This window comes from Adhaeribacter sp. (genome assembly GCF_057359045.1).
In genome coordinates this window covers 1-115,343 of sequence record NZ_JBMQUD010000043.1, presented here as the reverse complement: position 1 = coordinate 115,343, position 115,343 = coordinate 1, and the positions used below count along the sequence as shown (strand labels likewise).

Annotated in this window: 99 protein-coding genes and 3 pseudogenes (1 of these 102 running past the window's edge); 45 read left to right on the top strand and 57 right to left on the bottom strand. The window is 42.5% G+C overall.

What is annotated here, in order from left to right; genetic code table 11:
* Both ACO1R6_RS07795 and pncA read left to right on the top strand, forming a co-directional pair.
* Window positions 1–3, top strand: the final stretch of a protein-coding gene (locus ACO1R6_RS07795) for a hypothetical protein (protein ID WP_486263664.1). Its footprint begins 1,029 nt before the window's first position; 3 of the gene's 1,032 nt are visible here — the last part of the coding sequence; the start codon falls outside the window, past its left edge; it ends in the stop codon at window positions 1–3.
* Between the two features lie 276 nt (window positions 4–279).
* Window positions 280–891: a bifunctional nicotinamidase/pyrazinamidase gene (pncA, locus tag ACO1R6_RS07790; RefSeq protein ID WP_486263663.1), complete on the top strand. Its 612-nt coding sequence runs from the start codon at window positions 280–282 to the stop codon at window positions 889–891.
* Window positions 892–1,001: 110 nt separating this feature from the next.
* Here pncA and ACO1R6_RS07785 read toward each other — a convergent pair whose 3' ends face one another.
* The gene (locus ACO1R6_RS07785; RefSeq protein WP_486263662.1) at window positions 1,002–1,469 is read right to left on the bottom strand and encodes a hypothetical protein; all 468 of its coding nucleotides are present in this window, start codon (window positions 1,467–1,469) and stop codon (window positions 1,002–1,004) included.
* 375 nt (window positions 1,470–1,844) lie between these two features.
* Between ACO1R6_RS07785 and lysS the strand changes: the two genes are divergently transcribed.
* Window positions 1,845–3,377, top strand: coding sequence for a lysine--tRNA ligase (lysS, locus tag ACO1R6_RS07780; RefSeq protein ID WP_486263660.1), 1,533 nt, complete (start codon window positions 1,845–1,847; stop codon window positions 3,375–3,377).
* A gap of 65 nt (window positions 3,378–3,442) precedes the next feature.
* On the opposite strand, the gene ACO1R6_RS07775 is transcribed toward lysS, so the two are convergent.
* A complete protein-coding gene (locus ACO1R6_RS07775; protein ID WP_486263659.1) occupies window positions 3,443–3,874 on the bottom strand; it encodes a YtxH domain-containing protein in 432 nt (143 codons plus the stop codon).
* 202 nt (window positions 3,875–4,076) lie between these two features.
* Window positions 4,077–4,478 (bottom strand): YtxH domain-containing protein, encoded by a 402-nt coding sequence (locus tag ACO1R6_RS07770; protein ID WP_486263657.1) that lies wholly within the window; start codon window positions 4,476–4,478, stop codon window positions 4,077–4,079.
* Between the two features lie 393 nt (window positions 4,479–4,871).
* Here ACO1R6_RS07770 and ACO1R6_RS07765 point away from each other — a divergent pair, with 393 nt between their 5' ends.
* Together ACO1R6_RS07765 and ACO1R6_RS07760 are read left to right on the top strand one after the other, a co-directional pair.
* Entirely contained in the window at window positions 4,872–5,084 is a 213-nt protein-coding gene (locus ACO1R6_RS07765; protein ID WP_486263655.1) for a Kazal-type serine protease inhibitor domain-containing protein, read from the top strand.
* A gap of 32 nt (window positions 5,085–5,116) precedes the next feature.
* On the top strand, window positions 5,117–5,488 hold the full coding sequence (locus tag ACO1R6_RS07760) for a cupin domain-containing protein (protein ID WP_486263653.1): 372 nt from the start codon (window positions 5,117–5,119) through the stop codon (window positions 5,486–5,488).
* A gap of 85 nt (window positions 5,489–5,573) precedes the next feature.
* Here ACO1R6_RS07760 and ACO1R6_RS07755 read toward each other — a convergent pair whose 3' ends face one another.
* From ACO1R6_RS07755 to ACO1R6_RS07715, 9 genes are all read right to left on the bottom strand, one after another.
* Window positions 5,574–6,398, bottom strand: a complete 825-nt coding sequence (locus ACO1R6_RS07755; protein WP_486263652.1) for an enoyl-ACP reductase FabI — start codon at window positions 6,396–6,398, stop codon at window positions 5,574–5,576.
* Between the two features lie 243 nt (window positions 6,399–6,641).
* Window positions 6,642–8,294, bottom strand: coding sequence for a DNA repair protein RecN (gene recN / locus ACO1R6_RS07750; RefSeq protein ID WP_486263651.1), 1,653 nt, complete (start codon window positions 8,292–8,294; stop codon window positions 6,642–6,644).
* A 3-nt stretch (window positions 8,295–8,297) separates the two neighbouring features.
* Window positions 8,298–8,525: a hypothetical protein gene (locus ACO1R6_RS07745; protein WP_486263649.1), complete on the bottom strand. Its 228-nt coding sequence runs from the start codon at window positions 8,523–8,525 to the stop codon at window positions 8,298–8,300.
* A gap of 176 nt (window positions 8,526–8,701) precedes the next feature.
* Complete coding sequence (porD, locus tag ACO1R6_RS07740) at window positions 8,702–9,610, bottom strand: type IX secretion system protein PorD (RefSeq protein WP_486263647.1); 909 nt, start codon at window positions 9,608–9,610, stop codon at window positions 8,702–8,704.
* Complete coding sequence (locus ACO1R6_RS07735; RefSeq protein ID WP_486263645.1) at window positions 9,603–10,253, bottom strand: phosphopantothenoylcysteine decarboxylase domain-containing protein; 651 nt, start codon at window positions 10,251–10,253, stop codon at window positions 9,603–9,605. The genes porD and ACO1R6_RS07735 overlap by 8 nt, the downstream gene beginning before the upstream one ends.
* Entirely contained in the window at window positions 10,246–10,818 is a 573-nt protein-coding gene (locus tag ACO1R6_RS07730; protein ID WP_486263643.1) for a flavoprotein, read from the bottom strand. The genes ACO1R6_RS07735 and ACO1R6_RS07730 overlap by 8 nt, the downstream gene beginning before the upstream one ends.
* Before the next feature lie 7 nt (window positions 10,819–10,825).
* Window positions 10,826–11,143 carry a DNA-directed RNA polymerase subunit omega gene (locus tag ACO1R6_RS07725; protein ID WP_486263641.1) on the bottom strand — a complete coding sequence of 106 codons (318 nt, stop codon included), beginning with the start codon at window positions 11,141–11,143 and terminating at the stop codon, window positions 10,826–10,828.
* 116 nt (window positions 11,144–11,259) lie between these two features.
* Window positions 11,260–12,096 carry an outer membrane protein assembly factor BamD gene (locus tag ACO1R6_RS07720; RefSeq protein WP_486263639.1) on the bottom strand — a complete coding sequence of 279 codons (837 nt, stop codon included), beginning with the start codon at window positions 12,094–12,096 and terminating at the stop codon, window positions 11,260–11,262.
* 86 nt (window positions 12,097–12,182) lie between these two features.
* Window positions 12,183–13,853 carry an OstA-like protein gene (locus ACO1R6_RS07715; protein ID WP_486263637.1) on the bottom strand — a complete coding sequence of 557 codons (1,671 nt, stop codon included), beginning with the start codon at window positions 13,851–13,853 and terminating at the stop codon, window positions 12,183–12,185.
* Window positions 13,854–13,905: 52 nt separating this feature from the next.
* Here ACO1R6_RS07715 and tilS point away from each other — a divergent pair, with 52 nt between their 5' ends.
* The 3 genes from tilS (at window position 13,906) to ACO1R6_RS07700 (ending at window position 16,841) form a co-directional block, all read left to right on the top strand.
* Window positions 13,906–15,231, top strand: a complete 1,326-nt coding sequence (gene tilS, locus ACO1R6_RS07710) for a tRNA lysidine(34) synthetase TilS (protein ID WP_486263635.1) — start codon at window positions 13,906–13,908, stop codon at window positions 15,229–15,231.
* Between the two features lie 166 nt (window positions 15,232–15,397).
* Complete coding sequence (locus tag ACO1R6_RS07705) at window positions 15,398–15,856, top strand: NfeD family protein (protein WP_486263633.1); 459 nt, start codon at window positions 15,398–15,400, stop codon at window positions 15,854–15,856.
* 4 nt (window positions 15,857–15,860) lie between these two features.
* Window positions 15,861–16,841 (top strand): SPFH domain-containing protein, encoded by a 981-nt coding sequence (locus ACO1R6_RS07700; protein WP_486263631.1) that lies wholly within the window; start codon window positions 15,861–15,863, stop codon window positions 16,839–16,841.
* Between the two features lie 117 nt (window positions 16,842–16,958).
* Here the strand turns inward: ACO1R6_RS07700 and ACO1R6_RS07695 are convergent, their stop codons facing one another.
* On the bottom strand, window positions 16,959–18,689 hold the full coding sequence (locus ACO1R6_RS07695; protein ID WP_486263629.1) for a M28 family metallopeptidase: 1,731 nt from the start codon (window positions 18,687–18,689) through the stop codon (window positions 16,959–16,961).
* Window positions 18,690–18,976: 287 nt separating this feature from the next.
* Between ACO1R6_RS07695 and ACO1R6_RS07690 the strand changes: the two genes are divergently transcribed.
* The 3 genes from ACO1R6_RS07690 (at window position 18,977) to ACO1R6_RS07680 (ending at window position 26,571) form a co-directional block, all read left to right on the top strand.
* The gene (locus tag ACO1R6_RS07690) at window positions 18,977–20,698 is read left to right on the top strand and encodes an IlvD/Edd family dehydratase (protein ID WP_486263627.1); all 1,722 of its coding nucleotides are present in this window, start codon (window positions 18,977–18,979) and stop codon (window positions 20,696–20,698) included.
* 526 nt (window positions 20,699–21,224) lie between these two features.
* Window positions 21,225–24,518 (top strand): amidohydrolase family protein, encoded by a 3,294-nt coding sequence (locus tag ACO1R6_RS07685; RefSeq protein ID WP_486263626.1) that lies wholly within the window; start codon window positions 21,225–21,227, stop codon window positions 24,516–24,518.
* Between the two features lie 1,075 nt (window positions 24,519–25,593).
* Window positions 25,594–26,571, top strand: coding sequence for a hypothetical protein (locus ACO1R6_RS07680; protein ID WP_486263624.1), 978 nt, complete (start codon window positions 25,594–25,596; stop codon window positions 26,569–26,571).
* 83 nt (window positions 26,572–26,654) lie between these two features.
* Here ACO1R6_RS07680 and ACO1R6_RS07675 read toward each other — a convergent pair whose 3' ends face one another.
* Window positions 26,655–27,845 (bottom strand): class I SAM-dependent rRNA methyltransferase, encoded by a 1,191-nt coding sequence (locus ACO1R6_RS07675; protein ID WP_486263622.1) that lies wholly within the window; start codon window positions 27,843–27,845, stop codon window positions 26,655–26,657.
* Between the two features lie 589 nt (window positions 27,846–28,434).
* On the opposite strand from ACO1R6_RS07675, the gene ACO1R6_RS07670 reads away from it, so the two are divergent.
* The 5 genes from ACO1R6_RS07670 to ACO1R6_RS07650 all read left to right on the top strand — a co-directional run bounded on the left by ACO1R6_RS07670 (window position 28,435) and on the right by ACO1R6_RS07650 (window position 34,695).
* Window positions 28,435–30,066 carry a glycosyltransferase family 39 protein gene (locus ACO1R6_RS07670; RefSeq protein ID WP_486263620.1) on the top strand — a complete coding sequence of 544 codons (1,632 nt, stop codon included), beginning with the start codon at window positions 28,435–28,437 and terminating at the stop codon, window positions 30,064–30,066.
* Between the two features lie 42 nt (window positions 30,067–30,108).
* On the top strand, window positions 30,109–31,062 hold the full coding sequence (locus ACO1R6_RS07665; protein WP_486263618.1) for a glycosyltransferase: 954 nt from the start codon (window positions 30,109–30,111) through the stop codon (window positions 31,060–31,062).
* Between the two features lie 444 nt (window positions 31,063–31,506).
* Complete coding sequence (locus tag ACO1R6_RS07660; RefSeq protein ID WP_486263616.1) at window positions 31,507–32,250, top strand: EcsC family protein; 744 nt, start codon at window positions 31,507–31,509, stop codon at window positions 32,248–32,250.
* A 200-nt stretch (window positions 32,251–32,450) separates the two neighbouring features.
* Window positions 32,451–33,368, top strand: a complete 918-nt coding sequence (locus tag ACO1R6_RS07655; protein ID WP_486263614.1) for an SdiA-regulated domain-containing protein — start codon at window positions 32,451–32,453, stop codon at window positions 33,366–33,368.
* A gap of 337 nt (window positions 33,369–33,705) precedes the next feature.
* A complete protein-coding gene (locus ACO1R6_RS07650) occupies window positions 33,706–34,695 on the top strand; it encodes a lipase family protein (protein WP_486263612.1) in 990 nt (329 codons plus the stop codon).
* Between the two features lie 14 nt (window positions 34,696–34,709).
* Here ACO1R6_RS07650 and ACO1R6_RS07645 read toward each other — a convergent pair whose 3' ends face one another.
* The 4 genes from ACO1R6_RS07645 to ACO1R6_RS07630 form a co-directional block, all read right to left on the bottom strand.
* Window positions 34,710–36,179 carry a M48 family metalloprotease gene (locus tag ACO1R6_RS07645; RefSeq protein ID WP_486263610.1) on the bottom strand — a complete coding sequence of 490 codons (1,470 nt, stop codon included), beginning with the start codon at window positions 36,177–36,179 and terminating at the stop codon, window positions 34,710–34,712.
* Window positions 36,180–36,665: 486 nt separating this feature from the next.
* Complete coding sequence (locus tag ACO1R6_RS07640) at window positions 36,666–37,472, bottom strand: TIGR03915 family putative DNA repair protein (RefSeq protein ID WP_486263608.1); 807 nt, start codon at window positions 37,470–37,472, stop codon at window positions 36,666–36,668.
* 8 nt (window positions 37,473–37,480) lie between these two features.
* On the bottom strand, window positions 37,481–37,642 hold the full coding sequence (locus tag ACO1R6_RS07635) for a hypothetical protein (protein WP_486263607.1): 162 nt from the start codon (window positions 37,640–37,642) through the stop codon (window positions 37,481–37,483).
* 65 nt (window positions 37,643–37,707) lie between these two features.
* Window positions 37,708–38,973, bottom strand: a complete 1,266-nt coding sequence (locus tag ACO1R6_RS07630; RefSeq protein WP_486263605.1) for a putative DNA modification/repair radical SAM protein — start codon at window positions 38,971–38,973, stop codon at window positions 37,708–37,710.
* A 317-nt stretch (window positions 38,974–39,290) separates the two neighbouring features.
* Between ACO1R6_RS07630 and ACO1R6_RS07625 the strand changes: the two genes are divergently transcribed.
* From ACO1R6_RS07625 to ACO1R6_RS07590, 8 genes are all read left to right on the top strand, one after another.
* A complete protein-coding gene (locus ACO1R6_RS07625; RefSeq protein WP_486263602.1) occupies window positions 39,291–41,123 on the top strand; it encodes a BamA/TamA family outer membrane protein in 1,833 nt (610 codons plus the stop codon).
* Between the two features lie 844 nt (window positions 41,124–41,967).
* Complete coding sequence (locus ACO1R6_RS07620) at window positions 41,968–42,336, top strand: hypothetical protein (RefSeq protein ID WP_486263600.1); 369 nt, start codon at window positions 41,968–41,970, stop codon at window positions 42,334–42,336.
* Between the two features lie 139 nt (window positions 42,337–42,475).
* Entirely contained in the window at window positions 42,476–43,006 is a 531-nt protein-coding gene (locus ACO1R6_RS07615; RefSeq protein WP_486263598.1) for a hypothetical protein, read from the top strand.
* 227 nt (window positions 43,007–43,233) lie between these two features.
* Window positions 43,234–43,476 carry an RNA polymerase sigma factor gene (locus ACO1R6_RS07610; protein WP_486263596.1) on the top strand — a complete coding sequence of 81 codons (243 nt, stop codon included), beginning with the start codon at window positions 43,234–43,236 and terminating at the stop codon, window positions 43,474–43,476.
* A gap of 112 nt (window positions 43,477–43,588) precedes the next feature.
* A complete protein-coding gene (locus ACO1R6_RS07605; RefSeq protein WP_486263594.1) occupies window positions 43,589–44,923 on the top strand; it encodes an NAD(P)/FAD-dependent oxidoreductase in 1,335 nt (444 codons plus the stop codon).
* A 233-nt stretch (window positions 44,924–45,156) separates the two neighbouring features.
* Window positions 45,157–45,990: a CvfB family protein gene (locus ACO1R6_RS07600; protein ID WP_486263592.1), complete on the top strand. Its 834-nt coding sequence runs from the start codon at window positions 45,157–45,159 to the stop codon at window positions 45,988–45,990.
* Window positions 45,991–46,122: 132 nt separating this feature from the next.
* Window positions 46,123–46,812, top strand: coding sequence for an oxidoreductase (locus tag ACO1R6_RS07595; protein WP_486263590.1), 690 nt, complete (start codon window positions 46,123–46,125; stop codon window positions 46,810–46,812).
* Window positions 46,813–46,876: 64 nt separating this feature from the next.
* Window positions 46,877–47,656 (top strand): SAM-dependent methyltransferase, encoded by a 780-nt coding sequence (locus ACO1R6_RS07590; protein WP_486263588.1) that lies wholly within the window; start codon window positions 46,877–46,879, stop codon window positions 47,654–47,656.
* Window positions 47,657–47,975: 319 nt separating this feature from the next.
* Here the strand turns inward: ACO1R6_RS07590 and rimK are convergent, their stop codons facing one another.
* Together rimK and ACO1R6_RS07580 are read right to left on the bottom strand one after the other, a co-directional pair.
* Window positions 47,976–48,884, bottom strand: coding sequence for a 30S ribosomal protein S6--L-glutamate ligase (gene rimK, locus ACO1R6_RS07585; protein WP_486263586.1), 909 nt, complete (start codon window positions 48,882–48,884; stop codon window positions 47,976–47,978).
* A complete protein-coding gene (locus tag ACO1R6_RS07580; protein ID WP_486263585.1) occupies window positions 48,881–49,363 on the bottom strand; it encodes an ATP-dependent zinc protease family protein in 483 nt (160 codons plus the stop codon). Before ACO1R6_RS07580 ends, rimK begins: the two co-directional genes overlap by 4 nt.
* Before the next feature lie 165 nt (window positions 49,364–49,528).
* On the opposite strand from ACO1R6_RS07580, the gene ACO1R6_RS07575 reads away from it, so the two are divergent.
* Window positions 49,529–50,050, top strand: a complete 522-nt coding sequence (locus ACO1R6_RS07575) for a hypothetical protein (protein ID WP_486263583.1) — start codon at window positions 49,529–49,531, stop codon at window positions 50,048–50,050.
* Between the two features lie 23 nt (window positions 50,051–50,073).
* On the opposite strand, the gene ACO1R6_RS07570 is transcribed toward ACO1R6_RS07575, so the two are convergent.
* The 5 genes from ACO1R6_RS07570 to ACO1R6_RS07550 form a co-directional block, all read right to left on the bottom strand.
* Complete coding sequence (locus ACO1R6_RS07570; RefSeq protein ID WP_486263581.1) at window positions 50,074–50,883, bottom strand: alpha/beta fold hydrolase; 810 nt, start codon at window positions 50,881–50,883, stop codon at window positions 50,074–50,076.
* A gap of 196 nt (window positions 50,884–51,079) precedes the next feature.
* The gene (locus ACO1R6_RS07565; RefSeq protein ID WP_486263579.1) at window positions 51,080–51,640 is read right to left on the bottom strand and encodes a DUF502 domain-containing protein; all 561 of its coding nucleotides are present in this window, start codon (window positions 51,638–51,640) and stop codon (window positions 51,080–51,082) included.
* Between the two features lie 40 nt (window positions 51,641–51,680).
* The gene (locus tag ACO1R6_RS07560) at window positions 51,681–52,577 is read right to left on the bottom strand and encodes a 4-hydroxy-3-methylbut-2-enyl diphosphate reductase (protein WP_486263577.1); all 897 of its coding nucleotides are present in this window, start codon (window positions 52,575–52,577) and stop codon (window positions 51,681–51,683) included.
* Window positions 52,578–52,762: 185 nt separating this feature from the next.
* Window positions 52,763–53,464: a (d)CMP kinase gene (cmk, locus tag ACO1R6_RS07555; protein WP_486263575.1), complete on the bottom strand. Its 702-nt coding sequence runs from the start codon at window positions 53,462–53,464 to the stop codon at window positions 52,763–52,765.
* A 427-nt stretch (window positions 53,465–53,891) separates the two neighbouring features.
* Window positions 53,892–54,452 (bottom strand): HNH endonuclease, encoded by a 561-nt coding sequence (locus ACO1R6_RS07550; RefSeq protein ID WP_486263573.1) that lies wholly within the window; start codon window positions 54,450–54,452, stop codon window positions 53,892–53,894.
* A gap of 315 nt (window positions 54,453–54,767) precedes the next feature.
* On the opposite strand from ACO1R6_RS07550, the gene ade reads away from it, so the two are divergent.
* The 4 genes from ade to ACO1R6_RS07530 all read left to right on the top strand — a co-directional run bounded on the left by ade (window position 54,768) and on the right by ACO1R6_RS07530 (window position 61,741).
* Complete coding sequence (gene ade / locus ACO1R6_RS07545) at window positions 54,768–56,417, top strand: adenine deaminase (protein ID WP_486263571.1); 1,650 nt, start codon at window positions 54,768–54,770, stop codon at window positions 56,415–56,417.
* 592 nt (window positions 56,418–57,009) lie between these two features.
* Complete coding sequence (locus tag ACO1R6_RS07540) at window positions 57,010–59,748, top strand: lectin-like domain-containing protein (RefSeq protein WP_486263570.1); 2,739 nt, start codon at window positions 57,010–57,012, stop codon at window positions 59,746–59,748.
* 19 nt (window positions 59,749–59,767) lie between these two features.
* Window positions 59,768–60,748, top strand: coding sequence for a PorP/SprF family type IX secretion system membrane protein (locus ACO1R6_RS07535; protein WP_486263568.1), 981 nt, complete (start codon window positions 59,768–59,770; stop codon window positions 60,746–60,748).
* 132 nt (window positions 60,749–60,880) lie between these two features.
* Window positions 60,881–61,741, top strand: a complete 861-nt coding sequence (locus ACO1R6_RS07530; RefSeq protein ID WP_486263567.1) for a sulfite exporter TauE/SafE family protein — start codon at window positions 60,881–60,883, stop codon at window positions 61,739–61,741.
* A 147-nt stretch (window positions 61,742–61,888) separates the two neighbouring features.
* Here ACO1R6_RS07530 and ACO1R6_RS07525 read toward each other — a convergent pair whose 3' ends face one another.
* The 3 genes and pseudogenes from ACO1R6_RS07525 to ACO1R6_RS07515 form a co-directional block, all read right to left on the bottom strand.
* Window positions 61,889–62,308: a response regulator gene (locus ACO1R6_RS07525; RefSeq protein ID WP_486263565.1), complete on the bottom strand. Its 420-nt coding sequence runs from the start codon at window positions 62,306–62,308 to the stop codon at window positions 61,889–61,891.
* A 16-nt stretch (window positions 62,309–62,324) separates the two neighbouring features.
* Window positions 62,325–63,596, bottom strand: coding sequence for a sensor histidine kinase (locus ACO1R6_RS07520; protein ID WP_486263564.1), 1,272 nt, complete (start codon window positions 63,594–63,596; stop codon window positions 62,325–62,327).
* A 140-nt stretch (window positions 63,597–63,736) separates the two neighbouring features.
* Window positions 63,737–64,714 (bottom strand): annotated as a pseudogene (locus tag ACO1R6_RS07515) (PLP-dependent cysteine synthase family protein); the annotation flags it as partial.
* Window positions 64,715–64,975: 261 nt separating this feature from the next.
* Between ACO1R6_RS07515 and sucD the strand changes: the two are divergent.
* Both sucD and ACO1R6_RS07505 read left to right on the top strand, forming a co-directional pair.
* The gene (sucD, locus tag ACO1R6_RS07510; protein WP_486263563.1) at window positions 64,976–65,866 is read left to right on the top strand and encodes a succinate--CoA ligase subunit alpha; all 891 of its coding nucleotides are present in this window, start codon (window positions 64,976–64,978) and stop codon (window positions 65,864–65,866) included.
* A gap of 124 nt (window positions 65,867–65,990) precedes the next feature.
* Entirely contained in the window at window positions 65,991–66,467 is a 477-nt protein-coding gene (locus ACO1R6_RS07505; protein WP_486263561.1) for a Dps family protein, read from the top strand.
* 471 nt (window positions 66,468–66,938) lie between these two features.
* Here ACO1R6_RS07505 and ACO1R6_RS07500 read toward each other — a convergent pair whose 3' ends face one another.
* The 7 genes from ACO1R6_RS07500 to radC form a co-directional block, all read right to left on the bottom strand.
* Window positions 66,939–67,700, bottom strand: a complete 762-nt coding sequence (locus tag ACO1R6_RS07500; protein ID WP_486263559.1) for a hypothetical protein — start codon at window positions 67,698–67,700, stop codon at window positions 66,939–66,941.
* Between the two features lie 329 nt (window positions 67,701–68,029).
* Window positions 68,030–69,595: a ribonuclease Y gene (gene rny, locus ACO1R6_RS07495; RefSeq protein ID WP_486263557.1), complete on the bottom strand. Its 1,566-nt coding sequence runs from the start codon at window positions 69,593–69,595 to the stop codon at window positions 68,030–68,032.
* 93 nt (window positions 69,596–69,688) lie between these two features.
* On the bottom strand, window positions 69,689–69,979 hold the full coding sequence (locus tag ACO1R6_RS07490; RefSeq protein ID WP_486263555.1) for a cell division protein ZapA: 291 nt from the start codon (window positions 69,977–69,979) through the stop codon (window positions 69,689–69,691).
* Between the two features lie 124 nt (window positions 69,980–70,103).
* Window positions 70,104–70,400 carry a hypothetical protein gene (locus ACO1R6_RS07485; RefSeq protein ID WP_486263553.1) on the bottom strand — a complete coding sequence of 99 codons (297 nt, stop codon included), beginning with the start codon at window positions 70,398–70,400 and terminating at the stop codon, window positions 70,104–70,106.
* 7 nt (window positions 70,401–70,407) lie between these two features.
* The gene (pheT, locus tag ACO1R6_RS07480) at window positions 70,408–72,822 is read right to left on the bottom strand and encodes a phenylalanine--tRNA ligase subunit beta (RefSeq protein ID WP_486263551.1); all 2,415 of its coding nucleotides are present in this window, start codon (window positions 72,820–72,822) and stop codon (window positions 70,408–70,410) included.
* A 184-nt stretch (window positions 72,823–73,006) separates the two neighbouring features.
* The gene (locus ACO1R6_RS07475) at window positions 73,007–73,621 is read right to left on the bottom strand and encodes a DUF1684 domain-containing protein (protein ID WP_486263549.1); all 615 of its coding nucleotides are present in this window, start codon (window positions 73,619–73,621) and stop codon (window positions 73,007–73,009) included.
* Between the two features lie 427 nt (window positions 73,622–74,048).
* The gene (gene radC / locus ACO1R6_RS07470) at window positions 74,049–74,765 is read right to left on the bottom strand and encodes a RadC family protein (RefSeq protein WP_486263547.1); all 717 of its coding nucleotides are present in this window, start codon (window positions 74,763–74,765) and stop codon (window positions 74,049–74,051) included.
* A 205-nt stretch (window positions 74,766–74,970) separates the two neighbouring features.
* On the opposite strand from radC, the gene ACO1R6_RS07465 reads away from it, so the two are divergent.
* From ACO1R6_RS07465 to uvsE, 5 genes are all read left to right on the top strand, one after another.
* Window positions 74,971–76,230 (top strand): metallophosphoesterase, encoded by a 1,260-nt coding sequence (locus ACO1R6_RS07465; RefSeq protein ID WP_486263546.1) that lies wholly within the window; start codon window positions 74,971–74,973, stop codon window positions 76,228–76,230.
* Window positions 76,231–76,469: 239 nt separating this feature from the next.
* On the top strand, window positions 76,470–76,940 hold the full coding sequence (locus tag ACO1R6_RS07460; protein WP_486263544.1) for a hypothetical protein: 471 nt from the start codon (window positions 76,470–76,472) through the stop codon (window positions 76,938–76,940).
* 272 nt (window positions 76,941–77,212) lie between these two features.
* Entirely contained in the window at window positions 77,213–77,971 is a 759-nt protein-coding gene (locus ACO1R6_RS07455; RefSeq protein ID WP_486263542.1) for a hypothetical protein, read from the top strand.
* Window positions 77,972–78,118: 147 nt separating this feature from the next.
* Entirely contained in the window at window positions 78,119–78,778 is a 660-nt protein-coding gene (locus tag ACO1R6_RS07450; protein WP_486263540.1) for a carboxypeptidase-like regulatory domain-containing protein, read from the top strand.
* 58 nt (window positions 78,779–78,836) lie between these two features.
* Complete coding sequence (gene uvsE, locus ACO1R6_RS07445) at window positions 78,837–79,742, top strand: UV DNA damage repair endonuclease UvsE (protein WP_486263538.1); 906 nt, start codon at window positions 78,837–78,839, stop codon at window positions 79,740–79,742.
* 45 nt (window positions 79,743–79,787) lie between these two features.
* On the opposite strand, the gene ACO1R6_RS07440 is transcribed toward uvsE, so the two are convergent.
* From ACO1R6_RS07440 to ACO1R6_RS07415, 6 genes are all read right to left on the bottom strand, one after another.
* A complete protein-coding gene (locus ACO1R6_RS07440; RefSeq protein WP_486263536.1) occupies window positions 79,788–80,633 on the bottom strand; it encodes a rhamnogalacturonan acetylesterase in 846 nt (281 codons plus the stop codon).
* Window positions 80,634–80,820: 187 nt separating this feature from the next.
* Entirely contained in the window at window positions 80,821–82,608 is a 1,788-nt protein-coding gene (locus tag ACO1R6_RS07435; RefSeq protein WP_486263535.1) for a rhamnogalacturonan lyase, read from the bottom strand.
* Window positions 82,609–83,154: 546 nt separating this feature from the next.
* The gene (locus ACO1R6_RS07430; protein WP_486263534.1) at window positions 83,155–84,477 is read right to left on the bottom strand and encodes a TolC family protein; all 1,323 of its coding nucleotides are present in this window, start codon (window positions 84,475–84,477) and stop codon (window positions 83,155–83,157) included.
* A gap of 15 nt (window positions 84,478–84,492) precedes the next feature.
* Entirely contained in the window at window positions 84,493–87,624 is a 3,132-nt protein-coding gene (locus ACO1R6_RS07425) for an efflux RND transporter permease subunit (protein ID WP_486263533.1), read from the bottom strand.
* Window positions 87,625–87,645: 21 nt separating this feature from the next.
* Window positions 87,646–88,761 (bottom strand): efflux RND transporter periplasmic adaptor subunit, encoded by a 1,116-nt coding sequence (locus ACO1R6_RS07420; RefSeq protein WP_486263532.1) that lies wholly within the window; start codon window positions 88,759–88,761, stop codon window positions 87,646–87,648.
* A gap of 550 nt (window positions 88,762–89,311) precedes the next feature.
* A complete protein-coding gene (locus tag ACO1R6_RS07415; protein ID WP_486263531.1) occupies window positions 89,312–89,992 on the bottom strand; it encodes a response regulator transcription factor in 681 nt (226 codons plus the stop codon).
* Window positions 89,993–90,543: 551 nt separating this feature from the next.
* On the opposite strand from ACO1R6_RS07415, the gene ACO1R6_RS07410 reads away from it, so the two are divergent.
* Complete coding sequence (locus ACO1R6_RS07410; protein ID WP_486263529.1) at window positions 90,544–90,885, top strand: STAS domain-containing protein; 342 nt, start codon at window positions 90,544–90,546, stop codon at window positions 90,883–90,885.
* 259 nt (window positions 90,886–91,144) lie between these two features.
* Here the strand turns inward: ACO1R6_RS07410 and ACO1R6_RS07405 are convergent, their stop codons facing one another.
* Entirely contained in the window at window positions 91,145–92,239 is a 1,095-nt protein-coding gene (locus ACO1R6_RS07405) for a M48 family metallopeptidase (RefSeq protein WP_486263528.1), read from the bottom strand.
* A 309-nt stretch (window positions 92,240–92,548) separates the two neighbouring features.
* Between ACO1R6_RS07405 and ACO1R6_RS07400 the strand changes: the two genes are divergently transcribed.
* Entirely contained in the window at window positions 92,549–92,983 is a 435-nt protein-coding gene (locus ACO1R6_RS07400; protein WP_486263527.1) for a response regulator, read from the top strand.
* A 111-nt stretch (window positions 92,984–93,094) separates the two neighbouring features.
* Here the strand turns inward: ACO1R6_RS07400 and ACO1R6_RS07395 are convergent, their stop codons facing one another.
* The 11 genes from ACO1R6_RS07395 to ccoG all read right to left on the bottom strand — a co-directional run bounded on the left by ACO1R6_RS07395 (window position 93,095) and on the right by ccoG (window position 103,018).
* On the bottom strand, window positions 93,095–94,471 hold the full coding sequence (locus tag ACO1R6_RS07395) for an ATP-binding protein (protein WP_486263525.1): 1,377 nt from the start codon (window positions 94,469–94,471) through the stop codon (window positions 93,095–93,097).
* Window positions 94,453–95,478 carry an anti-sigma regulatory factor gene (locus tag ACO1R6_RS07390; RefSeq protein WP_486263523.1) on the bottom strand — a complete coding sequence of 342 codons (1,026 nt, stop codon included), beginning with the start codon at window positions 95,476–95,478 and terminating at the stop codon, window positions 94,453–94,455. The genes ACO1R6_RS07395 and ACO1R6_RS07390 overlap by 19 nt, the downstream gene beginning before the upstream one ends.
* Window positions 95,468–95,899, bottom strand: coding sequence for an anti-sigma regulatory factor (locus tag ACO1R6_RS07385; protein ID WP_486263522.1), 432 nt, complete (start codon window positions 95,897–95,899; stop codon window positions 95,468–95,470). The genes ACO1R6_RS07390 and ACO1R6_RS07385 overlap by 11 nt, the downstream gene beginning before the upstream one ends.
* A complete protein-coding gene (locus tag ACO1R6_RS07380; protein ID WP_486263520.1) occupies window positions 95,865–96,266 on the bottom strand; it encodes an STAS domain-containing protein in 402 nt (133 codons plus the stop codon). Before ACO1R6_RS07380 ends, ACO1R6_RS07385 begins: the two co-directional genes overlap by 35 nt.
* A 12-nt stretch (window positions 96,267–96,278) precedes the next feature.
* A complete protein-coding gene (locus ACO1R6_RS07375) occupies window positions 96,279–97,139 on the bottom strand; it encodes an STAS domain-containing protein (RefSeq protein ID WP_486263518.1) in 861 nt (286 codons plus the stop codon).
* Between the two features lie 394 nt (window positions 97,140–97,533).
* Window positions 97,534–97,812, bottom strand: a complete 279-nt coding sequence (locus ACO1R6_RS07370; RefSeq protein ID WP_486263516.1) for a hypothetical protein — start codon at window positions 97,810–97,812, stop codon at window positions 97,534–97,536.
* Between the two features lie 145 nt (window positions 97,813–97,957).
* Complete coding sequence (locus tag ACO1R6_RS07365) at window positions 97,958–98,737, bottom strand: L-fucose dehydrogenase (protein ID WP_486263514.1); 780 nt, start codon at window positions 98,735–98,737, stop codon at window positions 97,958–97,960.
* 507 nt (window positions 98,738–99,244) lie between these two features.
* Complete coding sequence (locus ACO1R6_RS07360) at window positions 99,245–100,135, bottom strand: universal stress protein (protein ID WP_486263512.1); 891 nt, start codon at window positions 100,133–100,135, stop codon at window positions 99,245–99,247.
* Between the two features lie 268 nt (window positions 100,136–100,403).
* Window positions 100,404–101,117, bottom strand: coding sequence for a sulfite exporter TauE/SafE family protein (locus ACO1R6_RS07355; protein WP_486263510.1), 714 nt, complete (start codon window positions 101,115–101,117; stop codon window positions 100,404–100,406).
* A gap of 1 nt (window position 101,118) precedes the next feature.
* Entirely contained in the window at window positions 101,119–101,592 is a 474-nt protein-coding gene (locus ACO1R6_RS07350; RefSeq protein WP_486263508.1) for a FixH family protein, read from the bottom strand.
* Between the two features lie 25 nt (window positions 101,593–101,617).
* On the bottom strand, window positions 101,618–103,018 hold the full coding sequence (gene ccoG, locus ACO1R6_RS07345) for a cytochrome c oxidase accessory protein CcoG (protein ID WP_486263506.1): 1,401 nt from the start codon (window positions 103,016–103,018) through the stop codon (window positions 101,618–101,620).
* Between the two features lie 443 nt (window positions 103,019–103,461).
* On the opposite strand from ccoG, the gene ACO1R6_RS07340 reads away from it, so the two are divergent.
* Together ACO1R6_RS07340 and ACO1R6_RS07335 are read left to right on the top strand one after the other, a co-directional pair.
* Window positions 103,462–105,885, top strand: a complete 2,424-nt coding sequence (locus ACO1R6_RS07340) for an FtsX-like permease family protein (RefSeq protein ID WP_486263504.1) — start codon at window positions 103,462–103,464, stop codon at window positions 105,883–105,885.
* Between the two features lie 455 nt (window positions 105,886–106,340).
* A pseudogene (locus ACO1R6_RS07335) lies at window positions 106,341–106,554 on the top strand (ArsR/SmtB family transcription factor).
* Between the two features lie 451 nt (window positions 106,555–107,005).
* Here ACO1R6_RS07335 and ACO1R6_RS07330 read toward each other — a convergent pair.
* The 3 genes from ACO1R6_RS07330 to ccoN form a co-directional block, all read right to left on the bottom strand.
* Window positions 107,006–108,196 carry a c-type cytochrome gene (locus ACO1R6_RS07330; protein ID WP_486263502.1) on the bottom strand — a complete coding sequence of 397 codons (1,191 nt, stop codon included), beginning with the start codon at window positions 108,194–108,196 and terminating at the stop codon, window positions 107,006–107,008.
* On the bottom strand, window positions 108,196–108,390 hold the full coding sequence (locus ACO1R6_RS07325; protein ID WP_486263500.1) for a hypothetical protein: 195 nt from the start codon (window positions 108,388–108,390) through the stop codon (window positions 108,196–108,198). The genes ACO1R6_RS07330 and ACO1R6_RS07325 overlap by 1 nt, the downstream gene beginning before the upstream one ends.
* A 127-nt stretch (window positions 108,391–108,517) precedes the next feature.
* The gene (gene ccoN / locus ACO1R6_RS07320) at window positions 108,518–110,701 is read right to left on the bottom strand and encodes a cytochrome-c oxidase, cbb3-type subunit I (protein ID WP_486263499.1); all 2,184 of its coding nucleotides are present in this window, start codon (window positions 110,699–110,701) and stop codon (window positions 108,518–108,520) included.
* Window positions 110,702–110,984: 283 nt separating this feature from the next.
* On the opposite strand from ccoN, the gene ACO1R6_RS07315 reads away from it, so the two are divergent.
* The 5 genes from ACO1R6_RS07315 to ACO1R6_RS07295 all read left to right on the top strand — a co-directional run bounded on the left by ACO1R6_RS07315 (window position 110,985) and on the right by ACO1R6_RS07295 (window position 113,486).
* Complete coding sequence (locus tag ACO1R6_RS07315) at window positions 110,985–111,608, top strand: hypothetical protein (protein WP_486263497.1); 624 nt, start codon at window positions 110,985–110,987, stop codon at window positions 111,606–111,608.
* 93 nt (window positions 111,609–111,701) lie between these two features.
* Entirely contained in the window at window positions 111,702–112,253 is a 552-nt protein-coding gene (locus ACO1R6_RS07310) for a hypothetical protein (RefSeq protein ID WP_486263496.1), read from the top strand.
* Window positions 112,238–112,633, top strand: a complete 396-nt coding sequence (locus ACO1R6_RS07305; protein WP_486263494.1) for a hypothetical protein — start codon at window positions 112,238–112,240, stop codon at window positions 112,631–112,633. The genes ACO1R6_RS07310 and ACO1R6_RS07305 overlap by 16 nt, the downstream gene beginning before the upstream one ends.
* Window positions 112,634–112,767: 134 nt before the next feature.
* The gene (locus ACO1R6_RS07300) at window positions 112,768–112,935 is read left to right on the top strand and encodes a hypothetical protein (protein WP_486263492.1); all 168 of its coding nucleotides are present in this window, start codon (window positions 112,768–112,770) and stop codon (window positions 112,933–112,935) included.
* Window positions 112,936–113,027: 92 nt separating this feature from the next.
* On the top strand, window positions 113,028–113,486 hold the full coding sequence (locus ACO1R6_RS07295) for a GNAT family N-acetyltransferase (RefSeq protein ID WP_486263490.1): 459 nt from the start codon (window positions 113,028–113,030) through the stop codon (window positions 113,484–113,486).
* On the opposite strand, the pseudogene ACO1R6_RS07290 reads toward ACO1R6_RS07295, so the two are convergent.
* Window positions 113,456–115,343 (bottom strand): annotated as a pseudogene (locus ACO1R6_RS07290) (hypothetical protein); the annotation flags it as partial. The gene ACO1R6_RS07295 and the pseudogene ACO1R6_RS07290 overlap by 31 nt on opposite strands.

Here is a 115,343-nt window from a genome sequence, read left to right as displayed (position 1 = left end):
TAATAAAGTATATTCTAACTGCATATAATAAAAAGCATTGTTCCCCGGAGGAGCAATGCTTTTTTACTTTTAAGCTTACCTGTACAAATAATATTATTTCTACTCCTTGCCTACCACACCCAATTAAGTCATCCTATTACCCTAGTTACGGCAGTAAGTGGTTAATACTTATGGTTTACTTAGATTATAAATGCTGTTTTATACAGCTTACTCGCAGATAAGCTTAACTTGCACCAGAGTTAAATAATATTTACGGTTATAAGTTAAAATAGCAGGTTTATGCGCGCATTATTATTAATAGATATTCAGAACGATTTTATTCCAGGTGGTGCTTTGGCCGTATCGGGCGGAGATTTAATTATTCCTTTAGCTAACCAATTACAGCCGTACTTTGATTTGGTAGTAGCCACGCAAGACTGGCACCCGCAGAATCATAAAAGTTTTGCTTCTAACCACCCAAATAAAAATGTATTTGACCAAATTAATTTAGATGGCCTGGAACAGGTTCTTTGGCCCGACCATTGCGTTCAGGGAACAGCAGGCGCCGATTTTGTACCAGATTTAAACATGCATAAAGTAGAAGCCATCTTCCGGAAAGGAACCGATCCGGAAATTGATAGTTACAGTGGCTTCTACGACAATGGTCATCGTAAAAGCACCGGTTTAGCCGATTACCTGCGGGGTAAGAACATGAGCCAGGTGTATATAATGGGCTTAGCCGGCGATTATTGCGTTTACTTTTCAGGAAAAGATGCCCTGGAAACCGGCTTTGAGACTTACCTCATCAGCGATGGGGTAAAAGAAATAAATGGGGCTAATTACATAAAAGCACAAACCGATTTTGTAGAGCGGGGCGGTAAAATAATTTCGAGCGCTGACATACTGCTGTAATTCTATTACAAAATATGTATGGTGGGATCTATAAAACGAAAAGACTACGAACATCCGTGGATATCCATAGCCTCTTAGTCTCTCTCGGGGTACTTTTAAGGTAAGCTTACTTACTCACTACTGAACTCTTCTATCTGTATGCCCTTGGCCCCGGCAGAAATCAAGGCTTCGGTAACTACATCTTTAATTCGTTTTAAAATGGTTTCGTGCCCATTAAAAAGACTTTTAATATATTCCGGAACATCTTCGGCGGTGGCTGCCGCCTGCATACCGCCGGCCTGCTCTATCATGTAACACATGGCCTTTATTTTGGGTCCGGGTACTTTTACCTGCGCACTATTAAATTTAATTAAGCCATTGTTTAAATGCTTTTGCACCAACTCTGCTTCAGAAATATTTTTACGTGCCAGTTGCACTACCTGCTGGTAACTTTGCGGATGCAAAAAATCCTTTAACATGGGTTCCAGCATTTTTTGCACGGGTGGTTCACTTACATGGTGGGCATAACTAATAATTTTAAAGAGCCACTTAAGTATTCCATCCGATTCTTCAAATACCAGGTTTACTTCGCACTTCATTCTAATTCCGGTAAATTATTTTCATAAACGGCATTTACCAGAATAAGATATACTATTTGCCGTAATGCCCTCTAATATAAGTACAAAATCTGTATTTTGCTAACAAAATCCGTAAAAAAGCTGATAAAACACCCTTATATGCAATAAGGTATAATACTTATTTTATTTAAGTTAATCTAAATTCAAAGACAATTATAAAATCAATTATACCTTGGTTTGTCTTTAAAGAAGAATAAATGCCGCTCTTGTCTTTAACGTCAGAAAATTAAATAATATTGCTCCGCCACTTTAAACCAGATAAGTTAAATAAATTTAGAATCCTGCGGAAATATTTATGAAATTTGTGATTCTTATTTTAAATAAAAATTATTACGTATGCATTTAAGCGAACAGGAAATACGCCGGCGTCACGAGCGCGAACAGCTGCAAAGCAAAGGCATAAATCCTTACCCTTCCGAACTGTTTCCCGTATCGGCTTTTGCCAAAGACATAAAAGAAAACTTTAAGCCCGAATCTACGGAATACCAGGATGTGTATTTGGCGGGCCGCCTCATGAGCCGGCGGATTATGGGTAAAGCTTCTTTTGCTGAGCTGATGGACAGTACCGGCCGCATCCAGATATATGTATCGCGCGACGATATTGCCCCGACCGAAGACAAATCGCTGTACAACGAAGTATTTAAGAAAATGCTCGACATCGGCGACTTTATTGGTATTCGGGGTTATGTATTTGTTACACAGGTCGGCGAAATATCGGTACACGTAACTGAACTAACCTTATTAAGCAAATCGTTACGGCCGCTACCCATTGTAAAAGAAGCCGTAGACGAGCAAGGAAATAAAGTTACCTACGATGCCTTTACCGACCCAGAGTTACGTTATCGCCAGCGTTACGTAGATTTAGTGGTAAACCCACAGGTACGCAAAACCTTTATTAAACGCACCCAGCTTACCAATTCTATTCGCCAGTACTTAAACGGCAAAGGCTATTTAGAGGTAGAAACCCCTATTCTGCAACCATTGTACGGCGGGGCCGCGGCGCGTCCGTTTAAAACGCACCACAACACCCTGGACATGACTTTGTACCTGCGGATTGCAAACGAACTTTACCTGAAACGCTTAATTGTAGGTGGATTTGATGGGGTATACGAGTTTGCCAAAGATTTCCGGAACGAAGGCATGAGCCGTTTTCATAACCCGGAATTTACCCAGGTAGAACTTTACGTTGCCTACAAAGATTATTACTGGATGATGGACCTGGTAGAAGAAATGGTAGAAAAGGTAGCGCTGGATTTACACGGAACCACCGAAGTACAGGTAGGTGCAAATAAAATTAATTTTGCCCGTCCCTGGAAACGCTATACCATGTTTGAAGCCATCGAGCATTTTACCCAAATTGATATTTCCCAAATGGAAGAGCCGGAGCTACGCGCTACCGCTGAGAAACTGGGCATCCGATTAGATCCCAAAATTGGTAAAGGCAAAATTATCGACGAAATATTTGGCGAAATGTGCGAGCCGCACCTGATTCAGCCAACCTTTATTACCGATTACCCCGTAGAAATGTCGCCGCTGGCCAAACGCCACCGCAGCAAAGAAGGCTTGGTAGAACGCTTCGAGGCCATTTGTAATGGTAAAGAGATTTGTAATGCTTTCTCGGAGCTAAACGACCCCATAGACCAACGGGCCCGTTTTGAAGAGCAACTGGAATTAGGCCGCCGGGGCGACACAGAGGCCATGGTGCTGGACGAAGATTTTCTGCGCGCTTTAGAATACGGTATGCCGCCCACCGCTGGTTTAGGTATCGGCATTGATCGCTTAAGCATGATCATGACCAATTCCAACTCTATTCAGGATGTATTATTCTTCCCGCAAATGAAACCGGAAAACCCGGAGAAACAAGATTAGCTTTACCAAAACAAAAAAGCCTTTTCAAATATTGAAAAGGCTTTTTTGTTTTATATTAAAATAGATTAAGCATCTTCACCTACTTCCGGGCCAGCACCGGTCGGGTTAGTACCTCCAGCAGCACGGCCACCTCTTGGAGGGTTACCGGAGCTGGCATCGGTACCAGTAGTACCAGCTGCGCTGCCAGAAGCATTGGCAGCGGTAGCACCACCTGCGGTACCGGCTGTACCAGTTACGCTATCGGCACCACCCTCGCTGCCACCAGCCAGTTTACCTAAACCCAGGCTGCTTAAAATAGCACCAGTATCCAGGCTGCTTAATTTACCCATGTTATCCTGGAAAGTTTTTTCCAAATCTTTGCTTAATTTACCCGCGTACTTTTTCAGATTATCTCTGGAAACATTACCGCTATCCGGAGCCATTAATAAACCTGCTACTATACCGGCACTAGCTCCCGCTAATAATGCTAAAATAATTTTTCCGCTATTGTCTCTCATAGTCTTAGTTTTTTAGTTTTTTTAAGGTTTAAAAAAAATTGTAGTTACTATTATTTAACTTATTTAAGCTAAATAAAAGCATGATCAAGGGCATAAATTTATAGCTCTATTCAAAACTATATTTTCAGCGGTAATTACGGAAAAATATAGCTTTAGGTAAAATTTATCTTTAGCTATCTTTAAAAATTCAGGATTTTAAAGATTAAATCTCTGAAATAAGGCGTTTAATTTCTGCTTTGCTCTGGCCTAATTTTGTTTCTAGCTTACCCAGCAACTGATCTTCCTGTCCTTCTACATAAGCCAGATCTTCATCGGTTAAGTCGCCGTACTTACTTTTTAAGCGGCCTTGTACCTGGTCCCAGGTGCCTTGCATTTTCAGGCTGCTGCCGGTTCCGGTTATATTTAAATCTTCGAGTTTAGCCATGTATTTACGGGCAACCCGGTCCATTTCGTCGCTCCAATCCAGGGCTTTACGTTTTAGACCTTCCCGGGTATCGCGGCCAGATTCAGGAGCCATTAACAAACCGGCAATAATACCGGCACTGGCACCAGCCAATAAAGCCAACAACACCTTGCCATTTTGGTCATTTACATTATTTAACATTACTTTTTCTTTTTGAGGTTATTTTTCTTTTCGAGATTATTAAAGAAACTTTCTAATAATATTGACTAAAATATTAAACAATAGCCAGTCTATTAAAACATATTAAATTATCTATACGTGGGTAAATAGCAATTGTTAACTTTTACCTGATTTTTAAGTAAATAAAATCTACCTTGGCACAAATTGTTTATTCGCCAGATGCTTAAATAAAAACTTATTGCCAAGCCCTGAATGGTAGTTTCAGAAAATTAATATTTATTACTTTTTACCGAAAATAAGAGTAAACCCAAACGGCTTTACCGTATTAATTCTATATTAAAATAACTGTAGGTTGGTTTATTATTATGAATAAAATACTAAGTTGGGTTAGCCAATTAAATCTAATGCGTTTACATGAATAAAATAGTTTATTGTTTATCTGTCTTGTTGCTCTTAAGCTGTAAACAACCGCAATCTTCTTGTATTGACCCAGCCAAAATAAATCCCGAAGGCATTTGCACCATGCAGTACGACCCCGTTTGCGGATGCGATGGTAAAACCTACGGCAATGCCTGCCAAGCCCAGAACGCCGGCGTAACTTCTTTTACCAAAGGCACTTGCCCCTAAACCTGTAATGTATAAAATAGCTATACCCACTCATGTCCGAAAAAAAATATTTTAAACAAATAAAGCCTTTCCGGGTACCCACCACCGATGGTAAACTTATTGAAGAACATTTTGGCCTGGCTTCTACCCGTACCCCGGCGTACAGCGTAGCCCACATGGTAGCGCCCCCGCACTGGTCGGAACCGCACCAAAAACCCGAGTTTGACGAAATCACCATTGTTATACGGGGCCGGAAAATGGCAGAGGTAGACGGTGAAGAAATTATTTTGGCCGCCGGCGAAACATTATTGGTAAAAAGTGGCGCCCGGGTACGTTATTCTAACCCCTTCGACGAAGAAACCGAATATTGGTCGGTGTGCGTGCCCGCTTTTGATATTGCTACCGTACACCGGGAAGATGAATAGCTTTTAAATTAAATATTGCTAAATAAAAAAGCCGCGGCTCATTAAACTAAATGAGCCGCGGCTTTTTTACTATAAAAAATGAAGCTTAGCCCTGCTGATTGGCTTGCATCAGGTTAACCACATCTTCAGAAATTCCCATGCTGGAGAAGCCACCATCGTGCATCAGGTTTTGCATGGTTACATACCGGGTAAAATCCGAGAATAACGAAATACAATAATCGGCACAAGCTTCGGCCGGCGCATTACCCAACGGCGACATTTTATCGGAATAATCGTAAAAGACATCAAACCCACCCACACCGGTGCCGGCTGTGGTTTTAGTAGGTGATTGCGAAATAGTATTTACCCGCACTTTATTCTTTTTGGCCATGCGGTAGCCGTAGCTGCGGGCAATAGACTCCAGCATGGCTTTGGCCTGGGCCATATCAGTGTAATCGGGGAATACGCGTTGGGCCGCAATATAAGACAAAGCCACAATAGAGCCCCACTCGTTCATGGCGTCTTGTTTCTCGGCTACGGCCATAACTTTATGGAATGATAAAGCCGAAATATCTAAGGTTTTGAGGAACCACTCGTAATTTAATTCACCGTAAGCTTTCCCTTTCCGGATATTGGGGCTCATACCAATCGAGTGTAACACAAAATCTAATTTACCACCTAATATTTCCTGAGCCTGGGAGAATAAATTTTCTAAATCTTCTACCGAAGTCGCATCGGCCGGAATAATTTGTGCGCCGCAGGTTTCGGCTAATTTATTTATTTCGCCCATCCGCATGGCCAAAGGCGCATTGGTTAAAACAAACTGGGCGCCTTCTTCGTGGGCTTTCAGGGCAACTTTCCAGGCAATTGATTTTTCGTCTAGTGCGCCAAAAATAATTCCTCTTTTTCCTTGTAATAGGTTATATGCCATAGGTACTTTTTCGGTTTATCGTTGTTGGGATTCTATTTTAGAAATGCAATATTATTAAATATGCGCCAAGCTTCGGAGATATTTTTATATTTATTTGCCGGATGGAATAAATCAGTACGCTTATTAAGCATTTTACTGCCGGTAATTAAATAAGTGTTTGGCAAAAATAATGCATCTGTTTTATTGCAGATGCATTATTTAACCGCAATATTTTCAACCCAGATTTAACTTGTATGGATGATTTTACATAGCCAATAATTCACGGGCACTTTGGAAGGCCGTATCGCTGGGGTTGGCGCCGGCAATCATTTGGGCAATTTCACGAATACGTTCTTCTTCGGTTAACTTTTTAATCCGGCTAATGGTGCGGTCGGCGCGATCGTCTTTGTACACAAAGTAATGTGCATTGCCCTGCGCCGCCATTTGGGGTAAATGCGATATAGCAATTAATTGGTGTTTGCGGGCCATTTGCTGCATCATACGCCCAACTTTTACGGCTACTTCGCCCGAAATACCCGTATCAATTTCATCAAAAATAATGGTTGGCAGCGCGGTTTTATCGGCGAGTAAATATTTTACACACAACATTAACCGCGAAAATTCGCCGCCCGATGCCGCTTTGCTTAAAGTTTGCGGTGCCGCGCCTTTGTTGGCACTAAATAAAATATTGATAACATCAGTACCGGTAGCCGTGGGCGCGCTGGTATTATGCTGAATAACCAAACGAGCATTGGGCATGCCTAAATCGGCAAGAAGCGTATGCAGTTCTTCTTCAAATTTCCGAAAAACAGCTTGCCGGCTTTCAGATAAAGTTTGGGCTAGCGCTTGCACCTGGTTAAAGGCCGCTTCCATTTCTATTTTGGTAGCCGCCAAACCTTCGTCCAGGTTCTGGACACTGCTTACTTTTTCTTCTAATTCAGCCTGAATCGCTAATAATTCGGCGTTGTTGCGGGCCTGGTGTTTGCGCTGCAGGGTATAAATTACATTTAGCCGCTCCTGTACCTGCTCGGCTTTTTCGGGGTCGGCTTCGGTTTTGCGCTCGGCATCTTCCAGCTCGCCCACTATATCGTTCAGTTCAATGGCACAACTATCCAGACGTTCTTTTAGAGTACGGTAATGCTCGCCGTATTCGGTAAGCTGCCCCACCAAATAGGTGCCGTCTTTTAAACCCGATAAAACATTAAATTCAGATTCTGATAAATATTGAATGACCTGGCTTAATTTTAACTTAATTTCTTCGGCGTGCTCCAGTTGTTTTAATTGGTCTTCCAGTTCTTCCTGCTCGTCGGGTTGCAGTTTGGCCTCCAGGAGTTCATTGAGTAAAAAGCTGTTATAATCCAGCTCCTTTTGCGACTGGGCCAGTTGCGCCTCCATTTTCTTGTAATCCGATTCGAGTTGTTTGTACCGGCGGAAGGCTAAAACGTATTTTTCTTTTAAGCTGGCGTTGGCCGTGTACAAATCAATTAAATTTAACTGGTAAGCCGTATCGCCAAGGAGCAAAGTATCGTGCTGCGAGTGGATGTCCATTAACTTGGCACCCAGCAGTTTAATGGTATCTAAGGTAACTGGGGTATCGTTTACAAAGGCCCGCGATTTACCGGCCGGAGTAATTTCGCGGCGCAGAATACAGTTTTTATCAAAATCTATATCTTCATCGGCAAAAAACTCCTGCAGGTTATATTCACCAATATCAAAAACACCTTCAATCACGCATTTTTCGGCGGTATTAAATAATATTTTGGTATCGGCCCGGTTGCCCAACAGCAGGCCAATGGCACCCAGCATAATGGATTTACCAGCTCCGGTTTCGCCGGTAATTATATTAAGCAACGGCGACGGTTGCATCTCCAGACGCTCAATTAAAGCATAGTTTTTTATTTTCAGATCAATCAGCATGAATCAATAGTCTGTTTCTTTATCGAATACTACTTCTTGGATGGTGGCTAAATTTAAGATGTGTTTATGCCGCCGCGGATCCAGTACTACTAAGTGTGCTTCGGTAATCTCCAGAATTTGTCCGCTGTGTACAACGTGATCGGCCAGGATAACGTGCCCTTCCTGGCCTATGATTTCTGTTTTTTTTGAGAGAATATCCCGGCGAAAAATTCTTACCTGCCTCTTACCCAATTTTTTAAATAATAAAAATAAATAAAATATTATGAATTATTTCCGGGTAAATTGTTCAAGACATTTAAGGTTGGTACTGCGTAAGAACCTAGCATTGGTTATCGAATTTACCAGCCTATAAAGTTACGTAATACTGAAGTAACTTAATTCATAAATTCTAATTCAATAATTTATTTTTACCGCTGCACCAAAGGCTGGTACTTGGTAATATTGGTGGGGTCTATTTGGGAGAGCACACTGTACACCGTTTGCTTTTCGGTAGGATTGGCATTTTTAAAAATAGAAACGATTTCGTCGGCTTTGGTTTCAAAGAAAGAGCGCAGCACAGCAGCCCCTGGCCGGAGCTGGGCTACCTGCTGAATATTCTGAATAGCTTGCAATACGTTTTTACGGGCTTCTTCGGGTTTCTGAATAAATATATCCATGCCTTGGCGGTAGTATAAATATTGCGCCTGCCGGAAACCTTCCAGCTGCGGATCCTGCAAATTATTTAGTAACCAATACCGGCTACGGGTATCATCGCCGTTAGAACTCCAACCACCCGGATTTGGTGCCTGCGAAGCCGACACGGTTAATATTTGTAAAGCCCGGTCGTAGTACGGGGCACCACCCATGCGGGTAAAGCTATCGCGATCCAAGCCAATAATCAAATAAGCGTAATACGATAATAATGAAGATAAGCTGGAGGTAAATGTATTGTCAGAAAATTGCAGCGGTTGCGCCTCGATGTAATCAAAGGCCCAGCTTTTATCTACCAACGATACCAAAGGCGTTTCGTAACCGGTACCGTAAACCGGTCGGCTAACAATTACCTGGGCAATGGCACCGTAAGTGCCAATTTGCGGAACCTGGGTAATGGTAATAAGCATTCGGCATTTGATTCGTTCTTCGGGGCGGTACGTATCGTTGGTCCAGCGGCGGTTATTTAAAAAATTAGAAATAGCATTGCGCAAGTCTACAAAAACCCGACGGTCCGATACTTGTACTTGGTCGCTGTTAATCACTACATCGCATTGTAACTCTTGCGCCTGCAGGGGCAAATAACTGAGTACCCCCAGCAAAAAGAAGGTAAAATATTTATACATACATTCTGTTGGCTATAAAGGCTACTATGTCCCGGGCCACCTCTGTTTTTGATTTCAAAGGAAAATCCGTGCTTTTATCCTTTTCAATAATGGTAATTTTGTTTGTATCGTGCCGAAAGCCGGCACCTGCATCCTGCAACGAATTTAAAACGATCAGGTCCAGGTTTTTAGTCTGTAACTTAGCCTGAGCATTAATAGTTTCATTGTCGGTTTCCAGCGCAAATCCGACGGCAAATTGGTCTGGTCGTTTGGTTAAGCCCAGTGTTTTAGCAATGTCTACGTTCTTCACCAATTCCAGCGTCAGGTTATCTTCCTTCTTTTTAATCTTTACTCCTGATACATTTTTGGGCTTGTAATCGGCTACGGCGGCGGCAAACACCCAAATATTCGCTTCCGGTGCCAAAGCTTTGGCTTGGGCGTACATTTCGTCGGCGGTGGTTACAGAGAAAACCTGAATATTGGCATGCTGCGCTTTTTGGGCGGTAGGGCCACTTACCAAATAAACCCGCGCCCCGGCCTGGGCAAACTGTTCGGCCAAAGCATAACCCATTTTACCGGTAGAGTGGTTGCCAATAAAACGTACCGGATCGATAGGCTCGTAAGTAGGCCCGGCGGTAAGCAAAACTACTTTATTTTTAAGCAAGATCGGGGGTATGGTTGGTAGTACTAAAATGCTGCGCAAGAACTTGTAAAATTTCTTCGGGCTCGGCCATGCGCCCTTGCCCTACCAGGCCGCTGGCCAGTTCGCCGTAACCAGCTTCTAAAAGCGTATTGCCATATGCCATCAGTTTTTGCCGGTTGGCTGATACTGCCGGGTGCACATACATATCCAGGTCCATGGCCGGGGCAAAAAATACCGGGCAACGTGCCGATAAATAAACTGCCGATAGTAAATTATCGCAAAAGCCATTGGCCATTTTAGCTAAAGTATTGGCGCTGGCCGGGGCAATTACCAAGGCATCGGCCCACAAGCCCAAAGCCACGTGGTTGTGCCACTCGCCGGTAGCATCGCTTTTGGTAAACTCGGTTAAAACCGGCCGTTTAGACAAAGTACTTAAAGTTAAGGGCGTTATAAAAGCAGAAGCAGAGGCCGTCAGGATTACCTGCACCTCTGCTTCTGCTTTAATTAAGAGCCGGGTAAGATGTGCGGCTTTATACGCCGCAATACTCCCGCAAACGCCCAGTATAATTTTCTTCTGCCGAAGCATGCCCTACTTATTCGGCACCTTCGTCGTCGCCCCGACGATAGAATATTTTATCTTCCAGGAATTCTTCTACCGCTAAATTGGTAGGCTTAGGCATACGCTCGTAATATTTCGAAATCTCGATCTGCTCCCGGTTTTCAAAAACTTCTTCCAGGTTATCTACGGTAGTGGCAAACTCAGCTAATTTAGCATTGAGCTCTTCTTTAATTTTTACCGAAATTTGGTTGGCCCGTTTAGAGATAATAGATACCGACTCGTAAACATTACCGGTTTCATTTGCAAAATCGGCCATGTTGCGGGTTACAATAGATGCAGGTACTTGTGCCATATTATTAAGTTGTAAGTTTTTCGTTTAAAGTTGTAAGTAATTAGTTGTTAGTAGTTAGTTCTCTTATATGAGTTCTATTATCCAATGTCTAGTATCTAACATCTAATCTCTAATTTTTATTTTTGTTCTGCATTAGCCGCCGTATTGGGTGCTTTTAAGCGTTCCAATTGTTTCGTGCTCCGGTCGTAAATAGATTCTGCGTTACGTAAAAATTTGCTTTTCGGATATTTATCAATGAAGGCCTGGTAAAAACCAACCGCATCGAAGTAACGTTCCCGTTGTTTTTCCGGTACACTTTCTTCGGCCAGGTTAAATTGCGCCAATATTCTTAAATAAGCAGCTTCTTCGTTAAAATCGCTGGCCGGGTATTCGCGTTCAAAGGTAGTAAACGCTGTAACGGCTGCCTGATAATACCGCATTTGGCTGTACAACCTGGCTGTTTCAAAAGCTTTGCGTTCGAGTTTAGCCGCCAGTTCGTCGTACATCTGAGTGGCTTCTTCTTTGTATTTGGTTTCGGGAAAGCGGTTTAAAAATTCCTGAATAGCCGTAATGGCCGTTTGGGTACTGGATTGGTCTAGGTTAAATTCCGGCGAATCATTGTAAAGCGCTTTGGTGTGCATAAACAAACTTTCTTCGGCGTACGGGCTACGGCCGTACGTATCAAAAAAGTTCCGGAATAATTCGGCACTGGTTAAATACAGCCGCTCGTGGTATTGGGTATATGCGTACAGAAATGCGGCTTTCTCTGCTTCTTCGCGGCCGGCCAGCAAAGGTCTAATTTCTTCCAGCAATACGCCGGCCCGGTAATAATCTTTTTTCTCGTAATATTTTAGCGCAGCCTGGTATTTCTGGTCAACGTTGGTGCTCTTTAATAGTTTGTTGTATTCGCCGCAACTGCTAAACAATATCAAGCAAACGAAAAAGAATATATATATTTTAGATAATGGATTCATGCAGGGACAAAATTAGGAATATTTCTTTCTATATCCAAGCACCATAACGGTAGCCCAGTCTTCCTATTGTTAAGATTTATGAATATTTACTTCAGGTTTATTTTGGCCGATGGCGTAGTCTTTAAGTTTGCTTTGGCGTTGGGTTTGCCTTTAGCGCTATTAGCCGCGGCTTTTTTAGTATTATTTTTTTTATTCTCTTTGTTTGTTTGCGCCACTACTGCCGCCCGCTTTGGTTTAACCGATTTTTTGGTCCGTTTCGCCAATACCTGGGCCTTGGTCGGCTTTTCGTCGATGCGCCATTTAAAGCCTTTTAGCCGCTTGTCGGGCTCTTTTAGCTCGTGCGGCGGAATAAAGCTAGCGTCGGGATTGGTCAGGTAAGATATGGTTTGCAGTTTGCGCTCTTTAAATTTAATAATAATATCGCTACAAACAGTTTTATTCATACCGGTTAATACCGAATCGCCTTCCAAAGCAAAATAAATGGTTTCGCCGTTACCGTTTACATCTACCCGCCTAATATTGCCTGCCTGAAAAAAAGCCGTCATGTCGCGGCCTTTTATCTGGTTCAGGTTTTTCAAAGTATCTTCCGAAATGATAAAGGCGTTGCTGTACATGTACATGCGGTCGATGGTTTTATTTTTCATTTGCATGTTCATCCTATCCGACACCAATTGACTGTTGTTACTCCACAAAATCGGGTCGTAGTTCAACATCATCAAAGAATCGGTTAAATTATAACTCAACGAATCGCATTTGCCTTGCAAATCTTTTTTAAAGATGCGTACATCGTAGTAAGCATACAAAAAATCTTTCTTCTTCGGATCTTTAAAATCTATTGAAACCAACGTATCTGCCGAAATAAACAAGGTATCGTCGGATACCAGGGAACGCATAACCGGGCTACCCGAAACCTTTGATTTGCCCAGGCCCTGCCAATGCTGCACCACCTGCCCCGTAATAATTACTTTATTCTTCTGGTCTTTAGAAGTCATTTTTACGTTGCCCGAGGCGTACAAATATTCTTTGGCTTTATTATGCTGCAATACTTTACCGGCAATGGTATAATCCGGCGTTTCGGCTTGGGCTTCCAGAAACCGCGATTCGCCGGTAACGGTATTGTGGTAACCACCGGTGGCCAATAAATTCTGGTCCTTGCTTTTGATGCGCGTAGGCGCCACAAAATATACAATCTTATTTATGGTATTGTACTGCAGCGTATCAGAAGTAATATCGGCTTCTTTGCCCACCAAATGCACATTGCCCCGGAAAGATAATATTTTGGTATCGGCGTTGTAATTGCCAAAGCGGCTGGTGAGGGTATTTTCGGTTTCCAGAATGGTACCGCCTTCGGTGTAGCGCCCAATATGGGTATTCATGTTATACACCAGCGACGGCGTGGTTAAAGTCATTTTTTCATCGCGCAGCGTAACCCCGCCTTTAAAATTAGCTATCTTGGCGTTGCCATCGTAAGAAGCGGTACTGCTGGTAATATTTAAGGCATTTTGCACCACCCGTACATTGCTGAAAATATCAACATAATTACGATTATTGTCGGTAAATAAATGGGCCGAGTCGCAGTAAAGAAAAGTATCTTTTTGCTTTAGCTGAACGTTGCCAAGTAAACGTTTAAATTTTTCACCGGCGCGCAAACCACTTTCTAGAGACTCCGCGCCTATCAATTCGATTTGATCTTGCGCTTTAAGGGCAAAAGAAGTTAAAAGCAGAAGAAGAGAAAAAAATACTTTTGTTCTTTTCATTAAGAAATAGAATAATTGCGCAAAATTAAGAAATAATACCCGTTGTACTCTTATGACCGATAAAGTTTTAGCTTATATACAAGGGCAAAACCTTTTTTCACTTTCCCACCGCCTTGTTTGCACCATTAGTGGTGGCATAGACTCCGTGGTATTATGTGACATTTTATTTAAACTTAAAATTCCTTTTTGTTTGGCGCACGCCAATTTTGGTTTACGCGGCGAAGAATCGGATGCTGATGAATTATTCGTCAAAAAGCTGGCCAAAAAATACGCAGTAGAAGTTTACACCGAACATTTCCAAACCGAAGAATTTGCCCGGGAAGAAAAAATATCGATCCAAATGGCTGCCCGGTTTTTGCGTTACAATTGGTTTGAGCAACTCCGGCAACAATTAGGCTACGACTATATTGCTACTGCGCACCACCAGAACGATGCCACCGAAACGATATTGTTAAATTTAACCAAAGGTACAGGAATTGCCGGCTTGCACGGCATTTTACCTAAAAATGGTTACCTGGTGCGGCCGCTGCTGTGCTTAGATAAAGACGATATTTACGAATATGTAACCCAAAACCAACTTATCTGGCGCGAAGACAGCTCGAACGATAGCACCAAATACCAGCGCAACCTTATCCGGCACGAGGTTATTCCGGTGTTAAAAAAAATAAACCCGAACCTGGAAACCACCATGCACCAAACGGTGGCTAAAATTTCGGGAGCCGAACAAATATACCGGGCTTATATAAACCAGGTCAGGAGCCAAACCAACCGCCAGGAAAACAACGTTGATTATTTTGATATAACCGCTCTGCAACAAGTTACCGCATTGCCCGTGGTGTTATATGAGTTGCTCCGCGATTATAATTTTAATTACGATACCACCCAGGCTATTCTGGAAAGCTTTACCGCCATACCCGGTAAAACATTCTCTTCGGCCACGCACGAGTTGGTAAAAGACCGCGACCAACTGGTAATTACCCCAAAAAATCTGGCTGGTTATGGTTCTTTTACCTTAAACGATAACGCTACTACTTTTACCGCCGACAGCCTGCACTTAGAAATAAACCGGTTAGTCGCCGCTGGCTATAATGTACCCCGTAGTAAAAAAATAGCCGCTTTAGATGCTGCACTGCTGCAATTTCCGCTTAAAATCCGGCCCTGGAAAGAAGGCGATTGGTTTGTACCACTGGGTATGAACGGCAAAAAGAAACTCAGCGATTTTTTTATTAACGAAAAAATTCCGGTTAACCTGAAAAAGAATATTTGGGTTTTGGTTTCAGACAAATCAATTGTTTGGATAATTGGCTACCGGCTGGATAACCGTTTTAAAATTACCGACAAAACCGAACAGGTACTGGAAATAAAATTAAGAAGCTAATCTCTAAAAAAATCAGCTATTTAGTGGTTTAAAAGATTAAATTGACTTTTGGGCTAGCTTAAGTACTTGTTTTTACCCGGTTAAAATCCAATCTCTATTATAAAGAGGGTCATTATAGTAAAAATACGGGTAAAAAAATGTATATTTAGGTTTAAACGATAAACCTATGTCCCAGTTATTTCAAAATCCAGCTATATTATGGTTCGCGGCAGGTTTAGTTTTATTCCTGGCCGAATTTTTATTACCCGGTCTTATCCTGGCCTTTTTTGCCGTGGGAGCCTGGGTAACTGCCCTACTTTATTTAATCCTTAATTTTGGATTTAATAGCCAATTGGTGGTATTTATAAGTACCTCAGTATTAAGCTTAGTTTTACTGCGCCGGTATATGCTCCAGAATAAAGCCCTGTTTTCTTTTTCTGGCGGACAGGACAATGAGCTTACCCGCGAATTTATTGGTTACACCTGCACGGTTTCGGAACCTATTAACCCTGGTCCGGAAGGTGGTCGGGTTTTATTCCGGGGTACCAACTGGAAAGCGCACGCCAACGTGGCCGTTCCGGCCGGCACTTCGGTACGCATTGTATCCAAAGACAGCATCGTACTTTTTGTAGAACCTATTAACTAAAATCATGACGACTACTATATTATTAATTGGCTTAGCCCTTTTTATCATATTGCTTTTTATATCGGCCCTAAAAGTGGTGCCGCAACGCTCCGTATTTATTGTGGAGCGGCTGGGTAAATTCCATGCCAGCCTGGAACCGGGCTTTCATATTCTGATTCCTTTTATTGATAAGGTGGTTTACCGCCATACGCTAAAAGAACAGGCCATTGATGTGCCCCCGCAAAACTGTATTACCCGCGATAATATTGCCGTAGAGGTAGATGGTATTTTGTACCTGCAGGTTGTTGATCCGGCCAAATCGTCGTACGGTATTGATAATTACCGTTTTGCGGCTATCCAGATTGCCCAGACTACCATGCGGAGCGTAGTAGGTAAATTAGAACTGGACCGCACTTTTGAAGAGCGGGAAACCATAAATGCCAGTATTGTAAATGCCGTAGATGTAGCCAGCGATCCGTGGGGTGTAAAAGTAACGCGCTACGAAGTTAAAAATATTAACCCGCCGGCTACAATACGGGATGCTATGGAAAAACAAATGCGCGCCGAAAGGGAAAAACGGGCCATTATTGCCGAATCGGAAGGTGATAAACAAGCCCGCATTAACCGGGCCGAAGGGGAAAAATCGCAGATGATTGCCGTATCGGAAGGGGAAAAGCAGCGCCGCATAAACGAAGCAGAAGGCCGGGCTGCCGAAATTGAACGCATTGCCTCTGCTACTGCCCAGGGCATCCGGGAGATTGCCTCCGCCATAAACGCCGAAGGTGGTATGAAAGCTGTTAACCTGCGCGTAGCCGAACAATATTTAACGGAATTTGGCAAACTGGCCAAAACAAATAATACCATGATTATCCCGACCGATTTAGCTGATATTTCGGGCGTGGTGGGTAGCATTACTTCGGTTATGCAACGCATGAAAGAAGAACCGACTATTAATTCTAACGGCCGGTCGCAGCCGCTTTCTAAGTTGCCCGTAGATGGTCATTAACAAAATATTGAGAGCAGCATAATTTTATAAGATATTCTCTTTTACAAAATATTATCTAACCTAAAAACAAAGAGCCGGCTAAATAGCCGGCTCTTTGTTTTTACTTTTAACTTAATATTATTTCTTTGCCGATGCGGCCGATGCGTTGTTGCGCCGGCCAAACTTTCCGCCAAAGAAATCGCCTTTGTTCCACTCGGGTCGCTTGGCATCATTGGCCGTTAAATAACCGATCAGGAAATTGGTTTTTACGTGCATGGCAGCCGCATTAAAATCAAACGGTTGGTTCATGTCGTCCTGGGGCTTGTGGTAAATGGTTTTCCGCCAATCAGCAATAATTTTGGCCCCGTCTTTGTTCGGGTCGCCGGTTAAAATTCCGCCCTTAATAAACAACGCCGGAATGCCTTTCTTGATAAAGCTGTAATGATCGCTCCGGGTAAATACTACTTCTTCCGGGGCTGGGTCAGGTGTAATTTTTAAGTTAAGGTATTTAGCCGTGGCTTCTACCGGTCCGCGCAAACTCGAGTGCTGAATTCCGTGCGGAATAATATCTAAAAGCGGGTAAAAGAAAAACGGCATATCAATGGCTAAATTGGCTACTAAGCTACCATCGGGCACCGTGGGGTTATTTGCAAAATAATCCGACCCCTGTAAACCCAATTCTTCGCCGGTACACGACAGAAATATAATGGATCTTTTGGGTGCTTTGGGTAAGCGTTTATAAGCCCGGGCCGTTTCGAGTAAAAAAGCCGAACCAGAAGCATTGTCGTGGGCGCCATTATTTATAGAATCGCCGTTTACCGGTACCGATAATCCTAAATGATCTAAGTGGGCCGCATATACTACGTATTCATTTTTTAACTGCGGATCGCTGCCGGGCAAAATGCCAATAATATTCTGGCTCTGGATAGCATTGTAACGGGTTTGGGTAGTAATAGAAACCGATACCGGCAAATTAATTGAAGCAGATTTCCCTTCCTTTAATACAGTCACTGATTGGTACAAATCGGTTCCGGAACCCGTAAATAAATCGTTGCCTACACCTTGTACCACTACCGCCAGGCCCTTTAAGGCGGGTAAATACGTGTTGGGGGTGCCATTGGGGCCGGCCCACCAGGTACTACCGGATTTAATGCGCTTGGCGTAGGCATTCCAGGTAGCATTATTTTCGCCGGCGGCAATTACCGAAATCATACCTACGGCACCTTTCTGGGCAGCAATGCTGTTTTTGGTTACGGCTGATGAAAAATAAGCTTTTTCATTATTAGGAAATTTTTCCGGGGCACCGGAGATATACATAACAATTTTGCCTTTAACGTCCAAGTTGGCATAATCGTCGTAATTGAGCTCGGGTGCCGACACGCCATAGCCCACAAAAACTACGGGTGCGGTTATTTGGGTTTCGGGCTGGCCCATATTGGGTTGCAGTACATAATCGGATAAATACGTGAGCGTTTTTGCCTGGCCGTTCCGGATTATTTTAAAAGCACTTTGGGGCTCTACCACTACCCCCGACCGCAAGGGCACTTCTTGCATATAAGAATTATTTCCGCCGCCGGGCTGCAAGCCTATATTCTGAAACTGCGTAGCCATGTATTTGGCCGCAATCCCAAAACCGGGTTTACCGGGCCGGCGGCCCGCCAGCAAATCATCCGACAGAAACGTCATGTGGGCTTTAATCGCTTCGGGGCTAACCGCATCAATGGTTTTTTTTATTTCTTTGGCTTTTAGCTGCTTGGCATACTGGGCTGCAGCGGGCTCTGCCGTCAGGCCCATAAGAGCCAGTAAACATAAAGTGGTGGTAAACGAGAAATTCTTGATTTTTAAATAATGAGCAGGAAATAAACGCATTTAATAAATTTTAATTATGAACCAACAGTTAATGTACTTATCTGCGCCTGGATAGTTATACAAAATTAAAGAATAAAGATTTAAATAAGGCTCCTAATTTATCTCCGGTAAAATTTAGTTGCCCGCCTTATTCAGAACATTTTTACCCCAGATGCTATTACCTTCTTTTAAAATTATTAATTTACCCCGCTGGTAAACTACTTTAGCAAGTTTACCAGCAGTATTTATATCAGTTAAAACCTTTAAAGTTTTTATAACGTCTCCGCCACCCTTTAAAATATTTAAACATGGAAAAATCAGGTAAACTGCGCAGTACCGAATGGTTTGGCAAGCGCGACAAAATGGGATTTATTTACCGCAGCTGGATGAAAAACCAGGGTTTGCCCGACCACGAATTTGATGGCCGCCCGGTAATCGGGATTTGCAACACCTGGTCGGAGTTAACGCCTTGCAACGCGCATTTCCGCGAAATAGCCGAACGCGTTAAGCGGGGGGTCTTTGAAGCCGGCGGCTTTCCGCTGGAATTTCCGGTAACCTCTCTCGGCGAAACCCTGATGCGCCCTACGGCGATGCTCTACCGCAACCTGGCCAGTATGGACGTAGAAGAATCGCTCCGGGCTAATCCGTTAGACGGTGTAGTATTGCTGGCCGGCTGCGACAAAACCACCCCGTCTACTTTAATGGGCGCCCTTAGTGTAGATATTCCCACCATTGTGGTATCGGGCGGGCCTATGCTCAATGGCAAATACCAGGGCCGCGATATTGGTTCGGGTACCGACGTCTGGAAATTCAGCGACGATTTGCGCACCGGCAAAATAACGCTTAAAGATTTTATGCTGGCCGAAAATTGCATGTCGAGAAGCAGCGGCCACTGCATGACTATGGGCACCGCCTCTACCATGGCCTGTATGGTAGAATCGTTGGGCATGACCTTGCCGGGCGGAGCCGCTATTCCGGCCGTAGATGCCCGCCGCAAAATATTGGCCCACCTGGCCGGCAGCCGCATTGTAGAAATGGTAAAAGAAGATTTACGCCCCTCCCAAATCCTTACGCGTCAGGCTTTTGAAAACGCCATTATGGTTAATGCCGCCGTAGGCGGTTCTACTAATTTTATTATTCATTTGCTGGCCATTGCCGGCCGGGTTGGAGTACCGTTAGAACTCGATGATTTTGATACCATTGGCAGCCACATTACTTTTCTGGTAAACCTGATGCCTTCGGGTAAATTTCTGATGGAAGATTTTTACTATGCCGGCGGGGTGCCCGTCGTTATGAAAGAATTAGGCGAGCAATTACACCTCGATGTTAAAACCGTAAATGGCCAAACCCACCGCCAGAATATAGAAGATGCCGTTTGTTACAACCGCGAGGTAATTTTCAGCATTGATAACCCCATATTAAAAGAAGGCGGTACAGCGGTAGTAAAAGGCAATTTATGTTCGAATGGGGCCGTAATTAAACCATCGGCGGCTACACCGGCCTTAATGCAGCACCAGGGCCGCGCCGTGGTTTTCGAAAATATTGAAGATTACCACGCCCGCATCGATGATCCGGACCTGGACATTGACGAAAACTGCATCATGGTTTTAAAAGGCGTAGGGCCGCGGGGCTATCCGGGTATGCCCGAAGTAGGGAATATGGCTTTACCCAAAAAAATATTAGCCCAGGGCATTACCGATATGATCCGGATTTCGGATGGACGCATGAGTGGTACGGCCTTTGGCACGGTTTTCCTACACGTATCGCCAGAATCGGCCATTGGTGGCACCCTGGCGCTGGTACAAAACGGCGATTTAATTCAGGTAGACGTTAAAAACCGGCGGCTGGATTTATTGGTTTCCGATGAAGAGTTAACCACGCGCCGGTCTAACTGGGTAGCACCGCCACCCCACACCGACCGGGGCTACGTAGGCTTATACTGCCGGCATGTACAACAGGCCCACCTGGGTGCCGATATGGATTACCTGGTCGGTAACTCCGGCTCAGCCGTTCCCCGCGATTCGCATTAACGGTAAATCATTAAATAGTAAGTTTTAAGCTGTAAGTTCTTAAATTTTGGTTTTAATTATTTCACATAGAACTTGTTTAGCACTTTATCAAATAAACTTGCCGCCGCCATTAGTGGTGTTATCACCGCCAATCTATTTGCCTTTTTATTTCCTAGGGGCACTACGGCTAGGGCAAAATTATTTGTCAATCTTGATATAATAAACAGGCCATTTTACTACCGATAATCAAACTAGCAACCCCCTGCCCTGCTTCAAATATTAAGCAGGCGGGGGTTTGCTTTAACCAGATTATTTTACCGCTAATATTTACTTAAACCTGTTTGCTGCTTTTCAAAGATTCTACGTCCTTAATCCACGAGGCTTATAAAATCTTAATCAGCTCAGTTATTCTAGCATTAAAATATTAAACTGCATAAGCGTTAAAATAACCATTCTAATCTGTAGAGGCTTAACAGTCGCTTATTTCCTCTCCTTCTTTTTACCTATCTTTACCCTTATTTAAAAACTTAATTATCTTTTATTAATAATGTATAAACCTATTTTACCCCTTCTGGTGGGTGTCATGTTCTGGTCGGGTATGGGCCAAACCCAAGCCCAGACTCAGAAAAAGTGGCAGGTAGATGCTGCCCACGGCCCGGCCAAAGAAGTTACCATTTCTACTTCCGAAGGCACCTGGATGAACCTGGACGTTAGCCCCGACGGCAAAGAAATTGTTTTTGATTTATTGGGCGATATTTATACTCTACCTATTACCGGTGGCACCGCCAAGTTAATTGCGGGCGGACGCGCGTACGAAGTTCAACCCCGTTACAGCCCCAACGGTAAATTTTTTTCGTTTACCTCCGACCGCGACGGCGGCGACAATATCTGGATTATAAACCGCGACGGCAGCAATGCCCGCAGCGTAACAAAGGAAAATTTCCGGTTATTGAATAATGCGGCTTGGTCGCCGGACGGCCAATATTTGGTAGCCCGTAAACATTTTACCGGAACTCGTTCTTTGGGTGCCGGCGAAATGTGGGCTTATCATACGGCAGGCGGCACTGGTATCCAACTCACCAAACGCAAAAACGACCAGCAAGATGCCGGGGAACCCACCGTTTCGCCGGACGGCCGCTACGTATATTTTAGCGAAGACATGAGCGGCGGCAACTTCTTTGAATACAACAAAGACCCGAACGGCTTAATTTATATGATCCGGCGCGTCGATCGCCAAACCGGCGATATCGAAAATATAGTTGCCGGCAACGGCGGTGCGGTGCGGCCGCAGCTATCGCGCAATGGCAAATACCTGGCGTTTGTTCGGCGGGTAAGAACCAAATCGGTATTGTTTGTGCAAAATATAACTACCGGCGAAGAATGGCCGGTGTACGATGCTTTAAGCAAAGACCAGCAGGAAGCCTGGGCCATTTTTGGTGTGTACCCCAATTACGCCTGGACTCCCGACGACAAACATATTATTATCTGGGCCGAAGGTAAAATCCGGAAAGTAGACATCAGCAAGCAAAACCAAGCCGCCGAGATTCCTTTTACCGCGCAGGCAACGCACCAGATTACCGACGCTGTAAAATATAATTTTGGTCCGGAAGGAATCTCCCCGGCCCAATTTACCGCCAAAGCCATCCGGCACGCGGTAACATCGCCCGACGAAAAATACCTGGTTTTTAGTGCTGCCGGCTACCTTTACAAAAAGCAATTACCCAACGGCAAACCCGTGCGGCTTACTAAAGGTACTGATTATGAATATTACCCGGCCTTTAGCCCCGATGGTAAAAGCCTGGTGTACGTAACCTGGAACGACCAAAACTTAAGCGCCATTTACAAAACCGACCTGAACGGTAATAATCCGGTAAAACTTACTTTGGAAAAAGGCTTTTATGTAAACCCAACCTTTTCGCCGGACGGCAGCAAAATTGTTTACCAGAAAACGGGCGGCAATGATCACCAGGGGTTTGCTTTCGGTAAAAACTCTGGTATTTATTATATATCGGCCCAGGGCGGCAATCCTACCCTGGTACAAAAAGGCGGCAGCAACCCAATATTTAATAAAACCGGAAACCGTATTTATTTTTCGGGCAGCGAAGGCGAAAATTTTGCCTTAAAAAGTGTGGATTTAGCGGGCAAAGAACCCATAACCCACGTTTATTCTAAATATACTACCCAATTTTTACCCAGCCCCGATAACCAATGGGTAGCGTTTAACGAACTTTTTAATGTTTACATAGCACCTTTACCCGCTACCGGCAAAGGAATGGAATTAAGTGCCGAATCTAAGGCCATTCCGGTGGCCCGCGTTACCCGCGATGCCGGTAATAGCCTGCACTGGACCGCCGATAGCAAAAAATTACATTGGCTACTGGGCGAGGAATATTTTACCAACGACCTTAAAAACCGCTTTACTTTTGTAGAAGGAGCCGTTACCAAAATTCCGCCGCTCGACTCTACGGGAGTAAAAATTAACCTGGTACTGCCTACCGATATTCCGCAAGGCAAAATAGCCTTTACCCACGCCCGGATTATTACCATGAAAGGCGACGAAGTAATTGAGGATGGCACCATTGTAATTGACCGCAACCGGATTGTGGCCGTGGGCCCCGCTAACCAAATTACCATACCAGCCGGTACTAAAATTATCCAAGCCCAAGGCAAAACCATAATGCCCGGTATGGTAGATGTGCACGCCCATATGGGTACTTTCCGGACCGGTATGAGCCCGCAGCAACAATGGGCTTACTATGCCAACCTGGCTTACGGCGTTACCACCACTCACGATCCGTCGTCGAGCACCGAACAGGTATTTAACCAATCCGAAATGGTAAAAAGCGGCACCATGGTAGGGCCCCGCATTTTTTCTACCGGTACGGTTTTATATGGTGCTGACGGTAACTTTAAAGCGGTGATTAATAATTTAGAAGATGCCCGGTCGCATTTGCGCCGGATTAAAGCCATGGGCGGTTTTTCGGTAAAAAGCTATAACCAGCCCCGCCGCGAGCAACGCCAGCAAATTATTCAGGCGGCCCGCGAACTGGGCATGGCCGTGGTGCCGGAAGGCGGATCTACGTTTTTCCATAACATGACCATGATTTTAGATGGCCATACCGGTATTGAGCACAATATTCCCATTGCTCCTTTGTATAACGATGTGGTTTCGCTCTGGAAAGCCAGCAAAACCGCTTATACACCAACTTTAATTGTTAATTATGGAGCCAACTCCGGCGAATATTACTGGTACCAGAAAACGAACGTATGGGAAAAAGAACGCTTGCTCCGGTTTGTGCCACCTACTTTTGTGGATAGCCGCTCGCGCCGAGTAACCCAGGTACCCGACGAAGAATATGCCAACGGCCATATTTTAACTTCCCAGGCTTGTAAAAAATTAGCCGATGCCGGGGTAAAAGTAAATTTAGGAGCCCACGGGCAAATACAAGGCATAGGCGCACACTGGGAACTTTGGATGCTGCAACAAGGCGGTCTAAGCAACCTCGAAGCTTTAAGAGCCGCTACCTTAAATGGCGCGCAATATTTAGGCATGGATAAAGACATTGGTTCGCTGGAAAACGGCAAACTGGCCGACCTGATTGTACTGGATAAAAATCCGCTGGAGAATATTCAAAACTCAGAACTGGTTAGCTACACCATGGTTAACGGCCGTTTGTATGATGCTGCCACTATGCAGGAAATTGGTAACTACAACAAAAAACCACAGCCTTTTTACTGGGAAAACCCTAAAACCAGTGGCTCTTTTCCGTTTACCGAAGGCATGGACGTGCATACGTTGGGCATTGCCGGTGAGCAATGCAGTTGCCGCGGCCGACATTAATTCTTAAATACTTCTTTGTTAATATAAGCAGCACCTCCGGCGAGGTGCTGCTTTTTTGTTTTAAAACGTAAGCGCAGTTCTTTAAAAAAAATGCTCTGCCCGTAGAATTATACCAGATAGTAAAAAGAATCTTCCAGAAGTTCAAACCCGGCAGGTTTTTAAAACCTGCCGGGTTTAAGCTATTCGTTAGTTTTGATGTATTACTATGGCTGCAACTAAATACTACGTGGTATTATTTACTTCTATTAATTATTCCATATAAGATAAAGTTGATAAAGTAACAATCCAAACCGGTCATCTAACTAATAATTAACCAGCTAAATTTTACCAGAATAATTTATTGAGAAGGTATTTTATTAAAATTGATACTACCTCTATACAAGAGATTTTAAAAAATTTGATATAAGTAATAGAGCTGGCAACAGAAAGCTGCACCGGTTCTGTTTATGCTTTTACAGCATTAAAATTTTGTATATTCGGGCTTCAACCAAGATGTAATACCACCGGGTTATTACTTGTCAGCATTAAATTTTTAACACCAAAATCAACTAAATAAATTTACTTAAAACTACTACAAGCGCTACTATCTTCTAAAAATATTAGCATCCTTCCTGACTATCAGGATAAAGTCCAAACAGATTACCTCTCTCAAGATTATATTGGTTTACCAGAATAAAAATAGCTCTATTTAACTTAACCATTTTATAGTTTAGATATTTAGCTTATTCTATTTTATTTTAAAATATTTATAATAAATATTTGTATAAGTAAATTTTATTTATTTGTTTTATAACATTATTACTTTTGAGTTTAAATAAACTTATAAGCAATTTATTAGGAAGCACACTATTTTTAAAGTGAATTAACCTATATGCATTCTGAACAGAGTTAAATTATTATTTAAAGTTGCCAGATATTGCGCTGAACTGAACTTGGTAAAAACCTGCATTTTTACCGCTTAACTTACCAGACCAACCAAAAACCAACTAAAATTATTGTACCGCTAAAAGAAATTACCATTTTTTTTAGCCTGGAACGGTATTGACTTTTATGTTCAACTTTAAATATTTTCTTTATGCAAAATCTTGTCAAACAATCCCTCTTTACCCTGTTAGTGAGCTTTCTGATTTTCTCCTGCTCTAAACAGGAAATTGAAAGCATTAACTCCCCCGACAAAGCTACCGGGAATAGTAAAGCTTTAGCCGAAACGTCCAAAATAATCGGTGCCTATCAAATTTCGGATTTTGCGGTTGATGCAGCCGGTACTACCTGGACTTTTACCGTGCAAAGAGTTGGTGAGGCGCAAGGTAACGGATTAAGCCATTTGGTGCTGGGTTTTAATTATTGCGAAGCGTTTACACCTACCGGCGACATAACCATAACGAGCAACCAACCCGGCACTACTTTGGCTTTCTCGGAAGGTGGGGGAACCGGTTGCGAAATTACGGGCGTGCCTTACTTCTTTAAATTTGACGGCATAGATGGTATGTATTCTGATGGCGAGCCCCATACTTTTACCTTTACTACTTCTGAACCATTAAAAATCGAAAACTTCTCGGTTTGGGTAAAATACGGAAATAATTGTGCAACTGATTTAGTAGGCGGCGTATCGTGCGACCCACCGGTAGTAGATCCGAGCTGCTCCTTATCGCAAGGTTTTTGGTTCGAAAAGCCCGGCTCCTGGGCCTCTAAAGGTTACACCGGCACTACCATAACCATTGGCAAATACACCTACACCGAAGCAGAAGCTATGGCTATTAGAAATTCCAGCAACAAAGGCGGTATGTTAGATGCCAAAATGGCCTTCCTGCAAGCAGCTACCATTTATTTATCTGATGCAACAAATAACTCCATTACCGACGAGGCTGCAGTGTGGCCGCTTTATAATGGTGCGGTGGCTTTCTTAAACTCTTTAAACAAACTGGCCACTACTACTAATAACAGAATTACGGTATCAATACCCACCACCCCCGACCCCAATGCTTACGGTGGCGCTATTGGTAACTGGATTGATAGCAATCATTGCGAAGTTGAGCCTCTGCCAACTTATTAATTCTGTAAACGCATCTTAAAAATAAAAGCCGGTTCTTAAACAGAACCGGCTTTTATTTTTATGCTTTAAGGTAATTATCTCTTCTACTCCACATATAAAACCAAGCCTTTCAAATATTCTCCTTCCGGATGGAAAATACTTACCGGGTGGTCGGCGGGCTGGCTGAGTTGGTGCATGATTTTAATGTTCCGGCCGGCTTCTATAGCCGCCGCCATAATGGTGCTGTTAAATAAATATTTATCTACTACCTGTGAGCATGAAAAAGTAAATAAAATTCCCCCGGGTTTAATGCGTTTAATACCTTCTACGTTCAGGCGTTTGTAACCCATAACGGCATTGTGACGCACATTTTGGTGTTTGGCAAAAGCTGGTGGGTCCAAAATAATAATGTCGTAAGCCGATGGATTATCTTTTAAAAATGTAAAAGTATCTACAGCAAACGCTTCGTGCCGGTTAATACCGCCGTTTAGGGCTACATTCTGGTTTGTTAAGTCAATGGCTTTTTTAGAACTATCTACTGAATGCACTTGGGTAGCACCAGCGTTTAAAGCGTAAACTGAAAAGCCACCCGTATAACAAAAGGTGTTTAACACGGTTTTGCCCGGCGAATATTTGGCTAACAAAGACCGGTTTTCCCGTTGGTCGATAAAGAAACCGGTCTTTTGTCCGTTTACCCAATCAACCAAAAATTTATTATTATTTTCCAGCACTTCGGTATTACCGCCGGTTTGGCCAAGCAAATAACCGTTTTGCGCCTGAGCGGCCGCTTTGGCCGGTAAAGTCTCGGCACTTTTATCGTAAACGGCCGTTAGGTCGGGGCCACCAACATCCAGTATGGCCTGGGCCAGTTCCTCGCGAATGCGGTACATACCAATGGTGTGGCATTGCATTACGGCGGTGTTGCGGTACACATCTACAATAAGCCCGGGCAGGCCATCGCCTTCGGCAAATACTAAACGGTAAACATCGGTTTGTGTGGGGTGGTGTAAACCCAAAGCTTTACGGTAAGCAAAAGCCTGACTGATTTTATCTCGCCAGAAGCTATAATCGGGGTTTATTCTTTCAAAGGAAAATATCCGGACTGCAATAGAACCGCCCGGTTGGTAATGCCCGGTTCCTAAATATTCGTTGCCAGCGCTAAAAACCTCCACTACATCGCCTTCGGCTACCTCTCCTACAATCTTTTTAATAGCCCCGGAAAAAATCCAGGGGTGGTGCCTTTTAGGCGATTGATCTTTACCTCCGTGCAAGACAACGCGGGCTAACTCACTCATTCGTTTCTGTTAGTTAATGATTAGAAATGGCAAAGGTAAAGCTTATTCTTGTAAAATGGCGAAGCAAAATGTTGGCTGCATGTAAGCGATTGACAAAGCTTTAAACCGATAACTAAGCTAATTTTTATATTTCTAGAACATTCGCCAATTTCCTATGGCACTATTTGCCTTATAGTTCAATCTTTATTAAATAGAACTCTAGTTTTCTGCTGCTAAAACAAAGGTTAAACAATGGCTTTGCTCCGTAACAATTATGCAGTTTTACTCGTCTAAACGGAGAATATTTTTAATATACTTATTTTTTATTGAAGGCTGGAAAGAACAAGCGCATAATATATTATTGATAAACTTATAAGAATTGCAAGTAATTCCTTTTGGCCTTTCTTAAAATCTGCCGGATTTCCTTCACAGGTAAATAATAAAGTGCACGAAACATATTTTTAAATTTTTAAGTATATGCTTTTTTATATATTAAAAATAAATATAATTTTAAGTTAGATAAGCGCCCTCTGTTAACCAGAAAAGTTTATTCAAAAAGAGCACCCGCGTACAATCCTGTTATTTTTCGTTTTTAGTTCAATTTTAAGATATGTTCTTTAATATCCGATTACCTTTCGCGCCTACCACCACCAAAACCAACGTTATTAATTTAAGCTTTTTGTTCTCTTTCTTTTGCTTTATGTTCATGCTGGTCATGCGCATAATTTTAATATTCAGTCCGGCTGCCGATTTGGGCGGCGGTGTAGAACAAAATGTAATTTACAGCATTCAGGTTTTTCTGGATAATGGGGCTTTGTATACCAATCCGCATTTTTTACCTTTTTCTATTACCCAATACACGCCTTTGTATTATTATTTGTGCGGTTTCACGGCTAAAATAATGCAGGTAGACCCGGCCGAGCATATCCGGGAGTTGTACATTATTTGCCGCACCTGGAGTATTGTTTTTAATTTAATTTCTGCGTTGGCCGTGTTTTTTATTAGCCGGCGCATTTTTAATACCCGCGCCCAGGTAGCGGCCATTATTAGTTTTTCTTCTTTTATCCTGGTTTTATTGTGGGATATTGCCGCCCGGCCAGATGCCATGCACGATGCGCTGGGTTTGTGGGCGGTTTACCTGGTATTGCTTTACCTGCGACGCGGCGAAGAACATAAACAAAATTTGTTGCATTTGGTGTTAGCCGGCTTACTGGCGGTGGTGGCCATTTATACCAAGCAAAGCGGCATTCAATTACCTATTTTATTTGTAGCTTTTTTTATTTTTATTAAACAATGGCGCGCCGCCATTTTAATGGTGGCCATAACCGCTGGGGCGTTTATGGGTATCTTGGTTTTCTTTAACCAAATATACCACGAAGCTTTCTTGATGAACGTAGTAGGCGGCGTAGATAATGGCATCAGCATTCCGTATTTTAAAAAGTTTGTGATGGGCAAATTCTTATACCAGTCAGAGTTTTTGCCTTTAGCTTTCCTGGTAATTTACATTAGCGTAGGTAAAATGCTGGTATTCCGGGGTAATTTAACCGAACGGTTTTTATGCTTTTGTTGCGTAGGCATGTTTGTATTTGCCACCGGCACGGCTTTAAAGCAAGGCTCCAGCATTCATTATTATTTCTTATTTTTAAACTTGGCCCTGGTTTTACTATTTATTTACTTTATTACCCAGCCAGCCCAGCAAGGTAAATCTACCTATAATTTTAATAACCTTTTTAAAGCCGATTTAGCAGGTTTAGGTTATCTGGCTTATATTATGGTTTTACTGGCCCTGAATTTAATTGTGCAGTACCGGAACGTAGAAGATTTTAAATACGGCAAATTAGCCGAAGTACGCAGAGAAAGAGATTTAGCGGCAACCCAGGTAATATCGTTCCTTAAAACAGATCTGGCCAGCCACCCCGACGAATACGTTTTTGCTAACTTACCTATTCAGGAGCAAATTGCTAACCGGAGTTACATTGATAATGCGCTTTTCCGGAACTGTGTTATTCCGCAGTTAGATATTTTTGAATCATCTACCCGGCCTTCTAAGGTGTTAGGTTACGAAAATATTGAAAAATGCTTCCAGGACGGCACCATTAAGTATATTGTAGAGCCCAACTCGCCTTACCACTTTGCCATTTCCCGGAATTTTAAATTTCTGGAAAGGCATTATTACCGCCTGATTAAAATAATTGGACCTTACCGTATTTTACAATTCAGTAAAGCAGATAAACACATTTAATAGTTTCATTTATGCTTTTTCTATTATTTTCCACAAAATAAAATGGGCAAATCAATCGCCATTATTACGCCTTGTTTTAACGAAAACGTTACGGTAATTGCTTTTTTAGAAGAGCTAACCAGCATTGTAAAAGACCTCCCGTTCCATTTTACCATTGTGGTAGTAGACGACGCCTCTACCGATAATACACTTAAAATGTTAAAGGCATTCCGCCCGCAAGCTGCTAATGTAAATATGCAGATACTTACCCTTAAATATAATGCCGGTCACCAGGGCGCTATTTACCAGGGGCTATTGTTTGCGCGTAATTTACCTTGCCAGAAATTTATTATTATGGATTCGGATGGCGAAGATGACCCTGCGGCCATTAAAGAACTGGTAAATATTGAAGGCTACCGAGTAGTAAATGTGGTGAGAGGTAAAAGGCAGGAAAGTTTATCGTTCCGGCTTTCGTATAAAGTTTATAAATTAATATTTAAAGCTATAACTGGCCGCAGCATGAATTTTGGTAATTATTGCATGATTGATGACGGTATTCTGAATAGTGCTTCTTACACCTCATTTGTGCATTTGGCGGCTTACTTATCTAAACAACGCGTCGAGAAAAAACAATTAATTTACAACCGCCGCAAAAGAATTGATGGCTCTTCTAAAATGAACATGACGAGCCTGGTGCACCACGCTTTTAAATCTTTTGTGGAGTACGCCGAAGACTTTCTGATGCTGTTTTTAAAACTATTTATTTTAATTGCTGTGGCTATAGGCGGTATAATTGGAGTAATTTTATACAAAAAATTTATTTCGCACCAGGCCGTTTTGGGTTGGGCCAGTACCCTGTCGGTTTCTTTATTTAATACCGCACTTATTTGCCTCGGCTTTTTTATTATTGGCATTTTACTCCTGAATATTGCCGCCCGCAACCGCAACACCAACTCCGAAATATTTATAAACGTTACAGAACCCAACCTTGATTTAGAAAAGGATTTATCTTCATAATATTAATTGCGCTGTGCTCAGTTATTGACCTTTATCTGCGGCAATATTTCTGCTATGCGAAATTTAGCGGCCTGGCAATATTTGCTTTACGTTCTTATACCATTTAAATACCTCCCTTACAGAATAGAGTAAAGCTGTTGTGGATAATAGTTTGAGCCAGACTAATAGCTTGCTTGATTGGTTTTAATTGTAGAACATCGGCCAGAAACGTAATATAAAAAGGTAGCAAGTGGGCTATGAATACGTAAAATGTAGTTTATAATTGTAAGGTTCTTTAGGTGTATGTATCTGTTCAGGCAATATTTTAAACTATAAATAACCTGTTATAAACCCGCCTAGATTAAGTTAGCGCTCTCCGGTTACTTTATTTAAATTATTGCCTTATACCATTTTATCATAAACTTAATAAGCCGGTGTTGCCGGAAAAACGAAACGGGTAAAAAAATGCTTTCGCCTTACGAAGAAATTGCTTTGGCCGAACTACGGATTTGGCAACATAACATGCAGCAGTCGCCGTCTTTCATGAATAAAATGGCGCAGAAAATGCAGCATAAAATTAATACGATTATTCCGGAAAAAGTACACCAGGCAATTACCACCGCCATTAAGCAAATGATTCGGGCTACTTTGTTTGGGGCCGAAAAAACTACCCGCCAACCAGCCCCTTTTATGCAGTTAGAAAGCACCGAAGCGCTCGTGCGTGCGCGTATTGCTTTTTACAAAAATACCGCTGCCGCCGAAGGTGGCGTAACTGGTGCCGGCGGTATTTTGCTAGGTCTGGCCGATTTCCCTCTGCTAATTGGTTTAAAAATTAAAATGCTTTTTGATTTGGCCGCACTTTATGGGTATGCCGTAGACGATTACCGCGAACGTATTTACCTGCTGTATATTTTTCAGCTTACGTTTAGCAGCCAGGAACAACGCCGCCAAATCTTCAGGCAAATAATAAATTGGGAAAGCCAGAAGCAAAAATTGCCGGCCGATATTCATCAGTTCGACTGGCGGACTTTTCAGCAGGAATACCGCGACTACATTGATTTGGCTAAAATGGCCCAGTTGGTACCAGTAATTGGCGCACCGGTTGGCGCTGTGGTAAACTACCGCTTAATAAACAAATTAGGCAAATTTACGATGAATGCGTACCGGATGCGTTGGCAGGAACAAAGTTTGCTGCCGCAATCAAATTAGCGTAAAAATTTTATTTAGTTTTTTTAAGCAGGTTCTACTTTATTCCGACTTTAAATTCATTTTCACCTTACTTCCGCTAATTTCAGCTGTAAAATAGTAGCCTCTACTTAGGTAATCTGAATATTTTTTAACCATTTGTTAATTCTGAACGTTGGGTAAGGATTATCTTATTATTAAATAAATTATAAAATCACATATTTATGCGAGCTATCTGTATCTATATTTTAAGCGGATGTATATCCCTTATTTTAAGTAGCTGCGACTCCAATCAGGCAAACAACGACCATAAATTAAAAAAAGATGAAGGGAAAAAAGATAAAAACAAATCTACCGAATCGCTGGCTTCCAACAACCTTAAGATAGAGGAAAAATGGGAATTGCCCCCAATATTACAGGAGATTTCCGGCATTGCTTATTTAAGTCCTAACCGGTTTGCCTGCGTACAAGACGAATCAGGGGTAATTTTTATTTACAACACCGCCCAGAATAAAGTAGAAAAGCAAATTAGTTTTGGCGCTGCCGGCGATTACGAAGGTTTGGCTATTGCGGGCAAAACCGCTTATGTGGTACGCAGCGATGGCCATTTATTTAGAATTAAAGATTTGGAGAGCAGCAAAAACCATGATATTAAAAGTTTTGATACGGGCTTAACCGCCAAAAATGATGTAGAAGGCCTGGCTTACGATGCTAAAAACAACCGTTTGTTGCTGGCCATTAAAGGTGCCGAAACCGGCAAAAAAGATTACAAAGGGGTGTATGCATTTAATCTGAAATCCGATAAAATGGAACCCGAACCGGTATTCAAAATAAATTTAACTGATTCTGTTTTCAGTAATAAATCGTCGAAGAAGTTGAGCAATGCCATACAGCCGGCCGATATTGCGGTAAACCCAGTAACCCAGGATATTTACATTATTGAGGCCACGAACCCGCAATTATTAATTTTGGATGCTGCGGGCACCATAAAAAACCGACTGGTGCTAAACGAAGAAACTTTTCAACAACCCGAAGGAATGGACTTTAGCCCTAACGGCGATTTATATATCTCGAACGAAAGTCGTAAAGAAAAAGCCAATTTGCTAAAAGTAACATTATCGGGTTTGCCGGACCAGATGTAAAACCGAAAATGCTTATGCAGGAGTAAAAGCTTATTAGCTGTACAAATATTTGCTTGCTTTTACCTGAAACAAACTATGAATTTAGTTGCGATTTCTACTGGCACTGAAATAAACCAGAAGCCGGCTAATTTGCCATGTTTGGTTTTTAAGCTATCCTCCCCCAATTTTTGATTTTCAGGATGAAATCCTTTGCATTATATCTATGAATAAATTTTGCCCTACTTTCTATTCTTCATGCATCTGTAAATCTGCTTTTTTAATCTTATTTATAATACTGGTAAACTTACCGGTAACGCAGGCTCAAAAATTAAAACCAGGGTTTAACAAACAAGAATATATGGAGCTACTCCGGGTTTCGGCCGAGCAGGTAGATTCTACCTACCGGCGAAATCTTGCGCCTTCTCAGGTATACAAACGCGTTTACCGGTCGGGGGTAATGGGCCTGGATAACCGCTGGGATTTATGTATAAGTAATGATTCTGTGGCTGTAATTAGTATAAGAGGTACTACACGCAACAATATTAGCTGGCTTCAAAATTTTTATGCCGCCATGGTACCGGCAACGGGCCAATTAAACTTAAGTCCCGATTTTGTATTCAATTACAAACTAGCCGAAAATGATCGGGCAACGGTGCACGTAGGATGGTTAATAGGTGCCGCTTACCTTTCGCGCGATATTCTGCCGCAGTTACAAAATTATTACCAGCGTGGGTACAAAAATTTTATTATTCTGGGGCATAGTCAGGGCGGTGCCATTGCTTATTTAGTAACGGCTTACCTGAAACATTTACAACTGGCCGGCAAATTGCCCCTTAATATTCGGTTTAAAACGTACGGGAGTGCTGCACCTAAACCCGGCAACGTCTATTTTGCCTACGACTACGAAGCCTTAACCGCCAATGGTTGGGCATTTAACGTAGTAAATACCGCCGACTGGGTACCCGAAACACCTATTTCTATCCAGACTTTAGGTGATTTTAACCCGACTAATCCGTTTAAAAATGCTGGTAATCTGATTAAAAAGCAGCCATTTCCAAAAAATTTAGCTTACCGCTACCTCTACAACCAATTAAAAAAGCCTACCGAAAAAGCCGCCCGCAAATACCAGAAATATTTAGGCCAGGCCGTGGGTAAATTAATTAAAAAACAACTTCCAACCTTTGTTCCGCCTACGTATGCGCCATCCAGCAATTATGCCCGTACTGGCCAAACCATTGTTTTACAAGCCGACGAAGCGTACTACCAGAAGTTTCCGGAAGATGAGCAGCAGGTATTTACCCACCACCACATCCATCCGTATTTATTTCTGGCGCAAAAATTAAAATAGCCTGGAAAATAAATTTATCGTTCAATAATTTTAATCAAAGTTCCCTTCTCTACCCGGTCGGTAAGGGCCATACCGTTCAGGATCGATAAGTCATTCAGGTCGGCGCTGCGCGCCTGGTTGGCGGCCAAAGCCTGCGACAAGGTTCCGCTTTGGGCTACGGTTTTAATCCGGATGCGGGCAGGCTGGCGATTTAACTTGTTCGCATCGGTCAGTTGCCGGAAATTCTGCATAGAATTGGTAAATACGTTGGCAAATGAATTAAAATTAGTCGCCGCCGACACCCCCATCAGGTTATAAATATTGCCACCGTACTGGATTAAATACATTAACACCCGTACTTGCTGGGTTTGCTGCTGTTGTTGCTGTTGTTGTTGTTGCTGCGGCACCTGATCGGCAACTAAGGCAAAAGCCGGCAAGCCATTAACGGTAACTTCTTTAGATTCTAAAACATTTAAGGAGTAATTCTGAACCAGTTGCTGGGCTGCTTCCTGCAAAGATTTGCCTGGAGCCAAAGTAAGCATCATAAGTGCATTACCATCTTTGGGAGCCATTTGTACTTGCTGTGGGGTATTTTGCAGAGCCCAACCAGTAGGTACCGGAAACTGAAATTTCATGACCGGGTGATAAAAAACATTATTCTCAACAAAGCCTTGCTTGGGGTCTTCGCCGTACACCAAACCATCAATCATGCGCAAATAATTATCGCGGTTTACCTTTAGCGTAGCCGGATTAACCGTTTTCTTTGCTTCGGCGGCTAATCTGGATACGGTTTCAAAACGTTCGCCGGGCGAAGGGTGCGTCGACATAAAATTTGGTACTTCGGCAGCACCACTCTTTTCTCCTTCTCGTTCCAGGGTTCTGAAAAACTGGGCCATGTGCTGAGCATCGTACCCGATTTTGGTTGAATATTCCACACCCAACCTATCCGATTCTCTTTCATCGTCGCGGCCAAATTTTAAAAATAACATACTTACCCCCTGCTGGGCCGCTTCGGCAAATTGTCCGAATTGCGGTGAAACCACCATACCGGCAATTAATCCTACTTGCGCTAATATAGATTTACTTTGCTGTTGCGCCGAATGCCGCGCCGTTACGTGTCCGATTTCGTGCCCCAGCACCCCTGCAAATTCAGCTTCGTTGTTAAAATGCGCCATAATGCCGCGGGTAAAATACACGTAGCCGCCCGGCACGGCAAAGGCATTAATTACCGGCGAATCCACAATTTTAAATTCGTAGGGTAAGTTAGGCCGGTGCGAAACAGCCGCCATAGCTTTACCTTTTTCGTTGATAAAGCTTTGTAGTTTGGCATCGTTGTACAGCCCGAAAAAATTAATTATTTCCGGGTCAGATTGTTTACCCATGGCCAGTTCCTGTCCTTCCGAAACCAGCATAATATCGCGTTTGCCCGTAACCGGGTTGGTGGCACAGGAATTATATAAGAGCAGCGTAGCTGCCAGGTAACTAGAATAAATAAGCTTTTTCATAGTTTGTGTGGGTTTTAGTCTAAGGAACTCGAGGCTCAGATCAGTTGTATTATCTTAAAATATTGATATTAATATATCAACGGCATTACCCCAAAATAGTTACTCCGGAACTGGGCACTTCTACCGGGTTACTCACGTACTTTTTAATACTGAGCAGGAAAATTTGCTACTTTATTAATGCCTATGAACAAATTAACCTCAGGTTCAGACTAAAATATTTGGTAGGTTGATTTACAGGCGCAATTTTTAATGAACTACTTCCATAAAAAATTAACTAACCAGAAAGATGTTAGGCTTAAAATAGCTTTAAACACGACTTTTAACCTTTAATTCAGCAAAATCCTATATTTCTAAAGCGGTAATTAAGCTTATAAATGTCCGTTGGGCATTATTTAACTAGATGATAGATCTTACTTATATTTGAATTAAGGACGGTTTAAAACCTAGATAATAAATATGGCTTACCTGCTTATGGAATGCAACAGCTTAACCAATAGCTTTGGTATCGGTACTGGGGAGGGTAGTAAAGGCCGTTTGTTTCTCGGTGAGGTAGCGCCAGTAACGGCGCGGAATATGACGCAAGTGCAATTTCGGATTTTTACGTTCCGGAATATTTACGTGCTTAAAATAAGTTTGCCACAAACTCTGGTAAAGCGTTTCGTGTTGCGCTAGTACATCCAGCGGCAGCTTACCACTACGGTCGGTGGTTTGATTTTCTAAATCTACGTAGGCTACCTTTTCCAGGTCGTAATAAAAACCAAAATGGCGTTTACTATCATATATAAGCCAGCGCTGGTCGGCGTAGCGTTTGGCAAAATGCTCCTGCACAAGCGGCAACACATTAAAATCGGGCGCAACGGTGGCATAATACAAGTCGTCGGCCGTTTTCTGAAACCGGATAAAAGCTTCCATGCGGTGGCTTTCCCGGAAAACCTGTTTGTTGATATGGGCCAATTCCCGCACGCAATCGGCCGCAAAATTTTCTTCAATGCTGGTTTTACTCGCAAACGCTAGCTTTACATACCCATAAATGAGCATTTCAATGGCGGGCTGCTCCGATAAAAAAGCTTTAAATAAATTTTGCCGGGCTTCTACTGATATTTTGTTAGCTAAGCCTTGCCAAACCCGGTTAGCTTTTGTTTCTTGGGTTGTTACCACAATGGTTTGGGCAAACAGACCGGGTTGTTCCTGCCCAATCGGGCAAATTTTATCGGGTGTTAGTTTGCGCTCGTATATTTCAAAGATGGTGGTAAGCAAGCCTTCAAAAGACCCATCGTACGTATAAAAATACATGCGGGGAATTAAATGTACCGCTTAAATATTGGCTCAGGATACGGGGTATAATCCCGGCTATGCTTGCGGGCCATGGGTTTATTTGCTTCCGACATGCTTCTTAAATGGGCTACCAGGGTGCTTAATTTGCAGTGGAACGACATGGGTGCCACTTTATCATTTGTTTTCATAGTTCATTATAAGTATTTAATATTTAAACCTTTATACTCTAAAACATTTTTAAAGATTTGCCGTTCTACCCTACTTCCTGGAATAAATTAAGCTGTTGCTTTACCAGGTCGTTGCGGTAAGAATTATCACCGAATAAGATTTTGCGCCGGATTATTTCTTCGGAATAATCTTTCCGGCTTAAACTTTGGCCATTGCAGGTAATAAAATATTTGGCCCTTTTCAGAACCACTCCAATTTTTTGTAAATGATCAAAATGCAGCGGCGTAAATCGGCGGGCCGAAACAATTTTTTTCGCCGATTTAACGCCAATACCGGGTACACGTAATATCAGTTCGTAATCGGCGTGGTTAATTTCTACCGGAAAAAAAGCCCGGTTGCGTAATGCCCAGGCCAACTTGGGGTCTATGGCCAAATCCAGGTTCGGGTAAAATTCATCTACCAACTCATTCACGTCAAAGCCATAAAAACGCAAGAGCCAATCGGCCTGGTAAATCCGGTTTTCCCGGATAATGGGCGGCGTAGCCCGCGTGGGTAAACGGCTATCGGTAGATATGGGCACGTAGCCCGAGTAATACACCCGTTTTAATTTATAGCTTTGGTACAGTTGGTTCGATAGCTGCAATATTTGCCGGTCGTTTTCGGCGGAAGCACCCACAATTAATTGGGTACTTTGTCCGGCCGGGGCAAAACTGGGTGCCAGCCTAAACAGCTTTTTCTCTTCCTGATTTTGCACCAGTTCGCGGCTAATATTGGCCATCGGGGTCAAAATCTGGGTATAATTTTTTTCGGGCGCCAGATTCTGTAAACTTAATTCCGACGGCAATTCAATATTTACGCTCAGCCGGTCGGCGTACAAACCTGCTTCTTTAATTAACTCCGGACTGGCCCCCGGAATAGTTTTTAAATGAATATAACCATTAAATTTATGCTCTTGGCGTAATTTTTTAGCAATGCGCACCAGGCGCTCCATGGTATAATCGCTGTCTTTAAAAATGCCCGAACTCAGAAATAAACCTTCTATATAATTGCGGCGATAAAAATTCAGGGTCAGGTTAACTACTTCATCAATAGTGAAAGCGGCACGTTTAATATCGTTGCTGCGGCGTGTTACGCAGTAAGCACAATCGAAAATGCAATAGTTGGTCAGCAATATTTTTAGCAAGGATACGCAGCGGCCATCTTCGGTGTAACTGTGGCAAATACCCATTCCTTCGGCATTGCCAATGCCTTTGTTCAGATTCTTCCGTTTGCCACCGCTCGATGAGCAGGAGACATCGTACTTGGCCGCATCCGCTAATATTTTTAGTTTATCCTGAACTTTGTCATTCATGAGGGTAATATTAGCAGAAAAAACCCAGATAAACAACTATTTTAAACTAATTTTTTTAGTTTATGCTTTTATTTTTAGCTAAAAATTTTTTTTAGTATTGGTATTTACTCCTTGAAAGAAATTAGCACGATTTTCGTTTATTGTAAGATGATTTTGTGGCTGCAGCTTATTAGGTAAACTATAGCAAAATCATCATATTTGTGTTTAATCCGCAGTTGTTGCAATTTAATAGAGGCGGAATGGATTAATATTTTATGAATTGGTTTAGAAGGGTATTTTTAACTTTCTGCTTTCTGCTGATAGGAAGTTATTTACCTATGTCGTTGCAGGCCCAGGTAGTTGCCGTTCCGCCCGATTCGCTTAGGCTGGGCGCCGACCCGGTGGCCGATTCCATTAAAACGCTGACCGGATCGGAGCGCATTCTGGAAAACCTGAAGAATCTTTCGAAACAGAAAACCATTATGGGCCGGACCATTAAAATGCTGTTCCGTTTCGACCGCAAAACCACTATTACTTATAAAAATCCGATTTTACTCAACAATGCTTACGAAAAGCATAATTTTAAAGTAGTACGCCGCATAGATATTAAAACCCTGAATAGTTTTGGATACTCTATAAACGATACCACCCGCGTACCGCGTAACTTTGCCGAAAAAGCCGGCAATTCGCTGCACGTAAAAACCCACCGCAGCCGCGTTAGAAATACCTTATTGTTTAAACAAGGCGGTAAACTAGAACCTTTGGATTTATCGGAATCGGAGCGTTTAATCCGGCAGAAAGATTATATTCTGGATGCCCGCGTATTGGTAAACGAAGAAACCACCACCCCAGACAGCGTAGATATTGTTATTATTACCAAAGATGTATTTAGTTTAAGCGGTTCGGGATCGTATAATGCCAGCCGGGCTTTTGGCCGTATAGGTTTAAACGAAATTAATTTTCTGGGCCAGGGCCACCAGTTCCGGAACCTGTATACGTTTGGCATAGACTCTTTAATAAACAACAGTCCCGAACGGCGTACCTGGATGTACTCCGGCAGTTACACCATTGAGAATATTTACAAAACATTTACTACAGGCCAGTTTATTTACCGGAACGAAGTAAATTACCAGCAACGCACATTAAACTTGTTCCGCGATTTTTATACGGCCAATACCAAATATGCCGGGGCGGCCAGCCTTAGTTGGTTGCAACACCCTATTTACGTACGCAACCCCGATGGTACCCGCCGCCGCATGAACCTGGAGTACAACCGGCAGGATTTATGGTTGGGCAAAGCTTTTAAACTAAAATCGTATAACCTGGGCTACGAAAATCCGGGTCGTATTATTACTGCCGGCCGCATTGTAGCCACCGATTACGCCAATTCGCCGAACGAAGATTACCAGCGAAATACTTTATTTATAGGTGGTTTGGGTTATAGCTACCGGAAATATTACCGCGATCAGTATTTATTTGGCTTTGGGCGTACCGAAGACGTGCCCGCTGGCAATTTATTTTCTTTGTCGGCTGGCTACGAAAACGGCGCCCTGTATAACCGTAAATATTTTGCAAGTAAATTTGCTTTTGGCAAGTACGGGGTTAATTTTGGTTACCTGTACGTAGATGTGCAATACGATACTTACCTGCGGGGCAAAAAGTGGGAACAAGGCAAGCTATCGACCGAAATACTGTATTTTACCAAACTCATGACCATTGGCACCTGGCAATGGCGGCATTTTTTCTGGAACCGCGCTACGTACGGCATTAACCGCAAATACGGCGAAAATCTTTTAAATATTAACCGGCAAGAAGGCGTCAGGGGGTTTCGAGCACCCGAACGTGGTACCCGCCGGATTGTGTTTAACTACGAAAACAGCCTCTTTACCCCCTTTTCTTTTTTAGGTTTCCGGTTAGCCCTGGTAAGCTTTGCCGATATTGCCTGGCTTTCGGATGGTAATAATAGCAACCCTTTAAGCAATACACCTTATCAAGGTTACGGTTTTGGGTTCCGTTTCCGGAACGAATATATGGCCTTTAACACCATCCAGGTTTTGTTGGGCTATTATCCGCAGGGCTCCACCCCCATTCGTAATTTTAACTCTACCCGCCCGTATTACGATTTTAATGATTTCCGCTTCTCCCAGCCCATTATCTCAGATTTCCGGTAGTTAGCAGTTAGCAGGATACTTATTTTTGAAACCCGGTTTAAACTAAAGTGAATTTTAATTCTATTTACCAGAATTAAATTTAACCCCCTTCCCTACTTTCCAGGCTATTCCTTAATCAGAATCTTAAGTACAAATAAATAAACGGCAGCTAAGTGCCGAAAACAACAAATTAAGCCAGCAAACCTTTTGAAATTTTTGGCGGTGAGATACACTCCATTCTAAAGAAGAAACGAAAAATTTACCGCCCGAATAAACAACCGAGCCGACGTGTCTGGAAGTGAACTTCGGAAAAAGGAATTATTGGCACTTATGCCTAGCCAGCAGAAACCTTGCTAAATAAAATAAGCATAAACGATGCTAAAATAATTTTTATATTTATTAAATAATTGCAAAGCAGATTATTATACAAAAAAACAAGCCTTTAATTTAATTCTTCTTTAAAAAGGCAGATGCTACAAGAGAAAGTGCATTTTTTGATTTATAATAAAAGCACCAGAAAACACCTTACAAAAAGCTTCGCCCAATTTACTGTAGGGGCACTTTCTTCGATAACTGGTATTATGTTAAATAGAGGTAGTTTTCTGGCTTTTGTTATATTTTAGGAAAGGGGAAAGAAAGGTAGTGCCTGGTGCCGGCAGCGGGTCAATTACCCGGGCCAGCTCCGGCCCCACCGACCACTGGGAAATAAGAAAATATTTGTTAAATTAGCCAAAGAAGAAAAGTAAACCACTTTAAAACTTCCACCCAAAGGCGTAATAACCGGAACGAACTCCGTTTAGCCGGTAGTTGGGCGTAATAAATAAATTTTAAATTGTTAAATATTAAAAACATACGACATAAGCAGTTGACAATTGGACTGCTAGTAAGCTTGCTACTTTTACCTAAATTAGCTTTTAGTCAGAATAAAGGAGAGCAAATTTTCGGACTGATAATAGATTTGATAATTGTATCTCCTTGGTATGGAATAGCTGCCATTCCCTATTTCATACAGAGGCGCAATAAAGGTAAATCTATTATTTTAAGCGCGCTTACCTATATAATTTGTTTAGCATTTATAGTCCTCCTATATAGCCAAGGAAAGGGTATTGAAGAATCTAAATTTAGATCAAATGAGGATGATGGTTTTCTGTTCTTGATGATTTTACCATTTTTGATTATTTTAATTTTAGCTATAATAAAAGATATTAAACAACGACAGTTTAAAAATGAATAACAAGATTATTAGCATGGAATTAACTTATAAATTACTTCGCCCAACCACACCTTTACGGTAGCTACGCCACCGCAAAGCTCAACCGTTAGCACAAACTTTAAAATAAGAGGGAAAAGAAAGGGTTTTAATGTTAAGTAGCATGAGACGTTTGATTCTATTGACGGTTTTGCTGATAGCTATAGGTAGTTGTAAAAAAATCATTGGAGAAGATGATAAACTTTCTATTCAGAAAATGCCTTTCACGAGCAACCAACTTAGGATTAATGGTTATTATTATAGGCTTCTCAACAACTATATAACTGTTCATTTTTTATATGCCAACGGTACAGTATTACATGGAGGAACCTTCCCTGCCAATGAGCTTAATCAACATGAAGCTGATTTTAAAACTGCCAAATGGCAATCCATTATGAAAAAACATAAATACCAATGGGGTTCATTTAAAGTTGATGGCAGTACTATTTGGCTGGAACGATGGAACCCCTCTGAGCCTCCCTTGAGGGCTTATATTGAGGAGGGGAATATTCTCAATGATACTTCGTTTGCGCTTACCAGGAGGTACCGGGAAGCAGAAGGGCCAAATAAAAAAATTACGCAGTTAAATAATGAAGTATGGCGCTTTAAAGAATTTAGCTCAAAGCCCGATAGCACAAACAAATTTATTCAATAGCTACGTTGGCCTATAAGTGAATTTATGTTAAACAATATGTTAACCAAAATTCACCTTGTTAAAACTTTTAAAATAATATTAAAAGAACAATCAGACTCCCTCCTCCAAACCAAAAAACAAAACTATTTAGCTTTCATTATCAACCGATAACCATCTCATCTAAATAAATTTAAAAAAATTCTTTTTCGGCTGTAATGTTTATTCCCTTCTGCCGTCTTGGTATATGAATGGACTTACTAGCGTTTAAAGAAAAGGTACTTCCGGCTAAACAAAAGCTGTATCGGCTGGCAAAAGGTATGCTTCAGAACAAAGAAGAAGCAGAAGACATTTTGCAGGATGTTTTTCTTAAACTCTGGACAAGCCAGCACAAATTAAGCACCTACAACAGCGTGGAGGCTTACGCCATGTGCATTTGCAAAAATTTATGTTTAGGCAAACTAAAAGCCAAGAAAGGAAAAAAGATATGGTAAACACAATGGCGCGATCTAACACAAAACAGGTTTAATGGTATTTTATACAACCAAAAGCGGGCTAAATTCTTATAAGTACTGTGCGGATAAAAAATAAACGCACCAGAACTATATGGCAAATTGTGCTAAAATAGAAGAAACCGGCCAAAAAAGGGTTGTAATAATTGGCGGTGGTTTTGCCGGATTAGAGCTGGCCAAATCGTTAAAAAACGTAGATGTACAGGTTGTACTCATCGATAAGCAAAATTTTCATACGTTTCAGCCGCTGTTGTACCAGGTAAGCACCGCCGGCGTAGAAGCCGATTCTATTGTGTACCCGTTCCGGAAAATATTTGAAACGCAAAAAAATTTTTACTTCCGGATGGCCGAAGTAGAGTCGGTAGACACAGCCAATCAAATGGTAATTACGTCTATCGGGTTGTTGCGCTACGATTTTCTGGTAATAGCCACCGGGGCCACCACTAATTTTTACGGCGATAAAGAAATGGAGCGAAAAGCCATTTCCATGAAAAATATTCAGGATGCGTTGGCGCTTCGCAACACCGTACTCAGCAATTTCGAAAAAGCCCTGCAAATAGAAGACGAAGAGCAGCTAAACTCGCTGATGGATTACGTAATTGTGGGCGGCGGGCCCACCGGGGTAGAGCTGGCGGGTGCTTTAAGCGAATTGCGTAAGCACGTTTTCCCGAAAGATTACAAAGAGCTGGACTTTATTAAAATGGATATTCATCTAATTCAGAGCGGCTCGGAACTACTCAAAGGCATGTCCAAGGAAGCGTCGGAAAAAGCTTATCAGTTTCTGGATGACTTTGGCGTTAAAATCTGGCTAAACCGCAAAGTAAAGTTTTACGACGGCTACACCGTTACGCTTGATACCGGCGAAACCATTATTAGCCGGACTTTAATTTGGGCCGCGGGCGTTACCGGCGCACCCGTAGCGGGTATCCAGCCCGAAAGTATCGCCAAAGGAAACCGGTATTTAGTTAATGTACACAACCAGGTAACTGGCTATACTAATATTTTTGCCATTGGCGATATTGCGGCTATGGTTACCAACGCTTACCCGCAAGGGCATCCGCAAATGGCCCAACCGGCCATTCAGCAAGGCCGCTTACTGGCCAAAAATATTGGGCATTTATTAAAAGGAACCCCATTAGAAGCTTTTTCCTACGACGATAAAGGCGCTATGGCTACCGTGGGCCGCAACCATGCCGTAGCCGACCTGAAAATATTTAACAAAGATTACCGCACCCAGGGTATTCTGGCCTGGTTTATCTGGATGTTTATCCACTTAATTTCGGTAATTGGTTTCCGTAACCGCTTGGTAGTGCTCCTGAACTGGGGCTGGAGTTACTTTAGCTTCGATAAAGGCATCCGGCTAATTATGGGCGAAACCCACGAAAATAAGCCGGTAGAAGAAGCCGTCGCTGAGAAAGCTATTATTTAATAAAGCAGATATCAAAAAATTTTAATCTGGTGCCGCTAAGTTTAAAACGGATATGTATGGGATAAATTCGGACTGATTTATAGAGTTAGGGTTAATCAATTATTTAGTTAGATAACAAAACAACTACCGGGCAGCGATAATTGAGGTTTAAGGCAATATTTATTAAATTACCGGAGCTTTAACCACCAGCCCAAACTTTTACGTAGTTTTGAAGAAAATATAAGCAGAATACTATGGTAGCCCTGGGCGATTACAACGAACTGGAAATAATTAAACAAGTTGATTTTGGCGTTTACCTCGATTCGGAAGACGGCGAGATATTGCTACCACAAAAATATTTGCCTGAAGATTACCGGGTAGGCGACACCTTGCGGGTATTTGTATACCGCGATTCAGAAGACCGCATTATTGCCACTACCCTGCAACCCAAAGCCAAAGTAGGCGATTTTGCCGTTTTAGAAGTAAAACAAACGAGTAATTACGGGTCTTTCCTGGACTGGGGCTTAGAAAAAGATTTATTTGTACCGTTCAATAACCAGCGCGATAAAATGCGGCCGGGGTATAAATATTTAGTTTATGTGTACCTCGACGAAAACTCGGACCGAATTGTAGCTACAGCTAAATACGAAAAGTTTTTAAACAAAGAACCCGAGAATTTAGCGGAAGGCGATGAGGTAAATTTGCTTGTAGCCGAATATACCGACCTGGGCTATAAAGTAATTATTAACAATGCGTACATAGGCATGCTTTACAAAAACGAAGTATTCCGGCCTTTAGACCTGGGCGATAAATTACCTGGTTACATCCGTAAAATACGCGAAGACCAAAAAATTGACGTGAGCCTGCAAAAAGCCGGTTACGCCGAAGTTCCCGATGCTGCCAGCCAGATATTACAAAAATTGCAGGCTGCGGGCGGTACCCTGCCCCTATCGGACAACAGCTCGCCGGATGAAATTTATGCCACCCTGGGTATGAGTAAAAAAACGTTTAAAAAAGCCATTGGTAATTTGTACCGCAATGGTACCGTACAACTACTCCCGGGAGCCATTACGCTAGCCACTGAGTAAATATATTTATAAATCCTGATTGCCAGACTTAAACCGGAAACCATATAGAAAGTTAAATAGTATAAAAATACTATTTAATACTTAACCAAATTTACGGCCCCACCTCGTGGCCGTATTTACTAACTATTATTTATGGTTTCTTCGGATAAAACAGCTCTGATAGCGGGAGCCAGTGGATTGGTAGGCAGTTTTTGCCTGCGCTTATTACTTCAGAGTAATTTATACAGCAAAGTAATTGCCATTGGCCGCAAACCATTGCCCATGCAGCATCCCCGCCTCCGGCAGTTGGTTATTGATTTTAATAAGCTAGATAACTATAAGCATAGCCTCGTAGCCGACGACGTATACTGTACCCTGGGCACTACCATTAAACAGGCCGGCTCTAAAGAAAACTTTTACAAGGTAGATTATACCTACGTGGTGCAGTTGGCCCAAATAGCAGCGACTAATGGGGCCAACCAGTTTTTAGCTGTTTCGGCTTTGGGCGCCGATGCCAGATCGAAAGTATTTTACAGCCGGGTGAAAGGCGAAATGCAAGAAGCCCTGAAAATATTACCTTTCCGGAGTTTACATATTTTTCAGCCTTCTTTGCTGCTGGGCCCGCGTCCGGAAAAACGCCTCGGCGAAAATATGGCTTCGGTGTTTATGCAAAATTTAGATTTCTTGTTTAGAGGCCCGCTCCGCAAATACAAAGCCGTTGCCGCCGAAGATGTAGCCAAAGCCATGCTGTACGCCGCTAGTCAGGAAATGGCCGGGGTACACGTACATCCTTCCAAAGAACTGAAAGAAGATGCTATTTTGTTCACGGCCGCCGGCCTCTAACGCTGTTTTGCCCAAAATCTGCTTTTCAGAATTACTTATTTATACTTTCTATTAGGTAAAACACATGCAAAACTATCCGCCCGTGCGGCTTAAATCTATATTTCCCCGTGCCGTTAAGTACGATCAGGATTGGGTGCGCAAACATTCAATGGGCGAAAACGTGCTCTTTAACCTGGAAAGTTTAACGTCTGTAATGGCTTTAAAGCCAGGCATGCGGGTGTTAGATTTGGGTTGTGGTCAGGCTATAAGCGCTATATTTTTAGCGAAAGAATATAAAGTACAGGTTTGGGCCGTAGACGAAGCCGTATCGCCGGCCGAAAATTACCAGCGCATTCTGGAAGCCGGTTGCGATAACCAGGTTTTTCCTTTACAAGCCGATGCCCGGAATTTGCCTTTTGCCGATGAGTTTTTTGATGCCGTTATTGTGGTTGATTCTTACACTTACTTTGGCACCGACGAAAAATACCTGCCCTATATTTGCCAGTTTCTTAAACCCGATGGTTACCTGGCCATTGTAGATGTGTGCTTTACGGAAGAAATAGAAACCTTACAGCAGGTGCCGGCCTTTTTACGAAAAGATTATACCAAATATTGGTACTATGTACACTCCGTGGCCTGGTGGCGCAAACTCTGGGAAAAAACCGGCTTGGTACAGATTAAAGCAGCCGACATATTACCCGCCGCCGCAGTTATCCGGGAAGAATACATAAAAGATGCTACGCAGCCCGGCAAAAAAGATCCGTTTTCTACGGCCCTTAAAAAAGATACCCAAGGCCTTATTTCCTTCTTCCGATTAATCGCCCAACGTACCAGCAAAGAAGTTTACCTGCAATCTTATAAATAGCCGTTACAGACTTATTTAAGTTCATTGCGCGACACCACGGGATTATAATTACTTAATGTTCTGCGCTTAAGGAAAATAAACACCCGGTGGTATATGACGCGGGCGTCCTCGCCTTTGTCTTCTTTTCCCGGCCCTTAGCCGCTATTATTTAATTGACAAGTTTATAACGGCCAGAGGCAGGCAGAAAACCTCACCAGCGAGACGCTGGCGAGCGCATTAAATTAAATGCACTACCAAATTTATTATTGGTAGTATATCGGCTAAAAAACGGGCTGATTGCGCCAGCCCGATGAAAGAATATTGATGTTGATTAAGCTGTTTAGGCTTTACTGTTTTGCTTAGGCTTTTTCTTTTTCAGCACCAGTTTTTCGGTGTATTCAATTATTTTACTCGCAATATCTACGTTGGTGGCTTTTTCTATACCTTCCAGACCCGGCGAAGAGTTTACTTCTAAAATTAGTGGTCCGCGGTTAGATTGCAGCATGTCTACGCCGGCCACAGCCAGGTCTAAGGTTTTGGCGGCCAATAAGGCGGCTGCTTTTTCGGCGCGGGTTAGTTTTATGAGCATGCCCGTGCCGCCACGGTGCAAATTAGACCGAAATTCACCTTCTTTTCCTTGGCGTTTCATGGCCCCAATTACCTCGCCGTTTACAATAAAAGCCCGGATATCAGCTCCCTTCGATTCGGAGATAAATTCCTGCACAATAATGCGGGCTTTTAAATTATGAAAAGCTTCAATAACCGATTCGGCGGCTTTTTTGGTTTCGGCCAGCACAACGCCCAGGCCTTGGGTACCTTCCAATAATTTAATAACCAAAGGGGCGCCACCTACTTCATTTACCAGTTGTTTGCTATCTTTAGAATAATTGGTAAAGGCTGTTTTGGGCATACCTAACCCTGCCCGCGACAAATTTTGCATACAACGCAGCTTATCGCGCGAACGCACAATAGCCTGCGACCCTACCGCACTTTTTACTTTCATCATTTCGAACTGCCGCACCACCGCTGTACCGTAAAAAGTTACAGAAGCCCCAATCCGCGGAATAACCGCGTCAAAATCGGTTAGTAAAGCGCCTTTGTACATAATAGCCGGTTTGCCCGCTTCAATAATCAAATCACATTTTAAATGATCCACTACCACCACTTCGTGCCCCCGCGCCTGCGCTGCCTCTACCAACCGCTGGGTAGAATACAATTTTGGGTTCCGGGACAGAATTGCTATTTTCATAACTTTTTATTTTTTCTTAATTGATTTCTGGTTTTAATTTTTTGCTTACGGGCTACTTCTTTTTTAGAAACATCTACTACAAAATTATTTTGTAAAATAGCCCGCCCAATTAACACCGGGTATTTTAAATCGCTTCTGTTCGAAAGCGAAAAATCAGCTTCTAATATTTCTTCAAAAAACTGAATTTGGGTGCGAATAACGTACCGCTCCTGTACCTGCCCAAAAGAACTTTTAACATCGCGCAAGCTAAACTCCTCAAACTCAAAAACCTGCTGGTGGTATAGCGGATGCGAGGGATCCAGTAACCGGCAACGGATAGCTTTGGTGCCATCGGGCCGGGTAATTTCAGTAATATCGGTACAGTGAATAGCCGAAGTAAAAGCGCCGGTATCTATTTTGGCTTCTATGTTAAAGAGTTTTAATAACGGGAAACTTACCAACTCGCGCCGCCCAATAATTTTTTTGTTTTCTGCTGCCATACCTGGAGCCAAAGTTAAACTTAAAAAAGGTACTACACCTTATCTTGATTTTAAACAATTTTCTTATGGCCTTACTTTCGTAAAGAAATACCGTATAAATACGGGTGTCCTGGTTCTTTTACGGGATTAGCATCCATTTGCCCAAATCTGTTTTTGAAAATTAGCATGAAAAAACTTACCGCCTTCATAATCATATTATTAATTTCCCGGGCAGTTATGGCCTTGCCATTTACCACTACCACCGGCACAGAATACTTACGGGTGGCCCAAAAAGGGGCTGCCGACCCTGCCGAATTAGCCCGGATGGTATTACTGGCTATTCAGAATAATAATTTTGAAGACCTGAACGCCATTATCCTCGACGACCAAACTTTGGGGCAGCTGAAAAAAAGCAGTTCGGAAGATGTAAAAGCTTTACTGGAAAAAAGTACGACTACTGATATTAAAAATGGCTTAAAAAATAATTACCAGGAAATTATGCAGCAGGGAATTTCCCGCACCATTAACTGGGCCAACGTAGAAATAACCGAAACCAAAGTAGGCAAAGGCTCGCCCACAAGCCCAATGGTGCAGCCAATTACCATAACGCTTACGAATAAAGAAAACCAAGCGGTGCAAATATTGCTGGAAACGGCTAAACTAAACAACCGGTATTTTCTATTTCAGCGAATGGCCTTAAAACCTTAGCTGCTTGTCTAACCAATAAGATTTTACCGGAATATTTCGCGGTGCTTACGTAAGTAGCTGGCTACATCGTGCAATAAAAAGGTGTGTCCGGTTTTTAGCAAAACCAAATGGCCATTTTGCAAAGCTTTCACAAACACCTGCAAACTGCGTTGCGGAATAACTTTATCGAACTCGCCCAAAAATAAAAATACCTGAATCTGGTGCTGGTTGAGCAAGGCTACAATTTTCCGGATATCGAAATTTAGCTGGCTAAAACCCACCCAACTTTTATAAATCCGGAGGCGCTTGGGCGTACTTTCCATTTGCCAGTTGGCAAACCGCAGCAAACCTTTATCTACCAGTTTGTACCGGTCGAGGAGCTTTACAAATTTAAAAAAAGGCACCGGTTTTAAAACAGTACGCTTAAATAACCCTTGCAACCAACCCGGGTAAGTTGCCATGCTGTACCAGAAATTGGTTTTAATGCCATCGGGGGCTACAAGTAAAACCCGTTCTATTTGGGCCGCAAAACCTTCGATTAAAGTTAAAGCAAACTTGCCGCCCATGCTAAAAGCCATTACCGAAAACCGCCCTATATCTTTTTCTTTCAGCAACAATCCAATTAGCTCACATAAATAATTTTTCTGCAACGGCCATTTAGCTTTAGGTAATTTGCTTTTGCCGTGGAAAAATAAATCAAAAGCATAAATGGTGCACTCTGGCCGCAAAGCTTCGGCAATTATTTGAAAATGGCTACTCTCCTGCCCATACCCATGAAACGCCAACACAATGTGCGCACCTTGCCCGTAGGTTTGGTAATGCAATTTGGTATTTTGGTGCTGAATAAAAGGCAAGTTAGTTGTTAGTTGTTAGTGAATACTGGTTTGGCAGAACCGGGTTCTGTTTTTCAGAAAAAACACCCGGTTTTATCTCGATTTTCCTAGGAAATTATTGCTATTAATTTGGTAAATGCTTGAATAATTTTCGCTAAAGTGTATTCCACAAAATTTATAACCCAACAATCAATAACTAATTAATGTAAACCAACCCTTACAATTTAGAAACGCCACCCGAAACCACAAATTTCATAACTTCGCTGCTGGGGAGTTCCAGGTAAGTAACGTTTTCTTTGGGTACTACCCAGAGTTTACCCGAGAAATTATAGGAATCAGGGAAGTAAACCGCCATTTTATCGTCGAAGTTTATGGAAGCCAGACTGTCCTGCGTTACAAAACCAATACGGTGCAGCGGCGGTTCGTTCTGCATTTTTACGAGTACCGGGCGGTTAAATTTTTGGTTATCGCCCACAAAAGCATCGAACAAATCTTTTATAGCCGAATAAATAAGGCTGACAATGGGTACCCTAATAAAAATGCGCTCGGTTAAAATAAAAAATGGCCTCACTAAAAATGAAGAACCAATAAAGCCGATTAGGGTAAGTAACAGAATAATGACCAGAATACCCAAGCCAGGAATGTGGTAGCCGGCAATATCCAGGTCAAAAAAATCATCGAGCCAATTTAACAGGGCCAGAATGATGTAGATGGTAAGAGAAATGGGCGCCATGATCAGGAACCCATTCAAAAAGTATCGGAATAAACGTTTCATCATATAAGTTTGGCTATTAACAATAGCCAGCAGCAGTTTAAAATTAAACCACCGGTTCCAGCACCGCTTGACTCAGGTGCTGTATGCTATCGGCTACTTGTTGCATGAGCCACATAGGGGTAGAGGTAGCACCGCAAATACCTACGCTTTGGGCGTGCCGGAACCATTCTGGCTCCAGTTCTTCTTCGTTTTCGACGAAATAACTTTGGACATTTACCTGCTTGCAAACGCTATACAACGCTTTACCGTTAGAACTTTTTTTACCGCTAACAAAAATAATTACGTCGTGCTCGGCGGCAAAACGGGTAAGCTGGGGCTCCCGGTTAGATACCTGCCGGCAAATGCTGTCGTTGGCATCAAAATTTGCCAAGCTGCCTTGTGCCTGTACTATTCGTTCTTCCATTAAAGCCTTAATTTTATAAAAGCCTTTGGTGCTTTTGGTGGTTTGGCTAAAAAGGGTAACGGGCCGGGAAAAATCAATTTTATCCAGGTCGGCTTCAGAAGTAACAATAATGGCCTGGTCGTGGGTTTGGCCGGCAATGCCAATCACTTCGGCGTGGCCTTGTTGCCCGTAAATTACTATCTGGCCATTTAAAGTCATGATGTCATCATACGCGTGTTTTACCCGGTTCTGTAATTTTAAAACTACCGGGCAAGAGGCATCTATCAGTTCCAGGTTATTTTCCAGGGCCAATTGGTAGGTTTCGGGCGGTTCACCGTGGGCCCGAATCAATACTTTACAATCGCGTAATTGTTTTAACTGCTCCCGGTCGATAATACGCAAGCCTTTCTGGTATAACCGCTGCACTTCCATGCTGTTGTGCACAATATCACCCAGGCAATATAATTCCGGTGCCTGCTCCATCTCGTCTTCGGCCATCTGGATGGCAAACTCTACCCCAAAGCAATAGCCCGAATTTTTATCTATGGTTATGGTCATTTTTTTAATTCAAACGCGTTTTCAGAACATTAAATATCCCCGGAATTACCATTTCAAAGATTAAGCCATTTATTAAATTTAATGCAATCGCTAAAAATACTTCTGCTTTAATCTTTTATTTATACTTTTCAATATCAGGTCAGAATTCATAAATATTGCCGGAGATAAAATGCCGCCGTGGCTGCTTAACTCGATAAATAAAATTCTTCCTGAAATAATTTGGCCGCAACACGCTCCAGCACAAAATCAACCTGCTCGTCGATGGTTATATAAGAAGTATCCAGCAAAGCGGCATCCGGTGCCTGAATTAACGGGCTTTCTTTCCGGGTAGAGTCAATTAAATCGCGTTTTTGCAGGTTCTGAATAATATCATCGATGGGTACCATTTCGCCTTTCTCCAGCAATTCCTGTTGCCGGCGCTGGGCCCGGGTATACACATCGGCTGTCATGAATATTTTTACCTCAGCATCCGGAAAAACCGTGGTGCCAATATCGCGGCCATCCATTACTACGCCCCTTTTTTTGCCCATTTTTTGCTGTTGCTTCACCATGCAATGCCTTACTTCGGGTATTACGCTTACCTCACTTACAGCATTAGAAATATACATCTTTCTAATTTCGTCTTCCACGTTCAGGCCATTCAGGAAAACTTCGTTGCGTTGGGTCCGGGCATTGCGTTCAAACGTAATATGTATGTCCTGCAGGGCCTGGGCAATTTTTTTGGGGTTGGTAAAATCAATATAATGTTCTAAAAAATAAAGGGTAACCGCCCTATACATGGCTCCTGTATCTATATAGGCGTAATGTAATTCTTTAGCTACCAATTTGGCAGTAGTACTTTTACCACACGAAGAATATCCGTCTATGGCCACTACTATTTTTTTCATATATAAGGCTACCGGGTTTTTACTTTATTTTTCGTTGCACGGACAAGGTACCGGTTTTCCCTTACGCATTTTCCGTTGGTAGGTCTTGGTTTTTTTCGACAGGCTAGGCTTTGGACTGCAGGCCATTTCTATGGTGCTACCACCCAAAAACAGCAGCAGCATACAAACCCAAACTAATTTTCTTAAAATCATTTAATTTATTTTTCGAGGAACTGCTAACCATGCAGGTATACAGCCTAAACATGCTTATATCTTAAACCAACCGGTAAGGCGTGGCAGCAGATATGTTTAAACATGGCGGGCGGCACTTACAGTTCCTGAAATTAGTTAACCTTTTCCCGCCTCAAAAATACGAAAACCATTTAACTATTATTGCTACTAATGCGCCGAAAAGAATATTAAAGATTTTTTATTTAAATTCCGGATATTAGCCGACAGTCATTCCGGTATCCATTACGGCGGCATTGGCTCTTTTCCAGCCAAAATCTAAATTGGTTTTTTGTACGTGGCAGGGGTGGCAAAGCAACTGAAAATTAGACAGCCAGCACCCGCCGCCGCCATTTTTAACCGGCACCACGTGGTCTACTTTAAGCTGGCGGCGCGACCGGCAAACTGCACATTTTTTGCCGTGGTATTTTGCCACGTAATATTCAAACGTACCGGGTTGGCCGTCAATAATGCGCCATACATCTAGGGCAAAGCTGCTGCAATCGTTACTAGCCCAGCGTTTCCGGCGGCCGGTTAAGGCGGCACCACATCCACACGAGCAAAAACCATCCTGCCGGTCCGGAAACATATCCGGAAACTTTAAATGACTTTGCAAGCGTTTATGTTTATTTATCGCTAAACGTTGGTAAATAGAACTTGGGTCGAAAAATAAAACCCGCTGCTGCCAGGCGTGCTTTAACTTAACGGCCTTAAACGGCAAAACGTAAGAAATCATTTTCTCTGCCTCAAAATTCTCTTCTCCGGGTTCGGCTACTGGCATGCAAAATCATGTATTAAGCCCCAAACTTAATTAAGATTAAGCAATCGTTAAAAACAGATAAACGTAAAAACCAACCTATTCAAACGCTTGGCTTTGCCTTACCGTATGAACGAATTACCATTTTTTAAATACTTGAAAGTTTAATTTAAGCCAACAAAACCGGGTTATATTTTTGATTTTGTTATAATTACACAAAAGGTGCTGGTGCTACTCTCCTGCCAAGTGTAAGTACCAACCTGACCCGTGGTAAGAACAATTGGCGAAAGAAGAACAGTTTTATTTATTTTACTTTATCAAACCAAAAGAAGCTTACACATGCCGGCCTACCCCAAAGACTTTAAAATAAGCGGAAAAATTGTTGACGTGCTGCAACAGCAAATATTTGAAGGCACCATAGCGGTAGTAAACGGTAAAATTGCCACTATTACACCCGAACCAACAGCAGAAACCGGCTATATTATGCCCGGCTTTATTGATGCGCACGTGCACATAGAAAGCTCCATGTTGGTACCGGCTGAGTTTGCCCGGCTGGCGGTGGTGCACGGTACGGTAGCCACCGTATCGGACCCGCATGAAATTGGTAATGTACTGGGCTTAAAGGGCGTAGAATACATGCTGGAAAACGGGCGGCAGGTACCATTTAAATTTTATTTTGGCGCACCCTCCTGCGTACCGGCCACTCCTTTTGAAACAGCCGGCGCCGAAATATCGCCCGAAGACATTGAAGATTTATTCCAGCGGAGTGAAATAAAATATCTGGCCGAAATGATGAACTGGCCGGGCGTGTTAAACGGCGATCCGGTGGTTGAACAAAAAATTACCCTGGCGCAAAAATTTGGCAAACAAGTAGATGGGCACGCTCCGGGCCTGCGCGGCGAACAAGCCCGCCAATATTGCGACGCGGGCATTACTACCGACCACGAATGTTTTACCGCCGAAGAAGCCCTGGATAAATTAGCCTGCGGCATGAAAATATTAATCCGGGAAGGCAGCGCCGCCCGTAATTTTGAAGCCCTTATTGGCCTGCTCCCCGACTACCCAAATCAAATAATGCTTTGCTCCGACGATAAACACCCCGATAATTTGGTAGAAGGCCATATTAATTTGCTCGTGAAAAGAGCGCTGGCCAAGGGCATTGATTTATTTAAAGTATTAAGAGCCGCCTGTGTAAACCCGGTGTTGCACTACGATTTAGAAGTAGGTTTACTGCGCCCAAACGATCCGGCCGATTTTATTTTAGTTGATAACTTAGATGATTTTAAAGTACGCCAAACCTATATTAACGGCTTTTTAGTTGCCGAAAATGGCGAAACCCGCATTGCTTCGGTTAAGAGTGAAGTAATTAATAATTTTAATACCAGTCCTAAAACCCCTGCCCAGTTCCGGGTGCCGGCACCCGGAACTACTGCTATGCTACAAGTAATTGAGGCTTACGACGGCCAGTTGATTACCGGCAACAAAGCCGTACCAGCCAAAATTGTAAACGATGAAATTGTGGCCGATGTAGCACAGGATGTTTTAAAAATGGCCGTGGTAAACCGGTACCAGGATGCCGCACCTGCCTTGGCTTTTATTCATAATTTTAACCTGCAAGAAGGTGCCATTGCCTCTTCGGTCGGCCATGACTCGCACAATATAATTGCCGTGGGTACCGACGACGAATCGTTATGCCGGGCTGTAAACCTGCTGATAGCCGCCAAAGGAGGAATTGCGACGGTAAGCCCAACCGAAGAAAAAATATTGCCCCTGCCAGTTGCCGGTATTATGTCGGCGGCCGATGGGTATGCCGTAGCGAAAGCTTATAGCGAACTGGATGCCCAGGCCAAACAACAGGGTTGCACCCTGGCTTCGCCGTTCATGACTTTATCATTTATGGCTTTATTGGTTATTCCGGCGCTTAAACTCAGCGACCAAGGTTTATTTAATGGACATGACTTTACGTTTACGCCAGCTGTTTATAAATAAAGTGGTCATACACCAGAAAACTTAAACCATCCGCCCTAGTACCAACTGGTATTTAGTTGCTGCCTAGTAATGCCTCAAAACTAACTTATATTAGTATACCCCGGCAGTTTTAAAAAACTGCCGGAGATAGCCTAGAGCAGTGGCAGTAATCTATCCTTTAAATTTTCGGAATAATTATTTGCCAAAATTTATGGCTGCCAGCATCTAAGCTTTTCTCCATTATCTCACCTATTTAGTAATCTACTGGCTTCCAACCTAATATTTTGGACCTTCTTTAAAATATAATTTTAATCACACACAAGCTATTCTGGGCAAACTCTTATACAAAACAACACTCCTATTTAAATTATCCAAAAAATATTTATTCCATCCAATTATATAAATATTAAAATATTTACCTATTTTCAAGCCGAATTATTTAACAATGCAATTTATTTCAAATTCAAGCTTGACACTAAATTGTAATTACCTGGCATAATAGAGTAAAACAGACCATAATAAAGCGATTTTATTGCACATTTAATTTTAATCATTACAATAACAAAATACCTGCAAATTCATTTTGTCCAATAAATAACTCATCCTTTTAACTATGATAAATTTTACACCGGAACCAATAAAAATTTATTTAAAGTTAAATTTATATTTAACCCTGATTTTAGCCGGGGTTTTACTACCTTTATTTAGCCAAGCCCAATTTGTAAGAAAAGGAGACGCTGTTAAAATTTCAGATAAGTGCTTTAAAATTACCGAAGACCGGCTAAACCGCTACGGTTCTATCTGGTGGCAAAACAAAATTGATTTGCGCGAGCCTTTTGAGTTAAATTTTATTTTGTATTTAGGCACCAAAAATGATAGCGGTGCCGACGGCATCTCTTTTTTGTTTCATAACGACCCACGGGGCTTTAATGCGACCGGTGCTGTAGCGGGCGGCTTAGGTTACGGAGTGGCCGCTGAATTTCCGAATACCCCTCCTATTGTACCGTCGGTGGCCATTGAATTTGATACGTACGATAACAACAACGACGAATACAACCAAGGATTTGACTACGGTGATATTCCGGCCGACCATAGCACAGTGGTATACAATGGTCAGGTATCACAACCACAATTCCCGCCCGTTTGGCTTAACCCCACCAATCCGGATGTAGAAAATAACCAATGCCAGAGCTACCGGATTTCCTGGAACCCCGCCACCCAAGAATTAAAGCTGTATTTTAACGATCAACTGCGGTTTAACCATACCGGCGATATAATAAATGAAGTATTTGGCGGCCAAAGCTCCGTTTACTATGGCTTTACGGGTTCTACCGGCGGCTTATCGAACGAGCAAACCATTTGCCTGTTAGATCCGGAAAGCAAACCGGAAGCTCAAAACGATGTAGCGACAACCCTGCCGGGCCAACCGGTTACCATTGCCGTTACCCAAAACGATTCGCATACCGATGGTGAACCCATTGCGCTTTCGCGGGTAGCTAATAATCCGCAGAATGGCCGGGTAACAATTGTGGGGCAAAATATCATTTATACCCCCAATGTGGGTTTTATTGGCACTGATACTTTTACCTATGAGGCTTGTGAGGCCAGTTCTTCTAAATGTTACTCCAAATGTGCCTCGGCTACCGTTACGGTTACAGTTGCCTGCCAAACTTTACCCGAAGCTACTGTAACGGCCAGCGGTTCTACAGCTTTATGCCCGGGCGAACAGGTTACTTTAACCGCGCGCCCGGGTTATACCTACCTCTGGAACAATGGGGCTACCACGCAAGCCATTACCGTAAATCAGCCCGGTGACTATGCCGTTACTTTAAAATCGGCGGATGGCTGCACGGCCACCTCCGCAACAACTACGGTAAGCATTACCGAGGTAAAAGCGCCTTTAATCCGGAGCAGTGGCACGAATACATTATGCCCTGGCGGCAGTATTACTTTGTTGGCTTTTACCGCCGAAAATGAACCTGCTTCTGACCAAAACGGATTTACCTTTCGGTGGAGCAATGGGCATACAGGTCCGTCGCTTACGGTTACAGAACCGGGCTCGTATACCGTAAAACAAATTACCCCTACTGGTTGCGAAGCTACATCTGCGGCAACTGTAATTAATCCGCGCCCGGTTTTGGCAGCTCCGGTTATTACGGCGGGCAGCCCAACTACTTTTTGTTCCGGTGGCCAGGTTGTATTAACGGTTGCGCAGCAAAATGAGGCAAATTACCAATGGTTCCGCAACGGCATTGCGGTTGGTTCTAACTCGGCTTCTTTTACCGCCAATGAGGCCGGCACTTACACCATAACCATCAGCAACAGTTGCCAGGAAATAAATAGTCCGCAAGCCGTAAACGTAGTGGTAAATACGCCTCCCCAGACTTTTGCTATACAAAAGGTTTCAGCCGGAAATGCCTGTTCGGGCGCAACCGTAAAATTATCGGTGCCGGAAGAAGCAGGAATCACTTATAAATGGTTCCGGAATGGCCAGGAACTGGATAATCAAGGCTATACCTTTACCGCTACTGAAAGTGGCAGCTACACCATTACTGCTACCAATGCCTGCGGAACTACCTCGGTTACTGAACAAGTGCAAATTACTGCTCCGGGCAATTTGGCGCCACCCGTGGTAAGCAACGGCAGCCGGTGCGGCTCCGGCAGTATAACCCTTAGCGCCAGCGGCGGCCAAAACGGCGAATACCGTTGGTACAGTTCAGCTACCGCCACTACACCTTTACCGGGTCAGACCAATAGTAATTTTGCCACCCCCTCTATAAGTATAAACACTAATTATTATGTATCCATAGCCCGCAATGGCTGCGAAAGTGAGCGGGTGCCGGTAACGGCTACTTTGTTAGATTTACCGGAGGTAAAGGTTAGTGCTGCTGTAACCATAAATGCCGGCGAAGCTACTATTCTGGAAGCGACCGGAGCCGAAACTTACCGCTGGCAACCACTAACGGGTTTAAACAACCCCAACATAGCCAGCCCCACAGCCCGACCTACCGAAACAACCACGTATACCGTTACTGGTACCAATGCCGCCGGGTGCGCCGTACAAGCCCAGGTAATTGTTACGGTTAAACAAGATTTAATGATACCCACGGCTATCTCGCCCAACGGCGATGGGGTAAATGATACTTGGGAAATCACCAATATTCAACAGTTCCCTCAGGCGCGCCTCGAAATATTTAACCGCTGGGGCAATAAAATTTACGATGTTACCGGCTACCGCAACAACTGGAACGGCACCTGGCAAGGCAGCCTGTTGCCGGTAGGTACTTATTTTTATGTAATTACCCTCGATAAAAACCGGAAACTAACCGGCCCAATCAGCATTGTTCAATAAGCTTATTTCTCATATTAAAATGAAAAAACTTTTACTTTTCACAGCTCTGGTGATATTCCCTTTTCTGATTAAAGCCCAGCAAAAAGCCCAGTACTCGCAATATGTAATTAATAGTTACCTGTTAAACCCGGCCTTAACCGGCATAGAAGAATACGCCGACGTTAAACTTGGTTACCGGCAGCAATGGGCTGGCGTAAAAGGCGCGCCGGTTACTTTTTACCTGAGCGGACATGCTCGTCTGGATAATGGTGTTAAAACCCGGAAAGCCAATGCATCGAAATTTATTAAACCCCAAGCCTTTGCCGCCGAAGCACCTAACAACGGCTTACAACGGAAAATAAAACCGTTTCATGGGGTAGGTGGTGTGGTTTTGCGCGATCAGATTGGCCCTTTTTCCCGAACTGAAGCCAGTGCCTCGTACGCCTACCATTTACCGCTGGCGAGTAACGTAAGATTGGCTACCGGTGCCTCTCTGGGAGTTATCAGCCAAACTTTCCGGGCCGATGCAGTTACTTTTGCCAACACCCAAGACAATGCCAATGTAGGCTGGAATAAAATGACGCCCAATATCTCTACCGGCCTTTGGTTATATGGCGATAATTTTTACGCGGGTGCTTCGGCCAACCAGCTTTTTGCTAACGTGGGTGCCGCCCAAGACGACCGGCCGGGCAATAATACCCTGCGCAGCCATTACTTTATTACCGGTGCTTATAAATTTGCCCCCTCGCCTACCCTGGCTTTTATTCCTTCCGTTTTAGTAAAATGGATCCAACCGGTGCCGGTGTCGGTAGACTACAACCTCCGGGCCATTTACGACGATAAATATTGGCTGGGTGCCTCTTACCGCCAACAAGATAGCTTTAGTATACTGGCTGGTTTAACCCTTAACCACCGTTTTGATTTAAGTTATGCTTACGATCTGGGCGTTAGTTCATTAAGCAGTACCAGCACGGGCAGCCACGAAATAGTATTGGGCTTACGCTTGCAAAAAAATAATTAATCAATACTTAATTAAATTCATGCATTAAAATATTTTAATAAACACTTTTCCCAGATTTGAGTAAATACGAATAACCGGCTAATTTATACGAATAAATATTTACTGGCCGCGCAGCAAAAAATAATATTCTCCATGCCATCCGAAACCTTGATTTTAATGCTTGTGGGTTTGCTGGTAAGTACTTTTGGTACAGTAGTTGGGTTTGGCGGCGGGGTATTTATGGTCCCCATTTTAATTTTATTTTTTCATTATCCCATTGAGTTAGCCATTGGTTCTACCATGTCGGCTATGTTTCCGGCAGCCTTAATTGCTTCCTTTTTTAATTATCGCGAAAAAAATATTGATTATGTAGTTGCTTCTTTAATTCAGTTTCCGGCTATGGCCGGCACCGTGGCGGGAGGGCTGCTGGTATCTTTTCTGCCGGTAGTAGAGCTGCAGTTTATATTTGCTTTTTTTGTAATAATTATCGGGTTTCTTATTTTATCTACGCCGCCGGAAGCTAAAAAAGTTAACCGCAAAACGGGTGTTATGTACCGGGTAACGCACATGCCCACTTCTTTTATTCGCAAAAATCATCAGAAACATTTGGCGTACCGCATTAATGGCGGCATTGTAGCTTTGTTTGGCCTGGTAACCGGCACGGTAGCGGGTTTGTTTGGTATTGGCGGGGGCTTTTTGCAAACCCCGGCCATGATTAAAGTATTTAAAATGCCGGCCCGCATTGCCACATCAACCTCTTTATTTATTTTAACGGTTACCAGTTTTACCGGGTTATGTACCCATTTTTGGCTGGGGCATATAGATTGGTTTAAAAGTATTCCGCTCATGACCGCCTTTGCCATTGGCGCAGCTTTAGGTCAATTCTTTAAAAGCGACAACCACAATATTACCGTTATCGATGTATTGATTGGTATTGGTTTGTTTTTAGCCGGGATGGCGCTGATAGTAAATATTATTATTAAAGCCGGCGTTTTATTTAACTATACATTTTAAGCTTACCCTAACCTGAATTAAGCTACCCACATTTTAGCTGATTAAAGCTACTACGATTGGTCAAATTATTTAAGCAAGCCGCTCAAGAATATTATTATAAGATAAAAATATTCTTGAGCGGCTTGCTATTCTATAATCTATCAGCCATTACTCTGTTTCATACTGATGCGCGGCTAATAAAGCATTCATTTTTTCTACTGTTAAAGGCTTAGTCAGGTAGTACGCTTTAAATAGGGCAGCTTTATCGGTATCTTGCGGATGGGAAGAAGTTGATAATATGGCTACCAAAATATCATGTCGGAAATTTTCATCGAGGTGCTGATACATTTCCAAAAATTCAAAACCATCCAGCACCGGCATATTTATATCCAGTAATATTAATTCGGGTTTGCTTTCCGGAGCAGGATTTACGGCTTTGCTTAAATCTTCGAGATAATCAATCGCGTGTTTTCCATTACTGATAACTTTAATGTGGTCGGTTAAAACCATGCGTTTCAATAATCTTTCGTTTAGAAAATTGCTGGTATCGTTATCGTCAATCAATAAAACACTTCTTAGTTTTTTCATTTCTCTGTTTGCGAACTTACTTTTTCGGAAAATAGATTTTAAAAACGGAACCTGCTCCCGGTTTACTTTCTACTTCTATCCGACCCTGATTATTTTCAATAATCCGTTTAACAATAAACAAACCTACGCCACTTCCTTCAATATTATCGTGCAAGCGCTTAAACAAAGAAAATATTTTCTTTTCGTGTTTTATTAGGTCAATCCCAATACCGTTATCGGCAACTGCCAGCACAGTATAAATACCTATATCCTGGCTGGTAAGTTTCACCTGCGGGGTTCTATCTGATGCCCGATATTTAATACCATTACTTACCAGGTTGTAAATAATACTTATTAAATTTTTATGCGTAAACCATATTTCGGGGGCTGCCTTAAAATCTGCGGTAATCTGCACGCCCGATTCGGCGATTTCTGCTGAAAGATTTGCTTTTACCTCGTCTAGCACCTGCTCTAAATTTTGGTTGCTAAAATCGGCTTTGCTCACATTTTTATCTATTGTGCTTACTTCGGTTAAATCCTGCACGGTATTATACATACGGTTTAACGATTCTTCCAGCCGTTTTAATAATTCGTTTACTTCGGGGCTGGTATTGGTGAGTTCTTCGCTTAAAGCCGTAACCAGGCCTTGTGCATTTACCACCGGCGATTTTAAATCGTGCGAAGCACAGTATACAAAATTATCAAGGTCGCCGTTTATCCGGATTAATTCGCCGTTTTTGGTAATTAAATCTTTTTCAACTTTTTTTCGGCTTTCAATTTCTTTTTCGAGCTCGCGGTTGCTCCGGCTTAGCTGCGCCGACCGCTGGATAACCCGTTGCTCCAGTTCGTCGTTGGCTTTGCGTAAGGCAGCCTGGGCTTGTTCTTTTTTCTCTATTTGTTCGGTTAAACGGGCATTTGCGGCTTCTAAACGCGAATTACTGGGTAACTCTAAAATCTGGGGCAAGGCCCTAAACAGGGCAATGGCCGTAAAAACCGACACCAAACCCGTAAGCATGGTAACTACCCCAGCCAGCCGGTAAGTAGGGAACCAAACCGTCCAGATATCGATAAAATGGGTAGTGCCGCAAGCCATAATAAATATGGCAAACAATATAAATACGTTGCGCTGTGCTAAATCTTCCCGCTTTTTTACAATATAAAAAAGCATAAAAGGTAAGGTAAAATACGCTAATCCGGTCAGGCCATCGCCCACCACGGTTAAGCCTAATATATCGGGTCTCCACAGGTAGCAATGACCGTGCGGCATAAAATCCGTAGATTCAAATAGCCTTCTGAAGAATTCTACCATACCTGTAAGCGCTTAGCTAAAACAAATAATACAAATTTTCTTTAAAAAGCTGCAAAGTTAATTACTTGTAAATAAAAAAATAATGGCTGGTAAATTAATTTACCAGCCATTAAAATTAATATAAATTTTTATTAAAATTATTCTATATAACCTTCAGCACGCATCCAATCATCGTTGTAAATTTTGGCTAAATAGCGGGTTCCGTGGTCGGGCAGCAGAATTACCAGCACATCTTTCTCGGTTAAATTTTCGCGGGCGTATTCTAAAGCGCCGTGTACGGCCGTACCACAAGACCAACCCACAAACAAACCTTCTTCTTTGGCCAGGCGCCGGGTCATGAGTGCGCCATCTTTATCAGTTACTTTAATAAATAAATCTATCAGGTCAAAATCTACGTTTTTGGGCAAGATATCTTCGCCAATGCCCTCAGTTTTGTACGGGTAAATTTCGTTGGGATCAAAAATGCCGGTTTCTTTGTATTTTTTAAACACCGAACCATACGTATCTAATCCAATAGATTTAATGGTGGGGTTTTGCTCTTTTAAATATTTTGAAATACCGCAAATAGTACCGCCGGTGCCTACGCCACAAGCAAAATGCGTAATTTTACCTTCGGTTTGCGCCCAGATTTCCGGCCCCGTTGTGGCATAATGCGCGGCCGTATTAGAAAGGTTGTCGTACTGGTTGGGATAAAAAGAATTAGGAATTTCCTGGCTGAGCCTTTTGGCTACCGAATAATAAGAAGCCGGATCTTCGGGAGCCACATTGGTGGGGCAAACAATTACCTGGGCCCCTACGGCTTTTAAAATATTAATTTTTTCGGGGCTTTGTTTGTCGGTTAAGGTAAAAATACATTTATAGCCTCTGGCCGACGCCGCCAAAGCCAAACCCATACCGGTATTACCCGAAGTCCCTTCAATGATGGTGCCACCCGGTTTTAGAATGCCGGCCTGTTCCGCATCTTCAATCATTTTAATAGCCATCCGGTCTTTTACCGAATTACCCGGATTAAAATATTCTACTTTGGCCAGTACAGTAGAGGCCAGGCCATCGGTTACTTTATTCAGTTTAACGAGTGGTGTGTTACCAATTGCTTCTGTAATGTGGTTTAAATACATGTACTTTATTTATATTGTGCAGTAGATTAAACTTAAAAGATTATCTACCAACTATCCTGACAAATGCTTAAAAGCAGCAACTTTGCAAAAATAGGCTTTTTTAGCCTAATTATTTATTCGTAGCGGCTATTATATCTTAAAACCGAGCAGCGTTTAGTTATAGTTCAGATGGGTGAACATTATTTTTGGAAGCGCGGCAAAAAAACCTATTTTTGCAACACTTATTTCAATTGAGCGTCAGACACCTTAAAAAAAATAAAAATGAGTGTTTTAGTAAATAAAGATTCCAAAGTAATTGTACAGGGATTCACCGGCTCAGAAGGCTCTTTTCATGCCCAGCAAATGATAGAGTACGGCACCAATGTAGTGGGCGGGGTTACGCCGGGCAAAGGCGGTTCTACTCACCTGGACCGGCCGGTATTTAACACGGTAGAACAGGCTGTAAAACAAACCGGGGCCAATGTATCTATTATATTTGTACCACCGGCCTTTGCGGCCGATGCTATTATGGAAGCCGCCGACGCCGGCATTAAGGTAATTGTTGCTATTACCGAAGGTATTCCGACCAAAGACATGATTTATGCAAAAGAATATATCAAGAATTTTGATGTTACTTTAATTGGCCCTAACTGCCCGGGCGTTATTACCCCCGGCGAAGCCAAAGTAGGTATTATGCCGGGCTTTGTTTTTAAACCAGGCCGTATTGGTATTGTATCTAAATCCGGAACCTTAACTTACGAAGCAGCCGACCAGATTGTAAAAGCGGGTTTAGGTATTTCTACCGCTATTGGTATTGGCGGCGACCCTATTATTGGTACGCCTACAAAAAATGCAGTAGAACTGCTCATGAACGATCCCGAAACCGATGCTATTGTAATGATCGGCGAAATTGGCGGTAACTACGAGGCCGTGGCTTCGCAGTATATTAAAGAAACCGGCAACAAAAAACCAGTAGTAGGCTTTATTGCAGGTCAAACGGCACCAAAAGGTCGCCGGATGGGCCATGCAGGTGCTATTATTGGTGGTGCCGACGATACCGCCGCTGCTAAAATGAAAATTATGCGCGACAGCGGTATTTACGTGGTAGAATCGCCGGCTAATATTGGCGAAACCATGCTAAAAGCTTTAAACGGCGAATCTGTATCGGCTTAGTAATTAAGCTTAATGATAATAAAAGAGGTGCAACCAAAAAGGTTAGCACCTTTTTTTATAACCTTTGGTTTTGTTCGGCGGTTTATTATAGATAGAATAACCGATTAAATAAAATTTAAAAACGATGGAACACCTGACCGACCTAGGATTGGAAAAAGAAACCAACCAGGAATTAGTGCAAAAACTAAATGAATTACTGGCCAACTACCATATATATTACCAAAATTTACGAGCCTTCCACTGGAACATAAAAGGCGTTAACTTTTTTCAGTTACACGCCAAGTTCGAAGAACTGTATACCGAAGCCCTGGTTAAAATAGATGAAATTGCCGAACGAATATTAACGTTGGGGCAAACCCCGTTGCACACCTTTACGGATTACGTGCAGGTAGCCCAAATTGAAGAATGTCGTAACCTGACCGGCGATCGGGAAACCGTAACAGCCACCATCAACAACATCAATACCATTATACAGTTAGAGCGAGCCATTTTAAAGCTAGCTGGCGAAAGCAACGACGAAGGTACTTTGGGTTTAATAAGCAGTGATTTAAACGAAAATGAAAAAAACCACTGGATGCTGCGGGCCTTCCTAAAAAGTTAGTCTAAAGGATTACCTAAATTAAAAGCCGGCTCATATTATATAAGGGCCGGCTTTTAATTTAGGTAAGTACAAAAAAAAAGGCTTGATTATTCAAGCCCCTTTCCCCTAATAAAAAAACACCATTTAATATTTTTAATCTGATAATAAACTTATCCGATATAATTTCTTTCTGAGTTTAGAATTGTTTTTCTAACACTAGTTTATACGTGCAAACCTATTAATAAGGTTATGCAAAAATTAACTTTTTTTTATTTATTTTTAATCATTATGCCAGTAAAACATGCTTCTTCTTAATGCCCAGCGCTTTATGCGTTAATATTTCCAAAGAAATATTTTTGGCTGATACAGCTGTTTTAGCAGCCATTCTGAATTACAGCTAACGAATAAATATTTGTGGTTGCCACCAGTAGCGTAATAAAAAAAAGCTGACTCTTTGGAGAATCAGCTCTTATACTTTTAAAACCGGAAATATTATTTTTGCCGGTTAAGAATATTTAGGCCGCCGGCATTTATTACAAAACCCAAACTAAACACCGAGTAGGCCGCTGTTAAGGTTTTACCGTTACGTAAGCCAAAATTGCTGCCGGTGGTATATTGTAGCTGTACCGACGGATTTAAAGTGAGCCGCGTGTAAAATATAGGTTCGATAAAAAAATTTGTTTCACCGGGTTTATCTACCCCGTTAAGCGAATATTTATATAAATCGATGTAGCTGGCCCGCAAAGCGGTTCCGTAGTTTAACGGAAAATCGCGGCCAAATAAATGCCACGACTTGCGGCGTTTGGAACTGTAATTAACCTGTAAAAAATATTTGCTAAAGCTACCTTCTTTGCGCTCATAGGTTTGTTTGCCTTCGGTAGTTTCTTCTTTTTTAATCCGGTCGCTGCTTCCCCGGCCGTAACCACCGTACACTTCCAAAATCCGGTTCCGGTTGGGCCCAAAAGTAGTAAAATAGCCGGCCGCACCTTCGAGCAAATTGTGCCGGAAATCTTGCTTTTTACGCTCGCTGTTTAACATAGAGCCATTTAATTGTAAAGCAAAATGGTCGGAAACGGCGTAAGCGGTGTTAAAAGTAAAATTGCCGCGTAAGGTTGCGTGCGCCCCGGCACTTAGTTCTCCTTTTTGGGTAAACATGGGCACATTGGGTACATTGGGCATATAAACCGAGGTACAACCAGTACCCATAAAAGCTAAACTACCCAATAAACCTAAAGCCGAAATTACTTTTTTCATTTTAAAATATATCTTAACAGAAAACTAAATGATGTTTGTGCCACCTGAAAAATAAGGGGAATGTAAAGCAACTGCGTAGTATTTCTGTCAGGAGATTGTACTTGATTTTGGGGAGTAAATTGCCACTTTTTAGGAAGAAAACCAAACCTGTTTTTCGCTATATAGCTGCCCGCCCCATATGTTAACCGCACCTTAACCTGCCGTACAAGCCGTACAGAAATCTTTAGAAAATATACAGGCTAAAAAAATGCCTTACTTCTGCAAAGAAATAAGGCATTTATTAAATTTAACTTATTTATAACCTTTTAATAAGGCGATCTAAATTAATTTTATTTGGCGTAGCTAACCGAACGCATTTCCCGGATAACGGTAATTTTAATCTGGCCGGGGTACTGCATTTCTTTTTCAATCTTTTGCGAAATATCAAAAGAAAGTTGCTGAGCCCGCTCGTCGCTTACATTATCAGCATCAACCATTACCCGCAATTCGCGGCCCGCCTGAATGGCATAGCACTGGTTAACCCCATCAAAATGCTGCGCGGTTTCTTCGAGTTCTTTTAAACGCTTGATGTACGACTCCATTATTTCGCGACGGGCACCCGGACGAGAACCAGAAATGGCATCGCAAGCTTGTACCAACGGCGAAACCATCGCGGTCATTTCAATTTCGTCATGGTGGGCACCAATGGCGTTGCATACATCGGGGTGCTCTTTGTATTTTTTAGCCAGTTCCATACCCAAAATAGCGTGCGGCAGTTCGGGCTCTTCGGGAGTTACTTTGCCAATATCGTGCAATAAACCGGCACGCTTAGCGTGTTTAACATTTAAGCCTAACTCGGCCGCCATCGTGGCACACAGGTTAGCTACTTCGCGGGAGTGCTGCAATAAATTTTGTCCGTACGACGACCGGAAACGCATACGACCTACCATTTTAATTAATTCGGGGTGTAAACCGTGAATCCCTAAATCAATAATGGTGCGTTCGCCAATCTCTACAATCTCGTCTTCAATATTCTTTTTGGTTTTAGCCACCACTTCCTCAATGCGGGCCGGGTGAATCCGTCCATCAGATACTAAACGGTGCAGCGATAAACGGGCAATTTCGCGCCGTACCGGGTCAAAGCCCGAAATAATAATGGCTTCAGGGGTATCATCTACAATAATTTCTACGCCGGTAGCTGCTTCCAAAGCCCGGATATTACGGCCTTCGCGGCCTATAATTTTTCCTTTAATGTCGTCGCTCTCAATGTTAAATACCGATACGCAGTTTTCGATGGCGTGCTCAGCGGCGGTGCGCTGAATGGTTTCCAGAACCACTTTTTTAGCATCTTTGGTAGCAGTTAGTTTGGCTTGGGCTACCACATCTTTAATATAAGAAGACGCCTGGATTTGCGCTTCGTTCTTTAAAGATTCAATTAATTGCTCGCGGGCTTCGGCGGCGCTCAGGTTGGCAATTTTTTCTAATTGCTCAATTACCGATAAACGGGCTTTCTCAACTTCTTCTTTCCGTTTTTTAATGGTTTCGAGTTGAGCGTTTAGCTGTTCTTTTTGGGTATTTAACTCGGCCTCTTTGCGTTTTACCTGCTCGGCCTGGGCGGCTACCTGTTGTTCCCGTTGCTTTACTTTGTTTTCGTTCTGAATAATGATGTTTTTCTTTTTGTTAACATCTTCTTCAAACTCGGCTTTCAGGCGCAGGTATTTTTCTTTGGCCTCTAAAATCCGGTCCTTTTTCAGGCTTTCGGCGTTTATTTCGGCTTCCCTAATAATTAATTTTGCCCGTTCGCGGGCTTCGTCTTCTTCTTTCCGGAATACCTGCCGCAGCAGGTTACGCCCTATCACAATGCCGGCGCTTAACGAGGCTAAGGCCGTACCAATAATATAGAAGGTGGTGGACATGACTATAATTTTTATATGGTTAAAAATTATAGCAGCTATATAAATGGCCAACCAGAAGTATGCCTAACAGAAATAAATAACGGCCGGAGCCGGTTAATCTAATTTAAGAGTTGTAAGAAGTTGGTCTAAATGCGCTAATTTTTCAGTAAAAGCACTTTTGTCGGTTTGTTTACTTTTAACAGTATGCAGGCTATCGGCCGCAACCTCCAGGGCCACCATAGCCAGTAAATCCTGCTTATCATCTATACCAAACTGGTCTCTAAAAAGCTTCAGGCGCTCGTTTAGTAACCGGCCGGCTATGCGTAGCCTCTCTTCTTCTTCTTCGGTAACCCGCATCGGATAATCCCGGTCAGCTATACGAATTTTTATAGATAACTCATTCATATCTTACGGTTTACAGGTAATTTATAAGGTTTAGTTGGTTAACAGTAAGTAAAATTTATTTCTAAATAAAACAGGTATTATAGTAAAAAACACAACTAATACCGCTATAAGGAACCACCGAAATTCAATCTCTTAAATAAGCAATACACTTATCTATTTCTCGAATATATTCGTTTATTTTCAGCTTTAACTCTGTAGCGTTGGCAGCATCGGCTGCTATCGTATTTACAATTTTAGTTATATTATCTCTATTTTGAAAATTTTTTATTTCTTCGTCTTTCTGATGAATCACCAGTTCCAACTCTTTAATCTCTAGGCGGGCCTTTTCCAGGGCATCCTGGGTCTGGTTATAACGCGAGATTAATTTGGTTAGCTTTTGTTCTATCCGGTTAAGCTGGTCTAGTTCTTCTCTTAATTCCATAGGTTAATTACTTCCGGATAACGGCTCCCAATTGTTTTTCGAATTGTTGCATAAGTCGGGTAAGCGTGGCATCAATTACTTTATCGGTTAAAGTCTGGCTAGGGTCGAGTAAAGTAAAGCTAATGGCATAGGCCTTTTTACCGGCTTCTATTTTATCGCCTTCGTACACGTCAAAAACGTTTATGTCTTGCAAAAGCTTGCGTTCGGTACGTTGGGCCACCATTTTAATCTGGTCGTAGGTTACGCTTTTGTCAATTACCAAAGATAAATCGCGACGTACTTCCGGGAATTTAGCTAATTCTTTAAATACCAACTGGTTTTTATAGTTCTTCACCAGGTAATCCCAATTTAGTTCGGCGTACCAAACCGGCTCTTTTACATCCAGTCGTTTGGTTATAAGGTCATCTAAAAGGCCAACTTGGGCAATAACTACATCGTTTTTGGTGTAAGCTACGCCAGCACTTAAATAATTATGCTGCAGCGGCTGCACCGTATAATCGGTGCGGGCCAGTTTAACCAGAATATTTTGCACCGCACCCGCCAAATGGGTAAAAGATACTTTTTCGACCGCCTGGCTCCAACTTTCGGCCGCCACATTGCCGGTTAAAAATAAAGCTAATTTCTGCGCCTCTTTGTATTTACCTTCGCCGGCTTTGTGGTAAACTTTGCCAAGTTCGTACAGTTTCAGGTCTTTTTGTTTCCGGTTAATATTTCGCCGCAGCACCTCTAAACCCGAAAATACCAAAGTTTTCCGGAGTACATCTAAATCTTCGCTGTTAAAATTTACCACCCGGGCCAACTCCGGGTCCGGAGCATCTGACGTTTCGTAGTAAGCCGAGTCGGAAAGCGAATTGGTAATAATCTCGCTGAACCCACTGCCCGATAAATAATTAAATACCAGTTGCTTTAGTTCTTCGGGGTTGGGGTGCGGAAACTTGGCCAAGTAACTGGCCGATATATTTTCGGGCAGCAGAATATTGTTATAACCGTAAATCCGCAGAATTTCTTCAATTACATCGGCTTCGCGGGTAACATCTACTTTGTGCGGCGGCACCGACAAGATTAAATATTCCGGGGTTTCTTCGGCAATTAAAATATTTAAATCCGTTAGGATAGATTTAATGCGCTCTACCCCAATAAACTGCCCGATTAACTGATGCACCCGCTTAATTGTTAATTTAACCGGTACGGGTTCTACGGTCTGCGGATAAACATCTAATATATCGGCGGTAATATCGCCCCCGGCTACTTCCTGGATGAGCAAAGCGGCCCGTTTAAGGGCAAACGGCACCATGTTAGGGTCGGTACCCCGCTCAAACCGGAACGATGAATCAGTTTTGATGCTGTGCGCCTGCGACGTACGCCGAATACCGGCCGGGGCAAAATACGCACTTTCTAAAAAGATAGTCGTGGTCTGGGAAGTTACGCCCGAGTTTTTACCACCAAATACCCCGGCAATTACCATGGGTTCGGCGGCATTGCAAATCATTAGGTCGGTGGCGCGTAGTTTACGTTCTATACCGTCTAAAGTAACAAAAGCGGCCCCTTCATCGGCGCGCTTTACCACAATTTTATCTCCGGTAATTTTATCAGCATCAAAAGCGTGCAACGGCTCCCCCAACTCGTGCAATACGTAATTGGTAACATCTACCACATTGTTGATTGGTGATAAGCCAATAGCTCTTAAACGATTGCGTAGCCACTCCGGCGACTCGGCCACTGTTACGCCCGTAATGGTTAAGCCGGCGTACCGCGGACAAGCTTCTGGTTCTAAAATTTCAATTGCAACAGGTCGGGAATTATCTTTTACCTTAAACAGACTCACATCGGGTAAGGCGCTGCGGGTGTGCAAAAGAGCTTGCAGCTCGCGGGCCACACCATAATGCGAAGCGGCATCGGCACGGTTCGGCGTTAGGCCAATTTCAAAAACGGTATCGGAGCTAAGGCCAAAATAATCGGCGGCCGGTGTACCATTGGGCAAATCAGTATCCAGCACCATTATACCGGCGTGTGAGCTGCCCAGGCCAATTTCGTCTTCGGCGCAAATCATACCTTCGGAAACCGCCCCGCGAATTTTGGATTTTTTAATCTGGAACGGATCACCGGAAAACGGATACAATGTTGCATTTTCAGTTGCCACTACTACTTTTTGGCCGGCGGCCACATTAGCAGCGCCACATACAATTTGTTTGGGGGCGGGTAAGCCTACATCCACCGTAGTGAGTCTTAGTTTATCGGCATCGGGGTGTTTTTCGCAGGTTAAAACCTCACCAATAACAATACCTTGTAAGCCACCTTTAACCCGCTCAAAAGTATGCAGACCTTCTACTTCTAAGCCAGAATCGGTGAGTTTAGCCGCCACTTCGGCAGCCGGCAGGTTTACAGGTATTAATTGTTTTAACCAATCGTAAGATATAAGCATATAAATCGTAATTCTTGAATGCGGCGGCGGTTCAATTTAAACTTATTATGAGCAAATCCACCTGTGATTGATGGATACTTTAAATAAAGTTTAAGCAAGTTTTTACTGCACCAGATTTACCGCCCTAAACGTAATGAAAGAGCAAAGTTATTAATTTAACTAATCGGAAAGAATATAAGGCTTATTATTTTGTGTAGGACATTTCGCCGGCTTTTACCGAAACACTTAGCCGGTTGGCCGGCGGCGGTACCGGGCACGTGTAGTTATAATTGTAAACACAAAAGGGATTATACGCTTTGTTAAAATCTAAGGTAATGGTGGTAGCGCCGGCTTCAGGTTTAGGAACATCCATAAAACGCCCCCCTTCATACGTTTCGGTGCCGTTGGTTTTATCTGAAAAAGGAACAAACAATGTACTATCGGTGGTATTTACCCGCAGGTACAAAATCAAAGTGTTTTTTTTGCCTTCGAGGTTAAAGGTAGCCTGGGCATATTGCAGGTAAGGTTCGGTGCCGCCCGTATTCATGGGCATTTGTACGGTTTCGGGTTGGGTAAATTCTTTATAATCGGCATCTACTACGTACCGGATTTCGGGCGCAAAATAAACAAGGCTGTCAAACTTCAACCGGTCGGCTTCTTCTAACGGCGAGTTAGAGCCCCGGAAGGATTGATTTTTTTCCAGGCGCTCCTTCCGGATGCCCGACACGTAAGAAGCATCGGAAAAAACCGCTTCTTTTAAAAAGTAAAAAATTATCAGTAATACTCCGGCAAAAAAAATTATTCGGACGGGTTTGGCCATAGACGGTATTTATTCGGGGCAATTATAGCTGGTTATTGCTGCAAAATATGCAAAATTACCGTGGTAAGCAGGATATATTTTTGATTTTTATTAGTAAAGTTAACCGACAACATTCTTTAAGCCGACGAAAAATATTTAATTTATTATCGTTACCGGGTTAATATTGTACTTGCTTGGCCGGTAAACGAATATTTACAGTTTAATCTTGCCTGGATAAGAATATCAGGCATCAATAAATTTCAGTTAATATCCTGTTTAATATTTTAGGAATAAATGCTGAGATGTCTCGTTGGGTGTTTCCCTTATGAACAGCTAAATAAAAATAATTGGCGGTGATAACACTACTAATGGAAACTGAATATTTTAGAATAAGTTACTAAGCCGGTAGTAAATAGCTTTCTTTAAAACTTAATGCGCTCTAAAAATATTAAAGCAAACCCTCGTCGGCAAAGCTGTAATAATTATGTTCGGTAAAAATAATATGGTCCAGAATAGGCAAATCTAACAAGACTCCGGCTTCTTTCATTTTTTTAGTTAGCGCTATATCGGCGGCGCTGGGTTTTAAATTGCCCGACGGGTGGTTGTGCACCAGAATAATGGCGCTGGCCAGGTTCTCAATGGCTTGCTTAAAAATTATTTTGGGATCGGCTACCGTGCCGGCCACGCCGCCGGTGCTCACCGGTAATTTTTTCATAACTACGTTAGCCCGGTTTAACAAAATAATCCAGAACTCCTCGTGGGGTAAATCCAGTAAGTGGGGCTTTATGTATTCGTAAATATCGGTAGAGCAGGTAATCCGGGTTTTAGCTGCCGCTGCGGTTTCTTTCCGCCGTCGGCCCAGTTCCAAAGCACTAACAATGGCAATGGCTTTGGCTTCGCCTATCCCTTTGTGCTTTTTAAGATCATTCACCGATAGTTTGGCCAGTTCGTTTAAATCGTGATTTACCGCCGCTAAAATAAGTTTGGCCACATCTACCGCGGTAAGTTTAGGCGTGCCCGACCCAATTAAAATGCCAATTAACTCGGCATCGCTTAAGGCAGCTTTCCCTTTTAATAATAGCTTTTCGCGTGGTCGGTCTTCTTCGGCCCAGCTTTTGATAATCAAAGATGGCTGATAATTAGGATTATTATCGGGAGTTGGCATAAACAATAAAGTAATTATGGGGTTATTTTGCTTACGTAATTAAACTTAATTTGCGCTGGTTACTGGGCTAAACTAATTTTTATGCGTAGAAGTGCCGGTACCTGCTTTATTTTTAACGGCCGTGAACAAAAGGTACTTGTTGCCGGCTTTATAATTAAATATTACCCCTAATAAGTACTCATATTTGCTTATAACATTATTATATATGTTAACCCAACGCATCGTAACCATTACTCTCTTACTTTTAGTTATTTTCCTGGTCGATTGGTACGTTTTTCAGGCGGTACGCACCGTAACCCAAAACCTGTACCTTCGCAACCAACGCTTTATATACATTCTGTACTGGAGTGTTTTTGTGCTTACTGCGGCTACTATTATTATGTTTACCTTAACCCGGGGTACGCCGCCCACTCATTTCCGGATGTATCTGGTAAGTACGCTATTTATTATATTTGCCTCCAAGCTGGTAGTGGTCATGTTCCTGCTCATCGACGATGGCCTACGGCTGATGAAATACCTGGTTAATTATATTTTTAGCACGGCTCCAAACCAACCCACCGGCGAACCCATCAAAATTAACCGAAACGAGTTTTTGAATAAACTGGCTTTAATTGCCGGTGCGGTACCATTAGTGGCTTTTGTTTACGGAATGGTACAGGGCGCTTATAGTTACCGGGTAAAAAAAGTAACCTTGCGCTTACCCCATCTGCCGCCTGCTTTTAACGGTTACCGGGCACTCCAGATTTCAGATTTGCATACCGGCAGTTTTACCAGCACCAACCCGCTAAAAAAAGCCGTTGCTTTAATTAATAAACAAAAAGCCGACCTGGTATTTTTTACCGGCGATTTGGTAAATAATGTTTCTACCGAAGTTTTCCCCCACATAGACGCCTTAAAAGAAATTAAAGCTCCCGATGGGGTATTTTCTATTCTGGGGAACCATGATTATGGCGATTATGTAAACTGGGAAAATCGCGACGCAAAAGTTAATAATTTAAACCGCCTGAAAAATGCCCACCAGCAAATGGGTTGGCGCCTGCTCTTAAACGAAAACATACACATAACCAGAGACAATGATCAACTGGCTGTACTGGGCGTAGAGAATTGGAGTACCCGCTTACATTTTCCTAAATACGGCAACCTGGCCCAGGCTTATGCCGGCACCGAAAATACACCGGTTAAAATATTATTGTCGCACGACCCCTCCCATTGGGATGGCGAAGTAAATACCCGGTTTCGCGATATTGATTTAACCTTGTCGGGCCACACCCATGGCATGCAGTTTGGGGTAAATATTCCGGGTTTTAAGTGGAGTCCGGTACAATACGTTTACAAGCAGTGGGCCGGTTTGTATAAAAAAGAAACCCAATACTTATATGTAAATACCGGTTTAGGCTTTTTAGGCTATCCGGGACGCGTGGGTTTTTTACCCGAAATAACCGTTTTCGAATTCAGGACGGCTTAATCCATAATGCTCATCAACTTAGATGCTAAATTCTAAAAACTACCGGGCAACAATATTTAGGTGGATATAATGGGTATAAAAGTTTAAAAACTTTAAGAAAACGAAGAATTTGCACCAGATACTTAATAAAATTATGTATTAATACGGAAAACCTAAATAAAAACGGTTCGTTTAAAAGCCTGAACTTGAGATATATATTTATTTAAGTTCGTCTATATTAAAACAAAAGAAAAAGAGCTATGAAAAAAATTATGATGATTTTGTGTTGCGCCGGAGCATTTACCTTTGCTTCGTGTGGCGGTAACAGTACAACTACCGAAAGTACCGATACCGAAAGCGGTACTGGCACTACTGACATGAGTACCGATACCATGAGCACCGACACTGACATGGGTACTACTGATGACATGGGTACCACAGCTGGCGGTACTACCACCGGAACCACTACAGGTACTACTGCTGGCGGAACCACAACCGGAACAACTACTGGAACCACCAGCGGCACTACAGCGGGCGGAACCACAACCGGTACTACAACTGGTACCACAGCTGGCGGCACTACCACCGGAACCACAACTGGAACTACTGCTGGCGGAACAACCGCAGGTGGAACTACTTCAGGATCTACCAGCGGCACTACTGCTGGCGGAACCACAACCGGAACTACTGCTGGCGGTACTACTACTGGCGCTACTACTGGTACCCGTTAATAAAGATTTTATTACACAGCTATAATAAAAAAGCCTGGGCTACAACTAGTCCAGGCTTTTTTTATCTTATTTATTCAATATTAGTCTATTTAAAAACAGATAACAACCGATACAACCAGACAGACTAAAACCACTTTATTTATATTTAATATGTACTTTTAAGCACTTAATCTATCTTAAATACAAGTTTACTAAACAAACAACCGCTTGCCCACGTAAAAAGATTTTTTCAGTTAAATAAAATAAATACAACTAACTAAAATTGGTTTAATATGAAAAAATTATTTTTAGTGCTGTGTGTAGGAGGTTTATCCCTGACAGCCTGTAACCGCGAAAAAACTACTGCTGATATAAATACGTCAAGCGCAACAACCACTACCGAAACAGTAGAGGCCGATGGCACCGATTATGAAAACGAATACCGGGCCCGTGCTTCGCGTATGTCGGCCAGAATGGCTGATGAAATGCATTTTGATACAACTACCCAAGCCAAAGTAGAACAGGCTTATATTAACCGGCAACGCCGTCTTGATGAAATTCGCAGTAAATATGATTATGAAGCCGAAGGCAACGTACAATCGGGCGGTTATGCTTCTGAAACCGATGAAACTACTAACATGAACCCCGATATGATTTCGGAATTAAAAACAGTAGATGTAGAAATAGATAACGAGTTCCGCAATATCTTAAGCCCCGATCAATTTAAAATGTACGAAACCAACCGGGCTAATTATTGGGAAGATAATACTATGCCGGTAACTTCTGAACAAAATCAGACTACTACCCAAAGTACCTCAGAAACCACCGACCGGAATATTACCCGCGATGGCGACGAAATAAACGTACAAAGCGGCGATATTAAAGTTAAAGCCAGTCCGGGTAAAACCAAAGTAGAAACGCCTACTTACGAATCTAAAATTAAAGGCGAGGAAAGAAAATTTAAATCTAAAGTAGATGATACTAAAATAAAATCTGAGCCCGGTAAAGCCAAATACGAATCGGACGATACCAAAATAAAAATTAAAGATTAATAAAATATTCTAGTAACGAAAAAGCTTGCCGAAGAAATTTGGCAAGCTTTTTTGTATATACCAAGTTATCTGACTAAATAGCTATACTTTTAATATTTTAAAACCGTTTAATTCACGTAAACAATATTGATTAGGCAAAATTCCTTTATGACAGGTTGGTTTAACCGCATTTTACTTTTACTCATCTTTTTTTGCGGTGGTACTACCCTTTATGCCCAATCTAACTTAAAATTAACGGGTACGGTTTTGCACGCCCAAACCCGTAAACCCCTTGAGGGTATCACTGTTTTAAAAAAAGCTACCAGCCGCGGTACTATTACCGATGCCGCCGGTATTTTCAGGGTAATGGTAGTACCTAACGATACCTTAATTATTAGAGCGGTTGGGTTTAAAACGGTGCAGTACCTGGTGCACCAACAAGCCCAAGCCGATTTTACGGTTGAAATATTACTGGAAGAAGGCTCCCATACGCTGCCCGAAGTAAAGGTAGTAGGCGGCTTAGATTACGAAAAAGTGAACCGGGCGTTGCGCAACATGAAAAAGCCACCCGAGCCAAAAGTTGCCGTTAAGCCTCCTGCCCCAAAGCCCTTGTACGAAGAAAAAAAATCAGAAGCGGTGGCTCCTACCATCGAAAACCCCGCCAGCTTGCTCTACGACATGCTGTCTAAAGAAGGCAAAGACCGCCGCAAATTAGCCGAATTGCAGGAAGAAGCCGCCACCAAGAAAAAAGCCCTGGAAGACGAAAAGAAAAAACGCGCTTACGACAGCCTTTTCTTAAACCGTAACCACGATATGCGGCTGCGATAATAAATAACCAAAACTTTTTACCTGCGTTGTGGTTAACAAATGGTTAAACCGCACCCGCATGAAAATTGGTTATCCTTGTCTTAACGAAACATTGCCCTGTTCTTCGGCCTCTACTTTCCGGTTAGCCTCTTATTCCGAAGAAAGGCTCATTCAATCGGTTACGAACAACCTGGCCTGTTTGCAGCAAATACTGGAATTTAATGTGCAAAACGGCTTATTATTTTTCCGGATGAGTTCTGATTTAGTACCTTTTGCCTCGCACGCGGTAAATACATTTAAATGGCAGGAGTATTTTGCCGATACTTTTCAGGCCATTGGCCATTATATAAAAGCACACGGCATGCGAATATCTATGCACCCCGACCAGTTTGTGGTGTTAAACTCGCCTACCCAGAATATTGTACAAAACAGTTTTGCCGAACTGGAATACCAATGTACTATCATGGATTTAATGGGCTTAGATAAAACAGCCAAGCTACAAATACATGCCGGTGGCGTTTACGGCGATAAACCAGCCGCTATCCGGCGCTTTGCCGATGCCTACCAAGTACTACCGGAAAATGTTAAAGCCCGGTTGGTAGTAGAAAATGACGACCGTTCTTACAGCCTCCAGGATTGTTTAGAACTGCACGAAATGATTGGGATTCCCATATTGTTCGATAATTTTCACCACGAATGCCTAAACAACGGTGAACCCATGCCAGAAGCTTTGCGGCTGGCCGCCCGCACCTGGCAACCCGAAGACGGCATTTTAATGATGGATTACAGTTCACAGTCGCCCGGCGAAAGAAAAGGCAAACACGTGAGCCACATTCAATTAGATCTTTTCCGCGAATTTTTAACGCAACTGCAAGGCTTAGATGTAGATATTATGCTGGAAATTAAAGATAAAGAAACCAGTGCCCTTGCGGCCGCAGCCCTTTTGCGTGAATTAGGTTATTTGCCGGCCAGCCTTCCGGCTTAATATATGCAATTTGATTTTTAGTTTTAACATCCGCAGTACTGTTCGCTAATCTTTAACCCAGGCTTTATTTTTTCGCGCTTCCGGCACCAGAAACTTATTCAAACCAATATTTTTCTGCTCTTTTATTCCCTTAATAACCATAGCAGCATTTAAACGCGCGCCTGCTTCTATGGTATGGGTATGGTCGGTGTTGTTAAAATATGCGGCTCTTACTTTCGCTTCACCTTCGGTGTCGTACTGGTCGGCAATTAGTTTGTTTAAATGAATAAAAAAAGCGCCGGTTTGGTTAGCGGCTTCTGCCGCCCATTTCCCGTAATCCTGGTAGTTGCGGTTTACTTGGCCATTTTGCCAGACATTGCGCGGCACCGGCGATAAAACAATGGGTGTAGCCTGGTGGGCCTGGGTTTCTAGAATAAACTGGCGCAAATACCATCCATAAGTATGTACCGTTTCTTTATTCTTTGTAATTAAATTAAATATTTCTTCAGTCTCGTCGCTATTACTTCTTAGTGTGCCGCGAGCCCGTAAGGTATCGTTAACCGGGCTGCTATCGTTGTGGCCAAACTGCAGTAGTACATAATCGCCGGGCTTTATTTTTGCTAAAACATTGTCCCACAAACCCATACTCCGGAAAGTACGACTACTGGTTCCGCCCAAAGCATAATTCTGCACCGATATTTTACTTGTATCAAAATAAGCCGGTATAAAATTGCCCCACCCCCACAAACCACCATCGCCTTTTCCTTTACCGTTTTTAACCGTAGAGTCGCCGATTAAAAACAAAGTTGGTTTGGGGCTGGCCTGTTTGGGTGCTACACAACTACAAACCAATAAAAGGCTAAAGAACAAAGTAGTCCAGTATTTTATAGTAAAAGCTATTCTAAAATTCATCTACTGGTCTTTAGGGTGTATATTCTGATTCTTTTAATTTTATTTAATGCCTAAATAACAGATACCAGGAATATTTTATTAGCATGGCTGAATTAGCTACTAAATATTGTGATTAAAAAAGAAAGGAGTTATTTACAATTTAATTAAAAACGTCGCTTACTTTTTCGAACCCTATATTTCTGCGAAATCAGTCTTGGTATTTATGCTTGTGTTTTGGCGTTACGTTAATGGCTGGATATTTAATATTCTTCAGGCCATTACCAATATAAAAGCTAGGATGCGGCGGCTGGTTATAAGCTACATTTTGCCAGGCAATGGCCATGCGGTACTGCGGATTGTGCATAAGCGTAGGTAGGCGGTGCGCGGTAGGAATAGTGGTAGTAAAAATGCGTAGTTCCTGGTTATCGGTTGTCCGGAAAATAACTTCTTCGCGCCAGTCGCCTAAAATATCGGCACTTAGTGCCGGGGTAGATTTGGTACCATTGTTGGCACTACAGCCTTCGGCGGTAAATATCCGGCCCGCCTGGTATTTATCAATGTGGTTTCCGTCTAATAATTCGCGGGTTAAGTCGCCGTCCCACCAAATTACAAAATTAGTAGACGGGGGATCTTCACCAATCTTTTCACCCTTGAGATTAAGTAAACCACCAGACCCGGAAAACCACATTTCGGCACCCGGATTAGCCGGATAGATATCAGCGGCTACTCCCCGCCCCACATCTTTGCCTTCATGGCCACGCCAAATAATTTCGCCAGTCCGGGCATCGTACAAGGCCGCCCCCGGCCCCGTTACATTGGTTTCGTTTTCATGTATTCCAAATACTTCCAAACCAGGCCGGCTGGGGTCCAGATCAGTTACATGCAAGGCATCGCCGTGGCGCAAGCCGGTGGTAAAAAGCCCTTTTCCATTATCATCCACCACCATAGCCCCGTAAATTATTTCGTCTTTGCCATCCAGATCTACATCGGCAATGCTTAACCCGTGGTTTCCCATACCGGAATAAGGGTTTTCCCGGCTTTGGGAGTCGAATACCCAACGGGATGTTAACCGGCCATTGCGATAATCCCAGGCTGCAATAACCGAGCGCCCATAATACCCGCGGCACATGAGTACACTAGGCAACCGGCCATCTAAATATGCGGCTCCTGCCACAAACCTATCTGCGCGATTACCCGAACTATCATTGCCACCATTGCCGCCCACACCACCCCAACCACCTAAATCGCCGCGGCCCGGCAGGTAGTTGGTGGTAGCCAGCGCAGCGCCGGTTTGGCCACTAAAAACCGTGAAATACTCTGGTCCCCGCAATATTTTCCCGTTGCTGTCGCGCCAATCGGCCTGGGCATCACCGATAATTTTACCCTGACCATCACGGGTGCCATCGGCGGTTTTACAAGCCAATTCGGCTTTACCATCGCCATCCATATCAATTAAAATAAATTGCGTATAATGCGCGCCCTCCCGAATATTTTTTCCCAGGTTTATGGTCCAGAGCAAGGTGCCATCTAATTTATAAGCCTGAAAAATGGGTTCATCGGTAAAGCCGTTGGCCGGGGTATCGCGGCTACGGCCAGCCTGGTGCAATACAATTTCGTATTCGCCGTCGCCGTCTAAATCGCCTACTGTTGCATCGTTGGGGGTATAGCCTGGGGGCGTTTGTAGCGGAACCGATAAATATTGTTTTACGGGAGCACCACTAGCTAAAGTAAAGGCCGCACTGGGCGCTTGTTCCTTCCCTTTTATTATTGGCTTAACAAAGTAAATATTCTCTTGCTGCAAGTCGGCAGTGGTATCGGTATAATTGGTACTTTGGGTTAAGGGTGTTTTGTTTAGTTTTACCGCCGCATTACGGCCGGTACGTCGGTACAAATTAAAACCAATATTTGCCGGATCGGTTCCCAAAAGCCGCCACCCAACGTACACCTGACCACCTCCTTTATTTACCGCCACTATCCCTCGGCCTAAATTTTCCATTAGCGGCTGCGCTGCGCTTGTATTAGAAGAAAGCCCTATAACGATATAGAATAATAAAATAATTAGGTGCTTCAAACGCATATATAAAGGGTTGCAATTGGAGAGATAGAATGAATAAAATACCGGTGCGGCCATTTAGTTTACTAAAGCAATCGTTAATTTTTCGTCGGCCGGTTTAGAGTAGAAATTAATCAGACTTAAGATAAAGATTTATTTCTAAATTATGCCATCTCAGTGTATTAACTATTTTGCAGGGTAATATTTGTTGAGGTTCTGGAATTTTAAATTATGATTCGGAAATAAGAATCAGGTATTTTAAGAAAAGAACTTTCATTGTACTTAGGATTAAATGTAAGCTGCTGCTGAAAGTTGGCGTTTTCCCGAATAAGTAAATGAGCTAATTGGCGGTTAAAATACATCCAATTTCAGCTGAAAACATTACTACACCCATATTGAATATTTATTAGATCAGGCATAAAAAATGCCATTAGCTACAGCTAATGGCATTCTTCGATAATAATGTTGGCTAATTTTTTTAAAGCGTCTTTAACTTTTTAGGTTAAGCGAGCCGGTTATTTCTTTTAACGCAATTTCGGCCAATTTAGCCTGGTACTGCGCATTGCTATAGCGTACGGTGGCATTAACATAATTGAGTTGCGCCTCTCTAACTTCTATTTGAGTAATACTGCCCAACCGGAATTTATCTAAAGTAATATCCAGGTTTTGCTTTGCAATTTTTTGATTACTCGCTTCTAAACCCACCAAAGATAAATTAGTTTGATAGGTCTGGAAGGCAGAAGCTAGTTGAGCATTTACACTTTGGTTTACCCGCTCCAGATCAATCTGGGCATTATCAACTAATATTGAGGCATTTTGTTCGCGGCGGCGTTGCAGGTAGCCGTTAAAAATATTGACCGAAGCCGATAACCCATAATTGAAGCCCCGCCCAGTGGTTAAAGTGGCAAAGCCCAGTGCTGATTCGGAACGACTAAAATTATACCCGGTATTAACGCCAATGGTGGGAAACCGGTCAGACCGCACTTGTTTCAGATCAAGTTCGGCAATGCGCCGGCTTACTAAAGCGGCCCGCATGGCCGGATTTTGCAGTTTTGCTTGTTCTGATAATTGGGGCAAGGTTAAGGTGTTGTCGATAGTTATGGAATCAGCTACCGTAAAAGAGGTACTAACGTCGCGGGCCAGTATTTCGTTAAGACTAATTTGGGCATTGCGGTGCAGTTCCTGTTGCCGGAGTAAATTTGTAGTATCAGTATTCAAGTCTACTAAAGCATTGAGCACTTCCAGGCGGGCGGCTTTACCAATGGTAAAACGATTCTGGGCAGTTTTTACCCGGTATCTGGAAATATCAATCGCCGATAAATATGCATTTAACTGGTGCTGTTGCTGCACTAAGTTGTAGTACAGGTTGGTTACGTCGGCTACGGTAGTTAATACTTGCAATTGCAAATTAGCTTCTCCTAACTTCTGCAACTCTTTTAATTGTTCGTACCGGGCAAACATGCCAAATCCATCGAATATGGTCCAGTTCAGGCCTACGCCGTAACCAATGTTGGAGTTTTTGGCCCCATTACGTTCTGTTACTTCCCCAGTAGCCCGGGTCTGGCTGCTATTCTGGATAGTGTTGTTGTTAGAGAAATTTCCGGTTACGGCCGGAATAATACCAGCATTGGCCAGGTTTACATTATTTTTATCAATTTCGAGGTTATTAGAAACCAATTTAATATTATAGTTTCGTTCTAAGGCAATTCGGACGGCATTTTCCAGCGTTAACACTTCCTGGGCTTCTGTTTTGGTAACTGCTAAAAAAGAAACCAAAATTAGAAATAACAGGCTAGCAACTCTTTGCTTCATAAATTAAGATAAGTTTTAACTAGTTTGTAATTCTTTGTGGGCAACCGGCTTTGCCGTTTCTTTTTCCAGCTCTTCTAAGTTATCGAATTCTGGATGATGGGTGCGCTCCCGCGACCACATGGCATAAATAGCCGGTATTACAAATAAAGTCAGGATTAAAGAAAAAGTGGTACCGCCTACAATTACGACCCCCATCCCTACTCTACTTTGAGCGGCTGCGCCTAAGGTCATGGCAATGGGCAATGCGCCTAGGGCAATAGCTAAACTGGTCATCAGGATGGGTCTTAAACGGGCTTCGGACGCTTCCACAATGGCTTCGGCTCGGGTTCTACCTTCTTCCCGCAATTGATTCGCAAATTCAACAATTAAAATACCGTTTTTGGTTACTAACCCTATAAGCATAATGGTACCAATCTGGCTGAAAATATTCCAGGTCTGGCCAAATAACCACAACGAGAGCATGGCGCCGGCTACCGCCATGGGTACCGTTAAAATAATAATTAAAGGGTCTACAAAACTTTCGAACTGGGCGGCCAGAATTAAATAAATTAATAAAAGGGCCAAACCAAAAGCAAACATGGTATTAGAACCGCTTTCCACAAAGTCGCGCGACTCACCGGATAAATCAGTGGTGAACGTTTCGTCGAGTACTTTATCAGCAATCCGGTTCATGGCATCAATACCATCGCCAATACTTTTACCGGGCGCTAAACCAGCCGAAACCGTAGCCGATAAGTACCGGTTGTTGTGGTATAATTGCGGCGGACTGCTGCGCTCGCTTATGGTTACCAGGTTATCTAACTGCACAAGCTGGCCATTGCTGCTGCGCACGTACAACGATGATAAATCCATGGGGTCATTCCGATCGGCTTCTTCAAACTGGCCAATTACCTGGTATTGCCGGCCGTTCATCAGGAAATAACCAAACCGCTGACCGCTTAAAGACAACTGCAGTGTTTGGGCTACATCAATTACCGATACGCCTAAGGTTTGGGCTTTATCCCGGTCGATAGAAATATTAATCTCGGGTTTATTAAACTTCAGGTTTACATCCGGATTGGTAAAAGTAGGATCCTGCATGGCTTCTTCGAGGAACTCCGGTACTTTTTCCTGCAGTTTCTCAAAATTCTGGGCCTGGATTACAAATTGGATGGGCTGTCCGCCCCGGCGATTAACCGAAATGGTGGGCTGCTGGTTTACCATCGTCCGGGCTTCGGAATAGCGGCGGGTGAGTTTGGTTATCCGGTCGGCAACTTCTTTTTGCGAACCTTCGCGTTCATCCGGCTGCACCAGTGTCATGATCATCATACCACTGTTTACCGTACCGGCTCCGCCAAAACCCGGCGATGTTATTATCAGGTTTACTTTTTTCTCCGGAATTGAGTCGTTGATCATTGCGGTCAGCTCATCCATAAACCGCGACATATACTCAAAGCTGGCTCCTTCGGGAGCAGTAGATTGCACGCGTAAGAAACTACGATCGTCGTAAGGGGCGGTTTCTTTCTGCAATATGGTGTAAAAAAAGCCGATTAAGCCAATACAAACCAACAGAATCGGGAAGCTTAACCACTTCTTTTTCATAAAGCTGCGGAGTGCGTTAGCATATCCCTGATTCATCTTCACGAAATATGGTTCGGTCATTTCGTAAAACCTGGATTTTTTGTGCCCACCAGCTTTCATGAGGTAGGCGTTCAGCATAGGCGTTAAGGTTAAAGAAACAAACGCCGAGATAAGCACCGCCGCGCCAATTACCACCCCAAATTCGCGGAATAGCCGGCCCACAAAACCTTCGAGAAATATAACCGGCAAGAATACGGCGGCCAGGGTAATGGATATAGAAATAACGGCGTAAAATATCTCGTTAGAGCCTTTTACCGCCGCTTCAATCGGCGACATGCCCTCTTCTACCTTTTTAAAGATGTTTTCGGTAACCACAATACCGTCGTCTACTACCAGACCGGTTGCCAGTACAATGGCCAGCAGGGTAAGTACGTTTACCGAAAAACCAGCCAGGTACATAATAAAGAAAGTAGCAATTAACGAAACCGGAATATCAATTAATGGCCGGAATGCAATGCTCCAATCGCGGAAGAATAAATAAATAATTAAAATAACCAGCACCAAAGCAATTACAATGGTTTCGGCTACTTCCAGTACCGATTGTTTAATAAACCGAGTGTTATCAGAAGCTACTTCCAGTTTAAGATCATCGGGTAAATCTCTCCGGATTTGCTCTATTTCTTTGTAAAAAGCCGAAGCTATCTCCAGGTAATTGGTACCGGGCTGCGGCGTAATAGCCAACCCAACCATGGGCTTACCCGATTCTGTCATACGGGTTTCCAGGTTTTCAGGACCTAAAGTAGCCGTACCTACATCGCTAAACCGAATAATATTATCGCCGGTGGTTTTAATAATTAAATTATTAAACTGCTCTTCGTTCGTAAGATTACCTAAAGTTCTTACACTAAGTTCGGTATTGGTACCGGTTACTTTACCAGAAGGTAATTCTACGTTTTCGCGGTTCAGAGCATTCCGGACATCACTTACCGTTAAACCATAAGAACTCAATTTTACCGGATCGAGCCACAGGCGCATGGCATAACGTTTCTGGCCGTATATCCGGATGCTGCTTACGCCCGGCAAGGTCTCAATGCGTTGAGAAACTACGTTTTCGGCGTAATCGCTTAATTCTAACTGACTCCTGATATCGCTGCGCAGCGTAGCTACAATAATGGGTTCTGAGTCGGCATCGGCTTTTGAAACAACCGGGGCCGAATCCAAATCTTCGGGTAAGCTCCTGATGGCTTGCGACACTTTATCGCGCACGTCGTTAGCAGCTTCTTCCAGGTCTTTGCCCAGGTTAAACTCAATGTTAATATTACTGGTACCCTGGTTACTCGTAGACGTAATGTTCCGGATACCATCTATGGCATTAATGGCTTTTTCGAGCGGCTCGGTTATCTGCGACTCAATAATATCGGCGTTGGCACCCGAATAACTGGTACGTACCGATACAATAGCCGGGTCGATAGAAGGATATTCCCGAACGCCCAGGAAAGTATAACCTATCACGCCAAATAAAATCAGCATCAGGTTAATTACAATTGTAAAAACCGGCCGCCGGATACTGGTGGTTGATAAACTCATAAATTTTAAACGCTTGTTTAATTAACTTTTGCTTTGCTCTTTCGCTATTCTCACTTTTACCGGAGCGCCATCTTTTAGCGTCATAACGCCAGTGGTTAAAACCGTATCGCCCGGGTTTAAACCGGCGGTTACTAAAATATCCCGTTCAGTACGGGTGGCCGTTTCTACCAAAGCTTCTTTGGCTTTGCCATTTTGGGTTATAAAAACTTTCTTACCATTTTGCACGGGCACAACGGCTTCGGTAGGTACCAGAATAGCGTCCGGAATAACGGCTAGCGGCAGTTGTATACTTGCAAAAGCACCCGGCAGTAATTCGCCGTTGGGGTTTGCGGCCCGGGCCCGGAGTTGCAGGGTACGGGTGGAGGCTTCTATGCCGGGTTCAATGGCGTATATGGTAGCTTTGTATTTGTTTTTAGAACCTGCTACCACAAAGGTTAATTCGGTATTTTGCTTTACCTGCGCGGCATATTTTTCGGGTACCGAAAACGTAATTTTAACCGGGTCTGTACTTACCAGGTTGGCAATTGCGGTTTCGGGCGATAAATAAGCCCCCTCTGAAATAGCCCTTAGACCAATTTTGCCAGAAAACGGTGCCCGGATAGTAGTTTTGGCTAGTTGCGCCCGGATTAACTGCGACTGTGCCTGGGCCGATTTTAATTCGGCATTGGCCACATCATACTCTTCCTGACTAATGGCTTCTTTTTCTAGTAACAAAGCTGCCCGCCGGGCATTTTCGGCGGCTAAACTTTGTCGGGTTTGCGCCTGCGATAACTGTGCCCGTAATTCGGTATCGTCTACTTTTACCAAAACCTGGCCTTTTTGTACTTTACTGCCTTCCTGGAACGAAATACTGCGGACCAGCCCCGACACCTCTCCCCGCAGTTGTACTTGTTCGTTGGCTTCCATAGAACCATTTACCAGTAAAGAATTGGCAAATTCCTGGGGTTTTATTACTACGCCACTTACCCGCATGGCTGGTGCACCACCACCTGGCCCACCTTTACCTCCTGGTCCGCCGCCGGCACCTCCCCGGCCCCCACCGGCTTCGGCTTGCTTTTTATTTGCCGAAATACGATAAGCGATTAATGAACAAAAACCAGCAATTAGTAAGGCATAAATTATATACTTAATCTTCATAAATGTGAATGGTGCAAAGTAGCTGCGTTGTTAGATAAATCGACCTTAATGTATTTTGGAATTCTGAAGAAATTCTGATTTGTAAAACCCGGCCTCCTTTTAAAAACTCTTCTGCGAAATAATCAGGCATAGGTTTATAAATTAATTTAAACTATAAACCACTAAAATTCTTTAAAGCTAATCTTTAAGCGAAAATACTGTTTTACCTAATTAAGAATAGTCTCATGAATTTTAATGGACAAGATAAATAGGCAAAGGTTTAATAAGTCTTAAATTATTATAACAAGTTCTTAACTTTATTAAAAAATTCAACCTTTATAACCACAATTTAAAAAATTGAATTAATAATGCTTTTTACTTAATATTTCTAGTACCCAGAAGCATACCTAAATAAATCTTTATTACTTGTTTTAATTTGCTTAACCTTCTTATAAAGAGAATTACAGGCATAAAGGTTTAAAAAATGTAAAAGCTGTTCCGGATAAGTAAACTGGGCTTAGTTTTCCTTTATCCAGAACAGCTTTTCTGAAGAGATCTGCTTTTTTATTTATCAGGTAATTATGCCTTTACCAATGGCATATTTAATGAGAGCCGCTGTGTTTTTGGCTTTTGTTTTTTCAATAATATTCTGGCGGTGCGTTTCTACGGTGCGTTTACTGGTAAATATTTTATCGGCTATTTCGGCATTGGTTAACCCATCGGCAATTAATTTAAGAATTTCTACTTCGCGCTGCGAAAGGTCGCGGGTTTGTTTTTCCTCGGTATTTTCTACGGGTTTGTAGGTTGGGTTCTTAAGCTTGTTTAAAAGATTAAAACCAACATCAGAACACAAGTACCGGCCACCTTTGGCTATTACTTTAATGGCACAAACCATTTCTTCGCGGCCCGTATTTTTAAGCAAATAACCACTGGCACCTGCTTCAAAAACCTTTAATATATAATTTTCATGGTCCAGCATAGATAATACCAGCACCTTCTTCTCCGGATATTTTTCCCGGATATAACCAGTCGCCTCAAAACCATCCATTTCGGGCATATTTATATCCATCAGAATAACATCTACGTCTAAATCTGGTAACATCTGAATCAATTCTTTGCCATTACCCGCTTCGCCAACCACTAAAATGTCGTTGCTGTCTCGCATCAGGGCTTTAATGCCATCCCGAATAATAGTATGATCATCAACTATGATTACTTTAATCACATCGTTCTCCTGCAAGGTTTCTCCCATAGTAAAAAAAAGTAAGATATAATATTTAAAGCGTGTTGTTGTAAATTTTTAAGCAAGTGAAGATAACCTTCCTTTAATCAGGCGCACTGTAGTAAGGTTTGGGTCGGGTTTATAGTTCAATTATCCAAAATTCTGATAATTATAAAGGTTTAAAAAGCAATTGTCAAAAAAACACAATTAAACTCCTATAATTTACAGACTTTTACTTAAAAAGCTTGTATTTATACGTACTAGAAATTAGACAGACCACATAAATTAAGTAAATAATACATTTAAGCGCTTAGACTTAATAATTAAATTTGTAATTGTACTTGCTTTAAAGTTTAACACATTTCCGGAGAATAACTAATAAAGCTGATGAATTTTAGCGATATAAATATTTACATTTTAATATTTTAGCGCAATTAAAGAATTTAGGAGCCCCGTTAATTAATCTTTGTTTACATTCATAACAGTAATTTAAAATAGTTTGCTTACCCCAGAACTATTGGTTTACGTATACCTATTCACGGCATAGCTTTTCCACCCAAATAAATTGTTGCATAACTTCTATGGAGCTTTACCACGAAATCAGAGAAAGGGCTTTTGTGTTGATATTGGCCGGTAGCCTGGATGGCTACAATGCCGGGGAGATTGATCGGATGCTCAAAAAAGCCATTAAGAGCCAAAAAGAAAATTTGCTGGTAGATTGCCGGAACCTGAAAGAAGTTTCGTCGTCGGGTATTGGTATTTTCCTGGCCCATTTACCCCACTTAAAAGATAATAATATTAATATGCAATTTTTTGGCATGAATCCGGGCGTGTTAAAGGCTTTTAACTTCCTAAACCTGCATGCCGTTTTTAACTTTACCGACCAATTGCCCGAAGCCTTACTCAATACTGCCCACTCCTGATATTACCTTATTACTTTCAATTTAATTAACACTAATAGTATTCCCGGGCTTATAAATAATTTACTTACTTATCTTAGAAGTTGTTTCGGGTTTTGGAAATGGTATTAGCTTTTGCCCTTGCCGCATGCTTTCACCGGCAAGTAGTCGGATAAAAGCTAAAGGTTTGGCGGTGATAACACCACCAATTGCAGCAGTTCCTGCTATTTTACAAAACACTAAAAGAGTTCTTAAACTAAAATTTACTGGTTTAATCTTTTAACTAATTCTTCTGTAATTTTTTAAAATAGTAATCAAGCGAATCGTTGGGCAATGTTTTAAATGATTTTTCTTTTATCAGGTTTCGGATGTACGCCATACGGGAATCGAGCAAAGGATGGGAACTTAAATATTCTTCTTGCTGACTTTGTTTGGGGCTTTGATCCTGCAAATGCTTAAAAAGCTGAATCAGCCCATTGGGATCCAGGTTATTGTTCCGGAGTAGTTCCAGGCTATGGGTATCGGCTTCTTTCTCGAACTGCCGGCTGTAAGCCAAACTTTTAAATTCGTGCGCATTCTGTAAAATTACGGCCGTAACGGCACTTACATCACCAAATATTGCCGAAATGAGAAAATACCCCGATAAACTTCGGATTAAAGTCCGAAGGGAATGCCGTAATGAAATGTGGCTGTACTCGTGGCCAAGTAAAGCGGCTAGCTCGGCTGGAGTTTCAAGCAGCGGCAACATGGTATCGTGCACTACTATTATGCCACCCGGCAAAGCAAACGCATTAGGGACTTGGTTTTGGATAACATAAATTTTTAAATCGGTGGGTTGGTTAAAATTTAGTTGCCGCATAAATCCGTTTAGTTGTTTAGTTTTAACGGCCTGAATGCTTTTGGGCGGGAATAAATGGGTGGCCAGTAACTGCCCTATTTGCTGCTCATAGGTTTTAGGCAGGCGCTTGGCAGCCATATCGGCGGCAGCCGGTAGAATCCAGAAATAAGTTAGGGGAATAAGCGCCAGTAAACCAATTAATAAAGCTGAAATTAATCCTAAACCCCGCTTTCCTGGCTGAACTGGCGTGGGCGCTAATCCGGCGGGTACCGGGCGGTAATATTCCTCGAAAGCTTCTACAAAACCAGGTTGGCTAATTTCTAATGTTTGCCCGGGAAAGGAACCGTAATGTAAATTGGTTATACCGGTAGCGGGCAAATATTCCTTTTCTATACGATGGGCTTGCCAATACAAATTAACCGGAACAGATTGGTTAGGGACACGATAGCTAATGTGCAAAGCGGCAGGGTCAAAGCTTACCTGGGCTGCATAAGGTTCCGCCGATTGGCCATCGTAATAGTTACCCCAAAAAGTAAGCATTTTTAAATTTATTTTTATTATTTATTTAACAACCCTTAATTACCTATAGGCAATTTTAAAATTTAAGTATTAAAAGCAAGAAACAACGTATTAATTCAGAGTTTATGCTGACGCAAATGTATTATTAATCATGTTATTTTGTACTGGCTTATCGCTGGCATAAAAACTACTTGTAGTAGTTACACCAGTGGTTGGCGGTTTACTGATGCTTTTGAAAATATAGGGCCGGAAATTGATTTACCAATTTCTAAACGAATATAAAGATGAAGCAAATCTTGCAATAGGCACTATAATATACCAACTCTTTCTATGCAAACTGTTCTGGACCTGATTTTACTTATCGACGACGATGAAACGACCAACTACGTAAACCGGCGTTTACTTAACCGCCTGAATGTGGCCCGGGAAATAAAAATAATGTCGAACGGAGAAGAAGCCCTCAAATATTTGCAACGGGTAGCCAACGGCAACAACAAACCCGATGAAATAAGCCCCGACTTAATTTTTTTAGATATTAAAATGCCCGTAATGGATGGGTTTAGTTTTTTAGAAGCTTACGAGCAGGCCGACATAAAAGATAAAAACCATATTATAATCATGATGCTTACCTCGTCGGCAAGTTTTTATGATTTAGAGCGATTAAAAAAATACAATAAAGTAAAACGCCATATTTCTAAAGCCTTAACCGAAGCCGATGTGCGGGAAATTATTCAGGATTATTTTTCGCTAAACGGCTCTAATTAATCTTATCTTTTTAGCTTTACTGGCTTGCAGTTTAGTTTCCGGCTAACTAGAAAAGGCTTTTTTAACCGGCAATATTTACTTTTGTAAAACAGCCCTGCTCAACGCCCAACACTAACCGGCCATTGTTTTATTAACCAACTCGTTTACCGGCCAGGTAAATTTAAAAGTAGCCCCTCCTACTCCCCGCGATTCCACCCAAATAGCCGTACCTTTTAGTTTAATTATTTTATCTACTATCGAAAGTCCGATGCCGCTGCTGGTATTGCGGTGTAAACTGCTGGTTTCAAATATCTGGAAAATGCGTTCCTGATCGGCCAACGGTATACCGGGCCCGTTATCGGCTACCGCAAACTCTAAATAATTAGGCATTTCGCGGTAAGAAATCCGGATAAACCCATTTTCCTTGGCCGTATACTTAACGGCATTCCCAATTAAGTTACTAAATACCTGCTGCAAATAAATTTCTTCGGTTAAAAGCGTCGGCAAATTGGGCTGCACCACAACCTGAACCTCGGACCCTATGTTAAAAGAACGTAGCAACCCCGTTATGAGCACATTCAAATTTATTTCCTTACGCGGCAAATTGTGGCGGCCGGTAGTAGAATACAATAATATATCCGAAATTAATTTATCGAGTTGGGAGGCTTGCTTGTTCAGCATCGAAACCGAAGAAATGGCTTCGGTTGTATTTTGGTTATGCAGGCACTCTTCAATTATTCCCGAAAGCGCAATAATATTGTATAAAGGTGCTTTTAAATCGTGCGATACCACATGGGCAAACTGATCGAGCTCTTTGTTTATATGCAGGAGTTCCTGGTTGTATAAATTACGCTCTTGCAGCAAAATATTTATTTCCTGGTAAGAAGTCTGTAGCTTTTCGTTCAGGTGCTTAATTTCGTCGAGTTGCTTTTCAGTCTGAATACTTTTGAGACGTACCTGATCCAGCAGTTCCAGCAGTTGCATATTCTGGTTTTTTATCTCGGCATACGGCGATATCTCTTTTTCTTGGGTAAACCGCTCCAGCCATTCCTGCACCACAGTATTGGTTATGGGCGGTTGGCTGTTCGGAATAAGTTTGCGCAACTGCACGCGCGTACCTTTATCCGGATCCGTCTGAATGTTAAAAAGATCGACTAATTTCCGGGAGTTATAAATACCCCAACCTTTTACCCCATTGGGCTGTCGTCGGGCTAATATCTCGGTTAAATTAGAAATTCCCCGGCCCCGGTCGGTAATGGTGCCATCCAGGTAGCGCCGTCCGTTGTTTTCTACCAGGCTGAATTTTATTTGCCCCTGGCCCACGTGCTCCAATACATTGCGGCAAATTTCGGAAATAGCAGTAGCATACTTGGTTTGGTTAGCCAAAGCAATACCACAAAACTGCGATAGCTGCATGGCCCTTTTATAAGCCAGCACCACATCGAGTTCGTTTTCAATCTTTATTTTCAGCAAGTCTTTATCCATTCCCATCAACCCCTGGTGCGGCAAACTAAAACCAAAGAATCATCGGTACCCCGATTAAAATATTTATAAATAACAGCGGCAATTAAACTAGGATCCTGCCGGAGCAAATCGCGGTACCGGCTAATATCCCATTTACTTTTAATGCCATCGGAGTGCAGTACCAGCAATGCGTTGGGTAGCCAGGCTACTTCGTGGTTATTAATAGTAGTAGGAATGTTATGCCCCAGAATGCCATTGTACGATATTAAGCTTTTGCCCTGGTCGGCAGAAGGATAAAGTATACGGCCGGCAATATTACCAATGCCGCAATACGTAAGCGTTTGGGCTTTCAGGTTTAAGTAAGCTACATTTACAACTGCGCCCCGGGTCTTTTTCATGGGCTGATGCAAAGTCCGGATAGTTTCGGCCGGACTGAGTTGCGGTTGCTGCATAAAAGTGGCAGTAGCCTGTTTCTGGGCTTGTTGGGCAAACTCGCCGTGGCCCAACCCATCGGCTATTAAAAACTGGCAACCTTCGTTATCAATGTACATGGCGCCACCATCACCACAATCACTTTCACCGGTTTTGGGTACCAGCACTACTCCCACCTCAAAACTATTTGTACGGGTAACCGGAATATTTATGTCTTTTTTGTAGAAACGGGCCAAAAGCACTGTACCCACTCCTCTTACCGAAAAAATATCAAATTCGTGGGCTATTCTTTTAATGGCACCTAAACCTTCGCCGCTGGTTCCGGCTGTAGAAACCCCGTCTTGCAACATCCGGTGCGGGTCGCTCATACCGGGTCCATTATCCAGGCAAATTATTTCCAAACCACTGTTATCGGGTCCAAGAGGTTTTATCAGAAATTCACCGCCTACTGCGCCGTGTTTAATCAGGTTAGAGGCCATTTCCGAAACAATAATATTTATTTTGCCAACCTCAGTTTCAGAAAAATTTAAGCTCTCGGCAAATTTGGTAATATCGCGTTTTACAATATTCTGAAAACTCCGGTCAGAAAGTATAATGCTTTGATGCGGTTTAAAGTCCATTTTTCCAGCGAACAATGCTAACGGTAGTGCCTTTGCCTACTTCACTTTTAATTTCAAATTCGTTTGATAACCGTTTTGCTCCTGGCAAACCCAACCCTAAACTGCGCCCGGTGGTAAATCCATCCTGCATGGCCTGCCGGATGTCTTTAATGCCGGGCCCCTGGTCTATAAAGGTTAACCGAACGCCTTTGATATTGTTTCGGACTACAATTTCCAGAATGGCTTCTCCGCCGTTGGCATAGCGCAACATATTCCGGACCAGTTCGCTGGCGGCGGTAATTAATTTGGTTTGGCCAACCAAACTCATGCCTACTTTGGTGGCCAGCTCTTTGGCTTTATTCCGAAAAAATATAACGTCTGGTTCTCGCTGAATGGAAAGCACCTCTTTAGATAATGTCATCATCATAGAGTCCTTCCTCATCTTTTGGCTGGTATCCAATTTTATTCCGAAGAAGCTCCATCCCCTTTTCTACATCAAGGGCAGTATGCACCCCCGTTAACGTTAAGCCTAATTCTACTAAAGTAATGGCTACAGCGGGCTGCATACCCACTACTACCGTTTCGGCATCCATTATTTTAGACATAGAAGCAATATTTCCTAAAATACGCCCCATAAAAGAATCAACAATACTTACCGCCGAAATATCAATTAATACGCCGCGGGCCTCTGTTTTACTTACCATATTAACCAAGTCGCTTTCCAGGGCCAGGGCCAATCGGTCGTATAAATCTACCTGAATGGTTACGAGTAAAAACTCGCCCATTTTCAGAATAGGAATTTTATCCATTATTAATGCTCCTTAAAAAATATTTCTTTTTTCGGCTCTTCTTACTTCTATATTTAACATACTAAAAGCCAGTTTTAAAGCGCTGGCCAAGGAGGCTTTGGTATTAATATTAGATAAATCGATACCTAAATGCACAATGGTTTGTGCAATTTCGGCCCGGATACCGCTAATAATACACTCAGCACCCATTAAGCGGGTAGCACTTACGGTTTTTATTAAATGCTGCGCTACCAGCGAATCTACGGTAGGTACTCCCGAAATATCCAGAATGGCAATGCGGCTACCGGTTTCTACAATTTGCTGCAGCAGGTTTTCCATTACAATCTGGGTACGGGCGCTATCCAGGGTGCCAATAATAGGCAAAGCCAGAATGCCTTCCCAAACCCTTATTACTGGGGTCGATATTTCACTGATTTCATCGGTTTGCCGCAATATTACTTCTTCCCGACCTTTGATAAAGGTTTCCATGGTAACAATGCTCAGGCTATCGAGTAGGTTATTAATTTCGATTGATTCTTGGTAAAGCGTAGCCAGATCATTTTTCAACTCGTTTTCCAGGGTTTGGTAAAAAGCCTTTTTTAAGCTCATTACATATAAACTGGTTTCGCGCGGGGTAAAACCCTGGCGCGCCCGGGTAATAGATAAATCGCTTACAATATCAATAACCGGTATAAACTGATCAGATTCCAGGTCAAATTCGCCGGAACCCATAGCTTTTAGTAAAGAATCAAGCAATTCGCTTGATTGGGTTCCCAGCTCCTGGTTAGAGATTAAATCATCCCGCAGGGTGCTGTCGCCAAGCTGGTTTGTCATCCAGGCTTCTAATAATTGCTGTTTGTTTCTTCTGAGGAAAGTAGCAGTTGTTGGTTTCATATTTATTTTCAAAATCTTCTTCGGTTTACACTAATACCGGCAATATTGCCTACTAATAAGAGAACACAATACATGTACAGGTAACCAGCCGTTTAAATTGGTTATAAATTATAAGGTTACAGCGGGTCCGTAAAAAGGTAAGAAAGGGAAAATTAGGTGTACTACTGGTGTATTTGCTAAAATTATTCTTGGCCTTACCCGAACAGGTTTAATTGCCCCGTAAAGGTAGAAAAATTAATTTATATGAAAGGTTGGTCCGTGCAAAAGGAAGTTAATTATAAATAATAAATACAAATTCTACGCAACGCTAAATCCTTATTCTGGGAAGTAGAGCGGGTATTTATACCTACGTTTTAAGGCTGCTAAATTGCCGGTCGCTAAATTTATAGCTTGGTTATTCAAACTTCCAGACACGATGAAAAGCGGTAATGCAGGCTTGCTTAATGTCTTCGGGTAAGTCTGTGTTCTGATCGAATTTAAATGATACTTGTCCGCTGGCTGTGCGTAAAGCAAAGTGGTTCCGGAGCCGGTCGTGGGTCTCGGTTTCATTTACGGGCGGGCGGTTTTTAAAATATTGAATATTCTCAGCTTCAATCCGGTCTATTTCATCGGTAAAGGCCTGATTTTTTTGGGCATAATCATCGCCGTAAATATATTCTGCAATATCGGGCATAAGCTTCGTTTAGTTGTGCCCTGTTTTACGTAAGAAGGCTGTTAATATTTACATAAATCTAAAAAATATACGCTATTAAACTTAACGGCTAATATTTTTCCGGCACTTTATAATATTTGCCCGTGACAGGAACTTACAAAAGTCTTTATAATGCCCGGTCTAAATGAACGTACCCGCCGTCTACGTGAATTAACTGGCCGGTGGTATGGCTGGAACGCTCCGATAACAGAAAAGCGGCCGTATTGGCAATTTCTTCGGTAGTGGTCATGCGCTGGCCCAACGGAATTTTGGCAGTAATGGCTTTTAACCTAGCTTCATGATCGGGGAAAGTTTTAATCCAGGATTCGTACAAAGGGGTCCAAGCTTCGGCCACTATAATGGCATTTACCCGAACTTGGTAAGGCAGTAATTCTACGGCCCATTCGCGGGTTAAAGCATGGCGCCCGCCGTTGGCCGCTGCGTACGCCGAGGTACCACCCTGACCGGTTTCGGCGGTTTTAGAGCCAATATTTACAATGCTGCCTTTACTTGCTTTTAAAGCCGGTAAGGCATAGTGCGCCATTAAATAATAGTGTACTAAATTTTTATGCAACGACCCTATAAAGGCCTCATAACTACCATTTTCCAGTCCCACGCCATCGTTTACCCCAGCATTATTTACCAAGCCATCTATTTGGTGGTAGCGGCCCAATACATAATCTACCGCGGCTTTGCTGGCTTCCGGTAAGGTAAGTTCGGCTTCAAACTGATCGGCTTGGCCACCGCTTGCCTGCACCGTAGCCACGGTAGCTAAGTTATCGGCGGCGTTGCGGCCTATAATTATGGGTATAGCTCCTTCATGGGCCAATACTCTTACAATTCCTTCGCCGATACCCTTAGCGCCCCCGGTTACAATGATTACTTTATCTTTTAACCCTAGATCCATAATTTAGTTTGTGCGCCCATTCTGCTTAAAAGTGAAAGAGCAAATAAGAAATTTTTTAGCAAAGTAATTTAAAATGGCAGCACTAATTTTGCCAGATAACCCAAAGGGTATAGGTAAAAAACTTAAAAATGTAGCCGGGTTAAAAAACCATTAAGTACTGTTAATTTACTACTATCATATTCATTCAAAAATTGCCGGTTACTAAGACTATAACCATGTGTCGGTAAACACTACCAGTGTATCAATTAACAAAAATAAAATGTATTTTCTAGTGCCGCTATTCCTTTAAACTAAGCTAATCAGACTTAAATAACTTACTTCATTACTCAGTTTTAGGGTTTATTCAGAACCTGAAGCGCAAACTTTGCCACTGCAAAAACATAGCCGTCTGGCTAAGCAATTTGGTATTTAAATCCAAATACAATTTTAAAAAAGCATAGGGGCATAATAAAAGCGGTGTAATCTTTACGCCGCTTTTACCAACTATCTAAACTTTACTTTTACTTATTAAATGGAAACTAATTCTAAATTGGGCTTACGCATTTTTTGGGGAGCGCATACGGTACAATTTGCCGTACAAGCCTCGGTTTTTGGTTGATTATATAGTATTACCGGAATTTGTTGGTGATACGCATTGGTTTTAGCATAATTACTGCTGACCAAATGTGCTACCAGGTCTTTATTGGGCGCGGCCATAATCAATAAATCTGCTTCATGTATCTGGGCAAACTCGTCTAAACCTTCCAGGTAATCTTCTTCTTCGAGTAAAAAATAGCTTAAACCGGGGTACTCTACACCAGCACAAAGCTTTTTAAGCGCATTTTTATATTTTACTAAATCTGTTCTTTCGGCGCGCTTATACACATGCACCAAATTAAGCGTAGCACCATAAGATGCCGCCAGCGAAATAATATTTTTTAACTGGCCCATGTGCAAGCGGGTAAAATCGGCGGAATATACCAGGCTTTTAAAGGCCGGCATTTCGGCGTGCGGCGGCACCAACATAACCGGAGCTGCCACCTGCTGGTTTATTTCTTTTAATAAGTTTAAGTCTTTGTAGGCCGCAGCTTCTTCGGCAAAAGTTGCCGGCATTAAAATTAAATCTATGTGGTGGTCGTTTACCAAATCGGTAATGGCGCTTACCAACGAACCCGACCGCACCACACATTCGTTGTGCACGACGGTGGCTTTGCCCTTGGGGTAACCTTGTTGTAACCGACCGGCAAAACTGCGCAACCGAAGCAAAGCCCGGCTCTCGGCGGTGGCCGTTAACGCTTCTTCCTGCAAATAATGCAATAGTACCAGTTCAGCCTGGGCATGGGTAGCCAATTTGTTGGCAAACCGCAAAATATTAGCGGCAGCTTCGGTAAAATCGGTAATGACTAAGATATTTTTCATGGCGTTAGCTATTAGTTGGGGGCAGAGATTTAATTTTCTCTGGTAAAACTAGCGCTGCGCCAACTGCCTTCCGAAGACAAACATCAACGGCCTTAATGATATTTATCATAGTTAGTGGTAAGTTATTAGTTGTTAGTAATTAGGGAATAGTTGTGCGCTATGGTTTGTAAGATCAGATAAAAAATATTCATAGTTTTTTCTTTACCTAATCTCTCACCCAAAATAATCAACTCACTTTTACCTAACTGGATTTCGCACTAACAACTAACTACTTTTTATGACAACAAGCCATGGTTACTTTGTGGGTCGTTTCGGCTTGGGCTTTGGGGCTTAAATACGGAATACCCAAATTTAACCCTCGGATTATAAACAGAAAAGCCATTATACAAGCCATATAGGGCACCGCTTTCTTAAAGAAAAACCGGGTTTGGGGCTTTATTAACTTACCCGATAAAGATACGGCCAGCATAAGGGGCAACGTACCTAAACCAAATAAAGCCATGTAGGCCATAGCCAAAGGCAGCGTTTTCATGGCAATAGCACCTGCCAGGGCAATGTACACAAACCCGCACGGCAATAAGCCATTAAGTAAACCTACCGCCAGCATGGCTAATAAATTTTGCTGCTGATAAAAATAAGCAAACTTACGGCGGACCCAGTTAAGGAAATTTTGAATAAAACGGAGCTGACATAAAGGTTGAGCAATTACCCGCGGCATCACCACCAACACCAAAATTAAGGCACCGGCTACAATAGAAACAATTTGCTGTACGCCAATTAATTTTAACGATTGCCCAAATGCCCCCGCTATTAACCCCAGTCCGGCGTAGGTAATTATCCGGCCGCTGTTGTACAAAACCCGGCCGGCCACAAATTTCCAGCCCGAGCCATTGCCCACCGGTAAAGAGATAGCAATAGGGCCGCACATACCCAGGCAGTGAAAACTACCCACCAGCCCCATAATTAATCCTGCCCAAACCATTTTAGTCGAGGGTTATTCTGGTTTCGTAATAAAATTTTTCCGGGCCCTGGGTGTAATTAATTTTTACCCGCCAAAATCCTCTCGCCAGCTTTTCGGTATTAATAATTTGGTTCTGCGACTCGTTTAGTTTAATAGGAATTTGAAAATCCTGGGTGGCATCTGAAGGACGGAAGAACTGAATATTGCCGGCAATTTTACCGGCAGCGCCCGGAATATTAATAATTACCTGGCTGGCTCCGGCTGGTGCGGCTACCGTTACTTCCTGGTTTTGCGCTGCCGTCCGGTTCATTACTTCAATATGGTTTTGATAATCCAGTTCCTGCTGGTAATAATCTTTGCTAACCAAATTAACTTCGGAGCGCATGGCCTGGGTAACAAAAAAAATAATATAGCTCATAAAACAAATAAAGGCACCGGTAATAACGTAGGGTAAAAACCACCCGCTTTTCTTGGAATTGACAATTGGCGTATTCATTGCGATTAAATTCTTGTTAATTAAATTATTTGGCCGGACCCATAAATTTGGTTTTCTCCACGGCTATTAGTTCTCCTTTACTGTACACCCCTACTTCTATTTCGGAATTAATACCTTTTAAATATTGCGGCGGAATTTCGGCCAGGAAAACACCTTCGGTAATATCTTGCTTAGGCAATACCAGGTTATTTTTTACTACCGAAATGGTGCCTTGTGCCGGTTGCATTAGTTTTAAGGTAATCGGCATATCTTCGTTGGTTTTATTTATAACCGAAATATTATAAAGGTTGATGATATTGCCTTTTTCGCTTTTCTGGAATAACATGCCCGGCGTGCGCAAAATGGTAGCATCTACGTTGCTGCGGGTTACCAGCAGGGTAATTAATATGCCCATTAAAACTATTAACACAGCACTATAGCCTTTAATGCGGCCGGTTAATTTCCACTTCTCTCCTTTTTCTATGCCTTCCATGGAATCGTAGCGGATTAAGCCTTGCGGTTTGTTAATCAAATCCATAATGCTGTTGCAGGCATCTATACAGGCGGTGCAGTTAATACACTCTAGTTGGGTACCGTTGCGGATATCGATGCCGGTGGGGCACACCTGCACGCACTGGTGGCAATCAATGCAATCGCCGGCGGTGCGCACCTGGCCTTTCCGTTGTTTTTCGCGGGGCTCGCCCCGTACAAAATCGTAGGCAATAACGGTGGTTTTTTTATCCATCATAACACCCTGCAGGCGGCCGTACGGACAAACTATGGTGCAAACCTGCTCCCGGAAGCTGGCATACACCCAGTAAAATATGCCGGAAAAAACCAGCAAAGTACCTAAACCTACTAAGTGGTTTAGCGGCGAATCGAGCACAATGGCTTTTAACTCGTCTATACCAATAATATAGGCCAAAAAGGTATTGGCAATAATAAAAGCCAGGGCCAGAAAAATAGTGTGCTTAGCGCCTTTCTTTAAGATCTTTTCGGATGTCCAGGGGGATTTGTTTAAGGCTTTTTGCTTATTATAATCGCCTTCGATCCAATATTCTATGCGCCGGAAAACCATTTCCATAAAAATAGTTTGGGGGCAAACCCACCCGCAAAAAACCCGTCCGTAGATTACCGTAAACAAGATAACAAACACGACCAGGGTTAAAAAAGCCATCAGCAGGATAAAGAAATCCTGTGGCCAGAATATTTGTCCGAAAATAATAAACTTACGGGCCGGAAAGTTAAGCATCAGGACCGGCAAGCCGTTTATCTTTAAAAAAGGTACCGAGAAAAGAACGGTAAGCAAGCCGTAGCTTACCAGTTTGCGGGCATTAAAATATTTACCAAGTGGTTTGCGGGGATACAACCACACCCGTTTTCCTTCATTATCTACAGTAGATACCTTGTCGCGGAATTGATCAATATCGGTAGCAACGTGGCTCATTCTCTTTCAGATTTTTGTTTGCCCCGGGTATAAAACCCGAGCACTAGTTGGTTTTTAACACTACAAAAATCTGCATTTGGCTGCCCGATAAACATGACCTCGATCATTATTCCGGCTGATCTTCATCAAAAACGGTTAAGCCATGCTGGTAAAGAACCTAGCGTAATTTAAATTATTTATGTAAGCTTTTCTGTAATGAAACTTAGTCCCAAAATCACTTTATCCGCTATTCTTTGGCAAAGAGGAGAATTGGCTTAAGGTATTCTCCTTATTAAATTGACCTGAAAACGAACACAACATTGTCCGCTTTTAATACACTATTCTAACGGCATTAAGCTTAAAAGTTGCTTGTACGGGCATTATCTGTTCTTTTCCTTATTTGGCAAATCATTTGATTGTCTTTTTAGCAGAATAGTAATCAACTCTCCCTTATTCTGCCGACTATGATTCGCAACTATTTCACCACCGCATTTCGCAACCTCTTTAGAAACAAAGCTTATTCTTTTATCAATATTAGTGGGTTATCGGTGGGTATGCTGGTAGCCATGCTCATTGGGTTATGGCTATGGGATGAACTATCTTTTAATACCTATCATAAAAATTACAAGGCTATTGCCCAGGTGTGGGGTGGAGGTACCAATCCGCAAAGCGCATCCATTGAAGGTACTTTTGACCTGCAGTATCCGGTAGGCCCAATCCTCCAGGAGAATTATCCGCAACATTTTAAGCAGGTAACCCTGGCCTTTGAGCCAGGAAATTACACGGTTACCACCGGCGATAAAAAAATTAGCCAAAAAGGACAATTTATTCAGGATAACGCCCTGGAAATGCTTTCCCTGAAAATGCTGCAAGGCAATTACCAGAGTTTAAAAGATCCTTATTCGGTTATCCTTTCCCAGTCAGCGGCCAAGACTATTTTGGGCAACGAAGACCCCATTGGTAAGCGGTTAAGAATTGACAACCAACTGGAGGTAACCGTAACCGGGGTTTACGAAGATATTCCCCGCAATAACCATTTTAGTGAAATCCAGCTCTTTTTGCCCTGGCCGTTGGTGGTATCTTATGTAGATTATATGAAAGCAAGTGCCACCGACTGGGATAACCGGACCGTTAAGGTGTATGTGCAACTGCAGCCCAACACTACTGTGGCAGCGGCTAATGCCGCTATCAAGAACCTGTATTACTTAAATGTACCAAAGGACTTTTTTAAAACAATGGAAAAGAACAAACCCTTTGTACAGTTGATTCCGATGAGCAGTTGGCACTTATATGCTGAGTTTGAGAATGGAAAGCCGGTTGGCGGACGTATTACTTATGTCTGGCTCTTTGGCATTGTGGGCATATTTGTATTGCTGCTGGCATGTATCAATTTTATAAACTTAAGTACCGCCCGCTCTTCTACCCGGGCCAAAGAAGTGGGCGTCCGGAAAGCCATTGGGGCCGGTAAAGGGCAATTAACTACGCAGTTCTTAAGTGAATCTTATCTGGTGGTGCTGCTGGCATTTGCAATTGCGGTATTGTTGCTCCTGTTCCTCCAAAAGCCTTTTAACCAGTTATCAGATAAAAATATTGCTTTACCTTTTAATAATCCGGTTTTTTGGGCAGTAAGCCTATTGTTTATCATCCTGACCGGCTGTGTGGCGGGTTTGTACCCGGCTTTTTATTTAGCTTCTTTTCAGCCGGTTAAAGTACTAAAGGGCATGGTACAATCGGGGCGTTCGGCTACTTTGCCCCGTAAAGTAATGGTGGTGGTGCAGTTTACGGTTTCGGTCGTATTAATTTCGGGCACGCTGGTGGTGTACCAGCAAATACAGCATGCCCGCAACCGGCCCATTGGCTACAACAAACAGAATTTAATTACCCTGGATATGAGCGACCCGGGCTTTAAAGGAAAACAGAATGTGCTGCAAACCGAACTGATGCGGAGCGGGGTGGTATCGCAAGTGGCCAGTTCTTCCAGCCCCATGACGGCGGTATGGAACGTAACCGGCGGCTACGATTGGTTAGGCAAAGACCCTGACCTGGATGCCGCGTTTGCCAGATGTAAAATAACCCCCGATTATGGCAAAACAGTTGGTTGGGAAGTAGTGTCCGGGCGTGATTTCTCCAGCGCCTTAGCTTCTGATTCAACGGAGGCCATTATGATTAACCAGGCTGCGGTACAGTACATGGGCTTAACCGACCCTATTGGTCAAAAGCTTATTGATGTGGATGAATCCGGCGAAAAGAAATGGACCAAGACCATTATTGGCGTAGTTAAAAACATCGTGATGGAATCGCCCTTCCAGCCCGTACAACCTACCATCTACTACGTGGATGAGGATGCCTTCCGGCTGTTGCATATTAAAATTAACCCGGCGGTAAGTGCCCGGGTGGCTTTGCCCAAAATAGAAGCGATTTTTAAAAATATTGTTCCTTCGGCACTTTTCGATTACCAGTTTGTGGACGAAGAATACGCCCGGAAATTCAGCCAGGAGGAGCGCATTGGTACCTTAGCCGGTATCTTTTCGGTAATTGCTATCTTTATTTCTTGTTTGGGTTTGTTTGGCTTAGCTTCTTTTGTAGCGGAGCAACGCACCAAAGAATTTGGGATTCGCAAAGTACTGGGGGCAAGTGTCGCTAATTTGTGGTACCTGCAAATAAAAGAGTTTGCTATATTAGTGGTTCTGGCTTGTTTAATAGCCATTCCCATCAGCCATTTGGTAATGCAAAGTTGGTTAGCTAAATATGAATACCACACCCAGATTACCCCCTCGTTTTTATTAATTCCTTGTGTGGGCGCTTTGGCCATTACCATCTTAACCGTGAGTTACCAGGCAATAAAGGCTGCTTTAATGAACCCGGTGAAAAGCCTGCGGAGCGAATAGCCTTGATTTAATTTGCTTAACTAAATATTATTTGTAAAATAAACTTAAATAAGAGTGGTATAAAGAGATGAAATAATACCGGGCATGAAAGCCTCAGATTTGAGGCGGTACAAAGAGTTGGAAAAGAAATGCCTGGTTAAAGAAAATGTATACTGCCCTAAATTTTGAGCACCTGCACCTGGAGAAGGGTATCACAAAAAAGGTTAGAGCCCTGGCAGTAAAAGTAATTAACAGAAGTGCTTATGGCGAACTTTAATAAGCTGTTTATATTCTTCTACCTATAAAGCCTAAATTTAGCTTAACATAAATGCACCTAAAGGATTTCAATTAAACTCTAAATTAATCTATCAGGGAATTCTGTTTCATTATAATTCAATCTTAATTCTACAATTAATAGATATTTAAATCTAATGGGCGTTACCAAAACACAAAATTTTACCGAAACCCATAATTAATTGGCCACCTTCACTAAAGCCTGGGGGCACCCGGCCCGCATCGCCATACTGCACTACTAAAACAGCAGCCTTGTATTTGCGGCGACCTGGTAGAAGAACTTCCTTTGGCCCAGGCTACAGCCTAAAAGAACTAAAAGCAGTTGGGCGAATAAAAGGAACCGTAGAAGGCACCAGTGTTTGTTACTGCATTGATAAGCCTGAGATTATATCCTAGTGCGTTTACGGCCTCTGGCGATAATTTCATTATTAATCTTAGCCCAGACTTTGTGCAATGCAAAGCAATTGAACGGGGCGGCAGTTGCGGCACGAATGAAAAAGGCGAGGAATGCTGCACACCCGTAACCGAAAAAAGAAAGTGCAACTAGTAGAATTAACTACTATCGCCGCTAACAACTGCACGCCTGGTTCTGGCTGCTGCTAACTTTCCAATAATCACCATAGAAAATTTAATACCAAAGCATTGGGAAGAGGTAAAGCACATTTATTTGGATGGCATTGCTACCAGACAAGCAACCTTCTTCATAATTTTTGTTTCTAATTTGTAATTTGGCGAAGCACTAACATTAGTGATACAACAAAGCCATTCATTTAAAACAAAAAAGCCGCCTGGCCAAAAGTTTTGACCAGGCGGCTTAAGCAAGTTACGCTGTTTGTACAATAATTCCCTATTTGCCTACCTTCTCCCCTTGCGGTTCTTTGGCGCCGGCGGGGTTAGAACCTTGTAAGCTGAGTATATAACTACTTACTTCCAGAATCTGGTCTTTGGTGAGTTTACCGTTCCAGGCTACCATGCCTTTTTCGGTTACACCAAATTTAATGGTTTTAAATATGGCGTTTACATCCCCCCCGTGCAACCAATATTCATCGGTTAAGTTCGGGCCGATTTTCCCTTCACCTTCCTGGCCGTGGCAAGCCGCACAGTTCTGAATAAAAGCACTTTTACCTTTATCTAAAGCCGCAGCATCGGTTAAGGGTTTAAAGTCTGTTTTTTCGTTAATGCTGCCTTCTTCGGTAGGCGGGTGCAACAAAGCGGCGGTTTGCATTTCGGCTTCGTACTCCTGCTCCTGTAACTTACCGCCCAAAACGTGGAAATTAATCAAGTAAACTACGCCAAAGAAAACAGTTGCGTAAAACAAGTATCGCCACCAAGGAGGTAAATCGTTGTCGAACTCATGAATACCATCGTAATCGTGCCCTTCCATAATAATGTTGGGGTCTTTCTTTACAAAAAGCTGCCCTTCGCCCCGGACCAAGGTTACCAACTTAGCCATAAAAGTATTTTGGTACTCTGGTCGGGCGTATACTTTGGCCAGTAACGGGAATGTCTGGAAAGCAATAATTCCTAAAAAAGCCATTACTACTACAAACAAAAATCCCAAAACCAGGGCTAGTATTAGCGTCAGCGAATCGAGCGATTTTAAGTCGAAAGCCGGTGCTGCAATGGGTTGGGCTGCCACTACCGCTGTTTCGGCGGTGGCCGGCGCTGCCGCTGTTTCGCCGGGTTCTTTCAAGTAAGCCACCAGCGAGGTTAATTGCTCTTCGTTCAGGCTACTTTCAAAAGACGGCATTTGGGTTTTGTTATACTTCTCGAACAAAGCCACCGCTTCTTTATCGCCGGATTGGATAACTTTGGTAGAGTTCTTTACAAAGTTTATAATCCATTCTTCTTTCCGGCGCTCCGTAACCCCTTTCAAGGCCGGCCCCACCACATCGGTTTCTATGCTGTGGCAGGCGGCACAATTATCGGTAAAAACTTTTTTACCGGCGGCCACCTGTTCCTGGGCTACCCCCGGAAAGGATAGTATAAGCGCGGCTCCCAGTAAACTACTGCTGAATAATTTTATAAATGCTTTCATTACTGGTTTAATCTAGGGGTTTCGTTAAACTCATCGTCTTGCTGCAGGGGCAGTTCGCTCATGCTCTTCACCAGATTTTTATCAACCAGAATTACATACAGAATCAGGCCCAGGAAAAACCCGAAGAAGATGGCAAAGGAAATAATGGGGTATATTTCGATGCCGGTTATGGATTGCAGAATATTTTTGTACATGGCTTTTTATTAGTTATAAGTAGTAAGTAATAAGTTGTAAGTTGATTTCGGTTTTAACCAAACTCCTCCCGATTTTACCAGGAGAAGTCTGGCTCAGCAAAAACTTAAACTTACTTTTTATGCTATTTTATTTCTCGGCTACTTCTTCTTTGGCTTTAATGTCGGTACCCAGGCGTTGCAGGTAAGCAATTAAGGCTACAATTTCTTTTTCGGGTTTTACTTCAATGCCTTCTTTCCCTAATTCAGCGGCAATTTCTTTGGCTTGCGTCATCAGATGCTCGTTGGCTTGTTGCTCGTATTGCTCCGAGTAAGGTACGCCCATCCGGCGCATGGCGTGTATTTTATCCGAGGTGTTCGAAATATCCAGGTCTTTCTCGGCTAACCAGGGGTACGGTGGCATAATAGAGCCCGGCGACATAGTGGTTGGGTCGATCATGTGGTTGTAGTGCCAGGAGTGCGGATACTTACCACCTACCCGGTGCACATCCGGACCGGTACGTTTAGAGCCCCACAGGAACGGACGGTCGTACACAAATTCACCGGCTTTAGAATATTCGCCGTAGCGTTCGGTTTCGGAGCGGAACGGACGGACCATCTGGGAGTGACAGTTGTTACAACCTTCTTTAATGTACACGTCGCGGCCCTGTAATTCTAAGGAAGTATAAGGTTTCACGCTGCTAATGGTGGGTACGTTAGACTCAATCAGGAACGTCGGAATCATCTCGATCAAACCACCAATCAGGATGGCAACGGTAGCCCAAACGGCTAACTGAATCGGACGACGCTCTATCCAACGGTGCCAGTGGCCATCTAATTTAGCGCCTTTTGGCAGTTTCTGAATTGGGGCAGCGTGGGCTACTTCGTCGGCTAATAATTCGCCGCTGCGTACGGTTTTATACAGGTTGTAGCCCATAAAGAACGCGCCCAGCAAATACATGGCACCACCAATACCGCGCAGGTAATACATTGGTATAATCTGGAACACGGTTTCCAGGAAGTTAGGGTATTGTAAGGTCCCTTCGGCGGTAAACTGTTTCCACATTAAGCCTTGGGTAAAGCCGGCCCAGTACATTGGGATGGCGTAGAACAAAATACCCAGCGTGCCTAACCAGAAGTGTACATTAGCCAGTTTGGTTGAGTATAATTTGGTTTGGAAAATGCGCGGGATTAACCAGTACAGCACGCCAAAGGTTAAGAAACCGTTCCAACCCAATGTACCTACGTGTACGTGTGCTACAATCCAGTCGGTAAAGTGTGCAATGGCGTTTACGTTTTTCAAAGACAACATGGGGCCTTCAAACACCGCCATACCGTAAGTGGTAATCGCTACCACCATAAATTTCAACACGGGGTTTTCGGCAACTTTGTCCCAGGCACCCCGCAAGGTTAATAAACCGTTAATCATACCACCCCAGCTGGGGGCAATTAACATTACCGAGAATACTACGCCTAAAGATTGCGCCCAGTCGGGTAATGCGGTGTATAATAAGTGGTGCGGACCGGCCCAGATATAAATAAATATTAAAGCCCAAAAGTGAATAATAGATAAGCGATAAGAATATACCGGGCGGTTAGCGGCTTTGGGCAAAAAGTAGTACATCAGGCCCAGGTAAGGCGTGGTTAAAAAGAAAGCCACCGCATTGTGGCCGTACCACCACTGTACCAGCGCATCTTGTACCCCGGCGTAACCCGAATAGCTTTTCAGGAAAGAAACCGGAATCTCGAAAGAGTTAACCAGGTGTAGCACCGCTACGGTTAAAAACGTTGAAATAAAGAACCAAATGGCAACGTACAAATGGCGTTCGCGGCGATTCAGGATGGTACCAAACATGTTCCAGCCAAAAATTACCCAGATTACCGTAATGGCAATATCAATGGGCCATTCCAGCTCGGCGTATTCTTTGGAGGTGGTAAAACCCAGGGGAAGCGTTATAGCAGCCGCCACAATAATTAACTGCCAGCCCCAGAAGTGAATCTGCGAAAGCTTGTCGGAATACATCCGGGTTTTACATAACCGCTGCAGTGCGTAATAAACGCCCATAAAAATACCGTTGCCCACAAACGCAAAAATGGCGGCGTTGGTGTGCAAAGGCCTAATCCGGCCGAAGGTAGTGTATTCGGTGCCCATGTTCATGGCCGGGTTGGCCAACTGGAACGCCACAATAACTCCTACCAGCATGGCCACTAAGCCCCAAATAACGGAGGCAAAGGCAAAGTTCCGGACAATCTTGTTGTCGTAGTAAAAGGAATCCACGGCTGGTGCGTCCGGTGGCGTAACCTTTTTTTCTTTTGGTAAAGTTTCGAGTAACATGCGAGTTTGTTAGTTTTTAACAGCTCAAAATTCGGCAGAATGCCTCTGCAGAAAGATGATGGAGATCATGTTGGGGGCTGATAGTTGTCAGGGGGAGTTTTCTTATATTCCCAATGCCACTTGTAAAATAAAACAGAGGGCAAGGCAATTACTGCAATTTTCATTCTAATTAGTTGAGCTTCCCCCTAAATTCTTTATCTTATGATCTTTGTTTATCTTACTTATAGACAGTTAATAAAATACATAGAATTTATATTTAGCTATTTGCATTTAGAATATGAAGATGACAATATGGAATTATTTTAACCCTGAGCTTTTCCGCTTGATAATTGGTTTTATACTTACATCTATTGTAGGCACTTATTTAGCTACTTTTTTCCAAAAAAAATCTTGGCAAAGGCAAACTAAAATTGATTTATATCGCAAGAAATATGAGGAAGGATCAAAATTCTTGGATGAATTATCAGAATTGATTGGAAGAAGATACTACTTGCTTCAAAGACTTTTATGGGCAATCGAAGATGGAAATATTGAAAAGATAAATAATTTATCTACAGAATACTTTGAGATTGTCACTTATTGGAATACCTGCTACTTTAAGAACAGGAATAAAATACGTCTATTAATAAGTGATGATATGGCAAACTATTTTTTAGATTATGCTGACGATAAAAAACTAGATAAGCCAAAGAGTTTACATTATAAATTTGTTTATGCTCATAGGAAAGTAATGAAGGCACAAAAAGATGTAACACAACTTAACGATGCCTCATCTATAGTGCGGGAACTTAATTGGAAATGTTCTGCTTTCCTTGAACATTTAACAACAGACTTTTCAATAAGAGCTGAAAGACTAAATTTACTTGATGTATCAAATCTTATACCCGTGTCCAAAACAAACTTGTAAAAGAAAAACTTGCAACAAAAACTAAAAAAGTTAAATCAGTATTAAGTATAAGTAAAATCAAAGGTTCAATAAAAATCGCAACGATAATTCAAAATGAGCAAAAGCAGTTTTTCGAAAGAATATTCGCTATTTAGTAAATCTGATGTTTATATCGAGAACTCAGATGTTGTAAGAAAGTGTAAATTTTGTTTTAAATCAGAACCAGATACAACATTTAATAATGTTCCTCATTTAATACCTGAATTGCTCGGCTCGAATGATTTCGTATATTTAAATGAATGTGATTCATGTAATAGCATATTAAGTAAATACGAGAGCCATTTAGCTGTGTTCTTAAGACTTTATTTGACTTTAAACAATATAAAAGGGAAAAAGAAAGTACCTCAGTTTAATTCTAGACAAGATAAAAAAAGTATAAACACTGAAGTTATTTCAATAAATGAAGGAATAAGAGAAATGCATTTCAATGAAAATCTTGATGATTTCGAGATTGATGAAGAAAACAAAAAAATTCATATCACCTTTAGAAAGACTCCATTTACACCCTTAAAGGTATATAAATCAATTGCTAGAATTGGAATAAGCCTACTTCCTAATTCTGAATTAGAAAAATACCAACATGTGTGTGAATGGCTTGGCTTATAAGTGACAATTACAATTCTATCAATTTCTTTCCACATATATTTATAACAACCTTATCTAGGAAGAAATTTAATACGCCTATTGCAAATTTATATAAAGCTAATTACCTAATTAAAAATAATATTGAATACCCAGACCTTACGTTAATTCCAGGAACTGCCAATTTAGTAATTCAACTGTTTATTCCATATTCAACTGAATTTGACAAAATACATAATGGTGAGAGAAATTTGCTAATTAATTGTTTTCCAGCTTTTCTTTGGGATGATTTAGAAAATATGGAAAGAACAAAGATAATAAGTATTGATTTGTCATTAAATGAAAATATCAAACAAAATCAAAAATTAACTTTTTCCTATACGGGAATTATTAAAGACAATTAAAATAATGAGAAAGTTTGTGAAAAACTTCAACAACGGGATATATTTATCCCTGCCTTTCTGGACAAGAACAACAGCAAAAACCACTAAATCTTTTGTAAAGTCGTAGACCGCAGCAAAATTTTGCTCCAAAATTCATGAGCTTAACAGAACAAATAGCGAAGCACTTCCGGGAAGTTTATTTTGGCGGAAACTGGACTTCTGTAAACCTGAAAGATAGTCTGGCCGATGTAGATTGGCAACAAGCCACCACTAAGGTTTATGCTTTAAACACCGTTGCGGGCCTGGTTTTTCATGCCAATTAATTATTATGTAAGTGATATTTTAAGTGTCTTACAGCAATTTATTTTGAGTCATAACTGCGGGGTCCTTACCTTTGAGCGCAAAGCTTATAAAAATGAATATACATTTCGAAATAGCTACCCCTACCCACCTGACTCACCTGCTGGATATGCAAAAAGCGTTTTATGCCATTGATAATTATCCGTTTTCCGAGGAAAAAGCAGCGCCGGTGCTGCAACACTTTTTAACAACACCGGCCCTGGGTACTATTTGGATGATTAAAGAAGAAGATTCAGCTACTTATATTGGCTACGTGGCCTTAACCCTTTGCTACAGTTTTGAGTTTGGCGGCCGCATTGCCTTCCTCGACGAGTTATTTCTAAAAGCCGAGTTCCGGCACCAAGGATTGGGTTCTCAGGTGCTGGCGTACGTATTAGCGCAAGCGCAGCAGTTAGGCTTACGCGTTTTACACCTGGAGGCCGAACGCCACAACCAGGCCGGCAAAGCCCTGTATCACAAATTCGGCTTCCGCGACCACGACCGTCATTTAATGACCAAAATATTACCCGAATAAAATTCCAAAGGATGATTTATCCGATATTCCTTTTCAGCTACCGGCGGGAATGTTAAATCATATATATCTTCTAAACCATCATTTACTTTAAATTTTGACATTGCCAAACCTGTTGTGGCATTCTGAGTTTGCTTACTTTTCCTAGCAGAATATTTTTTGATAATTGGCGGTGGAAAAGGAGCCTTGGGCAGTTTACCGTATTTTTTTTCGGCTATGGCTCTGCTATCAGCTTTATTTAAATTATACTTTTCCTGCTGACCCGATTTAAGAAATAGCACTATCAGGCCTTTACCTTGCCAGCCAATGTTTTTTACCTGCGGGTTCCGGGCTAAAAAATCTTTGTGGTCAGCCGGTAACTGGTCCGGAGATATGGTAGGTGGTTCAAAGGGTTTTACCGCTGCCTTTTTCTGGGTACCAGGGTTAAATTTAACTACATCAACCCTGGGTGGTGCGAGAGCCGGTTTAGGTAATTTGCCATATTTATTTTCTGCGGCTGCTGTTTCGGCTTTGTTTAACAGGCTATAAACTTCTTCGGAACCAGCTTTTAAGGTTATAATTATTAAATCGGGCTTGCCGCCATAGGTTGTCCTATCAAACCGCCACCGCACTTTATCTACTTCCGGGTTTCGGGTTAAAAAAGCTTTATAATCTGCGGGCAACTGATTGGTGCCATAGTCTCCCACGGTTAATCTTTGTGCATTTTCGTAAGCTTGTTTACCGGCTGGGGTGGCAAGATCATACTTTTCCTGCGTGCCATCTTTAAATGTTAGAGTTACTATTTGCTTTTCGCCGGGCTTAATATCAACAATATTTTTTGCATCGATAGCACCAGCCGGATTTTGTCTCTGAGAATAACTGTTTAAATTTTCCTTTGCATCAGCGGGATTGTTAGGACCACTTTTGGGTACTGGAACAGTAATAGGTTCTGAAGTGTTTGTAAGGGTATAAGCCAATAATACAGGTTTATTTATACCATATTTTTTAAAAGCCTCTTCTTTTTCTAATGCGCCTAACGTGCTTAAAGAACTCTGCTTTATCTTTTTATTTACCTCCTCGCCGGTCATTCTATTGCCATCAACAAAAACAATATCCGTCATTTCGTCGGTACTGGCATAACCACCTGCCGCCGAAACAAGGTAAGAATTTCCGTTTACCACCCAATAAGGTTTTTCTGAACCCTTTATTAATGCCTTCAGATCCGTTTCATTTTGCTTACTCTTTTTAAGTTGCTGAAAACGAATTAAAACAGCTTTATAAGTAGGGGCCGTAGAGTTGTTAGTTAAATTAACGGGTGCAGAAAAACTTGACACAAAAGCACCATCTAACCTATTATTTTCTTTAGGTACCACCAGCCCCACAAATTCAACTCTACCCGTTTTTTCTTTTAGTGGGGCAGAATATTCCGAAACAGACTGCATATCGGCGAAGCCGGCTTTTTTTACTTTAATGCTGGTTTTTACGGGGTACGCCGAAACCGGAATTTTCAAGGTGTAATAGCCTCGGCTATCGGTTATACTTTCGGTTTTAGAATATTCATCTACTAACTGCGCGTTGCCTAGAGGTTCAAGGGTTTGGGCGTTTACTACCATTCCGGAGATGGAAATAAATTTCTCTTCAGGCGGCAGAGCGGCATTTTTTTCTTTTACACTCCGGAAGGCGAGTAAGGAAACGGCCAGCAATGGCAGCACCAATAAAAATTTTACCAGGTGGGCCCTGGTACTGGGCATTTTATTCATCATGGCTATTCGTTTTTTTAGTGATAAAAAGCTGAATTGATTCGTTAAGGAAAACTCCGGCGCACCGGTAACTTTAAGGAGTAAATACTGGTATTGCTTTTTATTGATTCCGGACAATACC

Coding starts and splice junctions, on each gene's coding strand:
- ccoN (WP_486263499.1), bottom strand. CDS start 110,701: ATGTTACTCGAAACTTTACCAAAAGAAAAAAAGGTTACGCCACCGGAC.
- ACO1R6_RS07330 (WP_486263502.1), bottom strand. CDS start 108,196: ATGAAAGCATTTATAAAATTATTCAGCAGTAGTTTACTGGGAGCCGCG.
- ACO1R6_RS07575 (WP_486263583.1), top strand. CDS start 49,529: ATGAAAAAACTTACCGCCTTCATAATCATATTATTAATTTCCCGGGCA.
- ACO1R6_RS07705 (WP_486263633.1), top strand. CDS start 15,398: ATGTCCCAGTTATTTCAAAATCCAGCTATATTATGGTTCGCGGCAGGT.
- ACO1R6_RS07580 (WP_486263585.1), bottom strand. CDS start 49,363: ATGGCAGCAGAAAACAAAAAAATTATTGGGCGGCGCGAGTTGGTAAGT.
- ACO1R6_RS07650 (WP_486263612.1), top strand. CDS start 33,706: ATGGAGCTACTCCGGGTTTCGGCCGAGCAGGTAGATTCTACCTACCGG.
- lysS (WP_486263660.1), top strand. CDS start 1,845: ATGCATTTAAGCGAACAGGAAATACGCCGGCGTCACGAGCGCGAACAG.
- ACO1R6_RS07400 (WP_486263527.1), top strand. CDS start 92,549: ATGCAAACTGTTCTGGACCTGATTTTACTTATCGACGACGATGAAACG.
- ACO1R6_RS07315 (WP_486263497.1), top strand. CDS start 110,985: ATGACAATATGGAATTATTTTAACCCTGAGCTTTTCCGCTTGATAATT.
- ACO1R6_RS07645 (WP_486263610.1), bottom strand. CDS start 36,179: ATGAAAAAGCTTATTTATTCTAGTTACCTGGCAGCTACGCTGCTCTTA.
- ACO1R6_RS07760 (WP_486263653.1), top strand. CDS start 5,117: ATGTCCGAAAAAAAATATTTTAAACAAATAAAGCCTTTCCGGGTACCC.
- ACO1R6_RS07680 (WP_486263624.1), top strand. CDS start 25,594: ATGCAAAATCTTGTCAAACAATCCCTCTTTACCCTGTTAGTGAGCTTT.
- ACO1R6_RS07310 (WP_486263496.1), top strand. CDS start 111,702: ATGAGCAAAAGCAGTTTTTCGAAAGAATATTCGCTATTTAGTAAATCT.
- ACO1R6_RS07435 (WP_486263535.1), bottom strand. CDS start 82,608: ATGGAAAATTTAGGCCGAGGGATAGTGGCGGTAAATAAAGGAGGTGGT.
- sucD (WP_486263563.1), top strand. CDS start 64,976: ATGAGTGTTTTAGTAAATAAAGATTCCAAAGTAATTGTACAGGGATTC.
- ACO1R6_RS07420 (WP_486263532.1), bottom strand. CDS start 88,761: ATGAAGATTAAGTATATAATTTATGCCTTACTAATTGCTGGTTTTTGT.
- ACO1R6_RS07485 (WP_486263553.1), bottom strand. CDS start 70,400: ATGGAATTAAGAGAAGAACTAGACCAGCTTAACCGGATAGAACAAAAG.
- tilS (WP_486263635.1), top strand. CDS start 13,906: ATGACCGATAAAGTTTTAGCTTATATACAAGGGCAAAACCTTTTTTCA.
- ACO1R6_RS07305 (WP_486263494.1), top strand. CDS start 112,238: ATGGCTTGGCTTATAAGTGACAATTACAATTCTATCAATTTCTTTCCA.
- ACO1R6_RS07670 (WP_486263620.1), top strand. CDS start 28,435: ATGTTCTTTAATATCCGATTACCTTTCGCGCCTACCACCACCAAAACC.
- pheT (WP_486263551.1), bottom strand. CDS start 72,822: ATGCTTATATCTTACGATTGGTTAAAACAATTAATACCTGTAAACCTG.
- ACO1R6_RS07755 (WP_486263652.1), bottom strand. CDS start 6,398: ATGGCATATAACCTATTACAAGGAAAAAGAGGAATTATTTTTGGCGCA.
- porD (WP_486263647.1), bottom strand. CDS start 9,610: ATGTATAAATATTTTACCTTCTTTTTGCTGGGGGTACTCAGTTATTTG.
- ACO1R6_RS07530 (WP_486263567.1), top strand. CDS start 60,881: ATGCCATCCGAAACCTTGATTTTAATGCTTGTGGGTTTGCTGGTAAGT.
- ACO1R6_RS07625 (WP_486263602.1), top strand. CDS start 39,291: ATGTCGTTGCAGGCCCAGGTAGTTGCCGTTCCGCCCGATTCGCTTAGG.
- ACO1R6_RS07590 (WP_486263588.1), top strand. CDS start 46,877: ATGCAAAACTATCCGCCCGTGCGGCTTAAATCTATATTTCCCCGTGCC.
- ACO1R6_RS07500 (WP_486263559.1), bottom strand. CDS start 67,700: ATGAAAAAAGTAATTTCGGCTTTAGGTTTATTGGGTAGTTTAGCTTTT.
- ACO1R6_RS07730 (WP_486263643.1), bottom strand. CDS start 10,818: ATGCTTCGGCAGAAGAAAATTATACTGGGCGTTTGCGGGAGTATTGCG.
- ccoG (WP_486263506.1), bottom strand. CDS start 103,018: ATGAGCCACGTTGCTACCGATATTGATCAATTCCGCGACAAGGTATCT.
- ACO1R6_RS07440 (WP_486263536.1), bottom strand. CDS start 80,633: ATGAATTTTAGAATAGCTTTTACTATAAAATACTGGACTACTTTGTTC.
- ACO1R6_RS07725 (WP_486263641.1), bottom strand. CDS start 11,143: ATGGCACAAGTACCTGCATCTATTGTAACCCGCAACATGGCCGATTTT.
- ACO1R6_RS07370 (WP_486263516.1), bottom strand. CDS start 97,812: ATGCCCGATATTGCAGAATATATTTACGGCGATGATTATGCCCAAAAA.
- ACO1R6_RS07785 (WP_486263662.1), bottom strand. CDS start 1,469: ATGAAGTGCGAAGTAAACCTGGTATTTGAAGAATCGGATGGAATACTT.
- ACO1R6_RS07385 (WP_486263522.1), bottom strand. CDS start 95,899: ATGAGGAAGGACTCTATGATGATGACATTATCTAAAGAGGTGCTTTCC.
- cmk (WP_486263575.1), bottom strand. CDS start 53,464: ATGAAAAAAATAGTAGTGGCCATAGACGGATATTCTTCGTGTGGTAAA.
- ACO1R6_RS07355 (WP_486263510.1), bottom strand. CDS start 101,117: ATGGTTTGGGCAGGATTAATTATGGGGCTGGTGGGTAGTTTTCACTGC.
- ACO1R6_RS07520 (WP_486263564.1), bottom strand. CDS start 63,596: ATGGTAGAATTCTTCAGAAGGCTATTTGAATCTACGGATTTTATGCCG.
- ACO1R6_RS07325 (WP_486263500.1), bottom strand. CDS start 108,390: ATGTACAAAAATATTCTGCAATCCATAACCGGCATCGAAATATACCCC.
- ACO1R6_RS07365 (WP_486263514.1), bottom strand. CDS start 98,737: ATGGATCTAGGGTTAAAAGATAAAGTAATCATTGTAACCGGGGGCGCT.
- ACO1R6_RS07685 (WP_486263626.1), top strand. CDS start 21,225: ATGTATAAACCTATTTTACCCCTTCTGGTGGGTGTCATGTTCTGGTCG.
- ACO1R6_RS07560 (WP_486263577.1), bottom strand. CDS start 52,577: ATGACCATAACCATAGATAAAAATTCGGGCTATTGCTTTGGGGTAGAG.
- ade (WP_486263571.1), top strand. CDS start 54,768: ATGCCGGCCTACCCCAAAGACTTTAAAATAAGCGGAAAAATTGTTGAC.
- ACO1R6_RS07655 (WP_486263614.1), top strand. CDS start 32,451: ATGCGAGCTATCTGTATCTATATTTTAAGCGGATGTATATCCCTTATT.
- ACO1R6_RS07415 (WP_486263531.1), bottom strand. CDS start 89,992: ATGGGAGAAACCTTGCAGGAGAACGATGTGATTAAAGTAATCATAGTT.
- ACO1R6_RS07660 (WP_486263616.1), top strand. CDS start 31,507: ATGCTTTCGCCTTACGAAGAAATTGCTTTGGCCGAACTACGGATTTGG.
- ACO1R6_RS07535 (WP_486263568.1), top strand. CDS start 59,768: ATGAAAAAACTTTTACTTTTCACAGCTCTGGTGATATTCCCTTTTCTG.
- ACO1R6_RS07455 (WP_486263542.1), top strand. CDS start 77,213: ATGAAAAAATTATTTTTAGTGCTGTGTGTAGGAGGTTTATCCCTGACA.
- uvsE (WP_486263538.1), top strand. CDS start 78,837: ATGAAAATTGGTTATCCTTGTCTTAACGAAACATTGCCCTGTTCTTCG.
- ACO1R6_RS07460 (WP_486263544.1), top strand. CDS start 76,470: ATGAAAAAAATTATGATGATTTTGTGTTGCGCCGGAGCATTTACCTTT.
- ACO1R6_RS07610 (WP_486263596.1), top strand. CDS start 43,234: ATGGACTTACTAGCGTTTAAAGAAAAGGTACTTCCGGCTAAACAAAAG.
- ACO1R6_RS07565 (WP_486263579.1), bottom strand. CDS start 51,640: ATGATGAAACGTTTATTCCGATACTTTTTGAATGGGTTCCTGATCATG.
- ACO1R6_RS07360 (WP_486263512.1), bottom strand. CDS start 100,135: ATGAAAAATATCTTAGTCATTACCGATTTTACCGAAGCTGCCGCTAAT.
- ACO1R6_RS07615 (WP_486263598.1), top strand. CDS start 42,476: ATGAGACGTTTGATTCTATTGACGGTTTTGCTGATAGCTATAGGTAGT.
- ACO1R6_RS07405 (WP_486263528.1), bottom strand. CDS start 92,239: ATGCTTACTTTTTGGGGTAACTATTACGATGGCCAATCGGCGGAACCT.
- ACO1R6_RS07430 (WP_486263534.1), bottom strand. CDS start 84,477: ATGAAGCAAAGAGTTGCTAGCCTGTTATTTCTAATTTTGGTTTCTTTT.
- ACO1R6_RS07410 (WP_486263529.1), top strand. CDS start 90,544: ATGGAGCTTTACCACGAAATCAGAGAAAGGGCTTTTGTGTTGATATTG.
- rimK (WP_486263586.1), bottom strand. CDS start 48,884: ATGAAAATAGCAATTCTGTCCCGGAACCCAAAATTGTATTCTACCCAG.
- ACO1R6_RS07550 (WP_486263573.1), bottom strand. CDS start 54,452: ATGCCAGTAGCCGAACCCGGAGAAGAGAATTTTGAGGCAGAGAAAATG.
- ACO1R6_RS07695 (WP_486263629.1), bottom strand. CDS start 18,689: ATGCGTTTATTTCCTGCTCATTATTTAAAAATCAAGAATTTCTCGTTT.
- ACO1R6_RS07690 (WP_486263627.1), top strand. CDS start 18,977: ATGGAAAAATCAGGTAAACTGCGCAGTACCGAATGGTTTGGCAAGCGC.
- ACO1R6_RS07715 (WP_486263637.1), bottom strand. CDS start 13,853: ATGAAAAGAACAAAAGTATTTTTTTCTCTTCTTCTGCTTTTAACTTCT.
- ACO1R6_RS07605 (WP_486263594.1), top strand. CDS start 43,589: ATGGCAAATTGTGCTAAAATAGAAGAAACCGGCCAAAAAAGGGTTGTA.
- ACO1R6_RS07340 (WP_486263504.1), top strand. CDS start 103,462: ATGATTCGCAACTATTTCACCACCGCATTTCGCAACCTCTTTAGAAAC.
- ACO1R6_RS07595 (WP_486263590.1), top strand. CDS start 46,123: ATGGTTTCTTCGGATAAAACAGCTCTGATAGCGGGAGCCAGTGGATTG.
- ACO1R6_RS07720 (WP_486263639.1), bottom strand. CDS start 12,096: ATGAATCCATTATCTAAAATATATATATTCTTTTTCGTTTGCTTGATA.
- ACO1R6_RS07450 (WP_486263540.1), top strand. CDS start 78,119: ATGACAGGTTGGTTTAACCGCATTTTACTTTTACTCATCTTTTTTTGC.
- ACO1R6_RS07380 (WP_486263520.1), bottom strand. CDS start 96,266: ATGGATAAAATTCCTATTCTGAAAATGGGCGAGTTTTTACTCGTAACC.
- ACO1R6_RS07770 (WP_486263657.1), bottom strand. CDS start 4,478: ATGTTAAATAATGTAAATGACCAAAATGGCAAGGTGTTGTTGGCTTTA.
- ACO1R6_RS07640 (WP_486263608.1), bottom strand. CDS start 37,472: ATGTATTTTTATACGTACGATGGGTCTTTTGAAGGCTTGCTTACCACC.
- ACO1R6_RS07700 (WP_486263631.1), top strand. CDS start 15,861: ATGACGACTACTATATTATTAATTGGCTTAGCCCTTTTTATCATATTG.
- ACO1R6_RS07390 (WP_486263523.1), bottom strand. CDS start 95,478: ATGGACTTTAAACCGCATCAAAGCATTATACTTTCTGACCGGAGTTTT.
- ACO1R6_RS07295 (WP_486263490.1), top strand. CDS start 113,028: ATGAATATACATTTCGAAATAGCTACCCCTACCCACCTGACTCACCTG.
- ACO1R6_RS07665 (WP_486263618.1), top strand. CDS start 30,109: ATGGGCAAATCAATCGCCATTATTACGCCTTGTTTTAACGAAAACGTT.
- ACO1R6_RS07425 (WP_486263533.1), bottom strand. CDS start 87,624: ATGAGTTTATCAACCACCAGTATCCGGCGGCCGGTTTTTACAATTGTA.
- ACO1R6_RS07300 (WP_486263492.1), top strand. CDS start 112,768: ATGAGCTTAACAGAACAAATAGCGAAGCACTTCCGGGAAGTTTATTTT.
- ACO1R6_RS07540 (WP_486263570.1), top strand. CDS start 57,010: ATGATAAATTTTACACCGGAACCAATAAAAATTTATTTAAAGTTAAAT.
- ACO1R6_RS07350 (WP_486263508.1), bottom strand. CDS start 101,592: ATGAATACGCCAATTGTCAATTCCAAGAAAAGCGGGTGGTTTTTACCC.
- ACO1R6_RS07475 (WP_486263549.1), bottom strand. CDS start 73,621: ATGGCCAAACCCGTCCGAATAATTTTTTTTGCCGGAGTATTACTGATA.
- radC (WP_486263547.1), bottom strand. CDS start 74,765: ATGCCAACTCCCGATAATAATCCTAATTATCAGCCATCTTTGATTATC.
- ACO1R6_RS07775 (WP_486263659.1), bottom strand. CDS start 3,874: ATGAGAGACAATAGCGGAAAAATTATTTTAGCATTATTAGCGGGAGCT.
- ACO1R6_RS07525 (WP_486263565.1), bottom strand. CDS start 62,308: ATGAAAAAACTAAGAAGTGTTTTATTGATTGACGATAACGATACCAGC.
- rny (WP_486263557.1), bottom strand. CDS start 69,595: ATGTCCACCACCTTCTATATTATTGGTACGGCCTTAGCCTCGTTAAGC.
- ACO1R6_RS07765 (WP_486263655.1), top strand. CDS start 4,872: ATGAATAAAATAGTTTATTGTTTATCTGTCTTGTTGCTCTTAAGCTGT.
- pncA (WP_486263663.1), top strand. CDS start 280: ATGCGCGCATTATTATTAATAGATATTCAGAACGATTTTATTCCAGGT.
- ACO1R6_RS07375 (WP_486263518.1), bottom strand. CDS start 97,139: ATGAAACCAACAACTGCTACTTTCCTCAGAAGAAACAAACAGCAATTA.
- ACO1R6_RS07490 (WP_486263555.1), bottom strand. CDS start 69,979: ATGAATGAGTTATCTATAAAAATTCGTATAGCTGACCGGGATTATCCG.
- ACO1R6_RS07600 (WP_486263592.1), top strand. CDS start 45,157: ATGGTAGCCCTGGGCGATTACAACGAACTGGAAATAATTAAACAAGTT.
- ACO1R6_RS07465 (WP_486263546.1), top strand. CDS start 74,971: ATGTTAACCCAACGCATCGTAACCATTACTCTCTTACTTTTAGTTATT.
- ACO1R6_RS07675 (WP_486263622.1), bottom strand. CDS start 27,845: ATGAGTGAGTTAGCCCGCGTTGTCTTGCACGGAGGTAAAGATCAATCG.
- ACO1R6_RS07630 (WP_486263605.1), bottom strand. CDS start 38,973: ATGAATGACAAAGTTCAGGATAAACTAAAAATATTAGCGGATGCGGCC.
- recN (WP_486263651.1), bottom strand. CDS start 8,294: ATGCTGATTGATCTGAAAATAAAAAACTATGCTTTAATTGAGCGTCTG.
- ACO1R6_RS07635 (WP_486263607.1), bottom strand. CDS start 37,642: ATGAAAACAAATGATAAAGTGGCACCCATGTCGTTCCACTGCAAATTA.
- ACO1R6_RS07505 (WP_486263561.1), top strand. CDS start 65,991: ATGGAACACCTGACCGACCTAGGATTGGAAAAAGAAACCAACCAGGAA.